Source organism: Xanthobacter sp. NM-59, from assembly GCF_021401125.1.
Classification (GTDB): domain Bacteria; phylum Pseudomonadota; class Alphaproteobacteria; order Rhizobiales; family Xanthobacteraceae; genus Xanthobacter.
In genome coordinates, this window is sequence record NZ_JACBFQ010000011.1 from 1 (window position 1) to 115343 (window position 115343).

The window sequence follows — 115343 nt, forward strand, 5'->3', positions numbered from 1 at the left end:
CTCGAAACAACGAACACCCGGCAGGGGACGACCGCTTCCGGAAATTCTCGGATAGCGGTCGGCTGCCGCTTACCCTTGTTTCAGCGCCCGGCACCCCGCCGAGCCGGTTCACCGGATAGCGTCGCGGAGCCTACTCGACCCGCATGAAGCCAGCAAGACGCCGCGATGGGGGTGGGCGAGCTCTTTTTGTTCGCCTGCCGGATCAAAAATCACTGGCGATACCGCCCACTTCCCAGTCACCGTAGCGCACGGGCTCTGGCCCCTTGCGCCCGTTGATCTCCTTCGGCAGCTCCCTGCGTTCGGCGTCGGTGGCGGCGCGGCGGGTCTCGGCTTCCGCAAGGGCGCGCTTGGCCGCGTCGCTCAGGGGCTTGCGGGGCGCTTCAGGGGTCTCGTCGGCCATCGGTCTTCTCCTTGATCGGCGCTGCGCGCGGGTGCGGCGCCCTCAGCCTTGCACGGCGGCTGTAAAGCGTGGTAGCGGACCGCGCGCCTTCGGGCTCACTCTATCAAAGCCTTCAACATATGGAGATGCGCATGGCGACGCAGAATGGCGGCCCCACCCAGAACCCGGCGCCGTCGCTGAACGTGCTCGCGCAGTACACCAAGGATTTCTCGTTCGAGAATCCCAATGCGCCGCGCTCCCTCGCCGCTCCTCCGGCCCAGCCCGATGTGAACATCCAGATCCAGGTCAATGCCAAGCCCGGTGGCAATGGCGACTTCGAGGTGGAGCTCAAGATTGAGGGCGGTGCCAAGGTCGGTGCCGACACGCTGTTCGCGTTCGAGCTGAACTATGCCGGCGTGTTCCGTGTGCAGGGCATTCCCGAGCAGAGCCTGCAGCCGGTGGTGCTCATCGAGTGCCCGCGCATCCTCTTCCCGTTCGCCCGGCAGATCATCGCCGACGCGGTGCGCAATGGCGGCTTCCCGCCCCTGATGATCGACCCGGTGGACTTCGCCGCCCTCTATCAGCAGCGCATGCAGGCCGAGGCGCAGAAGCTCTCGACCTCCGGTCAGGCCTGAGTCCAAGCCTGAGCCTTGCCACGCGCTGTGCCCGGGCGGCTTGACGTCGGCGGGCACTGCTTCCACGCTGTCGTTCTGGGCCGGCGCCCGGAACGGCGCGTGACGCCGTTTCAAAGGCGCGGCCGTCGTGGAGCCGCGCCTTCGTTTCATGCCGCGCCGACGTTTCATGGGGTCCATCCGCTTCAAGCTCGGAGCGCTCATCGCCGCCGTCGCGACCTTCGCGGTTCTGGCGGCGGCCGGCGTCGTGCTGGCCGTGGGCGCCACCGACCAGGCGCTTGAAGCCGCCATCGCCGCCCAGAGGCGGCTCGATCTGCTCACCGAGGCATCCGCCCGCCTGTCCGAGTTCGGCATCACCGCCGTGGCCGATGCCAGCCACCCCACGGCCGACCGCGACCGCGTGTCGAGTGCCCGTGACCGGGTGGTCTCGGTGTTGGATACCGTGGCCTCCGAATCGCCCGAGGACCTGTCCGCGGCAGAGGTGACGACCCAGGGGCGGGCCCGGCTCATGGCCCATCTGAAGGCGGATTTCGCGGTGCTCGACCGGCAGATCGGCCTCGCCCTCTCCCATCGTGATCCGGTGCGGCGTTCCGATGCCGTGCGCGGTGCCCTCAACGCCTTCGCCGCCTCCGCCGGCCCTCTGCTCTCGGTGCTGGTGGAAAGCGAGCGCCGGGGGGTGGTGAATGCCCGCGAGGAGGCGCGCGCTCTGTCCACGCGCCTGCGCCTAGGCGCCATCGGCCTCTCGGTGCTGGTGCTGGCGGCGGCATTGATGCTGCATCGCACCCTGGCCCGCCCCCTGCTCGACCGGCTGCGGCAGATCGACAAGGCGGCGGGCGCGATCGGCTCCGGCGTGCTGGACACGCGCCTCGCCATCGGCTCGCGGGACGAGCTGGGCCTGCTGATGGCGAAGTTCAACCGCATGGCCGAGCGGCTGGCGCGCCGCGCCCGCAAGGTGGCGGACGACCGGGCGGTGCTGGAGCGCACCATTGCGGAGCGCACCGCCGACCTCACCGCCGCCAATGCTCGCCTTGCCGCCATCGATGCCTCGCGGCGGCGTTTCTTCACCGATGTGAGCCATGAGCTGCGCACGCCGCTGACGGTCATCATCGGGGAATGCGACGTAACCCAGCGAGCGGCCTCGATTCCCGAGGATCTCACCCGCAGCGTGCTGGCCACCATCCGCAAGCGCGCGGCGCGGCTGCACCGGCGGGTGGAGGACCTGCTGCGGGTGGCGCGCTCCGAAAGCGGCGAGATCGAGCTGGTGTTCCAGGATGTGCCGCTGCGCCCGCTGCTGGAAGAGGCCGCCCTCAGCTTCGAGGTGCCGGCCCGCCGCCAGCGGGTGCAGCTGGCCCTGGAGGCGGAGGAGCCGGGTCCCCTGGTGCATGCGGATCGCGAATGGCTGCGCCAGGTGGTGGAAGGGCTCATGGACAATGCGCTCCGCCACGGCGCGCCCCTGACCCGCATCACCGTGCGCCAGAGCCGTGAGGCGGACGGCGTGCGCATCGTGGTGGAGGATGATGGGCGCGGCGTCGCCCCGGAGCAGCGGGCCGGGCTGTTCGAGCGGTTCGCGCGCGGATCCAGTGAGCATTCCGGCTTCGGCATCGGCCTTGCTCTTGCGGAATGGGTGGTGAGGCAGCACGGTGGGCGCATCACTTTGGAAGACAATATCGGCGGGGGCGGTTCGCGCGCGGGTCTGCGCGCCGTGATCATGCTGCCGCTGCCCGACGCGGAACGCCGCGCGGGCGAAGAGGAGACGCCATGAACATCCTGGTGGTGGAGGACGACAGCGATATCGGTGCCATGCTGAGCCGAGGGCTCAACGCCGAGGGCTTCGACGTGGAGGTGGCCACCAGCGCCGAGGCCGCGCTGGGAGCCGCCCGAGCCTGCAATCCCTGCGCGGTGGTGCTGGATATCATGCTGCCGGATGGCTCGGGCATTGATGTGTGCCGGGCCCTGCGTCAGGCCGGGCATTCAGGCCCCATCCTGTTCCTGAGCGCCAAGGACGAGGTGGCCGACCGGGCCGAGGGCCTGGGCGCGGGCGCGGACGACTACATCGTGAAGCCGTTCGAGTTTGACGAGCTGGTGGCGCGGCTGCGCGCCCACCTCATGCACCGTCTCGGCGGCGCGCAGGACAAGCGCCTCAATGCCGGCCGCCTGGTGCTGGACCTGTCCACCCGCCAGGTTCTGTTCGGCGAGATCCATGTGCGTCTCACCGAGCGGGAGGCCGACCTTCTGGGATTGCTGATGGCGACCCCGAACCGGCCGGTGGCGCGCGGCGACATCTTCGATCGCCTGTGGGCGAGCCAAGGCGGCGCTTCCCTCAATGTGGTGGACGTCTATGTGGGCTATCTGCGGAACAAGCTGGCGCCGGTGAGCCGGGCCGGCGGGCCCCAGGTGGCCACCGTGCGCGGCCGCGGCTTCATGCTGGATCTCGCCGGAACGGGCACCGGCCCGCATTGATCCCCCGGTGCGTCTGCTGCGGCCTTGTTGCCCGAATGGTGCGGTTTCGGCTGAATTGTGCAGTGCCGCAAAAGCTGTTTCACGGCTGTGGTGCGCTTTTTTCCCGAACGTCAGGCGAAAAATCCACTTGCGTGGCGGACGAGGCGTGCCAATATTTGGTCTGACTGTAGTGTATCTGCATTACAGTTTGGTTCTTATGATTTTCTTATGAAAATCTGGAACTCAATACGAACTCAGCATGAGGAGGAATTGAGATGCGTTGGCAGAAGCCTCAGGTGTGCGAAGTCTGCGTTGGCATGGAAGTCACTGCCTATCTGCCGGCCGACTTCTGAAGCCGGGTGCCGGCTCCATGTGAGAGCCGGGCTCGGGAGGTCCGCGCGGCGTCGGGGCGTGTCGTTCCCGGCGCTGATCGAAGATCTCGATCTGGTCTGATCCCCGCGCGGGCTTGCATCCGGGAACGGGCGGGCAGCGCAGCAAGGGCGACACCCTTCATCATGCAAGCCATCGTTCTCGGCTCTGCGGCCGGCGGCGGTGTTCCCCAGTGGAACTGCCGCTGCCCCGTCTGCAGCCTTGCCTGGGCGGGTGATCCGAGGGTCGCTCCTCGCACCCAATCGTCATTGGCCGTGTCCGGAGACGGCGTCCATTGGCTGTTGCTGAACGCATCCCCGGACCTGAGGGCGCAGATCGCGGCCACCCGGGCGCTGCATCCGCGGCTGGGCGAGCGGCATTCGCCCATTTCCGCCGTGGTGGTCACCAATGGCGATGTGGATCACATCGCCGGCCTGCTCACTTTACGTGAATCGCAGCCCTTCACCCTGTTCGGCACGGTGGAAACGCTCGCCATGGTGAGCGGCAACCCGGTGTTCTCGGTGGTCAACGAGGCGTTCGTGCCCCGCAATACTGTGGTGCTGGGCGAGCCGTTCTCGCCTTTGCCCGAGTTGACGCTGGAACTGTTTGCGGTGCCTGGCAAGGTGCCCCTGTGGCAGGAGGATGAGCGGCTCGTCATCGGCGCCGAAACCGGCGGCACGGTGGGGGTCACCATTACATCCGGCGACAAGCGGCTGGTCTATATTCCGGGCTGTGCCGCCATCACCGACACGGTGCGCGAGCGCATCGCTGGAGCAGACCTCGTCCTGTTCGACGGCACGCTTTACCGCGACGACGAAATGATTTCCGCCGGTACCGGCGTCAAGACGGGTGCGCGCATGGGCCACCTCTCCATGTCCGGCGCTGACGGCACCATTGCCCTGCTGGCGGACGTCCCCGCCGCGCGGCGGGTGTTCATCCACATCAACAACACCAATCCGGCGCTGATCGAGGATTCTCCCGAGCGCCAGGCGGTGGAGGCGGCGGGCTGGCTCGTCGCCCGCGATGGAATGGAGTTCGCGCTGTGACCGTGCATCTCGACATCAATCGCGAGCCGCTGCCCGCACCCAGTGATGCCCCCTATACGCCCGAGGGGCTGGAAGCGGCCCTGCGCGCGGTGGGCGCGCGGCGCTATCACAATCTGCACCCCTTCCATAAGCTCCTGCATTCCGGCCAGCTCAATCAGGATCAGGTGCGGGCCTGGGCGCTGAACCGCTATTGCTACCAGTCCGCCATTCCGCGCAAGGATGCGGCCCTGATGAGCCGCTGCGAGGATCGCGAGCTGCGCCGCGAATGGCTGCACCGCATCACCGACCATGACGGCTATGGCGAGGATCTGGGCGGCATCGAGCGCTGGCTGGTGCTGACCGATGGGCTCGGTCTCGACCGTGATTATGTGATCTCCAAGGACGGCGCGCTGCCGGCAACCAAGTTCGCGGTGGAAGCCTACGTGCGCTTCGTGGCCGACCACGGGTTGCTGGAGGCGGTCGCCTCCTCGCTCACCGAGCTGTTCGCGCCGGGCATCCATGCCGAGCGTATTTCGGGCATGCTGGAGCATTACGACTTCATCAACGAGAAGGTTGTCGCCTATTTCCGCCGCCGGCTGGACCAGGCGCCCAAGGATGCGGACTTCGCCCTGGAATATGTGAAGGCCAATGCCCGCACGGTGGAGCAGCAGAAGGCCGTCATCCGCGCCTTGACCTTCAAGACTGAAGTCTTGTGGTCTCAGCTCGATGCCCTTTACTTCGCTTACGTGGAGCCGGGCTGGCCGGCGCCGGGCGCGTGGGTTCCCGGCGTGGGGCTCGCCGGCGCATGATCGCCGCCGAGACCGATGTGCCCCGCCTGCCGCGCGGGGTGAAGCTGAAATATGACGCGGTGCGCGAGCGCCATGTGCTGCTCGCCCCCGAACGGGCCTTCGACATTGATGCCATCGCGGCCGCCGTCCTGGCGCTGGTGGATGGCCAGCGCACCTGCGCCGAGATCGTGGATGCGCTCGCCCTGCAATATGACGAAAAGCGGGAGGTGATCGCCGGCGACGTGCTCGCCATGATCGGCGATCTCATCACCCGCCGGGTGATCGAGCGATGACCGACAGCAGCCAGAACGCGTCCGTGGACGTGGTCGAGCCACAGGGCAAGCCGCGAGAGAAGCCCGCCGTGGGCCATCCCATCGGCCTTTTGGCGGAATTGACCCATCGCTGCCCGCTGCGCTGCCCCTATTGCTCCAACCCCCTGGAGCTGGAGCGCCGCGACGCGGAGCTGGACACCGCCACCTGGAAACGGGTGCTGAGCGAGGCGGCTGCCCTGGGCGTGCTGCACATCCACCTGTCCGGCGGCGAGCCCACGGCCCGCCCCGACCTCGTGGAACTCACCCGCCATTGCGCGGAAGAGGGGCTCTACACCAATCTCATCACCTCTGGCATCGGCCGCGCGCCGGGCATGATCGATGCGCTGTTCGATGCCGGCCTCGACCATGTGCAGCTCTCCGTGCAGGGCGCGACCGCCGAGACCGGCGACCGCATCGGCGGCTATAAGGGCGGCCATGAAGCCAAGCTCGCCTTCGCCCACAAGGTGGTGGAGCTGGGCCTGCCGCTGACGCTCAATGCAGTGATCCATCGCGGCAACATCCACGAGGTGGAAGCCATCATCGCGCTGGCCGTGGAGCTGAAGGCGAAGCGGCTGGAGGTGGCGCACACTCAATATTACGGCTGGGCCTATGCCAACCGGGCGGCGTTGATGCCGGCCCGGCCCGATGTGGATCGCTCCATCGCTCTGGTGGAAGAGGCGCGCCGGCGGCTGGAAGGCGTGCTCGTCATCGACATGGTGATCCCCGATTACTATGCGCGCTATCCCAAGCCCTGCACCGGCGGCTGGGGCCGCAAGACGCTGAACGTGACGCCCACCGGCAAGGTGCTGCCCTGCCACGCGGCAGAGAGCATTCCGGGGCTGGAATTCTGGAATGTGCGCGAGCACGCTCTGGGCGACATCTGGCGCTCCAATCCCGCCTTCAACGCCTATCGCGGCACCGACTGGATGCCCGAGCCCTGCCGCAGCTGCGAGCGGCGGGAGATGGATTTCGGCGGCTGCCGCTGCCAGGCCATGGCGCTCCTGGGGGATGCTTCCGCAACCGACCCGGCCTGTTCCAAGTCGCCTTTCCACGCGCGCATGGAGGCCCTCGCCACGGCGGAGGCCGGCGGGGCGGCGCCCGATTACATCTATCGCACCATCGGCGGCGCGCCTGAGCCGCGCGAGGCGGAGACCCATCTGTGATGACCCCATCCTTCCGGCCGCTTGCCCTTGCGGCCCTACTTGCCTGTGCGCTGACACTGCCCGCCCGGGCGCAAGAGGCCGCCGCCACGCCGGCCGCCGCCACGCTGCTGTTCGATACGCCGCAGCTGGAGGCGGCCCAGCCCGGGAGTACCCTGGTCTATCGCTACAGCCGCAAGGTCGCCGATCCGGAGCTGGGGCCGTCTTATGACGACACTATCAAGATCAAGGTGGAGGCGGCGGGCGCGAGCGCGCCCAAGGACGCCCGCTCGCTGACGGTGGATCTCTTCGGCCCGGAGAGGCACCGCGCGGCCGGGCCGTTCGAGGATGTGACCGGCAACCCGGTGATGATTCTCTTCCTTGAAAATCATCTGGCCGATCTGTCGGCGAAGCTCCTGGGCAATCCGCGCTACTTCAAGAACGGCATTCGCGCGGCCCTGCGCGACAAGGCGGAGGTGACGCCGGCCGACTTCACGGTGGGCGGGCGCGCCTATAAGGGCTGGCGGGTGAAGGTGGCCCCCTTCGTCGCCGACCCCAATGCCAAGAAAATGCGCGGTCTCGAAACGCTCAGCTACGAATTCGACGTGGCCCCCGATCTGCCGGGTGAGATCGTGCGCATCGCGATCACCGCCGATGCCAAAGGCGGCGGCCGCTTGTGGGAGGAGGCTCTGACCTATGATCCGCAAGGTTCTTGAGGGTGCGGTGCTGGCGCTGGCCCTGGCCGGCCCGGCCCACGCCGCGGAGGTGAACGACTATCCCACCGATGCGCGCGTCGATTATGTGATCGGCTGCATGGGCGCCAATGGCGAGACGCGGGAGGCGATGACGCGGTGCTCCTGCTCCGTAGATACCCTGGCGTCCATCCTGCCCTATGACCGCTATGTGGAAGCGGAAACCATCCTTTCCATGCGCCAGGGCGTGGGGCGGGCGGCCACCGTGTTCCGGAATGTGAAAATGTACGATGACATTGTCGCCGACCTGCGCCGCGCCCAGGCGGAAGCCGAGGTGCGGTGCTTCAAGTGATGGCGGGCCTCGCGAGCCTCACTCGCGGGCCTTGCCGCTTCTGCGGCGCACAACAAGTGCTCGCGGGTGCGGCATAGGTGATGGGTTTTCAAGCCGCGATCGCCTGTGTTAGCTTCCGCTCCCAAGAACAGACGCATGGCGCACGGGGCCATTCCTTTAAAGGAACAGAACCTCGAAGCGCACTGCAACGACAAGCGGGCAACCGCCGCGGCGTCTTGATCGGGTCCTCTTCTCCCATCCAAGGCAGTGCCATGGCCGATGATTGCCCCGCTGTTTTCACAGCACCCCTTCGCCAAGAGCCTCCGCATGGAGCCAGTGCCGCCGCGTGCTGCCCGGCCTCCCTCGCGCTGTTCGCACGGTGACATCATGACAAGTGACGACGTGACCCGCGACGGCGCGGAGCGCATCGTGACGGACGTGGTCTGCGCATTCTGCGGGCTCGGCTGTGACGATCTGGAAGTGGCTGTCCGCGGGCGATCCATTCGCCCCGTGAAAGCCTGTGCCGAGGCCGGCCGCCTCCTGGCCCGTACCGATGCCGCGCCGCCTGCGCCCCGCATCCAGGGGCGCGAGGCGAGCCTTGCCGAAGCGGCGGAGGCTGCCGCGCAGCTGCTCAAGGCGAGCCAGGCGACCGCCATCACCGGCCTTGGTACCGATCTGGACGGCCTGCGCGGCCTGTTCGATCTCGCCGTGACCGCCGGTGCCAGCTTCGACCATGCCGCGTCCGAGGGGCTGTTCGCCAATCTGGAGCGCCTGTCGCGCCGCGGCTGGATCAGCTCGACCCTCGCCGAGGTGCGCAACCACTGCGACCTGATGGTGGTGTTCGGCGCCGATCCCGATCTCAGCTATCACCGCTTCTTCGACCGCGCCGCTCCGGCCGGCGGCGAGGCCGGGGCCGCGCCGCTGTTCGTGGAGGGCGCGCGCCGGGTGGCCATCGTCGGCGACATTCTGTCGGATGCCACCCGCCGGACCCTGGCGCGGCATGAGGTCACGGAAGTCGTGGTGCCCCCGGCCGAGGTGGCGCTGGCCGCCCGCGGGCTGGCGGCCCTCGTCGCCGGCCGGGATGTCGCCGGCATTCCCGCCCTTGAAGGGGCGGTGGGGGAGGGGCTGAAGGCCCTGGCCGAGGCGCTGAAGGCTGCCCGCTATTCGGTTTTCGTGTGGAACGCGGCAACGCTGAGCCCGCGCGACACCGCCAGTGTGGCGGAATCCGCCGCCGCCATGGTGGATGCGCTGAGCGTGACCACCCGTTCCGTGGTGTTTCCCCTGGGCGGACGCGACAACATCACCGGCGCCCATCAGATGGCGCTGTGGCGCTTCGGCTATCCGCTTCGCACCGTCGTGGGGGGCGGGGTTTCGCGCCATGTGCCGGAGCTTTATTCCACCGCCGCGGCGCTTGAGGATGCGGATCTGGTGCTGCACGCCTCGAGCTTCCGGCCCGATGCGCCGCCGGAGTTCGGGCGCGGTCCGGTGATCGCCCTCGCCCATCCCGACACGGTGTTCGCCCGCGAGCCCGATGTGTTCATCCCGGTTGGCACGCCCGGCGTGGACCATGGCGGCCAGGTGTTCCGCATGGATTCCGTGGTGTGCCTGCCGCTGGAGGCGCTGCGCGCGGCGGAGCTGCCGAGCCTTGCTGACGCGGCCTCGGCCATTCTCGAAAGCCTCAGGAGGGCGGCATGACCACGCGCATTACCGGCGGGCGGGTGTTCGACCCCGCCAACGGCGTCGTGGACGTCATCCGCGACATCGTCATCGAGGACGGCCGCATCGTGGCCGCGGAAGGCCCGACCAAGTCCAGCGACGACGTCATCAATGCGTCCGGCTGCGTGGTGCTGGCGGGCGGCATCGATCTCCACTCCCACATTGCCGGCGGCAAGGTGAATCTCGGCCGCCTGCTGATGAACGAGGACCGGGCGAAGTTTCCCGAGCCGTTCGGTGGCGTCATGTGCGGCTGTGGCGGCGGCCGGGTGGCACCCACCACCCATGCCACTGGCTGCCGCTATTCGGAAATGGGCTACACCGCCGCGTTTGAGCCGGCGATGGTGGGGGCCAATGCCCGCCACGCCCATCTGGAGATGGCGGACATTCCCAACCTCGACACCGGCGGCTTCCTGGTGCTGGGCAATGACGACTTCCTGCTCCGCATGATCGCGCAGGGCGAAGGCCAGCAGGCGGTGAACGATTATGTGGCCTGGATGCTCAAGGCCACTCAGTGCTGCGCTATCAAGATCGTCAATCCGGGCGGCATCAACGCCTTCAAGTTCAACGGCCGGATGCTCGATTTCGACGAGGAGGGGCCCCATTACGGCCTCACCCCGCGCCGCATCCTCAACACCCTGCAGCGGGCGGTGACGGAACTGGGCGTGCCCCATCCCATCCATCTGCACGGCTGTAATCTGGGTGTGCCGGGCAATGTGAAGACCACGCTCGCCACCATCGGCGCCACCGAGGGCTGGCCGCTCCACCTCACCCACATCCAGTTCCATTCATATGGCACGGAGGGCGACCGCAAATTCTCCTCCGGCGCGGTGGAGATCGCGGAGGCGGTGAACGCCAACCCGCACATCTCCATCGATGTGGGCCAGATCATGTTCGGCCAGACGGTGACCGTCTCGGGCGATCTGATGTCCCAGTACCGCAACCACGGCATCGCCGATCCCAAGAAGTGGATCGGCATGGATATCGAGATGGATGCCGGCTGCGGCGTGGTGCCGTTCGCCTATCGCGACACCTCGTTCGTGAACGCGCTGCAATGGGCCATCGGGTTGGAGCTGTTCCTGCTGGTGGAGGACCCCTGGCGGGTCTACCTCACCACCGACCATCCCAATGGTGGGCCGTTCACCTCCTATCCCCACCTGATCCGGCTCCTGATGGACAAGCCGTTCCGTGATGCGCAGCTGGAGCGCATCCACAAGGCGGCCCGCTCCCACACGCGCCTGGCCGAAATTTCCCGCGAATACACGCTGGAAGAGATCGCCATCATGACCCGCGCGGCTCCCGCCCGCACCCTGGGCCTGAAGGATCGCGGCCATCTCGGCGCCGGCGCCCGCGCCGACGTGGTGCTCTACCGGGAGGACAACGACCGCGAGGCGATGTTCGCCACCCCGCGCCTGGTGCTGAAGGATGGCGACATCGTGGTCCGCGACGGTGCCGTTGTGGCGCTCAAGAAGGGTCGCACCTTCGCCGTTCATCCCCCGTCCGATCCGCTGATGGACAAGCGCCTGGAGCGCTGGTTCGACGAGGCGGTGGGCATGAAGTCCAAGCACTACCAGATCGCCGACCACGAGATTCGCGGCGGCGAGGGCCCCGAGGTGGTGGAAAGCACGCCGGAGACCTCACGATGATCCTCAACGGCGTCGAAATCCGCGAAAGCTTCGCGGAAGCCTTCCCCATGGCGGGCACCCGCCTCATCATCACCGCCGACACGCCGCGTTGGGCGCGCACGGCCGCTGCCAGCATGACCGGGTTCGCCACTTCGGTCATCGGCTGCGGCTGCGAGGCCGCCATCGAGCGCGAGCTGGCCCCTAGCGAGACCCCTGACGGGCGGCCGGGCGTGAGCGTTCTCATCTTCGCCATGTCCTTGAAGGACCTGAAGAAGGTGGTGCCGCTCCGGGTCGGCCAATGCGTGCTCACCTCGCCCACCTCCGCCTGCTATGCGGGGCTGGAGGGCGGGCCGGCCATCCCGCTCGGCCGCGCCCTGCGCTATTTTGCGGACGGGCACCAGATGGCCAAGAAGATCGGCGACCAGCGCATCTGGCGCGTGCCGGTGATGGAGGGCGAGTTCGTCTGCGACGAAATCTCCGGCTCCGTCACCTCCGCGGTGGGCGGCGGCAATTTCCTGATCCTGGCCCGCAGCCGTGCAGCGGCGCTGGCCGCGGCCGAGGCGGCGGTGGACGCCATGGGGCAGGTGGAAGGCGCGGTGATGCCCTTCCCCGGCGGCGTGGTGCGCTCGGGCTCGAAGGTGGGCTCCAAATATGCGGGCCTCATTGCCTCCACCAACGATGCCTATTGCCCGACCCTGCGCGGGGTGGTGCCCTCCGCCCTGCCGCCGGAGGTCGGGAGCGTCATGGAGATCGTCATTGACGGCCTCGGCGAGAAGGAAGTGGCCGACAGCATGCGTGCCGGCATCGCCGCCGTGTGCGAGCTGGGCGCCGATGCGGGGGTGGTGGCCATTGATGCCGGCAATTACGGCGGCAATCTTGGGCCTTTCCATTTCAAGCTCCGCGAGCTGATGACGAGCGCGGGCGGCACGGCCAGCTCGGGGGATTTGGCATGACCGGCTATCGTCTGAAGCTTACGGCCCCCTTGGAGGCGCGGCTTGATTTCTCGGGCGTCACGCCGGCGGCGCTGGCGGGTCTCGGCCTGGATGGCGTGGCGCGCAAGGAGGTGCTGCTCGGCACCCGGCGGGTGTTGCTCGGCGACCTGTTCGAGGTGAGCGAAGCCGCCTCGGAAGCCCTGGTGGTCAGCGGCGATCCGCGTCTCGACTTCGTGGCGGCGGACCTTGCTGATGGCGAGATCCTCGTTGAAGGCCCGGTGGGCGTGCTCGCTGGCGCGCGCATGTCCGGTGGCCGGCTGGTGGTGCGGGGCGATGCGGGCGAGAGCCTGGCCGCCGGCCTCACGGGCGGGCGAATCGAGGTTTCGGGCGCGGCCGGCGCGCGGCTGGGCTGTGCCTTGCCGGGCGAGCGGCTCGGCATGCGCGGGGGCATGGTTTCGGTGGCCGGTGATGTCGGGGCGGGCCTCGGCGAACGGCTGCGCGGTGGGCTCGTGCTTGTGGGTGGAAATGCCGGAGCGGGCGCCGCCAACGACCTCATCGCGGGCACCATCGCTGTGGCCGGCCGGCTGGGGCCGGACGCCGGGCGTGGCATGCGCCGCGGCACGCTGATTTTGGCCCAGACGCCGGAGCCGCCGGCTCCGGGATTCGTGGATACCGGAAGCCACGATCTGGTGGCGCTGCTGCTTCTGGCGCGGCGCGTGCCGGCCCTGGCGGACCTGTTCGGCGGCGGCCTTTCCGGCCGCGCGCAACGGCTCGCGGGCAATCGCCTGGTGGGCGGTGAGGGGGAAATCCTGCTGCTGCAGTGAGCGGCGGCGCACACACAATACGAGCCGGCGGAAAAGCCGGCCCAAAGGAGGAAGCCTGATGAGAGTTCTGGTTGCGAGTACCCTGGCCCTGCTCGCCCTCACCGGTGCGGCCGCGGCCGAAGAGGCGCCGGCCGCCGCGGCCAAGACCGAGGTGGCGTCCGCCGCTCCGGTCGCGGTGGCGGGTGACCCGGAGAAGGGTGCGGTCGTTTTCAAGAAGTGCATGGCCTGCCACGCCATCGGCCCGGGCGCCAAGACCAAGGTCGGCCCGCCGCTGAACGGCATCGTGGGTGCCCACTGGGCCCATTTCGCCGGCTATCCCTATTCGGAAGAGATCAAGGAAGGCGCCACCGCTGGCAAGGTGTGGGAACCCGCCCTGCTCGAGGAATGGGTGACCAACCCGAAGACCCTCGCGCCGAAGACCAAGATGGCCTTCGCCGGTGTCAAGAGCGCCGAAGAGCGCGCGAACCTGATCGCCTTCCTCGCCCAATACAATGCGGAAGGCGAGAAGAAGTAGGGTCTGACGCTCCCGCGCGCGCATGGATTCTGCCTGGAGCGGGGTTTCCGGGTGGAGCGATATGGGCGGGCGCCGTCTGCTTCGCGATGAGAAGCGGCGGCGTCGCGGCCGAAGGGAGCCTGCCTGCCGGCGCGCTCCTGCTGCTGCCGGCGGCCTTTGCCGGGCGTTGGGGCGCTCGCCTTTGTCATGAAAACAGGCAGATGCCCTGGATCATCGAAGCTCTGCGTGTTCTTCACGCAAACCGGTGTCCGCCTTGCCTGAAACCGCTCCGGCCGCGCGCGGCTGCCGGGCGGCGTGCTGAAAGCGCGGATCCCTGCGCTGCGGCCTTATGGCTCAAAGATGCGCACCGGGTGAAATGCCCACGCGGCACGGGGGTGTCGCGTGAAAAACTCAGGCGGCGAAATCTTCATTTCGCCGCCCTTTCTTTGTCTCCGTGCGGCTCGGCCGAGGCGGCATGTGTTTCATGTGAAACACATTCTTAACCACGCCTCTTCACCGGGCGATGCCGCCACCGGCGCGGCTCATTCCCCGTTGAGCAGCTTCAGCCAGCGCTCAGCCTGGGTGCGCACCTGGCTGGGAGCCGTGCCGCCGTAGCTGACGCGGCTGTTCACCGAGCATTCAACCGACAGCACCGAATAGACGTCGTCATTGATGCGCGCGTCGACCGCCTTCATGTCGGCCAGCGGCACGTCTTCGAGGGCCAGCCCCTTCTCGGCGGCGATGCCGACGATGCGCCCGGTGATGTGGTGCGCCTCGCGGAAAGGGATATTGAGGGCGCGCACCAGCCAGTCGGCAAGATCCGTGGCGGTGGAATAACCCTGGCCGGCGGCCGCCTTCATGCGCTCGGCATCGGGCGTGAGGTCACGCACCATGCCGGCGCTGGCGGCGACGACGAGGGAGAGGGCGGAGAGGGCGTCGAAGGCGCCTTCCTTGTCTTCCTGCATGTCCTTGGCATAGGCCAAAGGCAGGCCCTTCATGACCACCAGGATGCCGGTGAGCGCGCCGATGATGCGCCCCGCCTTGGCGCGCACCAGCTCGGCGGCGTCGGGATTGCGCTTCTGCGGCATGATGGACGAGCCGGTGGTGAACGCGTCGGAGAGCTTCACCAGGCCGAAGGACGGCGACGTCCAGATCACCACCTCTTCCGCAAAGCGCGAGAGGTGCACGGCGCAGATGGAGGCGGCCGAAAGGGTCTCCATCACGAAGTCGCGGTCGGAGACGGCGTCCAGCGAGTTGGCGGTCGGCCGGGCGAAGCCGAGGGCGGAGGCGGTGGCCTCCCGGTCGATGGGGAAGGAGGTGCCGGCCAGCGCCGCCGAGCCCAGCGGGCACTCGTTGAGGCGGGCGCGGGCATCCTTCAGGCGCGAGCGATCGCGCGCCGTCATCTCCACATAGGCCATGAGATGGTGGCCGAAGGTGACGGGCTGGGCGGTCTGCAGATGGGTGAAGCCGGGCATCACCGTCGCCGCATTGGCGAGCGCCTTTTCGGCCAGCGCCTTCTGCAAATCGGCGAGCTGGGCGTCGAGGGCGTCGACGGTGTCGCGCACATAGAGGCGGAAGTCGGTGGCCACCTGATCATTGCGCGAGCGGGCGGTGTGGAGCCGCCCGGCGGAAGCGCCGATCAGCTCGGCGAGGCGAGATTCCACATTCATGTGGATGTCCTCGAGCTCGCGGCGGAAGGTGAAGGAGCCCGCTTCGATCTCTGACAGGATCGTGTCTAGACCGTCCTGGATCTTCTGCGCATCTTCGGCCGCGATGATGCCCTGGGCGGCCAGCATGGCCGCATGGGCCTTGGAGCCGGCGATGTCCTGCGCGTAAAGACGTTGATCGAAGCCGATGGAGGCGTTGATCTCCTCCATGATGGCGTCGGGAGCGGAGGTGAACCGCCCGCCCCACATCTTGTTGCTCATGACGGACCTCCGGTGATGACCAATTCCGAACAGCCGCGCCCGCAGACCGATCCCAAGCACCGGGCCGGGGCATGGGACGATTTGGAAGGCGGCGAACGCCGCGGCAAGCGGCACGTGTCTTTGAACCCCACCATTGCCCAGGTGGCCCTGGGCGTGGTGATCGGCGCCACCATCGGCGCGCTCGCCGTATACGGGATGAACCGCCTTTCCGGCAATGTTTCGCAGCACGAAACGACAACGGCATCTTCCGCCCCTGGGGTTGCCCCGGTGGCCTCAGGCGGTGACGGCGCGTGCGCGGCCTCCGTGGCCAGGGCGAAGGCTCTGGAGCCGTTCGCCAAGGGGGACATTGCCGCGCTCAAGCTCGCCACGGCACCCAAGGCCTTGCCCAACCTATCGTTTCAGGATGCCGCCGGAAAGCCGGTGACGCTCGCCGATTTCAAGGGGCGTGTGCTGCTGGTCAATCTGTGGGCCACCTGGTGCGTGCCCTGCCGCAAGGAAATGCCGGAGCTGGATCACCTGGAAGGCGCCCTTGGCGGGCCAGACTTCCAGGTGGTGGCCATCAATCTCGATACGCGCGACCCCGATAAGCCGGCCGCCTTTCTGAAAGAGATCGGGGTTTCGCACCTGACCAATTTCGCCGATCCCAAGGGGCAGAGCTTCCAGGCGCTGCGCGCGGTGGGCCGTGGCTTCGGCCTGCCCACCACCTTGCTGGTGGACCGGGAGGGCTGCGAGCTGGGCTTTCTGGCGGGGCCCGCGGCCTGGGGCGGCGCGGATGCTCAGGCCCTTGTGAAGGCCGCCATCGGCGCCGGAGCGGCACCCCACGGCTAAGCTGCCTTCTTGTTTTCGAAGTTGTGAAGGTGTGCGCCACCTCCCGCGGGAATGGCGGCGCGGCCGCGCGCCGTAAACCTTTGATAAGCCTTAATTTGCCGTTAGGGAAATACCTACGCTCGCTTTAAGGCTTCGGCAGAACCGCTCGTGTCAAGGTGAGAGACCGGCCGCCATAATGGTAATCCGGTATAGTGCGATATTAGCCATAGATTCAGGCTTTGCTTGCGTCACGGGGCTTTTAGCGACACACAAGAAGGTGGGTATCTAGGTCTTGACATCCCGGTGTCTGGTTCCTGGCCCCCTCGAATCAGCGGTGCGGTCCTTTGAAGATTCTGTCCATTTTCGGCACGCGGCCCGAAGCGATCAAGATGGCCCCGCTGGTGCAGGCGCTGGCGTGCGAAGCGGGCCTGACCTCGCTTGTCTGCGTGACCGGCCAGCATCGGGAGATGCTGGACCAGGTGCTGCGCCTGTTCGACATCCGTCCCGATTTCGATCTGAAGCTGATGGCGCAGAATCAGGGGCTGAACGCTCTGGCCTCGGCCGCGCTGGCCGCCCTCGATCCCGTCCTTGATGAGGTGAAGCCCGATCGCGTGCTGGTGCACGGCGACACCACCACCGCCATGGCCGCCAGTCTCGCCGCCTTCCACCGCCGCATTCCGGTGGGCCATGTGGAAGCGGGCCTGCGCACCTATCACCTCGACCAGCCCTTTCCCGAGGAGATGAACCGCCGCGTGGTGGATGTGGTGAGCGACCTTCTGTTCGCGCCCACCGGCCGTTCGCGCGCCAATCTGGAGAATGAGCGGCTGGAGGGCGAGATTCTCGTCACCGGTAACACTGTCATCGACGCGCTCCAGGCGACCCAGGCGCGCATTGCGGCGGATCCCGCCCTCGCGGCCGAGCTCGACGCGCCGCTCGCCATGCTCGACCCCGGCAAGCGCATCATCCTCGTCACCGGCCATCGCCGGGAGAATTTCGGCGACGGTTTCCAGAATATCTGCCGGGCGCTGGCGGACCTTTCCACCCGATCCGACGTGGAGATCGTCTATCCCGTCCACCTCAATCCCAATGTGCGCGGCCCGGTGCACGAGTCCCTCGCGGGCCGGCCCAACGTGCACCTGGTGGCCCCCCTCGACTATCTGCCGTTCCAGCGCCTGATGCAGCGCGCCCACCTGGTGCTGACCGATTCCGGCGGTGTGCAGGAGGAGGCGCCGGCGCTCGGCAAGCCGGTGCTGGTCATGCGCGACGTCACCGAGCGTCCGGAGGCCGTGGAGGCCGGCACGGTGCAGCTCGTGGGCACGCGCCGGAACGCCATCGTGGATGCGGTGGCCGCCCTGCTCGACGACGCTGGCGCCTATGCGCGCTTCGCCAACCGCATCAACCCCTACGGCGACGGCAAGGCCTGTCGCCGCATCGCGGACCGCATCTGCGGGCGATCCGTCACGGAGTTTTCGCCCGAGATTTCGTCGCTGTCGCAAAGCCCCCGGGCCGAGCGTCCGCATTCAACCGCCATCGTGAGAGATTGACATGACACCTCATCCCGCACGTCGCGCGGCTTGCGCAATTCCGGCCGGCTTGGTCGCCCTGACCTTGCTCACGACATCGGCCTTTGCACAATCCGCAGATCCCTTAGCCTCTGCCCTTCAGGAGCGCATCCAGGACCGTCTCATCACCCGCGAGGTGACGCTGACGGAGCTGGGCGTGGATGCTCCCGTCGTGTTCCAGGGGATGGATGCGCGGCGCGATCTCTACATCCCGGTGCCGGCGGGCGTTCCGCTCAGCAATCCCCATTTCATGGTGAATGCCGACTATCTGCGTGGCGACGGGGGTCGTACCACGATGGTGGTGTCGGTGGACGGCAATCCGTTGTTCTCCCGCCAGCTGGAAGGTGAGAACGGCAGCGTCAACACCACCATCGACGTGCCCGGGACGCCGCGTCCCACCGGCTTCATGCGCTTCGGCGTCGCCTGGTCGTCGGTGGTCAGCCAGGATTTGTGCGCGGACGAGCGGGCTATCGGCAACGTGCTGAAGCTGATGCCCACCAGCCGCTTCATCTATTCCTATGACGCGAGCCACGTGCGCGACCTGTCCACGGCCTGGAGCGCCATGCCCGGCACCGGATCGGTGCTGGTGGCGGGTGGCACCCTGGCCAAGGAGAGCTTCGATACAGCCTGGCGGCTCGGCCTCGCGGTGGAGACCGCCGGCAAGCGCATCAAGGTGAAGACCCTGCCCAATCTGGGCGACGAGGTGGACGTGTCCGGCCTCGACGTGCCGGATTCCCTGCGGGTGGTGGCTCCGTTCTCCAATTTCGTGGGTGCCAACACCTATCGCATCCGCGACCTTGCGGAAGTGGGCGCGCTGCTGCTGCTGCCGTCCTCGCCCCTCGGCGCGGACATCGTGGTGGCCGATCCCACTTTGCTCAGCCAGGTGCGCAGCGCCCTCGAGGCCCTCGCGGCCCGGCTGGGTGGCCCCAACATGGCGCTGTTCAACGAATGGCGCAGCAAGGCGGCGAGCCTCGGCGGCGCGGTGGTGGCCAATGACGAGCTGAGCCTGCAGACCCTCGCCGGCCGTCCGGTGATCGCGGTCGGCCCCAGCGCCGGCCCCAAGGCGGCGCAGCTGTTCGACAGCTTCTGGCGCGGCTCCATCTCCGCCGGCACCGTCACCGTGCGCTCGGTGGACGCCCAGCCGACCCCGCGCGATTCCATTCCGCTCTCGACCTTCGGCAATGCCGCCGGCAATCTCGACGTGCTGGCCCGTGGCGACTGGACGGTGAATTTCGACCTTGCCTCGGCCACCGCAGGCGCCTCGCTGCCGAGCCGCCTGAACCTGGACGTGGCGGCCGCGCCCGGCGCTTCCACCACCGATCCGGTGGTGGCCGTGTTCCTCAACGACGTCCTGCTCGCGGCCAAGCGCCTCGACGCCAACGGCCGTCCCGAGCACCTCTCGGCGGCGATTCCGACCTATGCGCTCGGGGCCACCAACGCCCTGCGCGTGACCTTCCAGCGCCAGCCGGTTTCCGACCGTTGCCGCGAGACGCCCCAGGCGTTCCCGGTGCAGGTGCTGCCCTCGTCCAATCTCGAGCTCGGCGGTTCCGTCTCCGGCGCCGACTTCCTGGGCGTGATCTCGGCCATGTCCGGCGGCGGCCGCGTGGTGGTGCCGGATAATTATCTGTCTACCGCCAGCTCCAGCGTGGTGCGCGTGGTGCGCGCCGCGGCGGCGGCGGGCGTGCCGGCCGGCACCTCCAGCACCCTGGAAGTCAGCCCCACCGGCGTGCCGTTCCGCGTCACCGGCTCCTTCCTCGCCCTCGACGTGCCCGCCCAGGGCGCCGACCTGAAGGCGAAGGTGGAAGGCGACCGCGTGATCGTCGGCAGCAATGAGAGCGCCCGCATCCTTGACATCACCGGCCTCAAGAACGTGGCCCTGGTGCAGGCCGTGCGCGCCGAAGGCAGCCGTGGCATCCTGTGGCAGTCCATCGGCCCGACGCCCATGACGCCCCGCAAGGCGGTGCGCCTGTCGCGCGGCGACGTGGCCATCGTGGGCGTGGACGGCACCCTCATCGAGCTGTCCGCTTCGGGCGCCGAGGCCGGCACCGTGCGCGTCACCGAGACCGAGGGCGCCGTGGCCACCCTGCAGCGCCTGTGGCAGAATTCCGCACAATGGGGTCTGCCCCTTGGCGTGGGCGCTGCCGCGCTGTTCTTCCTGCTGCTGATGCGCGCGTCCTACGTGCGTCGCCGGGGCAACTGAGCATCGGGGGATTGCCGCGATGTCTCTCTACTGGCCCTACCTGCTCGCCGACTTCATCCTCCTCGTGGAGTATGCGTCGGCGGTGGTGGCGGTCCTGATCCTGCTCTCCTCCATCGACGACCTGTTCGTCGATGCGTGGTACTGGACGCGGCGGGTGTACCGGCGGTTCGCCATCGAGCCGTTCATTCGCCCGCTGTCGGCCCAGGCTCTGTATCAGAAGGACGAGCAGCCGCTCGCCATCATGATCCCGGCCTGGCAGGAATCGGACGTGATCGCCGCCATGATCGAGAATCTGGTGAGCACTCTCGATTACCGGCGCTACATGATCTTCGTTGGGACCTATCCCAACGATCCCGCCACCATCTCGGAAGTGGAGCGCATGCGCCGGCGCTACAAGCAGCTGGTGCGGGTGGAGCTGCGCAATGCCGGCCCCACCAACAAGGCGGACTGCCTGAACACGGTGGTGCGCGCCATCTTCCAGCACGAGCAGATGAGCGGCACCGAGTTCGCCGGCTTCATCCTGCATGACAGCGAGGACGTGCTGCATCCCCTGGAGCTGCGCTTCTTCAACTATCTCCTGCCGCGCAAGGACCTGATCCAGGTGCCGGTGGTGTCGCTGGAACGCCACTGGTCGGAAATGGTGGCCGGCATCTACATGGACGAGTTCGCCGAATGGCACGCCAAGGACCTCGTGGTCCGCGAGAGCGTGGCGGGCGAAGTGCCGTCGGCGGGCGTGGGCACCTGCTTTTCCCGCCGGGCGGTGCTGCATCTGCGGTCCCACGACGAGGGCGAGGTGTTCAACACCGCGAGCCTCACCGAGGACTATGACATCAGCGCGCGCCTGAAAGAGGCGCACATGCAGGCCATCATCGCCCGGTTCCCTGTGGAATACCGGGTGAGGCGCGAGACCTTCTTCGGCTTCGGCCACGATAAGGAGATCCGCCTCTCGATGCCCCTGTGCGTACGCGAGTTCTTTCCGGACACCTTCCGCACTTCCTACCGGCAGAAGGCCCGATGGGCGCTGGGCATCGCGTTTCAGGGCTGGCAGCACCGCGGCTGGCAGGGCTCCCTTGCGTCCAAATACTTCCTGATGCGCGATCGCAAGGGCATCATCACGTCCATCGTGACGGTGATCGCCTATGTTCTGGCGGTGATGTTCCTGCTGATCTATTTCGGCGGCGAACTCGGCATCATCCCGGAACGCTATCCCTCCATCTTCGCGACCGAAGGCTGGCTGCTGATGGTGCTGGCGGCCAATGCGGTGGCGTTCGCATTGCGCCTGATCCAGCGCTTCCACTTCGTCTCGGCCATTTACGGCTGGGAGCAGGGGCTGATGTCCATCCCCCGCGTGGTGATGGGCAATTTCGTGAACTTCGCGGCCACCTTGAGGGCCTGGAAGCTGTTCCTGGGGCACATCTTCCTCGGTCGGCGCATCGTCTGGGACAAGACCATGCACGACTTCCCGGAGAACGATGCCTTCGCCCACCGCCGCCAGCGGCTGGGCGAGCTGCTGATGGTGTGGCAGGCGGTGCTCCCCGAGCACCTGGAAGAGGCGCTGGCGCTGCAGAAGGGCCAACAGCAGCCCCTCGGCCGCATCCTGGTCTCCAAGGGCTGGCTGGACGACGAGACGCTGGCGGAAGCCATCGCCTACCAGTCCAACATGCCGCGGACCCATGTCACCGAAGACATGGTCCGGGAGTTCCACGATCTGCTGCCGGTGGACCTGATGGTGCGCTACCGGGTGATCCCGGTGGGGCGGGACGAGGCCGGCCGCCTGGTGGTGGCGGTGTCCTCGCCCCTTACCGACAAGGCCCTGGAGGACGTGCGCGTCGCCATCGGCGACCTGCCGGTGCAGCGTGTCGCCCGCGAGAGCGAGATCAATGACGGCCTGCGCCTCGTGCGTGGCACCGGCCGGGGCTTCGAGGGGGCACAGTCGCCGCCTCTGCTCGGCGATCTCCTGCTCGAGAAGGGGCTCATGCAGCGCGAAGCGTTCGAGGCGGCCATGGAGCACTATCGCCCCGACGTGGACGGCCGCATCGGCGAGTACCTCGTGCGTTGCGGAATCGTGACGCCCGAGGCGCTGGCGGAGACCATGAAGGAGCAGCAGCGCCGCCTGATGCTGGTTCCGGCCTGACATCGCGGCCCCGGGCGGGCCGTTACGAGAGCAAACAGCGGCGGCCGGCCTCCGGTCGCCGCTTTCGTGTGAACGGGCGGCCGGCTCTGGTGAGGGGGTGCCCGCGCGCCGGACCCGGCGACCGCGAGCGGGGAGGGAGAGGGGGGCGATGATCAATCGACGTACCGCATTGATCGTGGGGGCGGGCGCCGTCGGTGCGCTCGGCCTGCTGGGCATCGATCGCGTGCTGCGAGAGCGGGAAGCGGCCCCGGAAGCGCTCATCGACGGCATCGTCTGGCAGCTCCATGCCGGCTCCCTCGATCCCTATGGGGAGTGGGAACGGCTGGGCGCGCGCTCCCTGCTGCTGCAATGGATCGTGTTGAACGGCGTCGCCTTCGTTCCCGGCCTCGGCATCGAGACCATCGCCGATCCGCCCAACTGGACGCGCATTTCCCGGGAGCCCTGGGCGCGCTCCATCATCGTCGGGCTGGCGAGCCTCGCCAATGAGCCGGAGGCGCGGCGCAACGTGGCCGCGCTGGTGGACCTGTCCGCCCGGGTGGCGGAAAAGCCGCTGCCGTTCCGCGCGTCCGGCTACTATTTCCCGGTGGAGGCGGACCCCACCTGGGCCGATGCACCCAAGATGGGGGCGCTGCTCTCCGCCTTGCCGCGTCCGCTGTGGGTAAGCGCCTACGACAACAGCAATATCGGCGCGGCGCCGTTCGCGGACTGGATCGACAGCTGGCTGCCCAAGGATGTGGGCCTGTTCTTCCAGGACGGGGTGGGGCTCTACATGCGCACGCCCCAATCCGCCCGCCAATATGGGGAAGCGCTCATCGCCAAGCTCGGTGTGGAGCGCTTCCGCATGATCCTGGAGGCCTTCCGCCCCGCCGGCGGCGACAAGATGCGCCCCGCCACGCTGGAAGAGATCCGCCCGCAGATCGAGGCCTATCGCGGGCTCGACACTTTCGTGTTCGAGGCGCCGACCTATCTCGACCGCAAGCTCGTCAACGCGCTGACGCGACGCTGAGCCCCCTCGGCCCGCCGTCAGCTTCCGGCGGCGGGCAGCTTGGCGGCCAGGGCCTGGGCCACGCGGGAGGTGGGGGCCCGCCCCAGCGCGGCGGTGATGGCCCGCCCGGCGGCGGCGAGGCGGTCGAGATCCACCCCGGTCTCCACGCCCAGGCCATCCAGCATGTAGACCAGATCCTCGGTGGCGAGGTTGCCGGACGCACCCTTGGCATAGGGGCAGCCGCCGAGGCCTGCGACCGAGGCATCCACCGTCGCGATGCCGAGATCGAGGCAGGCGAGCACATTGGCCAGCGCCTGCCCATAGGTGTCGTGAAAATGCAGTGCCGTGCGGGTGACGCCGATATGGTCCGCCACCGCCTTGGCCATGGCCTTGGCCCGGTCTGGGGTGCCCACGCCGATGGTGTCGCCGAGGGAGACCTCGTAGCAGCCCATGGCCATGAGGGCTTCCGCCACCTCCACCACCTTGGCCACCGGCACCTCGCCCTGATAGGGGCAGCCGAGCACGCAGCTGACATAGCCCCGCACCGCGACGCCGCGCGCCCGCGCCAGGTCCAGCACCGGGGCGAAGCGGGCCAGGCTCTCGGCGATGGAGCAATTGATGTTCTTTTGGCTGAACGCCTCTGAGGCGGCGGCGAACACCGCCACCTCGTCCACGCCCGCCGCGAGCGCCAGCTCCAGCCCCTTCAGATTGGGCGTGAGCACCGGATAGCGCAGGCCCTCGCGCCGTGTGATGCGGGCGAGCACATCGGCCGTGTCGGCCATTTGCGGCACCCATTTGGGCGAGACGAACGAGCCGACCTCAATGGCCTTGAGCCCCGCATCGGCCAAGGCGTCGATGAGCGCCACCTTGGCCTCGAGGGGCACCACTCCGGGTTCGTTCTGGAGCCCGTCGCGCGGGCCCATCTCGACGATGCGGACGGATGAGGAGCGGGCCATCATGCGTCCTCCAGCACGAGCAGCTCGGCGCCCTCATCCACCAGGTCGCCCACGGCGAAGTTGAGGGCCTTGATGCGCCCGTCGCGCGGGGCGGCGACGGTGTGCTCCATCTTCATGGCCTCGACCACCACCAGCGGCGCGCCCTTGGCCACCTCCTGGCCGGCTTCCACCGCGATGCGGATGATGGTGCCTGGCATGGGCGCCACCAGCCGGCCGGCAGTGCCGGTGGCGGCGAGGGAGGCAAGGCGCGGATCGATGAATTCCACCTGGAATTCCCCGCCGCGTGCGAACACGGTGAGCAGGTTGCCGGTGCGGATTACCCGGGCGGAAAGCTTCACCCCGTCGAGCCGCGCCTCGAGGCGCCCATCGGCGTCGGCATCGCCCTCGACCATCATGTGGCCGCCGGGCAGGTCCAGGGCGAAGCCATGGGCCTTGAAGTGGGCGCGCACCACCGTGCGGCCCTCCAGATGCGGGTCCTGGAAGGTGAGGTCCACATGGGCGTCGCGATTGAGTCGCCAGCCCGGCGCGCGGCCCCACGGCGACCAGGGATCGGCCGCGTCCACTGCCTCCGCCGACTGGCGCGCCTCCTCCTTCAGGATGGCGAGGGTGGCCAGGGCCAGCACCGCGTCGCTCGCGGGCTGGGGGGCGGGGAGAAGGTCGCCCTGATGGCGGGCGATGAAGTTGGTGTCCAGCTCCGCGGCCGCGAAGGCGGGATGGGCGGCGATGGCCTTCAGGAACACCCGGTTGGTGGCCAGGCCCACCACCTCGGTCGCCGCCAGCGCCGCCTGGAGCCGGCCCACCGCCTCGGAGCGATCCGCACCGGCCACGATGATTTTCGCGATCATGGGATCGTAATGGATGGATACGGTGTCGCCCGCCCGCACCCCGGTATCGACCCGTGTGCCCGGCACATGGGCCGGCAGCACCAGATGGTCGAGGGTGCCGACCTGGGGCAGGAAATCCCGCGCCGGATCCTCCGCATAAAGGCGCACCTCGATGGCGTGGCCCTTCAGCGGGATCTCATTCTGAGAGAGGGGGAGGGGCGCGCCCTCGGCCACCCGCAGCTGCCACTCCACCAGATCCTGGCCGGTGATGGCCTCGGTGACCGGATGCTCCACCTGCAGGCGGGTATTCATCTCCATGAAATAAAAGGCGTCGCCCTCGGCGATGAATTCCACCGTGCCGGCGCCCACATAGCCTACCGCCTTGGCCGCATCCACCGCCGCAAGGCCCATGGCCAAGCGGCGCTCGGGCGTCATGCCGGGGGCGGGGGCTTCCTCCACCACCTTCTGGTGGCGGCGCTGGATGGAGCAGTCGCGCTCATGCAGGTAAACGGCATTGCCATGGGTGTCAGCGAACACCTGCACCTCGATGTGGCGCGGAGTGGTGAGGTATTTTTCCACCAGAACCCGGTCATCACCGAAGGCGCTCTTGGCCTCGCGCTTTGCCGAGGCGAGGGCTTCGGGGAACTCGTCCGCCGCGCGCACCACCTTCATGCCCTTGCCGCCGCCGCCGGCGGACGCCTTGATGAGCACGGGAAAGCCGATGCGATCCGCTTCGCGGGCGAGCAAAGCGGGGTCCTGGTCCTCGCCATGATAGCCGGGCACTAGCGGCACGCCGGCTTTTTCCATGAGCGCCTTGGCCGCGCTCTTGGAGCCCATGGCGCGAATGGCGGAGGCTGGCGGCCCCACGAACACGATGCCGGCTTTCTCGCAGGCGTCCGCGAATTCCGCATTCTCGGACAAAAAGCCATAGCCGGGATGGATGGCATCGGCGCCGCTCTTGCGGGCCGCATCCAGAATGGCCTCGATGCGCAGATAGCTTTCCCGCGCCGGGGCGGGGCCGATGGGATAGGCCTCGTCCGCCACCGCCACATGGAGGGCGTCGGCATCGGCCTGGGAATAGACGGCCACGGTGTTCAGCCCCAAGGCCTTGGCGGTGCGCATGACGCGGACCGCGATCTCGCCCCGGTTGGCGACGAGCAGGGTGCGGATCGGCCGGCTCATGAGGTTTCCCCGTTCCTGTTATGGGTCTGATCCCACAGTGCTTTTCTCTTTTCAAGGAAGGCCGAGACGCCTTCCTTGCCGTCGGCGCTGGCGCGGATGTCGGCGATGCGGCGGGCGGTGTCGGCCACCACTTCGTCGTCCACGGGGCGGTCCACGGCGCGGATCAGGTCCTTGGTGGCGCCGAGCGCGGCGGGGCTTGCGGCCTTCAGCGCCGAAAGGTGGCGGGCGATGGCGGCATCGAGATCTTCGGCCGGCACCACTTCGTGCACCAGCCCCAAGGCTAGTGCGGTGGTGGCGGAGAAGCGCTCGGCCGTGAGGAAATAGCGCCGCGCCTGCCGCGCGCCCATGGCCCGAACCAGATAAGGGCTGATGACCGCCGGGATGAGGCCAATGCGCACTTCCGTGACCGCGAATTCCGCCTCCGGCACCGCCACCACGATGTCGCTCGCCGCGATGAGGCCGGTGGCTCCGGCGAAGGCGGAAGCGTGCACCCGCGCCAAAGTGGGCTTGGGGCAGAGGTCGATGGTGCGCATGAGCGCGGCGAGCTTCTTCGCATCCTCCAGATTCTCCCCGTGGGAGTAGGAGGCCATGCGGCGCATCCAGTTGAGGTCGCCGCCGGCGCAGAAGCTCTTGCCTTCCGCCTTCAGCAGAATGGCCCACACGGCCGGATCGGCGATGGCCTCCTCATAGGCGCCCGTGAGGGCGGCGATGAGGGCATCGTCGAAGGCATTGCGCACCTCCGGCCGGTTGAGGGTGAGGACGCGCACGCCGTCCTGCGTGGTGGTGAGGAGACTCATGGGATCCTCATGGAAATGGAGCACGGTCCGCGGGTCCAAAGCGCCATCACATGCGGAACACGCCGAAGCGCGTCTCCTGCTCGGGGGCGTTGAGGGCCGCGGACAAGGCCAGCGCCAGCACCATGCGGGTGTCGGCGGGGTCGATCACACCGTCGTCCCACAGGCGGGCGGAGGAGTAATAGGGATGCCCCTGGCGCTCATATTGGGCGCGGATGGGGGCCTTGAACGCCTCTTCCTCCTCGCCCGACCAGGCGCCGCCGCGCGCCTCGATGCCGTCGCGCTTCACCTGGGCCAGCACGTTGGCCGCCTGCTCGCCGCCCATCACCGAGATGCGGGCATTGGGCCACATCCACAGAAAGCGCGGGTCGAAGGCGCGCCCGCACATGCCGTAATTGCCGGCGCCGAAGGAATTGCCGATGACCACCGTGAATTTCGGCACATTGGCGCAGGACACGGCGGTGACGAACTTGGCACCATCCTTGGCGATGCCGCCGCTCTCATATTTCCGGCCCACCATGAAGCCGGTGATGTTCTGCAGGAATACCAGGGGAATATTGCGCTGCGCGCACAATTCCACGAAATGCGCGCCCTTCAGTGCGCTTTCCGAGAAGAGAATTCCGTTATTGGCGATGATGCCCACCGGATAGCCGAAGACGTGGGCAAAGCCGGTGACCAGCGTCTGCCCGTAAAGCGGCTTGAACTCGTCGAACTCGGACCCGTCCACGATGCGGGCAATGATCTGGCGCACATCGAACGGCTGCTTGGGGTCGGCCGAAACGATGCCGTAGATCTCCTTGGGATCGTAAAGGGGCGCGCGCGGCTCGCGAATGTCGAGGCTGTGGGCCTTGGTGCGGTTGAGGTCCGCCACGATGGAGCGGGCGATGCCGAGAGCGTGGGCGTCATTCTCCGCCATGTGGTCGGCCACGCCCGAGGTGCGGGTGTGCACGTCCGCGCCGCCCAGTTCCTCGGCGGTGACCACCTCCCCGGTGGCGGCCTTCACCAGAGGCGGGCCGCCCAGGAAGATGGTGGCCTGGTTCTTCACCATGATGGACTGGTCGGCCATGGCCGGCACATAGGCGCCGCCCGCGGTGCAGGAGCCCATCACCACCGCGATCTGGGCGATGCCCTCCGCTGACATGTTGGCCTGATTGAAGAAGATACGGCCGAAATGTTCGCGATCGGGAAAGACATCGTCCTGGTTCGGCAGGTTGGCGCCGCCGGAATCCACCAGATAGATGCAGGGCAGGTGGTTTTCCCGGGCGATGGTCTGGGCGCGCAGGTGCTTCTTGACCGTTATGGGGTAATAGGTGCCGCCTTTCACCGTGGCATCATTGGCCACGATGACGCATTCGCGCCCCGAGACGCGACCGATGCCGGTGATGATGCCGGCCGCCGGCACCTCGTCCTCATACATGCCGAAGGCCGCGAGCTGGGAAAGCTCCAGGAACGGCGAGCCGGTGTCGAGCAGGGTGCGGATGCGGTCGCGCGGGAGCAGCTTGCCGCGCTTCAGATGCCGTTCGCGGGCAATCTCGCCCCCGCCTTCGGACACGTGCTCGACCTTCGCGCGCAAGTCGGCGACGGATTGCTCCAGCGTCTGCCTGTTGCGTCGGAATGCGTCGGAGCGGCGGTCGACCGCATCCTCGATGATCGCCATGGGCGGCCTCGTCTTCAGGGCGCATCTGCGCTGCCGGGTTGAGGGACGGACGGCGCGCGACGGCACCCTTCCGGCGCGGCTGAGAGCCGGCCTTCGAGCGGCGCAGATGGCGTGTCCTCCCTGCCGATCACTGTCGGCTTGGAAACGATCGTACGTTTTTTTCCGAGGGGTGCAAGAGGTTTTGGCGGGCCTCATGCAGGAACCCGTCAATGCGCCTGGTAAAACCCCGTGACCTCAAGCCAGGACGTGCGTTTCCCGGGCTCCGCGTCTGCTGGCCGAGGCACGCCCCGCCATCAGATGCGGCGGGCGGGCGTCACTGGCTGGGCGCGGGCTCGCCGATGGGCTTGGCGGCGGCTTTGGCGGAAGGCTTGGCCTTGCCACGCGGCTTGCGCATGGGCGAATCACCGGCCTCCACGGGCGCGGCCGCCAGAGCTTGCGGCGCCGCCGACAAGGTCCCTTCGGCCCCACTCACGCCGCCGACGACCAGACCCGTATAGATGTCGACCAGATCATCTTGCGACAGGCGGCCGCCGGGGCGGTACCACATGCAGATGCCGGTGAGCATGGAGATGATGGCGTAGGTGGCCACCTTCGGCTCGCTCACCTGGAATACGCCGGCCTCGGCGCCCTGGCGGAGGATTTCCTCCAGCAGCCCTTCATAGCGGTGGCGCTGGGCGATGATGACGGCGCGGTGCTCCTCCTCGAGGGAGCGAATTTCCATGTTGGCGATGAAGACGTGAGCCATGCGCGTCATGTGGTAGCGCAGGTGGAAGGCGGCGAAAGTTTTCAGCCGGGCCATGGGATCGGTGAGGCCGGCAAGGTCCGCCTCCGCCTTCGAAAGCAGATCCTCCATGTGCTCGCGGACGATGTCGAACAGGAGATTCTGCTTGTTTTCGAAATATTTATAGAGCGAGCCGGACTGCAGGCCCACCTCGGCGGCAAGCTGGCGCAGGCTCATGGCCTCGTAGCCGTGCTTGTAGATGAGCTTCACGCCCGCCTGGCGGATCGCCTCGGCGGTGCGGGTGCCGTTGGAACCGATGGTGCGCGCCATGGCCTTCAAACATTGTGCGGCCGGGCGCCCCGGCCGGGGGAATGACAGATCACGCAGATGCGCGAGCCCGCCTCGATCATGCCTGATAGACTGGGCGGAGCTTCGAAGCGATGCAAGTTCATCCTGCGACATGAAATGCCGCTTGACCAGAATAAAAAAGAACGCTTGATTGTTTCTCACCAAGCCTGACGTAACGATCGGGCACCTGCGCCGAGCCAGCCGCCGAGCAAAAATGCGAAGCGGGGGCGCAAGATAACGGGGGAAAGGGCGCAAAGACCCGATTCTCCCGGCACATAGGGAGGATCGAGCTTGAGCACCACATCGGTGGTTCCGCAAGCTGTTGCGGACGTGCGCGCGCTTCTGAGCGTCGAAAACATCTCCTTGCGCTTCGGCGGCCTCAAGGCCCTGACCGATGTGAGCTTCCATGTGAAGCCGGGGGAATTGTTCTCCATCATCGGCCCCAACGGCGCCGGCAAGACGTCCATGCTGAACTGCATCTCGGGCCGCTATACCCCAAGCGACGGCCGCGTGGTGTTCGATGGCAAGGACGTGACCCGGCTGAAGCCGAACCGGCGCGCGACCATCGGCATCGGCCGCACCTTCCAGAATCTGGCGTTGTTCAGCCACATGAGCGTGCTGGACAACATCATGGTGGGGCGCCACCATCTTCTGAAGAACAACCTGTTCTCCGGCGCGCTCTACTGGTTCGGCGGCGCGCAGAAGGAAGAGCTGGAGCATCGCCACAAGGTGGAGGAAGTGATTGACTTCCTCGACATCCAGCATGTGCGCAAGGCCACCGCCGGCACCCTTTCTTATGGCCTGCGCAAGCGGGTGGAGCTGGCGCGCGCCGTGGCGCTGGAGCCCAAGCTCATTCTTCTTGATGAGCCCATGGCCGGCATGAACCTGGAAGAGAAGGAGGACATGGCCCGCTACATCGTTGATCTCAACGAGGAATGGGGCATGACCATCATCATGATCGAGCACGACATGGGGGTGGTGATGGACATCTCGCACCGCGTGATGGTGCTGGATTTCGGCAAGAAGCTGGTGGAGGGCGAGCCTGCGGACGTGCTGGCTGATCCCCATGTGCGCAAGGCCTATCTCGGCGAGGAAGATCCTCTGCTGGAAGACGAGTCCATTCCCACCGCTCTGTCCGCGTGAGAGACGCCATGACCACCGCCGTGAACAGCCCTGCCCAAGGCCGCGCCTACGATTGGCCCGACGTGACGCAGCACGACACCTTTCCAAAGCTCCTCGCCCGCAACGCCGCCAAGCATCCCGACGACATCTGGCTCCGGGAGAAAGATCTCGGCATCTGGATTTCCTACACCTGGAAAGAGGTGGCCGACCGGGTGGAGGCCATCACTCTCGGCCTTGAGAACCTGGGCGTGCGCCGCGGCGACGTGGTGGCCCTGCTGGGCGACAACCGTCCCGAATGGCTGATGGGCGAGATCGCCAGCCATGCGCTAGGCGGCATGAGCCTCGGCATTTATCGCGACGCGCTGGCGGACGAGGTGGCCTATCTCGTCACCTATGCGGACGTCGCCGTGGTGTTCGCCGAGGATGAAGAGCAGGTGGACAAGCTTTTGTCTCTCGAAGACAACATTCCCACCGTGCGCCATATCGTCTATTCCGATCCGCGCGGCATCCGCAAATATGATGACCCCCGCCTGATCTCGCTGAAAGCTCTGGAAGAGCGCGGGCGGGCGGTGGCGGCCAAGGATCCCAACCGCTACGCGCGGTTCGTCTCGGTGGGGCAGGGGTCGGACGTGTCCATTTTGTGCACCACGTCCGGCACCACGTCCCATCCCAAGCTCGCGATGCTCTCCGCCGGCAGGCTCCTGAAGCATTGTCGCGCATATTTGGACATGGATCCACGCGGGCCGAAGGACGAATACGTCAGTGTTCTTCAGATGCCATGGATCATGGAGCAGATCTACGCTTTCGGCCAGGCGCTCATCTCCCGCATGAAGGTGAACTTCGTGGAGGAGCCGGAGACGCTGATGGCGGACATGCGCGAGATCGGGCCCTCCTTCGTGCTGTTCGCTCCGCGTGTGTGGGAACAGATCGCGGCCGATGTGCGCTCGCGCATGATGGATTCCTCGCGCTTCAAGCGCGCCATGTTCGATTTCGGCATGAAGCTTGGCCTCAAGGCGCTGGACGAGGGCAAGCGCTCGCCGCTGGCCGACTTCCTCCTGTTTCGCGCGCTGCGCGATCGCCTGGGCTTCACGCATCTGAAGTCGGCCGCCACCGGGGGAGCGGCGCTGGGGCCGGATACTTTCCGCTTCTTCCTGGCGCTGGGCGTGCCGATGCGCCAGCTCTATGGACAGACTGAGACCCTGGGCGCCTATACCTTGCATCATGCGGACGATGTGGACTTCGACACGGTCGGTGTGCCGTTCGAGGGCGTGGAGATCCGTATCGACGACCCCGATCCCAATGGGCTTGGCGAAGTGGTGACCCGTCACGAAAACATGTTCACCGGCTATTTCCGCAACGAGGCGGAAACCGCAAAATCTTTCGCGGAACAAGGCTGGATGCGCACCGGCGACGCTGGTTACTTCAACAACAAGGGCCATCTCGTGGTCATCGACCGCGTGCGCGACATGGCAAAGACCTCCCATGGAGATCGCTTCTCTCCGCAGTATATTGAGAACAAGCTGAAGTTCTCGCCTTACGTGGCCGAGGCCGTGGTGCTGGGTGACGGGCGCGACAGTCTGGCGGCGCTGGTCTGCATCCGTTTCTCGATCGTCTCGAAATGGGCCGAGAAGAACCGCATCGCCTTCACGACTTATACCGATCTGTCCTCGAAGCCGGAAGTCATTGCGCTGCTGCGGAAGGAAGTGGAGCAGGTGAACGCGACACTGGCGGAGAAGCAGCGCATCGGCCGCTTCCTCCTGCTCTACAAGGAGCTGGATGCGGATGATGGCGAGCTCACCCGCACCCGCAAGGTGCGCCGCGGCGTCATCAATGAGCGCTATGGCACGATCATCGACGCCATGTATGCGGGCGACCGCGTGATCGACGTGGACACAACCATCACCTTCCAGGACGGCACCAAGCAGCGGGTGAAGACCAAGCTCGACGTGATCGACCTCGGTGCGGCGGGAGCCGGCGCGCGGAGGGCCGCGTGATGGCCGCGTCTGAACGCGCTCGCGCCCCCCGTCGCAGAGTTCCCGCAACCGACGCATCGCCGCGCCGGCCCAGCCCCCTCCCAACCCTCCCCCGCAGGCGGGAGAGGGCTCTTGCGGAGTTCAACTGATGCAATCCCAGCTTCTTCTTCAGCTCATTATCAATGGCCTCATCATCGGTACGCTTTATGGCGTGGTGGGCATGTGCTTCGTGCTCATCTACAAGGCCTCGCAGGTGGTGAACTTCGCCCAGGGCGAGTTTCTGCTGATCGGCGCCTGGACCTGCTGGTGGCTGCTCACCGCCTGGAACATCCCCTTCTTCTGGGGTTTCCTCATCGCGGTCGTCTTCATGATGGCCTTCGGCATGGCGGTGCAAATGGTTATTCTGCGCCCGCTCATCGGCGAGCCCATCATCTCGGTGATCATGGTCACTATCGGCATGTCCATCTTCTTCCAGGCGCTGATGAAGTGGATGTTCGGCACCTTCGCCCAGCCGTTCCCGCCCATCTTCCCGGTGGAGAAGGTGGATGTGCTCGGCCTGCAGGTGCAGACGGCCTATCTTATGTCCACGGGCGTGAGCCTCGCGATCATGGCCGGCTTTGCCTGGTTCTTTAAGTATTCGAAGATGGGGCTTGCCATGCGGGCCACCGCCTTCTCGCAGCAGGTGGCGCAGTCCCTGGGCATCTCGGTGCGACAGGTGTTCGCGCTCTCCTGGGGCATCTCGGCTTCGGTCTCGGCCATTGCCGGCGTCGTGGTGGGCATCGTGAATGGCGTGTCCTCGGCCTTGTCCTACTTCGGCATCAAGGTGTTCCCGGCAGTCATCCTGGGCGGCCTCGACAGCATCTTTGGTGCGGTGGTGGGCGGTCTCATCGTGGGCCTTTTGGAAAACCTCGGCCAATACGTGGACAGCCAGTTCCTCAAATGGGGAAATCTCTACGAGATCATTCCCTTCTATGCCCTCATCATCATTCTCATGATCAAGCCTTACGGCCTGTTCGGCACCCGCGACATCGAGAGGGTTTGATCCCATGGCCATCGACACCATGCGTCCGTGCGGCGACTACCGCACCAGCTACAAGGCCGACCAGACCATCTTCCAGACGCGCCTCACCATGCTCATCTGCGTGGCGGCCGTCGTGGCCCTGTGCTTCGCGCCTTTCTTCTTCTCCCGCTACGTTCTGAGCCTGTTCATCCAGATCGGCTATCTGGGCATCGCGGCCCTGGGGCTCAACATTCTGGTGGGCTTTTCTGGCCAGATCTCCATCGGCCACGCCGTGTTCTTCGGCTTCGGCGGCTTTGCCTCCGCCTATCTGGCGGACAAGGGCGTGCCGGTGCCGCTCGCCATCGTGCTGGCGGGCATGTGGACCACGGTCGTGGGGCTCATCTTCGGCCTGCCGGCGGCCCGGGTGAAGGGGCTCTACCTCGCCATCGCGACGCTCGCCGCGCAATTCATTCTGCAGGACTTCTTCGTCCGCGCGGAATGGTTCACCGGCGGCACCCACGGTGCCATGGCCGCGCCGTTCACCCTGTTCGGGTACGATCTGTCGAGTGATGACAAATACTTCTACGTGGTGCTGTTCTTCGTGGTCATCATGTATCTTGGTGCCACCAATCTTATGCGCTCGCGGGATGGGCGGGCGCTGATCGCGGTGCGCGACCATTATCTGTCCGCCGAAATGATGGGCGTGAACCTCGCCAAGTATCGCACCATGGCGTTCGGCATCTCCTCCTTCTATGCCGGTATCGGTGGCGCGCTCTATGCCCACTATGTGGGGTTCATGTCGGTGGAAGGGCTGGATATTCTCTTCTCCATCCAGTTCCTGGGCATGATCATTATCGGCGGGCTGGGCTCCATCATGGGCTCGCTCATGGGTACCATCTTCATGGTGCTGCTGCCGGAAGCCACGGGTTGGCTCGCCTCCGCGCTCTCCGGCAGCGCCATCGACCAGATGCTGCACTTGAAGGACGGCATCACCTATCTGCGTGAGATGCTGATCGGCGCCGCCATCATTCTGTTCCTGATCTTCGAACCCGATGGGCTGGCCCATCGCTGGCGCCAGATCAAGGCGTATTGGAAGCTTTATCCGTTCTCGTTCTGACGGGACAAATATAAAGACGGCGAAAATTGCCGCTTCATGGGAAACGCCAAGGAGACCACAATGAAGAAGACGAAAGTTGCCGCCCTCTCGCTCGTCTCGACACTGGCGCTCGGCTGTGCCGCGCCGGCCATGGCCCAGAGCATCAATATCGGCCATCTCGCCGACTATTCCGGCGGCACTTCCGACGTGGGCCAGCCCTATGGCCAGGGCATCCAGGACACCATCGCCTGGATCGACGCCAATGGCGGGGTGAACGGCAAGAAGATCAATTCGGACTTCAACGAATACGGCTACCAGGTGCCGCGCGCGCTCGCCGCCTTCAAGAAGTGGGTGGGCTCGGACAAGGTGGTGGCCATCCAGGGCTGGGGCACCGCCGACACCGAGGCTCTGGTGGCCATGGTGACCAAGGAGCAGATCCCCTATTATTCCGGCTCCTATTCTGCCTCCCTCACCGATCCCACCGGCAAGGCCAACGAGCACTCGACCCGCTCGGCGCCGTTCAACTTCTTCTACGGCCCGTCTTATTCCGACGCCGCGCGCGCCATGGTGAAGTGGGCTGCCGATGACTGGAAGGCGAAGGGCAAGCCCGGCAAGCCCAAGTGGGTGCACATGGGTGCCAACCACCCCTATCCCAATTCGCCCAAGGCGGCGGCCGAGGCCTATGCCAAGGAGCTGGGCTTCGAGGTGCTGGACCCCATCACCTTTGCCCTCACGCCCGGTGACTACACGCCCCAGTGCCTGACGCTGAAGCAGTCCGGCGCCAATTACGCCTATCTCGGCAACACCGCCGGCTCGAACATCTCGGTGCTGAAGGCCTGCAAGACGGCGGGCGTGGACGTGCAGTTCCTCGGCAATGTGTGGGGCATGGACGAGAACGCCATGAAGGCGGCGGGCGAAGCCGCCAATGGCGTGGTGTTCCCGGTGCGCACCGCCACCACCTGGGCGGGCGATGCGCCCGGCCTCGCCACGGTGAAGGAGATTTCCAAGATCTCCGATCCGTCGGGCAACACCTATCGCCCCGTGCACTACCTCACCGCCGTGTGCACGGCCCTCTACATGAAGGAAGCCATGGATTGGGCGGACAAGAATGGCGGCGTGACCGGCGTGAAGATCCGCGACGGCATGTACCAGAAGAAGGATTGGGTGCCGAAGGGCATGGAAGGCGTGTGCGTGCCGTCCACCTGGTCGGCCACTGATCACCGTCCCACCACCACCGTGGAGCTGTACCGCGCCGTGGTGAAAGGCCCGACCGATGCCTCGGTGACGGACCTCATCAAGAGCGGCACCATCAAGCTGGAAAAGGTCGCCACCGTCGACCTGCCGCGCAAGGCCGAACTGCAGGGCTGGTGAGCCGGCGGGCGCCGCCTGCGGGCGGCGCCCCTCCCTTCTCATCGACAGATTCCGGAGACCGTCATGGCCGAGGCCGCATTGAAGCTTGAACCGGTGGCCGATATCGGCGCCGCGCCCCTTTTGTCCGTCGACAATATCGAGGTGGTCTATAACGACGTCATCCTCGTGCTGCGTGGCCTTTCGCTGAAGGTCCCGCAGGGCCAGATCGTGGCGCTTCTGGGCTCCAACGGCGCCGGCAAGTCCACTACGCTGAAGGCTATTTCCGGCCTGCTCAAGACCGAGGATGGGGAGATCACCCGTGGCGAGGTGAACTTCCTGGGCGAGAAGATCAACGGCATCGAGCCGGACAAGATCGTGCGGCGCGGCATCTTCCAGGTCATGGAAGGGCGCCGGATCATCGCCGACATGACGGTGCTCGAAAATCTGCGCCTCGGCGCCTTCACCCGGCACGACAATGAGGTGAAGAGCGACATCGAGCGCGTCTATGAATATTTCCCGCGCCTCAGGGAACGCACGGGCCTTGCCGGGTATCTCTCCGGTGGCGAGCAGCAGATGCTGGCCATCGGCCGCGCCATGATGGCCCGCCCCAAGCTCATCCTGATGGACGAGCCCTCCATGGGCCTTTCGCCGCTGATGGTGAAGGAGGTGTTCGCCATCATCAAACGGCTCAATGCGGAATGGGGCGTCACCATCTTGCTGGTGGAGCAGAACGCCCGCGTGGCGCTCTCCATCGCGGACTACGGCTACATCATGGAGCAGGGCAAGATCGTGCTCGACGGGTCGGCGGAGATGCTGCAGACCAATGAGGACGTGAAGGAATTCTACCTGGGCCAGGGTGGCGGCGAGGAGCGCAAGAGCTTCAAGAACCTGAAAAGCTTCAAGCGCCGCAAACGCTGGCTGTGAGGTAAGGGCAGCCGCCGCAGCGTCCGTTTCCAACCGTTTCAACAGGCCGAGCGATGACCGATCCGAACCGCTATTACGACGCCAGCGAAACCCGCGCTCCCGAGGCGCGCGAGCAGGCGCTGATGGCCGCGCTGGCGGCCCAGGTGGCCCATGCCAAGGGCAAGTCGGCCTATTTCGCGGAGCTGTTCAAGGCGGTGGAACCGGGCGCGGTGACCAGCCGGCGGGCGCTCGCCCAATTGCCCGTCACCCGCAAGTCGGACCTGCTGGAAATCCAGCCGAAGAGCCTGCCTTTCGGCGGGCTCAATGCGGTGGCGCCGGGCAAGCTGGCGCGCATCTTCATGTCGCCGGGGCCCATCTATGATCCGGAAGGGCACGGCCCGGATTTCTGGCGCTTCGCCCGCGCGCTCCACGCGGCGGGCTTCCGCGCCGGGGAGATCGTGCACAATTCCTTTTCCTACCACCTCACCCCGGCCGGCTCTATGATCGAGGGCGGCGCCCATGCGCTCGGCTGCGCCGTGGTGCCGGCCGGCGTGGGGCAGACGGACCTGCAATTGCGCGCCATCGCCGACCTCCGTCCGGACGGGTATGGCGGCACGCCCTCCTTCCTGAAAATCCTCCTGGAGAAGGCGCAGGAGACCGGCACCGACATCTCCTCCATCAAGAAGGCGCTGGTGACGGGCGAGGCCTTCCTGCCGCCGCACCGGGCGGAGCTAAGGGCGGCCGGCATCGTCGCCCGCCAATGCTACGGCACCGCCGATCTCGGCCTTGTCGCCTATGAGAGCGAGGCCGAGGAGGGGATGATCGTCGACGAGGGGTGCCTGGTGGAGATCCTGCGCCCGGGTACGGGCGATCCGGTGGAGGCCGAGGGTGAAGTGGGCGAGGTGGTGGTCACCCTGTTCGATGCCGATTATCCCCTGGTGCGCTTCGCCACCGGTGATCTTTCGGCTGTGCTGCCGGGCATCAGTCCCTGCGGGCGCACCAATGTGCGGCTGAAGGGGTGGATGGGCCGGGCTGACCAAGTGACGAAGATTCGCGGCATGTTCGTGCACCCCGTGCAGGTGAGCGCGGCGGTGAAGAAGCACCCGGCGGTCGCCAAGGCGCGCCTGGTGGTGGACCGCATCGGCGATGCCGACGACATGCTGTTGGAAGTCGAGGTTGCGGACGCAAGCGCGCTCTCCCAGGACATGCTGTTGGACGACCTGCGCGCCACTACCAAGCTGCGTGGCCGGCTCGCCCTTGTTCCGCCCGGAACCCTGCCGGCGGATGCCAAGACCATCGAGGACCGCCGCCCCGTGTGAGGGCGGCGCGGGCGGCGGCCGGCTTCAGGCCTGGACCCAGCCGCCGAGCTCGCGCATCGCCACCCGTTGCAGCACCCGCATGCCGGCGGGGCTGTCATTGAGGCAGGGGATGGCGGCGAATTGCTCGCCCCCATGGCTGAGGAAGATGTGGCGATTCTCCACGCCGATTTCCTCGAGCGTCTCCAGGCAGTCCGCCACGAAGCCCGGATTGAACACGGCGATCCGCTTCACGCCGCTCTCGGCGAGGGCTTTCACGGTCGCGTCCGTATAGGGCTGAAGCCATTCTTCCCGCCCGAATCGCGACTGGAAGGTGAGCCGCAGCCGCTCTTCCCCCATGCCGAGCCGGGCGCGCAGCAGCCGCGCCGTCTTGGCGCACTGGCAGGAATAGGGGTCGCCCTTCAGGTGGTAGGATTTGGGGATGCCGTGGAAGGAGGCGAGAATCACCTGCGGCTCGAAATCGAGCGCCGCCAGGTGGCGCTCCAGATCCTCGGCCAGGGCGTCGATATAGACCGGATCGTCGTGCCAAGGCGGGGCGATGCGCACCGCCGGCTGCCAGCGCATGGCCTTGAGCGCGTCGAACGCCTTGTCGGCCACGGTGGCGGTGGTGGCGGCGGCGTATTGGGGATAGAGCGGCACAATCAGGATGCGCTCGCACCCCGCCTGCTGCAGGGCGCCGAGCCGCGCGGCGATGGCCGGTTCGCCATAGCGCATGGCGAAATCCACCATGATGCGCGAATCACCTTCGGCGAGCATGGCGCCAAGCTTTTCGGCCTGGGCGCGGGTGATGGTGAGCAGCGGCCCCTCGTCGCGCTCGGCGTTCCAGATCTTGGCATAGTCGCGCCCCTTCGCCTTGGGCCGCGTGGTGAGGATGATGGCATTGAGCACGAAGGCCCAGACCAACGGGTTCACCTCGATCACCCGCCGATCCGAGAGGAATTCCTTCAGATAGCGGCGCATGGACCAATAATCGGTGCCCGAGGGCGTGCCGAGATTGACGATAAGCACGCCGATGCGGCCGAACGCGATTTCGGGATGATCAGAAGGAAGGGCGGACGGGGCTTGAGACGGGCTCGTCATCGGGTCACCTCCAGCGCATCGGCGGCGGAGCGCGGCCAAGCCGTCCGGAAACCAACCGTCCGAACAACAATTTGCCCGGACAAGACGTCCAAAGTGGGGGAACCATCCGGGAAGGAATGGTGGGCGCGACAGGGATCGAACCTGTGACCCCTACGATGTCAACGTAGTGCTCTCCCGCTGAGCTACGCGCCCCACCGACAGGAAGCGCCTCTATATCGGCTCATGGAGCCGGAGGCAAGGCGCTGTTTTCGGTTTTTGAGCGAAGCGTGTGCAGGTCCGCTCAAAATCGTCCTATGGCCTGACATCCTTGAGCATTTTCGCGCGGTTCGCGCGGAAAGGCTCAAGGGTGAGGTCAGGCGGCCGCCAGCATCTTACCCACTTCGCTGACGAGATCCCGCAGATGGAAGGGCTTGGAGAGCACCTTGGCCTCTGCGGGGGTGTCGCCGTCGGCATTGAGCGCCACGGCGGCGAAGCCGGTGATGAACATCACCTTCAGGTCGGGATCGAGCTCGGTGGCGCGGCGCGCCAGCTCGATACCGTCCATCTCCGGCATCACGATGTCGGTGAGGAGGAGCTCGAACGGCTCCTCGCGCATCCGCTCATAGGCGGATTTGCCGTTGTCGTAGGAAGCCACCGAATAGCCGGCATTCTGCAGGGCCTTCACCAGAAAGCGCCGCATGTCATTGTCGTCTTCGGCGAGCAGGATCTTGGACACGCCGTTTCCCCTGATCAATCGTAAGCCGAAAGTCCCGCCGTCATGGCTGGAACCCCATGAGAGTGTCTGGCCCAAACGGGTAAATTCGGAGTGAAAGTGCCGCGCCCCCTTCACAAGACCCCCTCGCGGCGGGCATCATGAAGGCGGAACAAGCATTTAGAAACCTTCCGGAGTCCTGCGGCGCACGATGACTGCCTGCCTCGCCGAAACCATAGATCCCGCATTTGAGATCCTGGGGCTCGAGGCCGCCGCCGGGCCGTTTGTCTTCAACTCCCCCCATTCGGGCCGCATCTACCCCACGAGCTTCGTGGCGCAGACACGGCTGGACTTTGCCACACTGCGCCGTTCCGAGGACAGCTTCGTGGACGAATTATTCGAGGACGTGGTGAACGCGGGTGCGCCGCTGATGCGGGCGCTGTTTCCGCGCTCCTTCCTCGATCTCAATCGCGAGCCCTATGAGCTCGACCCGCGCATGTTCGAGGGCCGGCTGCCGCCTTATGCCAACACGCGCTCGGTGCGGGTGGCCGGCGGGCTCGGCACCATCGCCCGCGTGGTGGGCGACGCGCAGGAAATCTATCCGGCCCGGCTTACCGTGGCCGAGGGGCTGGAGCGGATCGAGGCCTTCTACAAGCCCTATCACCAGACCCTGCGGCGCCTCATCATGGAGACGCAGCGGCGGTTCGGGCTGGCGGTGCTGGTGGACTGCCATTCCATGCCCTCCACCTCCATCCGCGACGAGAGCCTGAGGGCGGACTTCGTGCTCGGCGACCGCTACGGCACCAGCTGCGGCTGCGTCGTCACCCAGGCGCTGGAGCATGAGCTGTCGCGGGCCGGCTACCGGGTGCTGCGCAACAAGCCCTATGCGGGCGGCTACATCACCGAGCATTATGGCAACCCCTCCGCCGGCCTGCACGCGGTGCAGATCGAGGTTAATCGCGCCCTCTACATGGATGAGGCGCGTTACGAGCGCGGGGCGAGCTTCGACCGCGTCCGGACGGACATTCGCGTTGCAATGGACCGCATCTTCACCCAGGTGCTCACCGCACTGGATGTGCCCCGCGCCGCTGCCGAGTAGGTCCGGGGCCCGCTTGGCCCTTGAAACCGTTGACTTCACGACGCGCGCGTGACGAGGCTCTGCAAATTTGCAAATGGTGCCTTGCGTTTTCTGAATGGCAGATATACGAATTTGACCCGGTTGGTTGACCGGACCGGGTGGCCGGGGCGACTTTCGTCGCACCTTTGGTGTACCGAAGAATTCCGGCGGCCACGCGAATCGGGCTGAAATGGCCGGATTGCCGCATTTGAGCGCGCTCGCATTCCCCTTAGGGGCGAACGGCCGGAATGTGGGATGTTTTGGAAAGACCGCCGGTCGGCGGAAAATCCCCGGATCGCAGAAGCGAGGGGAAGGCCAGCCGCAAAGGCGGGCCCAAAAAAGAAAGGGGCCGTCCGCATTGGCGAACGGCCCAAGTCTAGGGAGGAAACGCCCAAGGAGGGCAGCGACAGAGCGACGCCAATCGCCATGTCGCAATGCACAAATAGCCGAGTGCAGTGCCAAAAATCAAGTGCCCGTTTGTCGCATCTGCGTAATTTTCCATATGTAACTGATTTTGTTGGAGTTTTTTATATCATCCGCGACCCGCGGGTGAGCAGCCGGCCGTGCCGGAAAACGTCATCACAGCTGAAGCGTGGTCGAATCGCAGGGACGTGGCCTGCCTGTCGGCGGGCGCATGCGTTTGCGGTGAAAATGGCGGCGCGGGAGCGGGGGCGTTTCCGGGAATGGCTCACAGAGCCCAAAAAGAAAGGGGCCGCTGACCCGTGGGGAGCGGCCCAAGTCTAGGGAGGAAACGCCCAAGGAGGGCAGCGGCATCGCAATCGGCAATGCCGCGCTGCACCAATATGTGAGTCTTCCCGGTCCGCATCAAGATTGTCGGTCGCGGATAGTTTAGGCAGCTACGGGCCTCTCAAAGCCTTGCTGGCATACGCTTCTCACGGTCCTGCCCATTCCTTGATCCAAAACGCCCGCAAGCTGTGCATGCAAACACGCCATTTTGCCTTTCCTGGTGACTGTCCGCCTGGACGCAAACGCGGCAATTGAGGGTGGTGGGGCGCGGGCGGGCTTGATCCGGCTGCTCTTCCGCTGCATCTCCATGGACATTGCGGGCGCGCCGCCGGCGCGCCGTCCTTTGCCTGCGCGAGGTCATCTTGCTGGGCGTGTTCCTGTTCGGAGTGTGGAAGCCATGACCGCCGTCGCCATCGACGATTTCGTCCATAAGCTCGCGACGGTGTCGGGGGAGGCGATCCTGCCCTTTTTCCGCACCTCTCTCGGGGTGGAGGACAAGAGCCGGGGCAAGGCGTTCGACCCCGTCACGGAGGCGGACCGCGCGGCCGAGCAGGTGATGCGCCGGCTGATTCGCGAGACCTTTCCGAGCCACGGCATCATCGGCGAGGAGTTCGACAACCTGGCGACCGACGCGCCCTATGTCTGGGCGCTCGACCCCATTGACGGCACCAAGTCCTTCATCGCCGGCCTGCCCGCCTGGGGCACGCTGATCGGCCTGCTGAAGGAGGGTGATCCGGTCTATGGCATGATGCACCAGCCCTTCATTAAGGAGCGCTTCTTCGGGGATGGCGCGGTGGCGCGCTATAGCGGGCCGGCGGGTGAGCGGGTGCTGGCGGTGCGCGATTGCCAGCGTATCGAGGACGCCATGCTGTTCACCACCAGCCCACGCCTGATGAATGAGGCCGACCGCGGCGCCTTCGGCAAGGTCGAGGAGCGGGTGCGCCTCTCGCGCTATGGCGGCGACTGCTATGTCTATTGCATGCTGGCGGCGGGCCTGGTGGATCTGGTCATCGAGACCGAGCTCAAGGATCACGACATCGTGGCCCTCATCCCCATCATCGAGGGCGCCGGCGGCATCGTCACCAGCTGGGAAGGCGGCTCGCCGGCCAAGGGGGGGCGTGTGGTGGCGGCGGGCAGCCGCGCCGTCCACGAGCAGGCTCTGGCCATTCTGACCGCCTGAGCGGACGGGGAATCAGAGCGCTGGCGTGCCGGGAATGAAGGCGTCGAAGGCCGCCCAGAACTGGGCGCGGAAGAAATCGCGCTCCATCATGATCTCGTGCTTCGCCGCCGGCACCACCACCTGGGCGCCGGCGATGAGGCGGGTGGCCAGATGCTCGATGGCCGGGTTGGACACCAGCCGTTCCCCGCCGGCGGCCACCATCAGCAGCGGCTGGCGGATCTGTGGGACGAGTTCGGGATCGGCAAGCTGGTCCATGGCGCGAAAGGCGGCGTAAAGCCAACCATTGGTGGGCGCTCCGATGCCGAGTTGCGGCGCCGCGCGCACGATCTCCGCGGTCCTTGCATAGCGCTCGGGATCGGAATTCACCGGATTGCGCTCGAACGGCACCTCGGTGATGGGCCGGGCGCGGCCGCCGGGCACGAAGGCCCGCGCGAAGCCGGCATAGGCCAGAACCGTCACCAGCGTCCGCACCAGCCGCGGGGCGGGGATCACGTCGATCTTGAGCATGGGCGCGACCAGCACCATGCGGTCGAACCAGCGCCGGCCCGCGAGGGTGGACTGGAGCAGGATGGTGCCGCCCATGGAATGGGCGAGGGCGAAATGGGGCGCCGGACAATCCGGCAGCAGCACCTCGCGCGCGAAGGCCTCAAGGTCGAGCTGGTAGTCCGCGAAGCGCCGCACATGGCCCTTGCGCGGGTTGCGCACCAGCCGCTGGGAACCGCCTTGGCCGCGCCAATCCAGGATGGCGACGGCGAAGCCCCGGGCCCGGAGCTCCCGCACCACCTCGAAGTATTTCTCGATGAACTCGCCCCGGCCGGTGAAAAGGGCCACGGTGCCCCTGAGTCCGCTGTCCGGCATCCAGCGCGCATAGCGCAGGCGCACCCCATCGGCGGCGGTGATCTCGCCGGTAACAGCCCCTTCGGGGGTCGGATTGCTCGGAATCGAGAACAGGTCCATCGGGCCTCTGATCAGGCTGCGGCGGGCACGCCGGTTCCGCGAGGGTTATACCGAAGGCCCGATTATACCAAGGCCGCGATGATACCCCGAGATCGTGACTTTGCCTCTGCTTTCCAGGCGCGGAACGATCCGGTCCGGAGCCGTCAGGGGCCGGGCATCACGTCGTCGGGGGCCTGGGCGAGCACCGCAAAGCCTGTAATCTCCCCGGTGGCGGTGTCCACCACCAGCCGCAGGCGTTCGCGCCGGGGGCTGGTGGCCTCGCACAGCAGGCTGCGCCCGCGCCAGCGCAGCGGCTGGACCTGAGAGAAGCCGCGCGCCTCCATCGCCGCCATTACGGTCGCCACGTCGAGCCCATGCTGGCCCATCGGAAGAGGCGCCTCGAGATGGGAATAGACATGGCGTTGCGGCAGCGGAGGCTGGGCTACGGCGAGGGGCAGCAAAATGGGGTCCAGCTGCGCCGCCATGGGCGGGTGGAGCTGGAGCAGCGCCGGCCCCGCCGCCATGGTGATCAGCATCAGCACCGGCAGCCGCCTGAGGATGCACCACATTTCCGGCCCGTCCCTCTCCGCGGTGGCACCAAGGGTTACGCCTTTCGAGGTAGCCAATATAAATCACGCTCTTGAACATGAGGCGGCAGCCTCATTCATCTGGCGTTCATGGGCGTGCCCGTGGGCCGGGGCCTTGACGGCCTGAAAGTGCATTCCCACATCAGCGAAGGTGCCGGTCATGATGACGGCACCACAACCGGGCCCGGCTTCGGCGGGCCCTGCATGTCGCTTCGAAGGAGGATATGCCATGCGTACGTTTGATCTTTCCCCGCTGTATCGCAATACTGTCGGCTTCGACCGTCTGTTCTCGCTGCTGGACTCGGTCGGTGGCGTGGATACGGCCCAATCCTATCCGCCCTACAATATTGAGCGCACCGGTGAGAACGCCTATCGCATCACCGTCGCCGTCGCGGGCTTTACTGAGCCCGAGCTCAGCATCGAGGTGAAGGAAAACACCCTGACGCTGAAGGGCGAGAAGAAATCCGGCGAGCAGGAGGAAAACGCCCAGGTGCTCTATCGCGGCATCGCCGCGCGCGCCTTCGAGCGGCGTTTCCAGCTTGCGGACCATGTGGAGGTGAAGGGCGCCGTGCTTGAGAATGGGCTGCTGCACGTGGATCTCGTGCGCAACATTCCCGAAGCCAAGAAGCCCCGGCTCATCCCCATCAACACCCAGGCCGCTGTCCCCCGGTCCCTTGAGGGCGTGGTGGAGGCCCCCAAGGCGGCGTGAGGCCGCCTATGGCCTGAGGCGGCCCGCTTCGGGTGATTGACGACATTGCGGCGGCGCATCCAGCGCCGCCGTTTTTATTTGCCCGCTCTTGATCGGCGCCGCGGAACGGTCGAGGAAGGTGCGTCAGCCGCCCTGAAGGAACATCCCATCGTGGCCTCTCCGCGCAAGGTTCTCGTCACCACCCGCCTGTTCGATGACACCGCCGCCCATTATCTCGCCGAGCGAGGGCTTGAGGTGGTGCGTTCGGGCCTCGCCCCCGATGCTCTCGACACCGACATTGCCGATGCGGAGCTGGATCGCCTGCTGGATGGCGCCGGCGGCTGGATCGTCGGCATGCGGGCGGTGACGCGCGAGGTGCTCGCCCGCCATCCGCAGCTCAAGGTCATTGCCCGGCGGGGCGTCGGCTATGAGCGGGTGGATGCGGCGGCGGCCGAGGAGCTGGGCCGGGTGGTGACCATTGCCGCCGGGGCCAATGACGCCGCGGTGGCGGACCATACGATGGCGCTGATGCTCGCGGTGCTGCGCCGCCTGCGCGAGAGCCAGGAGCGCCTTTCCGCCGGCGACTGGCGGGTGGTGAGCGGCGCCGATCTCTATGGCAAGACGGTCGGGCTGGTGGGCTTCGGCCGGATCGCCCGGCAGGTCGCCCGCCGGCTGCATGGCTTCGACGTGCGGGTGCTGGTGGAAACGCCGCGGCCGGATTTTTCCGTGACATCCGTCACCTACGCGACCCTGCCGGAATTGCTCGCGGCCAGTGACGTGGTGAGCCTGCATGCCCCCCTCACCGCGGCGACGCGCCACCTGCTCAATGGTGACACCTTTGCCCTCATGAAGCCCGGCGCGGTGGTGGTGAACACCTCCCGCGGCGGGCTGGTGGATGATGCCGCGCTGCTGGAGGCACTGCGGGCGGGCCGGCTGGGCGGCGCCGGCCTCGACGTGTTCGAGGCGGAGGGGGATCCGGCGCTGCGGCCGGTGGCCGACGCGCTCATTGCCCGGCCGGACGTGGTGGCGAGCGCCCATGCGGCGGGCTCCAGCCGCGAGGCGCTGGCGCGGGGCAATCTCATCTCCGCCCATTGCGTGGCTTCGGTGCTGGCCGGGGAGGATATGCCCGCCGGCTGCGTGGTCGCGGACGGGCGCTGAACGGGGCGCGGGCGCCGTCCCGCGTGTCACGGCGCTGTCATCGCTTGCCGGTACCCCCTGGCCGATCATGGAAGTGGCGCCTTCCGCCACGGCCGGCCGGGGGGCAGGATCATGGAAGCGCAAAGCGCGGGGGTGCAGGGGGCGGCGCCGGCGGGTGGGCCCGGGTCGGGCGGAACGCCCATCGTGCGCGTCGAGGATGTGCGGAAGTCCTACGGTCCCGTGGACATCCTCAAGGGCGTGAGCTTCCAGATCGAGGAGGGGGACCTTGTCTCCATCATCGGGCCCTCGGGCTGCGGGAAGTCGACCCTGCTGCGCTGCCTGAATGGCCTGGAAAGCCTGGATACAGGGGTGATCGACATCTGCGGCGTGGCGCTGAAGCGCGCGCCCGGCGGGAAGGCGGGAGCGAAACCCGGCGCCAATGCCGAGGCTGAATTCGCCCACGCGGCCCATCTGCTGCGCAAGAATGTCGGCATGGTGTTCCAGAGCTTCAACCTGTTTCCGCACAAGACGCTGCTGGAAAACGTGATGCTCGCCCCCATAGTGGTGAAGGGCACGGCCAAGGCGGAGGCGGAGGCCAATGCCGAGCGCCTGCTGCAGAAGGTGGGTCTGGGCGAGCGGCTGGACCACTATCCCATCGACCTTTCCGGCGGCCAGCAGCAGCGCGGCGCCATCGCCCGCGCGCTCGCCATGGCGCCCAAGGTGATGCTGTATGACGAACCCACATCCGCCCTTGATCCCGGCCTCGTGGACGAGGTTCTGGACGTGATGAAGGAGCTGGACCGCGAGGGCATGACCCAGATCGTGGTGACCCACGAAATGCGCTTCGCCCGCGATGCCTCCGACTACATCATCTACATGGAGAAGGGGGAGATCGTCGAAATCTCGGACGAGGACGAGATGTTCACGAACCCCAAGGACCCGCGCACGCGCCAGTTTCTGCGCCGGTTCCTGTGATGCGCCTCGCCTTCGCTCTTCGCACCCGCCTGGGGTCCGCCATGCCATCCGCCGCGCCGCATTGCCGTTCCTCGCGTCTCGCCGGCCTTTGGGCCGCGCTGCTTCTCAGCTTCTGGGCCCTTGCCTTCGGCGCCGCCGCGCGGGCCGAAACGCCGGCGGCAGCGTCGGCGGCGAGCGCCTCCAAGCCCTCCGGCCCGCCGCTGCGCTATGGCGGCGACGGCACCTCGGGCGCGCCATACATCTTCAAGGATCCGGCCGATCCCAGCCGCACCGTCGGCTTCGAGGTCGACATCATGGATGAGATCGGCCGCCATCTCGGCCGGCCCGTGGTGTTCGTCCAGAACGACTGGAGCAACCTGATCCCCGGTCTCGATGCCGGCCTCTACGATGTCGCCCTGAGCGGGCTTGAGATCACGGCCGCGCACCAGGCCGCGGCGGACTTCTCCATTCCCTACTATACAACCTTCGGTCAGATCGTGATCCGAAGGGGCGAGATGCCGGTGGACGGGCTCGCGGACCTCAAGGGCAAGAGCGTCGGCACCCTCAAGTCCAGCCAGATGGAATATGTGCTCAAACAGGCTGGCGGCATCGACGTGCGCTCCTATGATGAGGAGATCGACGCCTATTCGGACCTGAAGCTAAAGCGCATCGATGCGACCGTGATGGATTTCCCCATCGCCGTCTATTACGCCCAGCCGGACCGGGAGCTGCAATTCACCGGCCCGCCCATCGGCCGTATCGCCTACGGCATCGCGCTGAGGAAGGGGGCTCATCCCGAGCTTCTGGCGCAGATCAACACCGCGCTGTCGCAGATGTCGGTGGATGGCAGCCTGCACGCCATACTGGATTCCTGGGCGCTGTGGTCGCCGGTGATGGCGCAGGTGACGGGCGACGCCAAGCCCATGATCGCCCAGCCCGTGAACTACGAGCACTTCGTGGAGGCGACCCAGCCTTCAGGCTGGCGCGCGCAGCTCGATCGCTATGCCCGCTTCCTGCCGCAGCTCGGCTGGGCGGCGCTGATGACGATGGAGATCTCCATTCTTTCCATGGTCCTGGCGGTGGGCCTGGGCGCGGCGCTGGCGCTGGCGCGGGTCTATGGCGGCACCGTGCTCGACCGCCTGGCCCAGATCTATATCGAGGTGGTGCGCGGCACGCCGCTGCTGATCCAGGTGCTGTTCATCTATTACGGCCTTCCGAAGATCGGTCTGCAGCTCGACCCGTTCGTGGCCGGTGTGCTGGCGCTGGGGCTGAACTACGCGGCCTATGAGGCGGAAAACTACCGCGCCGGCCTGCTGGCCGTGCCGCGCCACCAGATGGAAGCGGCGGTAGCGCTGAACATGACCGAACGCCAGGCGTTGAGGAATGTCATCATTCCCCAGGCCGCGCGCATGGTGCTTCCACCCACCACCAACGACTTCATCTCCCTCATCAAGGATTCGTCCCTGGTGTCGGTGATCTCCCTGGTGGAGCTGACCAAGACCTACGAGCAGATCTCCACCACCTATTACGATTATTTCGGCACCGGTATTCTGGTGGCGGCCATCTACCTGCTGCTCGGCCTGCCCTTCGTGCGGCTCGCCCACTGGGCCGAGAAGCATGTGAGCCGAGGCATGACGCGCTCCAGCCATTGAGGCCTGACCCGGCGGGGCCGGCGACCATGCGAGCTTGCGATCTGACGACTGATGATTTATGAAAATCGTCAGCTCTTCGGAGGCGCAGTTGAACGTCAAGGCCAGGGAAACGGCTGAGGAAACCCGCGAGCGCATCACGCGCGTGGCGGAGGATCTGTTTCGCCGCATGGGTTTCGCCAAGACGGCGGTGGCTGACATCGCCGCCGAGCTTGGCATGTCGCCGGCCAATGTCTACCGCTTCTTTCCCTCGAAGACCGCCATTGTCGCCACCATCTGCCAGCGCTGCCTCAGCGAGATCGATCGCGAGATCGCGGCCATCGCAGCCGGGCCGGGCACGCCGCAGGCGCGCATTGCCGGCATCTATCTGGCCATCCTGCACTATCACAAGGCGAATTTCCTGGCCGAGCGGCGCGTCCATGACATGGTGCTGGTGGCCATCGAGAACAATTGGGAGAACATCGAGGCCCACAAGGAGCGGATCCGCGCCGGCGTCGCCCAGGTGCTGGAGGACGGCATCCGCGCCGGGGTCTTCGAGCCGCACGACCCGCAGGTGGTCAGCGGGCTGATCCTGGGCGCAATGGTGCGATATTGCCATCCCGTGCTGGTGGCCCAGAATATCGACGAGGATCTCGAGGCGAGCGTCAATGCGACCGTGGCCTTTCTGCTACGGAGCATCGAGCTGAAGCGCTCGCCGATGGGGCCGAGCGTTTCGGACTAAGCGGGGACCGCGTCGCACGAAGACGACGCGGCGCCCCAGATGCCGGGAGCCTCGTCCGTGAGCCGCGGCGAACGGAAGAGGGGCTCCGGTGGTGCGTGAGGGAGGGGGCGGCTTTTCTCGCGCATTTTGTGACGATTATTGAAAGTCATCAGCGTTGAACCTTAAACCTTCACTCATCAGGGCCGGTGTCATGGAACACTTTTTCCGCCGTCCGTCGTCGCCGACGCCGCTGCCCGCGGGCGGCGCCGCAGGCCATCCGGCCTTCGTTTCTGTCCTTGCCCGGCGCGCTGTTCCGCTTGCTGCCGCGCTGACGCTCTGTGCGGTGCTTGCCGGCTGCGGTGAGCCTGCGCCCGCGCAAACCGAGGCTGCCCCGGCCCGCCCGGTCCAGGTCACCTCGGTGCAGTTGCGCCCGCGGGAGGCGGAGAAGACCTTCGTGGGCGTGGTCCGCGCCCGGCGCGAGATCGACCTCGCCTTCCGGGTGGGCGGCAAGGTGGTTCAGCGCAAGGTGGAGGTGGGCGACCGGGTGGTGCCGGGCGACCTCATTGCCCGCATCGACCGCGAGGACCTGAAGCTGGAGCTGGAAAGCGCCCGCGCCGAGCTCGCCGCCGCCACCGCCAACCTTGCGCAGACCTCCGCCGAGGATGGGCGCTATCGGTCCCTGACCGCCAAGGGCGTCGCCTCCAATGCCGAGCTGGACCGCAAGGCCCTGGCCAAGGAAGAGGCCGTCGGTCGCCTGGAGCGCGCCAAGCGCGCGCTGGAGCTGGCGGAGAACCGCCTATCCTATGCCGATCTGTTGTCGGATACGGCTGGCGTGGTGGTGTCCACATCGGCCGAGCCGGGGCAGGTGGTGTCCTCCGGACAGACCATCGTGCGGGTGGCGCGGCTGGATGAGAAGGAAGCACTGGTGGCCCTGCCGGAAACGGCCCTTGCCGCCGCCCGCACCGCGGGTGCCAGCGTGACGCTCTGGGCCGATCCCGACCGCCGCATCACGGCCCACCTGCGCGAGCTTTCGCCCCAGGCCGACCCCGTCTCGCGCACCTATGCCGCCCGCTTCACCCTGGACGGCGCCGACGAGACGGTGGCCCTGGGCATGACCGCCACCGTGACGCTGGCTCCGAAGGACGGGGTGATGGTGGCGCGCCTGCCCCTGTCCTCGGTCTTCGACAAGGGCCACGGCACTCATGTGTTCGTGGTGGACGAGGCGACCCACACGCTGGTGGCGCGGCCGGTCGAGGTGGTCGGCTACACCGAGGATTCCGCGTTGATCTCCAAGGGGGTGAACCAGAACGACAAGGTCGTGACCCTGGGCGTTCAGACCCTGGAGCCGGGCCAGAGCGTGCGCACCGTGCCCGTCAAGGGCGAGGCTACCGGCTCCATCCGCGCGGAGGCGAAGCCGTGAGCGCGAACCTCGAAACCTCGCCCGTGGAAACCCCGCCCGTGGAAACCCCGCCCGTGGAAACCCCGCCCGTTCATGGCCCCACGCCCGAGGAGCAGAAGGCGCTGGACAGCCCCTTCAACCTCTCGCGCTTCGCCATCACCCACCGGGCGCTGACCCTGTTCGCCATCCTCCTCCTGGGGGCGGCGGGCTTCTATTCCTATCTCAATCTTGGCCGCGCGGAGGATCCCTCCTTCACCATCAAGGTGATGGTCATCTCAGCCGCTTGGCCGGGCGCCACGGCGTCCGAGATGCAGTCCCAGGTGGCCGACCCCATTGAGAAGAAGCTGCAGACCCTGCCGCACCTCGACCGGGTGGAGAGCTATTCGCGCCCCGGCGTCAGCTTCGTCCAGGTCTATCTGGCCGACACCACGCCGCCCTCGGCGGTGAAGGACCTGTGGTACCAGGTGCGCAAGAAGGTGGGTGACATCCGGGGCGACCTGCCCCAGGGCGTGGTGGGCCCCAGCTTCAACGACGAATATGGCGACGTCTATTCCGCCCTCTACATGCTGAGCGGCGATGGCGTGCCCCCCGCGGAGCTGAAGCGGCAGGCGGAGCTGATCCGCCAGCGCCTGCTGCGCGTGCCGGACGTGGAGAAGGTGGACCTCATCGGCGAGCGGCCCGAGCGCATCTATATCGAGTTCTCCCACGCGCGCCTGGCCACTTTGGGTATCACCCCCACCCAGATCTTCGACAGCGTGGCACGGCAGAATGCGGTGGTGGCCGGCGGCGCCGTGGACACCAAGGCCGATCGCATCAATCTGCGCCTCACCGGTGCCTTCACCGGAGCCGAGGCTATCGCGGAAGTGCCCATCAATGCGGGCGGCGCTTTGGTGCGGCTGGGCGACATCGCCACAGTGCGGCGGGGCTATGAGGACCCGCCCTCCTACCTCATCCGCCAGCATGGGCGCCCGGCACTGGGCATCGGCGTCTCCATGGCCCAGGGCGCCAACATCCTCACCTTGGGCGAGGAGCTGAAGGGCGCCATGGCGGAGGCCATGACCGAGCTGCCGGTGGGCATCGACGTGGTTCAGGTGGCGGACCAGCCCCACATTGTGGGCGAGTCCGTGGGCGAGTTCCTGAAGACCTTCGCGGAAGCGCTCGTCATCGTGCTGGTGGTGAGCTTCCTGTCCCTGGGCTTCCGGTCCGGTATCGTGGTGGCGCTGTCGGTGCCGCTGGTGCTCGCCATCGTGTTCCTGGTGATGTTCGCCTCCGGCATGGACCTTCACCGCATCACCCTCGGCGCGCTCATCATCGCCCTGGGCTTGCTGGTGGATGACGCCATCATCGCCATCGAGATGATGGTGGTGAAGATGGAGGAGGGCTGGGACCGCCTCTCCGCCGCCAGCTTCGCCTGGACCTCCACCGCCTTTCCCATGCTCACCGGCACGCTGGTGACGGCGGCGGGCTTCCTGCCCGTGGGCTTCGCGCGGTCCTCCTCCGGTGAATATGCCGGCGGCATCTTCTGGGTGGTGGGCATCGCGCTGGTGGCGTCGTGGTTCGTCGCGGTGCTGTTCACGCCCTATCTCGGCACGGTGATCCTGCCCGACATGCGGGGCAAGCACGCGGCCCATGAGCTGCGGGATGGCCGGCTCTACCGCATGCTGCGCGCCATGCTCGAGACGTGCCTGAGGCACCGTTTCATGGTCATCGGCACCACGGTGGGGCTGTTCGTGCTGGCAGTGGTGGGGTTCGGCTTCGTGCAGCAGCAGTTCTTCCCCACCTCCACACGCACCGAGCTGTTTCTGGAAATGCGGCTGCCGGAGGGGTCCTCCATCGAGGCTACCCAGACCACGGCCAAGAAGGCGGAAGCGCTGGTGGGGGAGGATGAGGGCATCCTTTCTTCCACCACCTATATCGGCCAGGGGGCGCCGCGCTTCTGGCTCGGCCTCAATCCGGTGCTGCCCAATCCCAATTTCGCGCAAATCGTCATCGTGACGAAGGACCTGGAGGCGCGCGAGCGCATCAAGGCGCGGCTCGACAAGGCGGTGGCCGAGGGCGCCCTCTCCGAGGCGCGGGTGCGGGTGGACCGCTTCGTATTCGGCCCGCCGGTGGGCTTCCCGGTGCAGTTCCGCGTGGTGGGGCCGGACCCGCTGATGGTGCGCGACATCGCTGACAAGGTGCGCCTTATCATGGCGTCGGATCCCGCCATTATCGAGCCGCATCTCAATTGGGGCGAGCAGGTGAAGTCCATCACCCTGTCCGTGGACCAGGACCGGGCGCGGGCGCTGGGCACCACCCCGCGCGACCTTGCGGAGACGCTCCAGACCCTGCTTTCCGGCTATACGGTCACGCAGTATCGCGAGGGCAATCTGCTCATCGGCGTGGTGGCGCGCGCGGTGCCGGAAGAGCGGGTGGATCTGGAGCGGCTCGGCGCCCTCACGGTGACCAATCGCAACGGGGTGGCAGTGCCCCTCGGACAGGTGGCGCGCATTGCCTATGCCAGCGAGGAGCCCATCCTGTGGCGCCGCGACCGCGACCTAGTGCTGACCGTGCGCGGCGATGTGAAGGACGGCGTGCAGCCGCCCGACGTCACCCTGCGCCTGCTGCCCAAGCTGAAGGCGCTGAAGGCCTCCCTGCCGGCCGGCTACCGCATCGAGACCGGTGGTTCCATCGAGGAGAGCGCCAAGGCCAATAAGTCGCTGGCGGCGGTGTTTCCCATCATGATCATCGTGATGCTCACCATCCTGATGATCCAGCTGCAGAGCTTCTCTCGCCTGGCGCTGGTGATCGCCACCGCGCCGCTGGGGCTGATCGGTGCCTCCACCGCGCTGCTGGTGACGCACCAGCCGTTCGGCTTCGTGGCACTGCTGGGGCTTATCGCGCTGGCGGGCATGATCATGCGCAACACGGTGATCCTGGTGGACCAGATCGACCACGATATCGCCGCCGGGGCGACACCCCATCGCGCCATTGTCGAGGCCACCCTGCGCCGCGCGCGGCCAGTGGTGCTCACGGCCATGGCGGCGGTGCTGGGCATGATTCCGCTGGCGGAGAGCGTGTTCTGGGGGCCGATGGCCATCACCATCATGGGCGGCCTGCTGGTGGCCACCGCGCTCACGCTGCTGGTGGTGCCGGCCCTCTACGCCACCTGGTTCCGGGTGAAGGTGACGGACGATCTTCCTTCCGCCGGGTTGCCTCATCCGGCGGAATGAGGAACCGGCGCCGCGGCCGCTACCGCCGGCGCCGGTTTCCTTCATGGGCACGGCCCCCGGTTCCGGGAACCGGGGGCCGTGCCGCGTTCAGGTCGTGTGCGTTCAGGCGCGCTTCTCGCGCAGGGCCAGGCCGAAGAAGACGGTGCCGACGCCGTTGACGATGAGGTCGATGCCCAGGAACAGGCCGAGGATGTAAAGCGAGTTCACCGGCCACTGGGCGATGATGATGGCGCCCAGCAGCAACGTGATGAAGCCGGAGAAGACAATCCAGCCCCAGCCGCCGCCCGCGCGCGAGCCGAAGCCGGCGGCGATGCGGAAGATGCCTTCCACCGCCAGCGCCACGCCGATGAGCAGGGTGAAGATGCCCGCGCCCAGGGCCGGGTTGTACATGATGAGGCCGCCGGCCACGACATAGAGCAGGCCGGCCAGCAGCCAGTAGAAGAACTGGCCCCAGCCCTGCACCCGGAAGGCGTGGATGACCTGGATGACGCCACCCACCAGGATGAGCGCGCCCACATAGATGGTGACGCCGAGGGTGAACAGCAGCACGTGGCCGAGCGCGATGAGACCCAGCACCACGAAGGCGATGCCGAGGGCAACGAACCAGCCCCAATTGGCCCGGATGGCGTGCAGGCGGTCGGCGACCGCGGACGCCGGAGTGGATGCAGGCATTGTCATGTTACCGTCTCCAGATGGGAGCTTGTGAGCATCGCGCAGGTGAGCTCCTGTCGTCCCCACGATCATACAGGAGGAAAGCGCGCCACAGAATGTGGCTAAAGTGTGCGAGCTATACCATGACGTGCGCGATCCGCGAGGGAAAGAACGCGGAGCATCGCGGCGCGGGCCACGGCCTGGTTGCGTATACGGTTGGAGATGTCGCCGGCGCCTGTCCTTGCGCGCCCTCCCGACGCAAGAGCCAATCAATCTCTATCGCGGCGCTCTCGCTTGCCGCCAGGAGGGGCGGGCCAGCTGCTTCGGTTCCGCCCATGGGTGGCGCCGCTGTGTTTTCAAGGCCATGTGCCTGCGCCGTTTCCTTCGCGGGAAAGGTTGCCCGCTTCACTTGAGGAGCCGTCGGGGGCGGCCTTTGCCCACGGCCCGGAGGGGTGGGCGGATCATGACGCATCGGGCGTGAAAAAGAGCCGCGCGCAAAAGCAAAAGGCGCGCCGGTGAGGGCGCGCCTTTTGCTTTTCGGGGCAGATGAGCGGGTCAGTGACCGGCGCTGGCGGAAGGTGTGCCGGCTGCGTTCGCCTGAACCGTGGGAGAGGACGGCTTGGGCAGGATCACCACCTTGGTGCCCACATTCGCGCGGTCGAACAGGTCTTCCACATCGTTGTTGAGCATGCGGATGCAGCCGGACGACACGAACTTGCCGATGGTCTGGGGCTCGTTGGTGCCGTGGATGCGGTAGATGGTGCCGCCCAGATAGAGCGCGCGAGCGCCCATCGGGTTACCGGGTCCGCCGGCCATGAAGCGCGGCAGATAGGGCTGGCGCTGGATCATCTCCGTCGGCGGGCGCCAATCGGGCCATTCCGCCTTGCGGGAGATGCGCTCGGTACCGGACCAGGTGAAGCCTTCGCGGCCCACGCCGATGCCATAGCGCACGGCCTTGCCGCCGCCGAGGACATAGTAAAGGTAGGTGTTCGGCGTATCGATGATGATGGTGCCGGCCGGCTGGGTGGTCACATAATCCACCGTCTGGCGGCGGAAGCGATCCGGAACCGGTTCGGCGGGATCCACGTCCTCGATACGGGGGCCGGAGGGGGCCTCCTGGGTGCCGGGCACCACGGCGGCGTTGGGGCTATACACCCCCGCCGGCGGCGTGACCGCGGCGGAAGCCTGATTGCCATAGCCATAACGGGGCGACTGCTGTCCGGCGCCGCTGCGATAGGCGGGCTGACCATAAGGCGGCTGGGGATAGGACACAGAGGCCTGCTCGGACGTCGCCGCCGAGGGCGCCTGTCCATAGCCGGACTGAGTCGCCCCGGACTGCTGGTAGGGCGACTGCTGGTAGCTCGCCTGCGGATAAGCGGGCTGCTGATAGGTCGTGGCGTTCGCCTGGCCGCCATAGGACGGCGCCTGCTGATACCCGCTGGGCGGGGCGACCTCGGAGCGCTCGACTTCGCCGCCAGCCGCGGAGGGCGTGCGGGCGTAAGGATCGCTGTATCCGGGAGGGGCTGCATTATAGCTGCCGCTGACCGAGCCGGGAGGAACGGTGCCGGTCTCGTCCCCCGCTCCGTACTGGCTGGTGCCGTAACCGGAATTGTACGCGCCCTGCGCAAAGGCCGGCACGGTGAAAAGCGACGCCCCGAAGGTGGCGAGGAGGAGTTTCTGGCGCAACGTCATGAGATTGGAGTTAACCCTGAAACGTGACGAAATTGGAAACGGGCGAGAATAATTTTTCGACACGTTGAGGCTGAGGTTGTACGCCCGGCATTGCCCCGCGCGACGTCAGGCACGACCCTCGAAGTCCGCATGTACCCCGCCTCCGTCCCCGGAGCAACGCGCGCAGCTGCAACGCCGCATATCGTGATCGGTATGGCTTGCGCGGGCCTCTCGCTCTTGAAATGGCGACGGAAGAGATATAAAGATATCTTTATGTCTCTTCCTGAGAGCGCCGCGCGCCTGTCCTTTCCCGCCCTGCTGGAAGCCTTGAAGGCCGGCGGGGAGGATACGCGTCTGCGCCTTCTTTCGGTGCTGGGAGAGGCGGAGCTGACGGTGTCGGACCTGACGGAGATCATGGGCCAGTCGCAGCCGCGCATCTCCCGCCATCTGAAGCTGCTGGCGGAGGCGGGGCTGCTGGAGCGGCATCGCGAGGCGAGCTGGATCTTCTATCGCCGCACCAATGAGGGTCCCCTGGGCCGGGTTGCCACGCGCCTGCTCGATCTGCTTGATCCGGACGACCCCGTGCTCGCGCGTGACCGCGAGCGGCTGGAGGCGGTACGGGCGGCTCGCGCCGCCGCGGCCCAGGGCTATTTCGCCAGCCATGCCCGCGAATGGGATGAGATCCGCAAGCTGCATGTGCCCGAGGCGGCGGTGGAAGCGGCGGTGCGGAACGTTCTGGCGGATGCACCGGTCCGCTCGCTGCTGGACCTGGGTACCGGCACCGGGCGCATGCTTGAATTGTTCGCGGGCGACATCGAGCGGGGCCTCGGCCTTGATCTGTCGCCGGAAATGCTGGCGGTGGCGCGCACCAATCTGGAGCGCGCCGGCATCCGCCATTGCCTGCTGCGGCAGGGCGATGCGTATGCGGTGCCGGCGCCGCGTGATTCGTTCGACGCTGTCATCGTGCATCAGGTGCTGCACTATCTGGACGACGCGGGCCGCGCGCTCATGGAGGCGGCGCGGGTGCTGAAGCCGGGCGGGCGGCTGCTGGTGGTGGATTTCGCGCCCCATGATCTTGAGTTTCTGCGAGAGGCCCACGCCCACCGGCGTCTCGGCTTCGCGCGCGAGACGGTGGAAGGCTGGCTGACCCAGGCGGGCCTGCAGCCGGAGCGCTTCGAAATGCTGGCGCCCGAGCATGGGCGTGAGGAAGGGCTGACGGTCTCCCTGTGGCTGGCGCGCGATCCGCGCGTGGCGGCGGGGAGCACCGAGGCTGAGCAGGCTGCATCGCCCGAAGCGGGCGCGGCCGACAGGGAGGTGGCGTGATGAGCGGGCAGCCGGGGATCCTCGCAGGGGCCGAACATGTGCGGGCGAGCCGTGAGATGGGCCGCGCGCCCGTTTCCGTCTCCTTCGAGTTCTTTCCGCCCAAGACCGAGGAGATGGAGAAGACCCTGTGGGCCTCCATCGGCCGGCTGGCGCCGCTCCATCCGGAATTCGTCTCAGTGACCTATGGCGCCGGCGGCTCCACGCGCGAGCGCACCCACGCCACCGTGGCGCGCATCGTGAAGGAGACGGACCTTGCCCCCGCGGCCCACCTCACCTGCGTCAACGCCACCCGCGAGGAAGTGGATGCGGTGATCCGCTCCTATGGCGAAGCGGGCGTGAAGCACATCGTCGCCCTGCGCGGCGACCCGCCCGCGGGCGTCGGCACCCACTATGAGCCCACGCCGGGCGGCTATGCCTATGCGGCGGACCTCGTCGCCGGGATCAAGCGCATCGGCGATTTCGAGGTGTCGGTTTCCGCCTATCCGGAGAAGCATCCGGAAAGCCCGTCCATCGAGGCGGATATCGACGTGCTGAAGGCCAAGGTGGATGCGGGCGCCACCCGCGCCATCACCCAGTTCTTCTTCGAGAACGACGTTTACTTCCGTTATCTGGACAGGGTGCGGGCGCGCGGCATCGACATTCCCATCGTGCCAGGCCTGTTGCCGGTGACCAATTTCAAGCAGGCCTCGAACTTCGCCACCCGCACGGGGGCGAGCGTGCCGGCCTGGCTGCTCAAGCGGTTCGAGGGGCTGGATGACGATCCCGAGACCCGCAAGCTCATCGCCGCCGCGGTGGCGGCCGAGCAGGTGACCGACCTCGTTGATCGGGGTGTCACGGACATCCACTTCTATACGCTGAACCGCGCCGACCTTGTTTATGCCATCTGCCACCTGCTGGGTCTGCGCCCCCAGGCGGCGCAGGGCGCGGCACAGGGGGCGGCGGCCGGAGCGCAAGCGCTCGCTGTCTGAGATTTCCGGACCGGCGTCGGGCCTGACGGCTCCGGCGCCCGGTCCCCCGCACATTTCCCTTTTTCCGAACGAGGCGGCCTTCGGGCCATGCCCCGAGCCTCAAAGAGCCCCAATCATGTCCGCCACCGCTGCCAATGATGTCTTCGCCGCTTTGACCGCCGCCGCGCGGGAACGCATCCTGGTGCTGGACGGCGCCATGGGCACCATGATTCAGGCCCTGAAGCTGGACGAGGCGGGCTATCGCGGCGCGCGCTTCAAGGACTGGCCGCGCGACGTGCGCGGCAACAACGACCTGTTGAGCCTCACCCAGCCCGACGCGGTGCGGGAGATCCACCTCAAATATTTCCGCGCCGGCGCCGATATCGTCGAGACCAACACCTTTTCTGGCACCTCCATCGCCCAGGCCGATTATGGCATGGAGGCCATCGTCTACGAGCTGAACTTCGAGAGCGCCCGCCTCGCCAAGGAGGCGGCGGTGCTGGCGGAAAAGGAAGACGGTCGCCGCCGCTTCGTGGCCGGCGCCTTCGGCCCCACCAACCGCACCGCCTCCATCTCGCCGGACGTGAACGATCCCGGCTTCCGGGCCGTGACCTTCGATGATCTCGCCAAAGCCTATGGCGAGCAGGCGCGCGGCCTCATCGCTGGCGGGGCGGACATCCTGCTGGTGGAGACCATTTTCGACACCCTGAACGCCAAGGCGGCTTTGTTCGCCATTGAGGGGCTGTTCGACGAGCTTGGCATCCGCCTGCCGGTGATGATCTCTGGCACCATCACCGACCTGTCGGGCCGCACCCTTTCGGGCCAGACGCCTTCGGCCTTCTGGTATTCCCTGCGCCACGCGCAGCCTTTCTCCATCGGCCTCAATTGCGCGCTGGGCGCCAGGGAGATGCGGGCCCACATCGCCGAGATCGGCCGGGTGGCCGACACCTTCGTGTGCGCCTATCCCAATGCCGGCCTGCCCAACGAGTTCGGCCTCTATGACGAGAGCCCCGAGGCCATGGCGGCCCTGGTGGGCGAGTTCGCCACCTCCGGTCTCGTGAACGTGGTGGGCGGCTGCTGCGGCACCACGCCGGACCACATCCGGGCCATTGCCGGCGCGGTGAAGGGCATCAAGCCCCGCGTGGTGCCGGAGCTGGAGCCGCGGCTGCGCCTGTCGGGCCTAGAGCCGTTCGAGCTGACGCGTGAGATCCCGTTCGTGAATGTGGGCGAGCGCACCAACGTCACCGGCTCGGCGCGTTTCCGCAAGCTCATCACCAATGGCGACTTCCCTGCGGCGCTCGCGGTGGCGCGCGACCAGGTGGAAAGCGGCGCCCAGGTGATCGACATCAACATGGACGAGGGCCTGCTCGACAGCGAGGCCGCCATGGTCACCTTCCTCAACCTCGTGGCCTCGGAACCCGACATCGCCCGCGTGCCGGTGATGGTGGACAGTTCCAAGTGGGACATCATCGAGGCGGGGCTGAAGCGCCTGCAGGGCAAGGGCATCGTCAATTCCATCTCCCTCAAGGAGGGGGAGGAGGCGTTCCGCGAAAAGGCGCGGCTGGTGCGCCGCTATGGCGCCGCCGTGGTGGTGATGGCCTTCGACGAGGAGGGCCAAGCCGACACCTATGAGCGCAAGACCACCATCTGCAAGCGCGCCTACGGCATCCTGACCGGCATGGGCTTCCCTCCCGAGGACATCATCTTCGATCCCAACATCTTCGCGGTGGCCACCGGCATCGAGGAGCATTCGGGCTATGGCGTCGCCTTCATCGAGGCGACCCGCTGGATCCGGCAGGGCCTGCCTTACGCCCATGTGTCGGGCGGCGTCTCGAACCTGTCCTTCTCGTTCCGCGGCAACGAGCCGGTGCGCGAGGCCATGCACGCGGTGTTCCTCTATCATGCCATCCAGGCGGGCATGGATATGGGCATCGTCAATGCCGGCCAGCTCGCCGTTTATGACGAGATCGAGCCGGCCTTGCGGGAGGCCTGCGAGGACGTGGTGCTGAACCGCCGCGCCGACGCCACCGAGCGGTTGCTCGCCATGGCCGAGGGCTTCAAGGGCCAGGGCAAGGAGAAGAAGGAAGCCGACCTCACCTGGCGCACCTGGCCGGTGGAGAAGCGGCTGGAGCACGCGCTGGTCAACGGCATCACCGATTATGTGGAGGCCGACACCGAGGAGGCCCGCGCCAAGGCCGAGCGGCCTCTGCACGTGATCGAGGGCCCGCTGATGGCGGGCATGAACGTGGTGGGCGACCTGTTCGGCGCCGGCAAGATGTTCCTGCCCCAGGTGGTGAAGTCGGCCCGCGTGATGAAGCAGGCGGTGGCCTATCTTATGCCCTTCATGGAGAAGGAAAAGGCGGAGATGGGCCTTTCCGCCTCCTCCGCCGCCGGCAAGATCCTGATGGCGACCGTAAAGGGCGATGTCCACGACATCGGCAAGAACATCGTGGGCGTGGTGCTCCAGTGCAATAATTACGAGGTCATCGACCTCGGCGTGATGGTGCCCACGGCCAAGATCCTGGAAACCGCGAAGGCGGAGAAGGTGGACGTGATCGGCCTTTCCGGCCTCATCACCCCGTCCCTGGACGAGATGGTGAACGTGGCTTCTGAGATGGAGCGCGAGGGCTTTTCCGTGCCCCTGCTCATCGGCGGCGCCACCACCTCGCGGGTCCACACCGCGGTGAAGATCTCGCCCCAATATGAGCGCGGGCAGGCGGTCTACGTCACCGATGCGAGCCGCGCGGTGGGCGTTGTCTCCAACCTGCTCAATGCCGAGACGCGCGGATCCTACGTCGCCGACATTCGCGCCGAATACCAGAAGCTGGCCGATGCCCATGCCCGCGCCGATGCCGCCAAGCAGCGCGTGCCTTTGGCCAAGGCGCGCGAGAACGGCCTGAAGCTGGACTTCTCCAATTATGTGCCGCCCAAGCCGAAGATCGTCGGCGCCGAGGTGTTCGAGGATTACGATCTGGCCGACCTCGTGCCCTATATCGACTGGACGCCCTTCTTCCAGTCCTGGGAGCTGACGGGGCGCTATCCGGCCATCCTTCAGGACCCGGTGGTGGGCGAGCCGGCCCGGGCGCTGTTCAACGATGCCCAGGTGATGCTGAAGAAGATGGTGGAGGAAAAGTGGGTGACCGCCCGCGCCGTCATCGGCTTCTGGCCGGCGAATTCGGTGGGCGACGATATCGTGCTGTTCCGCGACGACAGCCGCGCCAATCCGCTCACCACCCTGCACACCCTGCGCCAGCAGCTGGCGAAACGTGAGGGGCGGTTCAACCTCGCCCTCGCCGACTTCGTGGCGCCCATGGAAAGCGGCGTGGCTGATTATGTGGGCGGCTTCGCGGTGACCGCCGGCATCGGCGAGGACGAGCGGGTGGAGGCCTTCAAGGCGGCCCATGATGACTATTCCGCCATCATGCTGAAGGCGTTGTGCGACCGCCTCGCGGAGGCTTTCGCCGAGCGCATGCACCAGCTCGTACGCACCAAATATTGGGGCTATGCGCCGGATGAGGCGCTCTCCAACGACGAACTGATTGCCGAGACCTATCGCGGCATCCGCCCGGCGCCGGGCTATCCGGCCCAGCCCGATCACACCGAGAAGGGCACACTGTTCTCGCTGCTGCACGCCACCGACGCGGTGGGCATCCGCCTGACGGAGAGCTTCGCCATGTGGCCGGGGGCGGCGGTGTCGGGGCTTTATTTCGCCCATCCGGAGGCCGCCTATTTCGGCGTCGGCCGCATCGAGCGCGATCAGGTGGAGGATTACGCCGCCCGCAAAGAATGGACGGTGGCGGAAGCCGAGAAGTGGCTCGCCCCCATCCTCAATTACGACCCCGCCCGCCAGGCGGCGGCGGAGTGATGGGGCCCACGCCACTCTGCTTTAGCTACAGAGTGGCGTGGGCCCGCGCGTTCATGATTAGAAATGTAGGGCCTGATCCGCTCCCACTGCGATGCAGGGATCCAAGTATCTCCGCATCGTTAAGTGCCTCATCAGCGTGCGCACTCACCTCTTGGCGAGTTCTGTGATCAGATTGAGAGCGGATCCTATCTCTGGCCTAGCGGCTGGTACCGTTGGTCACTTCCCCCGTCTCTGCTGGTTTGGCGTTGTTACCAGCGGGTGCGGGGCCGTGCTGAAGCAGGCGCTTGAGGCGGTTGACGTGGCGAGCGGCGGCTTCCCCGTCCTTCACCCGCACATTATCAAAGACACGATCGCTAATGTAGCAATCTACATCCTTGAATTTGAGGGCGAGAACCATGACGACAACTCCCAGTGGAGTTTGAAATTAGCCGGCCCTTACGGCCGATGTCAAATCAAGGCCATGACCCAGAAGGTGCGGCCAATGGGGTCCGAACCTGTCTCAAAGATGGAATATCCCAATTCTCTCAGATGCACGCTCAACAATTCGTGTTTCACCATGGCCTTAGGAGGGCATAGGCGTGTTTTCGTGACACGGTAGAGCACTCTGGGGCGGACCTTTCGGATCAAGGTTGAGCAGCTCTCCAACACGACGGGCATCACTAGGCCGCGGATTTGTGACGGAATGTAATTGCGGGCGATATTCCGGTCCTGCGTTGAAAATGGCGGACTGGGTTCATCCAAAGAGGCGCAGGTCACCGAGAATGAAAATTCATGGAACCATGAGCTGAGTGGGCGAACATGCTGGTTGGTGGTATAATTCAACTCACAGTCTATGGACACGATCCGACCCGAGCTTCGGCACAGCGCGATGGGCACAACCGTCGAATAGTCGCGACCATCACCTTCCATGTCTATTTCGGATGGCACGTGATCAATGAGAGGCTCGAACATCAGAATTAAAGCAAGGGATTATACGCTTTTTGCGTGTACCATCTCAACCAACGATTCGCTACGGGCGGAATGTCAGCGTCGTGCCTGCGTGCGTTGACTTTATTCATGGCGGCGGCGGAGTGAGGGGGCCGATCCAGCGCGGCACCCGCGCCGCATAGGCGGCAAAGGCCGGGCCGAACTTCGCCGCGAGGTGCCTTTCCTCGCGGCGGGCGGCCAGATGATCGGTGGCGAGGGCGGCAAGGAGCGCCGCCCCTATCAGCCATCCATTGAAAAAGGCGAGCCCCAGCCCCGCCACCAGCAGCGTGTTGCCCAGATAGATGGGGTTGCGCGAGAGCGCGAACGGGCCGTTCGTGACCAGATGGTCGGCGCCTCGGTTCGGCAGGACATTGGTGTGGGCGCGATAGAGGGTGAAGATCGCCGACAGGTCGAGCCCCAGCCCGAGGGCCGCCACCAGCGCCCCCGCAATGCGCACCGGCAACCCCGCCAGCGCCGAGGGCCAACCCAGCGGCGCCAGCCAGCCGAGGCCCAGGCCGGCCACCAGGGCGGCGCCGTAGATCAGCGGCGGCCACGGCACCCGGTTCGGGCGCAGCGCGGTTTCATCAGGCTTCAGTTTCTCAGCCATGCCGTTGCCTCCTGCTTTGCCCCCTGGCGGGCGGCGGTCGCGCGGACCCATGACGATGTCCCCCATTTGCGGCGGGCCGTCATGGGGGGCATCGCCATTCTGCCCTTGCGAAAACATTCAAAACATATAATTTCATATGATTGAATGTATATCGTCGGGACCGTGGCCGGCCGCAACCCCGGCATCGTCCGTGTCCCGCAGGGAGAAACCCCATGCGTGCCTGTTCCCTCAAGCAGAAGGCGTGGTCGCCATATCTGGCCGGCATCATCATCGGCCTGCTGCAGGTTCCCGCCTTCCTCCTCATCTCCACGGCCCTCGGGGCCTCGTCATCCTATGTGACGGTGGGGGGCTACATCGCTTCCCTGTTCGATCCTTCCATTGTTGAGATCGATTATGTGGCCAAGCACGTGGCGGCCACGGGCAAGAACTGGTGGCAGGTGGCCCTGGTGGCCGGCGTCGCCATCGGCGCCTTCATCTCCATGAAGCTTTCGGGCGCCAAGCGGAAGGCCGTCTCCCCCATCTGGAGCCGGGCGCTCGGCACTTCCAGCCGGCCGGTGCGCTATGCGGTGGCCTTCGGCGCCGGCTTCCTGATGCTGTTCGGTGCCCGCGTGGCCGATGGCTGCACCTCCGGCCACGGTTTGTCCGGCATGGCGCAGATGGCGGTGTCGTCCACCATCGCCGTGGCCTTCATGTTCGTGGGTGGCATCGCCACCGCCTTCCTCGTCCTGCGCCGCATCTGAACGCGCCCGCCAAGGAGAACTCACATGTCTGTTTTTCCGGCCGTTCTCATCGGTCTTGCCATGGGCATCGTGTTCGGCTTCGCCTTCGAGAAGGCGCGGGTGTTCGAGCCCGGCATGATCGTGGGGCAGATGCAGTTCCGCAACTTCACCATGCTCAAGGTGTTCCTCACGGCGGTCGCCACCGGCGCGGTGGTGCTGGCCGTGCTGCACGGCTTCGGCCTCATCAAGCTGTCGCCCAAGCCCACTTTTTATGCGGCTGACGTGCTCGGCGGGCTGGCGCTGGGCGCGGGCATCACTTTGGCGGGGGCCTGCCCCGGCACCATCCTGGCGCAGATCGGCGCCGGCTATCGCGATGCGCTCTTCACCCTGCTGGGCGGTCTCGCCGGCGCGGTGGCCTTCAGCTATGCCGACCCGATGCTGACGCCTCTCCTGTTCACCGGCGGGCCGGGCAAGATCACCTTCATGGACCTCACCGGCGTATCGTACACGGTGCTCGCCATCGGCCTTGCGGTGGTGCTGGCGGTGGTTCTGGTGCTCCTGGAGCGCTGGCGTCCCTGGCGCGCCGATCTGGGCGCCGACGTGGATGGTGATTTCGGCGCGGCCGATACGACGACGGCCGCCAATGTGACGCGTCTCAAGGCGGCGGAGTGATGGCCATGAATGCCAATGCTCCGAACGCCGGCCCGGAGGGCGACCGCCACATCGTCATCCTGGGGGCGGGGTTTGCCGCCCTCACCGCCGTGCGTGAGCTGCGGCGGCAGAACGTGACCGCGCGCATCACCGTGGTTTCGCCCTCCGACGAGCTGATCTACGCGCCGAGCCTCATCTGGATCCCCGCGGGCCTGCGCAAGGGGGACGACCTGAGGGTGCCGCTGGCCGGCTTCTTCGCGCGCCACAAGGTCGAGCATGTCAAGGCGCGGGTGGAAGGCGTCACCCATGGCGGGCGCATCGTGGAGACCTCCCAGGGGCCGGTCGCCAACGATCTGCTGCTCATCGCCACCGGCGGGCGCTATATCCGCAAGCTGCCGGGCATCGAGAACGCCATCATTCCCTGTGAGGGCATCGCAGCTGCGGAGGCGGCCCGCGATCGCGTCGCGGCCCTAGAGCAGGGCACGGTGGCCATCGGCTTCGGCGGCAATCCCAACGAGCCGGCGGCGGTGCGCGGCGGGCCCATGTTCGAGTTCCTGTTCGGTCTTGACACGCTGCTGCGCCGCCAGGGCCGGCGGGACAAGATCGAGCTGGTCTTTTTCAACCCGTCAAAGGAGCCGGGGCAGCGCCTCGGCCCCAAGGCGGTGGGGGCGCTGCTGAAGCAGATGGAGCAGCGCGGCATCAAGACCCATCTTGGGCACAAAATGGCGCGCTTCGATCCCGACCGGGTGGTGACCGAAGGCGGCGAGTTCCCCGCCGATGTCATCCTCTTCATGCCCGGCCTGACGGGCCCCGCCTGGCTCGACAAGACCGACCTGCCCAAATCGCCCGGCGGCTTCGTCCAGGCGAGCGAGACCTGCGCCGTGCCGGGTCTCCAGCGGGTTTATGTGGCGGGCGATTCAGGCTCCTTCCCGGGGCCGGACTGGATGCCCAAGCAGGCCCATCAGGCGGATCTCCAGGCGGTGGCGGCGGCCCGCAACATGGCGGCTGAGCTGAAGGGGCTGGCGCCCACGGCGGTGTTCAAGCCGGAGCTGGTGTGCATCGTCGACACCCTCGACGCCGGCATGCTGGTGTTCCGAGACATGAAGCGCAACCTTGCCCTGCCGCGCTTCGCCGGCTTCCACCTGCTGAAGAAGATGTTCGAGGCCCACTACCTCAAGGCGTATCGAGCTGCGTGAGCGGCCCCCAGGGCACGTTGCCCCGGCCCTGCGCATAGGCATTGGCCAAGGCAACGAAGCCTTGAACATCGATCTCCTCCGCCCGCGCGGTCTCGGCCACGCCGGCGGCGGCAAGCAGGGGGAAGGGGTCCACCCCCAGCGACTTCAGGCTCTGCCGCAGCATCTTGCGGCGCTGGCCGAAAGCGGCTTCCGTCACCCGTTCCAGGGACGAGAGGGCGCAGGGCAGAGGCTCGGCCCGGGGCACCAGATGCACCACCGAGGAGGTGACCTTGGGCGGTGGCACGAAGGCGGAAGGCGCCACATCGAAGGCAATGCGCGCGGTGGTGCGCCAGCCGGCCAGCACCGCCAGCCGCCCATAGACCTTCGAGCCCGGCGCCGCCACGATGCGCTCGGCCACCTCCTTCTGGAACATCAGCGTCAGCGAGCCGAACCAGGGCGGCCAGGGGTCCGTGGAGAGCCAGCCCACCAGCAGCAGGGTGGCGACATTATAGGGCAGGTTCGCCACCACCCGCGCAGGCCCCTCGCCGATGAGGGGGCGCACATCCACCTTCAGGGCATCGCCCTGGATGACCTCCAGGCGGCCCGGATAATGCTCCGAAATCTCCGCCAGGGCGCCGAGGCAGCGCGGGTCGCGCTCGATGGCGATCACCTTCTTCGCCCCGAGCGCCAGCAGCGCCCGGGTGAGGCCGCCGGGGCCGGGGCCCACTTCCACCACCGTTACGTCCTCCAGCGGCCCGGAGGCGCGGGCGATGCGGCCGGTGAGGTTGAGGTCCAGCAGGAAGTTCTGGCCCAGGGACTTCTGGGCGGACAGGCCATGGCGGCGGATGACATCGCGCAGCGGCGGCAGGTCGTCGAGGGCACTCACGCGGAATGGGCTTTCTGGAAAAGGGCTTCGTTCTCGGCAAGGCGGCGGGCAAGCCGCAGCGCCGCCATCAGGCTGGCCGGATTGGCGCGGCCGGTGCCGGCAATGTCGAACGCCGTGCCGTGGTCGGGTGAGGTGCGGATGAAGGGCAGGCCCAGCGTCACGTTCACCCCGTCATGGAACGCCAGGGTCTTGGCCGGAATGAGCACCTGATCGTGATACATGCCCACCACGACGTCATAGCTGGCGCGGGCCTCGGGATGGAACAGGGTGTCGGCCGGCAGCGGGCCGCGTGCGTCGATGCCCTCGGCCTTGAGCTGGGCGACCGCCGGGCGCACCACCTCCTCGTCCTCGCGGCCGAGGGTGCCGCTTTCCCCCGCATGGGGGTTGAGACCGGCGAAGGCGATGCGCGGCGCCGACAGGCCGAACCGCCGGCGCAGATCGGCGGCGAGGATGTGCCCGGTGTCGAGCAGCAGATCGATGGTGACGAGCTCCGGCACCTGCTTCAGGGGCACATGGATGGTGGCCGGCACCACCGCCAGCAACGGCGACCAGATCATCATCACGGCGCGGGGCGGCTCACCGGCCGCTCCTTCCCCTGCGCGGGCGGCGAGATATTCGGTGTGGCCGGGGAAGGGAAAGCCGGCGGCGTACATCACCGATTTCGCGAGGGGACACGTGACCATGGCTGCGGCGGAACCGGCGCGCACCAGATCGACAGCCGCGTCGAGGCTTGCCTGAACGGCGGCGGCGCTCGTGGCGTCGGGAACACCGGGAGCAGCGGTCGCCCGTGGGCCGGTGGGCACGACGGGCAGCGCGTCAGGAAACGCCTCCGCCGCCTGGGCGGGCGCGCAGGCGGCGATGGGCACGTTCAGCCCCAGCAGGCGTGCGCGGGCGGCGAGGAGCTCGGGATCGCCGGCCACGAAGAAGGTGGGCAACTGGTCCCGGGCGCACCACGCCTTCAGGGCCAACTCGGGGCCGACGCCGGCCGGCTCTCCGGCGGTCAGTACCAGAGGGGGCAAGGCCGGGCTGCTCATCAGCGGCGATATTGGATGAGGGCGCTCTTGCGCAGCTCGTCCAGCAGCTTCTTGGAGGCGGAGTTGAATTGCTTGTTGGACAGCTCGTCCTTGATCTCGCGCTTCTGCGAGCTCTCGCCGCGCACCTGCCGCTTGTCGCACACCGCGAAGGTTTCCACGCCGGACTGGCTGACTTCCGGTGGGGTCAGTTTCCCCACGGCGGTCTGGTCGAGAATCTTCTGCAGGTTCGGCGGCATGTCGGACGACAGGCGCAGCACCTGCGGGCGCACCACCACCTCCCGGAGTGACTTGGCGGCGGCAAGGCCGCTTTCGCAACCGTTGAAGCGGGAGCGGAAGGCGTTCGCCTCCTGCAGGCGGGCGCCATAATTGTTGGAGTTACGGGGCACCACAAAGATGATCGGATACAGCACGTACTCGGTGGAGACGAGGCTGGTCTCGCCCCGGCGCTGAAGGGCGGCCGCGATGTCGGCATCGCGAATCATCACGTTGCCGGAGCGGCTGCGCACATACTGGCTCCAGATGTAATCGGCGGCGAGCTTGGTCTTGAACGCCTGCGCGTCAAGGCCCGCCTGGGCCAGGCCCTGGGTGAGCTGTTCCGGCGTGCGGCCGGAGCGCTCGGCCACCGACGCATACATGCGGTCGATGTCCTTTTGCTCAATATCCGATTGCAGCTTGCGCGCCTGCTGGATCTTCAGCCGGTCGTCGATGACCTCCTGCAGGGCCTCCTTGGCGGAGATGCTCTTCTTGTCGAGAAGAGAATGCAGGCGCTGGCGCTGGGTGACGTCATAGGAGGTGATCGGCTCGCCGTTCACCATCACCACGATCTGCTGGGCGCGCGCGGAAAGGCCGGAGCCCAGGACGGCAGCCAGCAGGCTGAATGCGAAGACGATCGCAGAGGCGAGGCGGGGAGGAATGCGCATGGTCCTTTCCGAAGCACGGCGTGCGATGACGACGGGCCGAAACGCAGAAAATGAGCCAGTGGCACCCTTCCGGCGTTTTGCCGTTGTCTCCAGGTCGTGTGGCGGCAATGGGGCCGGGCGCAGGCCCTGGAGGCCGGGTGCGCCACCATCCGCTGCCACCGGCGAAGGCCCGCCTCTCGCCGGGCCATGCCGGGCGGCCGGTCACACCGGACACCCGCGCGGATACGAAAGTCGCATCCACGCGACAAATCTAGCCGTAAGCCGCGGCCCGCTCAAGGCGCAGACTACTGCTGAACACCCGCGTCGGACGAGGAAGACGACCCAAAGGATGTCGAGAACCCACCCTCGCCCAGCGTGCGCAGGCCAATGCGGAACATCACCTTGTTCACGGGATCGCCGCCGGGGCCATTGATGGTGTAGTCGGTGATGTAGTTGAGCGCGAGGCTGAAGCAGTCGTCGATATAGCTGAGGCCGACCAGCGTGTAGTCGAAGTCAGACTGCGCGACATTGTAGCGCACGCCACCGGACACGGTCCAATTGTCCGTCAACTTGTACGCGGCGGTTGTGTAGACGCCCTCGCGCATGTCGTAGTAACCGAGCAGCGGCTGCGGCTCGTAGCGACCATAGGTGACCGACACGCCGAGCCGGTCGACAGAGGCGCGGCCCTGAAGCTCGAACCGCTGCAGCGACATGTTGTCGTTGTCAAAGCGGAAGCGAGAGATGAATTCCAGATTCTTGGTGGGCGAGTAGCCCACCCGCGCGATGTAGTCCGACGCGTTGGTCTCAAGGCCGGACTCAAGGCCCGTATTCGCCATGTCGCCATAGGCGAAGGAGTTCTTGCCGAACAGGTTGTAGGACTGCCCCACCAAGGCACTCAGGGTGCCGAAGCCGCGGATATTGGCCGCATAGCTCACGCCCACATTCGCGCGGCTGCCGCCCTCGACCCGGTCATAGCCCGAGTACTTGTTGATCTCGAACAGGTTCGTGTCGTCGAACACGAGGCTCTGCGCGTCCTCATTGGGGAAGGCGCCGATATTCGTTTCGTTCGGGCGGATGATGATCTGAGCCCGCGGCTCAATGGTCTGCGTACCCCAGCTTTCCACGGAGATGAAGGGATAGCGGTAGTCGAGGCCGATCGCCGGCATGGCGCGGATGAGGTCCTCGCTTCCCGACTGCAGCGGGTTCTGGCCGGGATAGGTCGGGCCGTACATGTAGCTGTAGGGCAGGGGATCGATGTTCACCGAAGCCACGTCCACCCGAGCGGTCACGAACGGCGTCCACATCTGGCCCCAGGAGTCCGTGACGGTGCGCTTCCAATAGAGCTCGGCGGACAGGCGCGTATAGTCGCCCGGCGCGCCGCGCAGCAGGCACTGCTCCGGATTAGGATTGGCCAGGGTGCACGAGCCTGTCGGTATGCCGGTGGCGCCGGGGCTGGACCACAAGTCGGACATGCCGATGAAGTCGGCCTGGTCGCGCGTCAGGCTGGTGAGGTTCACCTTGACGCCCGACTCTCCGCCCCAGAGCGGCTTATCGAACACCTTGGAATAGTTCAGCGTTCCGACGATCGGGATACGGTTCTGGTCGTCGGTGACCGACATGCCCAGGAAGTACAGGCCGCGCACGTCGAAATAGGAGCGGTCTCCCTGGCCGGTGAGGTACACGGTCGAGGTCTTCGTCGTGGTGGCGTCACCGATCAGATTGTAGTCGCGCAGGAAGGTGCGGTCCGACGCCAGCGTGCCATCCCAGCCGAAGGTCCAGAACTGGTTGATGGCGAAATTACCGGTGGTCTCGATGGCCCCGCGGTTGTCGCGATAACCCGGCAGATAGTCCGGAAGGCCGGTCGTGACATTGGTGGTGACGAACGCTTCCTTGTCCTGCTGCATGATGCCGGCGGCGCGGATCGTGTAGCTGCCATTGATCAGGCGCTGGCGCCACTCGCCCTGCATCAGCACACCCTGCTTGGTGGTGATGGTGGGCGTCAGCGTCAGGTCGCGATCGGGCGCGATGTTCCAGAAGAACGGCGTGCCCACCGCGTAGCCAATCTGGCTCGAGGAGAAGAACTCCGGCATCAGGAAGCCGGTCTTGCGCTTCACCGTCGGGTCCGGCGACGACAGATACGGGAAATAGGCCACCGGCATCCCGAAGAATTCAACCGTGGCGTTCTCGTAATAGATCATCCGCTCGTCTTGGTTGTGGATGATCCGCTTGGCCTTGATCTGCCACAGGGGCGGCCGGGTGGGGTCGTCGCGGCAGGGTTCGCAGGCGGTGTAGACGCCATTCTGGAAGACAGTGACGTTGCCTTCCGTCCGGTCCGCGCGGGCGGCGGCGAAATGGGTCTGGTCCGGTGTGTCCAGCCGGAGCGAGTCGATGAAGCCCTGCTTGAAATCCTGGGTCAGCTCCAGGTTTTCGGCGGTGACAACCTTGCCGTCCTTGTCCTTCAGACGGACGTTGCCGATGGCGCGTACCTGATTGGCCTTGCGGTCCAGCACCACGCGGTTCGCCTCGAGGGTGGCGCCGTCATAGTAGATCTGGACGTTGCCGACCGCGGCCACCGTCTCCTTCTGGAAGTCGTATTCCATCTGGTCGGCCGTCACCAGCATCTTCTGGTTCGGGTCGAGCTTATGGTTCGGCAGCACGTTGCTGCCGAAGGCGGCGGGGGTCGTGCCGCCGGTGCCGGTGGAAGCCGGCTGCGCGCCCGCCTGCTGCGCTGCGGCAATGCCGGCGGCGGAGGGCAGGGCGAGAAGGAGGAAGCCCAGGAGCATGGACGCGCCGACCCGGCGCCCGCGAGCCCATAGGCCGCGGGGGGTGCTTGTGCGTGCTGCGATGGGGTGCGAGGCGACCCTCATCCGTCCTCCCGATGCAACAGAATAAGAGCCCCCATAACGATTCCCGCCACTGCTGGAAACCATGCTGCAGCAACAGGATGAACGATTCCTGCCTCACCGAGATCTTCGGCGAGCTTGGTCCCCACATAAAGCAGAAACCCCGCGGCCACGCCACCGAGAATCGTCTGTCCCACACCGCCGAAGCGGAACACGCGCAGGCCCACCACTGCGGCGATCAGCACCATTGCGACCAGCAGAAGTGGCCGTGCCAAAAGGCTTTGGAACTGAAGCCGATACCGCGCCGCGCCAAAGCCCGCATGTTCCGCACTGCGAATAGCAGCGGGCAGTTGCCAAAAAGGCACGGTCTCGGGAGCGATCAGGCTTTCCAGCACCTGGCCGGGGTCGAGGTGGGTCGCGATCAGGTAGGTGTCGAACTGCTGAAGGTCTTGGCCCGGCACGAGAACCCGGGCATTGCGCAGCACCCAGGCGCCGTCGCCGAGGGTGGCGGTGGGGGCCTCCACCCGCTCGATCAGCTTGCCGTCGTTTCCGAATTCGTAAACCACGACGGAAGAAAGAACGCGCCCGCCCTGGGATGAGGCCGCCGCCTGGATGATCGCCTGGCCATCGACACTCTGCTGGCGCACCCAGAAATCCTGCTTGCCGCCGGCGGCAAGCGCCGCCGATGAGCCGAACATGCGGCTTTCCATCTCATTGGCGCGTTCCTTGAACTCGGCCGAGATGGGGTTGAACACGCACGTGGCGAACACGCCGATGAGGAAGGCGATGATGACCGCCGGGGCAATGAACTGCCAGGCCGAAAGGCCCACCGCGCGCGCCACCACCAGCTCAAGGCTCCGCGACAGCAGGACGAAGGTGGCGATGGCACCGAACAGCACCGCGAACGGCAGCAACTGCTCGGTAAAGGCGGGGGCGCGGTAGAGGGTGACGAGGGCCACCATGGTGGTGGTCACGTCGTCATGGTCGGCGGTGCGGCGCGCCATCTCCAGGAAGTCGACCAGCATGATGAGGCCGACGCAGCCGAAGAAGATAAGCGCCACCGCCGAGGCGAAGCGCCGCCCGAAATAGAGGCCGAGGGTGGGGCCGATCATGGTGTCACACTCATTGGCGTCACGCCGCCTTGCCGCGGGCCAGCCGCTGCCTCAACCCTTCCGCGAAGGCGGAAAGGGCGCGCGGCGGCGACAGCTGGACGCGATCGCTCAGCAAGAGCGCGCACAGGGCAACCACCACGATCGGAAAGATGTAGATGAGCACCACCGCCGCCTGCTGGGTGCGCAGCTGGCCGGCAATGGCGAAATTGCCGATCTGCACCATCGCCATGGCCGGGATGATGGCCATCAGCGCCGCGCCGCGACTCTGCCGCGTGGTGCGCGGGCGCGCCAGGGCGGCGGCGGCAATGGCGAAATAGGCGAGCGGATAGAGCCCCGCCGACAGGCGCTTGTGCAGCTCCTCCCGGAAACGGCCGGGCTGGGTAAATTGGTAGAGATCGTTGGCCGGCGGATTGAGCACATAAGCCAGCGGCCGCTCGGCCGGCCGGATGGCCTGGCCCTGCGTGTTCGGCGCCAGCGACGACAGGTCGAAGGCGTAGCGCTGGAACTCCACCACCGAGGTGCTGTTGCTCTTCTCCCCGCCGCGGCGGTGGATGGAGCCGTTTTCAAGGACCAGGAAGGTACCGGCGTCGCTGTCCACGATCTGGCCGCGGTCGGCGAGATAGGTGGTGATGTCCTTGTCGCGGCCGTCATGAATGAAGATGCCGCTCATCACGCCATTGGCGGCGCGCTCGCGCACATGGAAGACGAGGCCTGGCGTCAGGGTGATGAAGCGCCCCGGCTGGGCCACGAACGAGACCACGTCCGCGCGCACCTTCGTCACCTGGTCGCGGAAAATCCTGAGGCTGGACGGCACGACGAACAGCGCCAGCAGCGAGCAGAAGGCCGAGACCAGCAAAGCGAGGATGACGAGCGCCCGCAGCACCCGCCACGGGCTCATGCCGGAGGCGGCCATCACCACGATCTCGCTGTCACCGTTGAGCTTCAGCAAGGTGTAGGCGGTGGCGATGAACAGGGCGGCCGGGGCGATCACCAGCACCAGGGTGGGCATGGTCAGGCTGGTGATGGCGACGAAGGCGAGAATCGTCTGGCCCTGGCTGGTCACAAGGTCCAGCTGCCGCAGGGCCTGGGTCGACCAGATCATGCCGGCGAGCACCACCACCACCCCCAGGAAGGCGATGGCAGCCGTTGAGAAGATGTAGCGGTCGATACGGCCCATCAATCATCGATCCACTGCGCGGAGCCGCTCGTCGCTGGCCGGAGGCTGTTCGGGCGCACTGGATATCCGCAAGCGGCGGAACGTGCAATTCGTGCCGCATGGGAAAGGCCGGCAGCCTCGGCCGGCATGGGGTGACAGCCGGCTGTCACAGGCTTTTTCCGTCGAAGGCGGCGGCATAGGCCTCGGGCTTGAAGCCGACCAGGAGCGTTTCGCCCATCTCCAGGACGGGGCGCTTGATCATGGAGGGTTGGGCCAGCATCAGGGCAATGGCCTTTTCGGCGTCGAGGTCGGCGCGCTCGGCCTCCGGCAGCTTGCGGAAAGTGGTGCCGGAGCGGTTGAGCAAGGTGGTCCAGCCGGCCTTCTCCACCCAGCCGGAGAGCCGGGCGCGGCCGATGCCCTGGGTCTTGTAATCATGAAAGGCATAGGCGACGCCGTGGCCGTCGAGCCAAATGCGGGCCTTCTTCATCGTGTCGCAGGCCTTGATGCCGTAGAGCGTCACTGCGTCGGACATGGATCGCATCCCGTTGGCTGGTGGCGGGGGGGCAGATGCTCAGCGCTTGGCGCCGTAAGCGCACATGAACACGTGGACAGCCCCCTTCACGACCTTTTCGGTGTGCGCGGGGTCGGGTGATTCGGCGTTGCCCATGAGGATGGGCACGGTGATGCCGTCCTTGCATAAGGAGAGGAACTGGCTGGCGGCCTGCTCCACATCGTCGATCTCAAGCGCCCCCTGCTCCACCTTGGCGGCCAGAAAGACGCCAAGTCGGCGGATGCCCTGGCAGGGGCCGGCCTCGAAGAAGCGGTAGCTGATTTCCGGGAACTTGCTGCCGATGGCGATCACGGTGCGCAGGGTGGCCATGTGCTCCGGCCGGATCAGCGCCGCGATGAAGGAATAGCCTACGGTGGTGAGCACCTTCTCCACGTCCGGCTCGTTGCTGTCGAGCACGAACATGCGCTCCGCGGTCTCGTTGCATTCGCTGGAGACGAGAGCCGCGAACAGGTCCTCCTTGTTCTGGAAGTAGACGTAAAGCGTGCCCTTGGACACGCCGGCCGCCCGCGCGATGTCGCCCATGCTGGCGGCGTCGAAGCCGCGTTCCAGGAACACTTCCCGCGCGCCGGACAGAATCTGCTGGCGCTTCTCGGGGTCCTGGCCGGCCGCGGGCGCCCCCTCGCGATGATCGCAGACGGGAACTGCCGCCGGGTCTAGGGGCATGGGGTCAAACGTCGTCACCTGGGCATCCTCTCCTCTCGCCTTCGTTTTGTGCCATCCGGTGCGGTGCGCGCAAGCCGGCCGTCCGGCCTAGGGGCCGGGGAATAGGGCGGCGCGCGGCGCGGCACGGGACATCGGGACGAGACGAGGGCCTCGGCGAGCCGGACAGGGGCGGAAAAACTTCTGGGGAAGATGCCCGACCGAACCGTTCGGTTCCCTCTTGCCATACCCAAGGGGGTGGGCTATGTCAAAGGTGTTCGACCGAACCGTTCGGTCAGCCCGCTGGCTCCGCAACCCATCGGCTGATCGGGCTGAGGGAGGAGAGCATCGCCCCCGCTCTCCTCCCTCCCTTCACTTCCGGTCTTTCCCCCATTCCCGACTTCCCCGCCTGGTCGCGTGCCGGCCTTGGACCGGCGTGCGCCGCAGCGTTGCCGGCGGCGTCGATTCGCGATGGTGCGACATTCTGCCACGCTGGTGCGGACTTGGTGCGGTGCGCGGCGGCCTTACCTTAGGCGCACCGATCCGGGCCCCTCTGGCGCGGCCCTTGGGCCGCGTGATGTCGGATCATCGTGTGTTGTGGGGAAGCCGCTGGTCCTGTCGTCAGGCCGCCGCGCGCCCATGGCACGCAGCGCCGATGAACGCGACCAGGATCGAGGCCCCCTTCGCTCATGCCACCCTTTTCCCTTTTCTTGCGCCTGTCCGCTCCCACGACGGTGCGGCGATGACCGCGCCACATCCGGCGACGGCCCCCCGCCGCGCGCTCCTGCTCATCAATCCCGGCGCCCGCCGTGGCGGGATGGCGCTCGACGATGCGCGCGCCGTTCTCCAGGCCGGCGACATCCTCGTGAGCGAGCATCGATGGCCGGCGCACGCTGCCGCCCGCGAGCTCAGCGCCATCATCCGGCACCAGGCTGAAACGGTTGATCTGGTGATCGTGGGTGGCGGGGATGGCACCTTGAACGCGGCGGCGCGGGGCCTGTTCGACACCCAGCTTCCGCTGGGCGTGCTGCCTTTGGGCACGGCCAACGATTTCGCCCGCACGCTCTCCATTCCCACCGATCCGGTGGCGGCGGCGCGCCTCATCGTTTCCGGCGCGCCGCGCGCGGTGGATCTGGGGGAGGTCAATGGCCATCCCTTCCTGAATGTGTCCAGCATCGGCTTCAGCGCCGATCTCGCCCGCGCCTTGACGGCCGACGCCAAGAAGCGCTTCGGCGTGCTGGGCTATGGCGTCGTGGCGGCCCGCCTGCTGTGGCAGTCGCGCCTCTTCACCGCCTTCATCGAGCATGATGGCGCGGTGGAGACGGTGCGCACGCTCCAGGTTTCGGTGGGCAATGGCCGCTATTACGGCGGTGGCATGGCGGTGGAGGCCTCCGCCAGCGCCGACGACGGGCGGCTCGATTTCTACAGCCTGGAAGTGGACCACTGGTGGCGCCTGCTGGCGCTGCTGCCGAGCCTGCGCCGCGGCACCCAGGGCCAGTGGAACGATGTGCGCGCGTTCCGCACCACCGAGGTGGTGGTGCGCACCAGCCGCCCGCGGCCGGTCAACACCGATGGCGAGCTGGTCACCTTCACGCCCGCCGCGTTCCGGGTGTGGCCGGGCGCCATCCGCGTCTATGCACCCCCGCCCGAGGCGGGCGCGCCGCGCCCCGATTCCGATTATTCCGCCGCCTCTTCTTCGCCCCAAGGTGTTTCGTAATGGACTATCTGTTGCAGCTTGCCGCCGATCCCGCAGCCTGGGTGGCGCTCGTCACGCTGATCGCCATGGAGGTGGTGCTCGGCGTCGACAATCTCATCTTCATCTCGATCCTCACCAACAAGCTGCCGGCCGAATACCGGGCCAAGGCGCGGCGAATCGGCATCGGGCTCGCGCTCATCCTGCGGCTGGGGCTGCTGGGCACGGTGGCCATCATCGTCACCCTCACGGCCCCGGTCTTCACCGTGTTCGGTCACGGCTTCTCCTGGCGGGACATGATCCTGGTGGCCGGCGGCCTGTTCCTGGTGTGGAAGGCCACCAAGGAAATCCACCACAACGTCGATCCGCACCCCAATGACGATGTGTTCGAGGCCAAGGTCACGGTGGGCTTTGTTTCCGCCATCGTGCAGATCCTGATGCTCGACCTGGTCTTTTCCATCGACAGCATCATCACCGCGGTGGGCATGACCGAGCACATCCCGATCATGATCATTGCCGTCATCGTGGCCGTCACCTGCATGCTGCTCGCCGCCGATCCGCTGGCGAAGTTCATCGAGGCTAACCCCACGGTGGTGATGCTGGCGCTCGGCTTCCTCATCATGATCGGCATGACGCTGATCGCGGACGGCTTCGGCGCCCACGTGCCCAAGGGCTACGTCTACGCCGCCATGGGCTTCTCGGCGGCCATCGAGGGCCTGAACATGCTGGCGCGGCGGCGGCGCGAAAAGGCCGGCCACGGCTGACGCGGCACGCGCGGCTTCCCTTTCGTTCGCCCCCTTGCGGGGCGGGCGGGGGTGGGCTCTAACAGGGTAGTGCCCGTCGCGGTTCACGCGCCGGCGCCCGGTTGCGGGACAGCGCTTCAGATTCGAGGATCGGCCATGGGACCCTTCATCGTGCGTTTGCTCACCTTCGTCGGCTTGCCGCTCAAGGCGGCGGCGCTGAAGGCGCTGCTGTTCGCTAGCCTCGCGGTGGGGCTCGTGGCCGGTGGCCTGCCGGCCCATGCGCAGGCCTGCCTGGAGCAGATCGTCACCGTGCAGCAGCAGCTCAAGGCCAAGTTCCCGCCGCCCACGCAGCCGCCGGCCCAGGCGCAGAGCATCGGCGCCCAGGACGCCCAGCAGCCGACGCCGGGCTCGCTGGCGGCAGCTGGCCTCACCGGTCCCGACACGGGTGCCTATGGCGCGCTGAACCAGGCCATGAACCTTCAGGCCGCCGGCGATGAGGCCGGGTGCCTGAAGGCCCTGCAGGAAGCCCGCAAGCTCGGCGGCCTGAACTGAGAATGGCGCGACCGCACCGGCGCGAACCCTTTCGGGTTCCGCCGTCGGCCGGCGGTCTCAAAGCTTGTCGCGCAGGGCGTAATAGCTGAGGCCAGCCACCAGCAGCGGATAGCGCAGCAACGTACCGCCCGGAAAGCCTGGAACCGGCAGCCGGCCCAAGAGGTCGAAGCGTTCCAGCTGGCCCTGCACCGCCTCCGCCAGGATCTTTCCGAACAGCGGCGCGAGCGCCACCCCGTGGCCGGAATAGGCGGCCGACACCAGCACATGGTCCGACAGGCGCCGCACGAAAGGCAGGCGCGTCAGCGTGATGCCGAGCACGCCACCCCAGCCGTAATCAATGCGCACATCGGCGAGCTGGGGGAAGATGCGGAGCATGAAGGGCCGCACGAAATCAGGGATATTGTCGCGCAGGTTCCGCCGATAGCTCTCACCGCCGCCGAACAGCAGCCGGCCATCCGGAGAAAGGCGGAAATAGTTCACCACGAACTTGCTGTCTGCCACCGCCGCATCATTGGCGATGATGCTGCGCGCCCGCTCGCCCAGGGGCTCGGTCGCGGCAATGTAGTTGCAGATGGACATCACATGGGTGTCGACCTGCCGGTTGAGCCCGTCCATGAGCCCGTTGCCGCATTCGAGCAGGAAACGGGCCTTTACCGTCGCGCCGCCTTCGGTGCTGACGGTGACGCCGCCGCCCGAATCCACGGCGCCCGTCACGCGGGTCAGCTCGTGAAGGCGCACCCCGGCCCGCTGCGCTGCGCCCGCCAGGCCCAGGGCGAAATTGAGGGGGTGCAGGTGGCCGCCACCATGGTCGAACACGCCGCCATAATAGGCCGGCGAGCCCACCAGGGCGCGCATCTGCTCCCGGTCCAGGGGCTCGATGGCCTCGTAGCCGTAGGTGTCGCGCAGATGGGCGGCGTAAGCGTGGCTCTCGGCCACGTAATGGGGCTTGTGATCGGCCAGGATGAGGCCGTCCTTCAGGTCGCAATCAATGCCGTGGCGGGTGACCAGGTCGCGCACCAGCGCCTTCGATTCCTCGGCCAGCGCCCACAACTTGCGCGCATCGTCGAGCCCGACGGACGCCTCCAGGAAATCCTGGTGGCGGCGCTGGCCGGAGTGGATCTGCCCGCCATTGCGCCCCGATGCGCCGGAGCCCACCCGCGAGGCTTCCAGCAGCACTACCTTGAAGCCGGCTTCCGCCAGATGCAGCGCCGCTGAAAGGCCGGTATAGCCGCCCCCCAGCACGCACACGTCCGCTTCCGCCTCCCCGGTCAGGGAGGGGAAGTCGGGCATGGGGTTTGCGGTTGCCACATACCATGAGGCGGGATGCGCCATGGGCCGGGGAGATGCCATGTCCTGCTCCGTTTGGGGTGTGTGGGGCCTTGGGGGCCTCACACGTTCAGCAGCAGGTATTCGCGCTCCCACGGCGAGATTACGCGCATGAAGGTCTCGAACTCGGCCTGCTTCACCGCCGCATAGGTGGTGGCGAAGCGCCGGCCGAGCACCTCGGCGATGGGCTCGCAATCCTCGAACGCGGCCACCGCTTCCAGAAGCCCGCGGGGCAGCTCGAAGTCGAGATTCTTGGCGTCGCTCTCGATGGGATCGGTGGCGCGCAGCCCTTCCATGATGCCGAGATAGCCGCAGGCCAGCGAGGCGGCGATGACGAGATAGGGGTTGGCGTCGGACGACGGCACCCGGTTCTCCAACCGCCGCGCCTCGGGCGAGGAGGGGGGCACGCGCAGGCCGGCGGTGCGGTTGTCATAGCCCCATTGCAGGTTGATGGGGGCCATGGAATCGCGGGTGAGCCGGCGATACGAGTTCACGTAAGGCGCCAGGATGCTCATCACCGCCGGCAGGTATTTCTGGTGGCCGGCGATGAAGGAGAAGAATTCCGGCGTCGGGTCGCCCTTCTCGTCGGAGAAGATGTTGCGGCCGGTATTGATGTCCACCACCGACTGGTGGATGTGCATGGCGCTGCCCGGCTCGTTGGCGATGGGCTTGGCCATGAAGGTGGCGTAGATCTTGTGGGCGAGCGCCGCCTCGCGGATGGTGCGCTTGAACAGGAACACCTGGTCCGCCAGCGCCAGCGGGTCGCCGTGGCGCAGGTTGATTTCCATCTGGGCGGCGCCGTCCTCGTGGATCAGCGTATCGATTTCCAGGCCCTGGGCCTCGGAATAATCGTAGATGTCCTCGAACAGGGCGTCGAACTCGTTCACCGCCTGGATGGAATAGGACTGGCGGCCGATCTCGGGCCGTCCGGAGCGGCCCACCGGCGGCTTCAGCGGATAGTCGGGATCGGTGTTGGGCTCCACCAGATAGAACTCGATCTCCGGCGCCACGACAGGCTTCCAGCCCTTGGCGGCATAGAGATTGACGATGTGGCGCAGCACATGGCGCGGGGCGATCTCAACCGGCCGCCCGTCGCGATGGAAGGCGTCGTGGATCATCTGCGCGGTGGGGTCCTGCGCCCACGGCACCGAGCACAACGTGGTCAGATCGGGCTGAAGCACGAGATCGCTGTCCGCGACCACGGAATCGACCAGCCCCTCATAGGCGGGATATTCGCCGGAAATGGTCTGAAGGAAGACGGAGAGCGGCAGGTTCATCACCGGAGAGGTGAGGAACTTGGACACCGGCATGATCTTGCCGCGGGCGACGCCGGCCAGATCGGGCACGGTGCATTCGATTTCGGTGATCTCCCGCGCCGCCATCCAGGCCTTGGCTTCGGGAAGGGAATTGACGCCGCGCGGCGCATCCGCCGCATGTTTCTCCGCAACCTTGGTGCGTTTCGACATGATGTCCTCTTGCGTGACACGCTCACGCACCCTCAGGGAACACCGGCGGCACGGGGAGTGTCAACGCGGGACCGGCCGGAAAAGCGCATGCACGTTGCGTCGCGGCACGGCCCTGCCACGTGCGGCACCAGATTTCACAATGCCGGGATGTCATTGCGTGGGGGATGAGACGGCGGGTGTACCGTTTCGGTCCGCCACCGGAACAGGGGCCGAACGAATCGCGACCGAATCGCGCGAGGGGTTCGGTTCGCCTTTCGCCCCCTACTATGGCTAGTGGTCGGCCACCTCGGCTAACCGATTCGCGAACCAGCGGTTTTCGTCGGCGCCCCTCAGGGCTTGGCGGCGCTCACGGGCACGGCGCCGTCATTGGCCTTGGCCTGGAAGCTGGTGGCCTGGAACACCGCGGTACCGATCATGGTGGCCACGGAGACCTTGAACGGTGCCATGAGGCGGGTGCCCTCGATGGGCACCAGCCACACGAACATGTCCTTGTTGTCCTGCATGTATTGGACGGTGTAGCGGCTTGGTCGATGGCCCGCGACCGGCTTGTAGCGCACCCCGCAGACCACGGCCGGGCCCTTGTAGCCGCTGACCTTCACCTGCTCCGTGCGCAGGTAGTTGAGCACGATGTCGTAGCGCTGGCGGCCATCGAACACCGGAACCGCACGCGCACAGGCGGCTTCCGAAAGAAGGTTGGTCGGCTCCGGCACATAGACGAAGGCGCCGCTCATGGGATCGATGATGTTCTGGAGCGTGGCGTTGGTCACCGGCACCCGGTCGGGCATGGGCTTGAGCGGCGGCTCCACCTCCATCTCGGCCACGGCCCCGCCGGCCATGGCGAGGCGGGCGCCTTCCTTCTTGCCATCGGCCTCGGCATTGAGGGCATAGACGCGCGGCACCATCCTGGCCTGGGTGAGCATGCCGCGCGCGGCCGCCACCCCCTTGCCCGAGGACACCGCCCGCAGCACGCCGGTGATCTTGCCGGAGCCGGAGATTTCATAGGAATCGTTGCCGGCCTGCACCACAACCGAGGCGCGGCCCAGCTCGACGCCGCCCACGCTCAGCACATATTTGGCGTCGAGCCGGCCGTCGGCGAAGGCGGGCGGGGCGACGACGAGCAGCGCCGCGGCGATCAGGCCGCGAGAGAGATGGGGTGAGAGAACGGCGTCGATCATGGTTTTCACCCTGGCTCCGGCGGCGCCGGGAAGAAGGCAGCCCGGTTCGCGACACGCCCGGGGCACCTGTGTGCAGATGCGGGCCGAACGCGGCTGAACTGTGGCTGGGGGGACTATGCCGTGCGTCGCCGGGAGGCGTCCAGCGGGCCGATGATCGGGGCGGTTGCGGCGGCACCTGCCATCGGGTGCGCGCTAGCGCCGCGAAATCCAGCAAGGTCATTGACTTTCCGCCCGTTTGTCACGATCTTTGGCACCACCCCCGAGCTTTGGGTCACGACGACGGCGGCAGCAAACGAGGCCGCGTCACAGTCGATGACGCCCGCAAGGCTCGCGGAACAGGTTCCATTGCTGAGGAGATCGCAGCCATTCGCCGCCCCATGAGACCCGTCGCGCCGGAGAAGGATGGTCCGCGCGTCAATGAGGAAATCCGCATCCGCGAGGTCCAGCTGATCGATCAGGAGGGCCAGAACCGCGGCGTGGTGGCCATCCGCGATGCGCTGACCCTCGCGCAGGAAGCTGGCCTCGACCTCGTGGAGATCGCGCCCAATTCCGCGCCCCCGGTCTGCAAGATTCTGGATTATGGTCGCTTCAAGTACCAGAACCAGAAGAAGGCCTCCGAGGCCCGCAAGAAGCAGAAGGTGGTCGAGGTCAAGGAGATCAAGCTGCGTCCGGGCATCGACGACCACGATTACGACGTGAAGATGCGCGCCATGCTGCGCTTCTTCGAGGAAGGCGACAAGGTGAAGGTCACCCTGCGCTTCCGCGGTCGTGAGATGGCGCACCAGGACATCGGCTACAAGCTCCTTCAGAAGCTGAAGGAGGAGGTCGGCTCCATCGCCAAGGTGGAGGCCGAGCCCATGCTGGAAGGCCGGCAGATGATCATGATCCTCGCGCCGCGCTGAGGCGGACGGATCATCACAAGTCCCGTTCATCGCCGGTCAAGGGCCGGCATGGACGGCAAGGCAAAAGGCCCGGAGCGGTTCGCCGCGCCGGGCCTTTTGCGTTTCAGCTGCCGGGCGAAGGCCGCCCCCGTCGCCAGCCGTTTGGCCCCCGCGCACCGGCGCGACCGAAGGCGGATGAGCGTTCACGCCGGGAAAAGGGGCAAGCCCGCGCGGCGCCTAAGCGAGGGGGATTCGCATGCCCCCGCGCGGCGTTTTTGAGCGAAGGCGTTCTAGGAGCCCGCGTGGCGCTTGAGCGAAGCGATTGAACAACGCGGCGCAGAATCGGCAAAGGGGTTGGCTCAGCTGGCGGCGCCTGAGCGAAGGGATTGCGTAAGCCGGCGTGGCGACCGGGCGCGGGATTGATCAGCCCGCGCGGCGCATCAGCTCAGGAGTTCAGAAACTGGCGCGGGGGAGGGGGCGGGCAGGAGAGAGAAAACGTCCGCCGGGTTTTGGCGCGGATCCCCATCATCTCGCACGCGCTATCCGGACGGCTGCGCTTTGGAGACGCCGGCCCGGCATTGGCCGCGGTTCATGTGGGAAACGGCTCGCGCGCGGGTCGAGGCCGGCCGCGAGCCGTGGGGGAGGGGCGGGGAGCCCCTCCGGGTCACGGGCAGGGGTGCTGCAAGCCGTCGTAGCCGGTGAAGGTGCCGGTGCGCGGATTGTAGGAGCGGTAGCGCTGCATGCAGTAGGCCACCGCATCGCCGGCCGGATAGACGGGCTCAGCCGTCGCAGCCGCGGCAGCGCCGAGGGCAAGGCCGCTCATCATGCCGAGGGCGATCCAGGCACCCGAATTGTCATAATAGCCCCAGCCCCAGCCGGGACGCCACCAGCCCCAGCCCGGATACCACCGGCCGGGACCCCACGCGCCGGGAGGCGGACCCCAACCGGGCCGCGGCGGCGGACCCGGCGGGCGCCAGCCCGGACCCGGCCGCCAGCCCGGACGGCCGTAGGCGTAACGGGGCCCGGCGTAACGGGGCCCGGCGTAACGGGGGCCGGCATAGCGCGGCGCCGCGTAACGGGGGCCCACATAACGGCCCGGATACCGCCTCGGAGCCATCGCCGGGCCCCGCACGGGACCCCGGTAGCCGCGGGCGTAGCCGGGGCGCGGACCCGGTCGCGGGCCTCCGCGCCATTCGACCTGTTCGACCGCCGCCCCGTGAATGCGCTGGTCCGCGAGGCCGAGGCGCATGGCCTGGGCTCCGGCGGGCACCGGGGAAAACGAGAGGATGCCGCTTGCCAGCATTGCCGCGGCCAGGGCCACCTTCTTCATCCCGAACATGATATGCACTCCAATCGAGCCCGATCACATTGCCGTTCCATTGTGTCGATTCTTGAACGAAGCGTGAGCGTCGCTGCGTCGACACCAGGGCAAATGCGGCGTGCTGCCCTAATGTTTTTACGCTGATTCACATGGAGGCCTTCAAGCGGCCGTCACCATGGGGCAAAACGGTCGCCGTGTCGCGTTACCTCGACGCGAAGGAGACCATCATGCAGATGCGAGAGCATACGGTCGTTGCCTCCTCCATCGCCCGCAAGGCGATGTCGTGGGTGCTTGCGGCCAGCATCGGCGCCGGCGGCCTTGTCGCTGCCGTGGCCCCGGTGCACGCGCAGGGCCTTGCCGGTGGACTGGCGCCTTTGGGCGATCACGCTGTTGGACCGACCAAGGTGCAGGCGCCCCCGCCTCCCGGCTGGCGTCGCCCGCCGCCGCGGCCGGGCTGGGGCCGCCCGCCGCCCCCGCCGCGCCATGTGCGCTGGGGAAATCCCTATTGGCACAATGGCGGATGGTATTACCGCGATAATACGGGCGCCTGGATCGCGGCCGGCATTGTCGGCGCGGCCATCGGCGCGGCGGCGGTTTCCGCCGCGCAGCAGCAGCGCGCGCAGCAGGATGCCATTGCCTACTGCATGCAGCGCTACCGCTCCTACAATCCGCGCACCGGCACCTTCACCGGCTACGACGGCTTGCAGCATCCCTGCCCCTGAGGGTGGGGGAGAGGGTGGCGGGCATGGCCCCGCCGCCCGTTCGGCCGCTCACTCGGCGGCGATGCGAACCTGAGGCTGGGCGTCGCGCACGGCGGCGTCCACATGGCTCTCGAACTTCGCGAAATTCTCCTGGAACATGGCCACCAGCCGGCGCGCGGTGGCGTCGAACTCGGCCTTGTCCGCCCAGGTCTTGGCCGGATAGAGCACGTGCGGCTCGATGCCCGGCACGCTGGTGGGCACCTTGAAGCCGAAATAGGGATCGGTGCGGAAGTCCGCATCCTTCAGCGATCCGTCGAGCACGCCGGCGAGCAAGGTGCGCGTGACCTTGATGGGCATGCGACGGCCGACGCCGTATTTGCCCCCGGTCCAGCCCGTATTCACCAGCCAGCAGTCCACCCCATGGCTGGCGATGAGGTCGCGCAGCAGATTGCCGTAGACCGAGGGGTGGCGCGGCATGAACGGCGCGCCGAAGCAGGTGGAGAAGGTGGCCTCCGGGTCCTTCACCCCCTTTTCCGTGCCGGCCACCTTGGCGGTGTAGCCCGACAGGAAGTGATACATGGCCTCCGCCGGCGTCAGCCGCGCGATGGGCGGCAGCACGCCGAACGCATCGCAGGTGAGCATGATGATGTTCTTCGGGATGCCCGCCTGGCCGGTGGCACTGGCATTGGGGATGAAGGCCAGCGGATAGGCGGCGCGGGTGTTCTCGGTGCGGCTGGCGTCGTCGAAGTCGGGAATGCGGGTGATGGGGTCGAGCCCCACATTCTCCAGCACCGTGCCGAAGCGGTTGGCGGCGGAGAAGATTTCCGGCTCCGCCTCCGCCGAGAGGCGAATGGTCTTGGCGTAGCAGCCGCCCTCGAAATTGAACACGCCCTGCGGGCTCCAGCCGTGCTCGTCATCCCCCACCAGGGTGCGGCGCGCATCCGCCGAAAGGGTGGTCTTGCCGGTGCCGGAGAGGCCGAAGAACAGGCAGACGTCCCCCTCCGCGCCCACATTGGCCGAGCAATGCATGGGCATGACGCCCTTTTCGGGCAGCAGGTAATTGAGGACGGTGAATACCGACTTCTTCATCTCGCCCGCATAGGACGAATTGCCGATGAGCACGATGCCACGGCTCAGATTCACCGCGATCACCGTTTCCGAGCGCACGCCATGGCGGGCCGGATCGGCCTTGAAGGAGGGCAGGTCGATGACGGTGAGCTCAGGCACGAAGCCGTCCAGCTCCTCCCGCTCGGGCCGGCGCAGCAGCGTGCGGATGAAGAGCGAGTGCCAGGCGAGCTCGGTATAGACCCGTACTTTGATACGGCAGGCCGGGTCGGCGCCGCCGTAAAGGTCCTGGGCATACAGCTCCTTGCCCTCGGCCGCGCCCAGGAAGTCCTGGTAGAGCGTCTCGAACTGGTCGGGGGAGAGGGCGCCGTTATTGTCCCACCAGACCGCATCCTCGGTGGTGGCGTCGCGCACCACGAACTTGTCCTTGGGGCTGCGGCCGGTATGGGCCCCGGTCTCGGCCACCAGGGCGCCGCCGGAGGAAAGCCGCGCCTCCATGCGCTCCAGGGCATGCTCGTAAAGCTGCGGCTCGAGAAGGTTCCAGTGAACGCCCGTCAGGTGCCTCAAGCCGAAGCTGTCCGCGCCGCAAGCCTTGTTGCGATGACCGGTCTCAAGCACGGCGTCTCCTCCATCCATTGTCTTCGCCGGCTTGGGCGCCGGCCTTGGGCGCGGGGGGCTGGTCCACGCGCCACAAGGCTAGAAGAAGACTTTGGTGAAGAAAAGACAATAAACGCGGCGCACTGTTCAGGCTGCGCTTGCTTTCCGGGCCTGTTCCACCAGGGAGACAAGATTTTTCCTGATCTCGCCGACGGTGTTGTTGCGCTGCGGGAAGATGAGGTGCCGCACCTGCTCACTGGATGCGATCTCGAAGCCTTCGGGGTCGATGCCCACCATGCGCCATGCCGCCTCGGGCGCCTTGGCCAGCACGGTGGCGTAGAGGGCCACGGCGTCCGCATGGTCCGCATTCATGTGGGAGATGATCCCGTCATGGGCGGCGCGGATGTCGTCGGCGCCGGACCAGTCGGTGATCAGCTGCTCACCGGGCACGTCCACGATGCGGCCGAAGCCCTCGACCAGATGGGCATGGTCCAGGTCCACGCGGTAGAAGCCGAAATCGGCGAAGTCGGCATAGCCGGTGGCGGCTTCGTGGCGGGCGAGGTAGCGGGCGCGCACCAGCGGGTCACCCGCCTCCACGATGCGGCCGATGAGGCTGGCCCGCGCCGCATTGAGCGGGTCGGCGGCGCCGGCGTCCGAAATCATCAGCGACACGCGGGTGTCGCGGGCGATGTTCTTGGTGTGCCGGGCAAGCTTGGAGATGAGCAGGGTCGGCCGGCCTTCCGGATCGGTCGCCACCGCCACCAGGGAGGCATAGGGGCCGCCGTCCTCGTCCAGGGTGGCGAGCGTGCCGAAGCGCGCCTCGCGGATGAGGCGGCGGACGGTGGCGGCGGCGGTCACCGCCACGGGCGGGGCTTCGGATGCGGGTTCGGTCACGGTCGCGTCTCCCTCTTGTCGGCGGCGGAGGATGGCGAGGGGCCGGACGCTCCGCAAGGCCCGCGCGCGGCGCCGGGGCCACATTGGAGCCGTTCCGAGCAGGCCGGAACCCGCGCCCGGGAGGGGGGCGTCGTCCCCGCCATCCACCGGCTTCGCGCGCAGAAGGTCGCGGAAGGTTTTGCGTCTGGCGAGAATCTCGCTATTTTGCGGCGATTGGTGCTTGAGTGTCACATTTTGGCCACGCGCAACGGGTTCACAGGCGCGTTACGGCCGCAGGAACGCCGGCTTGCCCAACGGCTGAAAGAGGTGTCATGCCCACCATCGCCCTGGTTGACGACGATCGCAACATCCTCACCTCGGTGTCCATCGCCCTGGAGGCGGAAGGCTATCGTATCGACACCTACACCGATGGCGCCTCCGCGCTCGACGGCTTCAAGACCAATCCGCCGGATCTCGCCATCCTGGACATCAAGATGCCCCGCATGGACGGCATGGAGCTGCTGCGCCGCCTGCGCCAGAAGACCGACATGCCGGTGATCTTCCTCACCTCCAAGGATGAGGAGATCGACGAATTGTTCGGCCTCAAGATGGGCGCCGACGATTTCATCAAGAAGCCCTTTTCCCAGCGCCTGCTGGTGGAGCGGGTGAAGGCGGTGCTGCGCCGCTCCGGCGCCAAGGACGGCACCGCCCCGCGCGAGGTGGACAGCGCCAAGGTGCTGGAGCGCGGCAACCTGCGCATGGACCCCGAGCGCCACACCTGCACCTGGAAGGGCGAGCCGGTGACGCTGACCGTCACCGAGTTCCTCATCCTCCAGGCCCTGGCCCAGCGCCCCGGCGTGGTGAAGAGCCGCAACGCCCTCATGGACGCGGCCTATGATGACCAGGTCTATGTGGACGACCGCACCATCGACAGCCACATCAAGCGCCTGCGCAAGAAGTTCAAGTCCGTCGACGAGAGCTTCGAGATGATCGAGACCCTCTACGGCGTCGGCTACCGCTTCAAGGAATGAGCGGGTTCGCGGCCTGACGGCGCGCGGCGGCCCGCCCGGAGCCTTCGCTGCGGGGCCGGGGGGCGGCGCGCGCCGAAGCCGTGGCAATCGGGATCAGCACATGACCATGGAAGCCGACCATCGCGAGGGCGCGGGCGAACCGCCGGCGCGCGGGCAGGGGAACGAGCGTGAAACGGGGCTGCTGGGGGCGCTGAAGCGGCTGCGCCGCTTCGTGGCGGTCAAGAGCTTCTCCTCCCTCACCCAGCGCATCGTGCTCCTGAACCTTGCCGGCCTGTGCGCGCTGGTTTCCGGCATCCTCTATCTGTCCGAATTCCGCTCGGGCCTCATCGACGCGCGCATCCAGAGCCTTCTGGTGCAGGGCGAGATCATCGCCGCCGCCATCGCCTCCTCGGCCCAGGTGGAGACCAATTCCATCACCGTGGACCCGGAACGGCTCCTGGAGCTGCAGGCGGGCGAAAGCTACGGCCCCGGCGAGGAAGGCTTCGCGCCGCTCGAATTCCCCATCAATCCGGAGCGGGTGGCGCCGGTGCTGCGGCGCCTGGTGGGCCCCACCCGCACCCGCGCCCGCATCTATGACCGCGACGGGCAGCTGCTGCTCGATTCCCGCTCGCTCTATTCGCGCGGTGAGATCCTGCGCTTCGACCTGCCGTCCCCCACCGAGCCGCGGCCGGGGCCGATGGAGCGCCTGTGGCGGGCCATCCAGCTCTGGTTCGGCCGGGGTGACCTGCCGCTCTACAAGGAATATGGCCCCCAGGCCGGCAAGAACTATCCGGAGGTCGCGACTGCCGCTTTGGGCGGCAAGGCAAGCGAGGTGCGGGTGGACGAGCGCGGCCGGGTGGTGGTTTCGGTGGCGGTGCCCATCCAGCGCTTCCGCGCCATCCTCGGCGTGCTGCTGCTCTCCACCCAGGGCGGCGAGATCGACGAGGCGGTGCGCGCCGAGCGGTTCGTGATCGTGCGCGTGTTCCTGGTGGCGGCGGGGGTGATGGTGCTGCTCTCGGTGCTGCTGGCCGGCACCATCGCCGGCCCGGTGCGCAAGCTGGCGGCGGCGGCCGAGCGGGTGCGCCGGCGCATCAAGACACGGGTGGAAATCCCCGATTTCACCTCCCGTTCCGACGAGATCGGCCATCTGTCCGGCGCGCTGCGGGACATGACGCGCGCGCTCTACAATCGCATCGAGGCCATCGAAAGCTTCGCGGCCGACGTAGCGCACGAGCTGAAGAACCCGCTCACCTCCCTGCGCAGCGCGGTGGAAACCCTGCCGCTGGCCAAGACCGACAATTCCCGCACCCGCCTGCTGGAGGTGATCCAGCACGACGTAAAGCGGCTCGACCGCCTGATCTCCGACATTTCCGACGCCAGCCGCCTCGATGCCGAGCTCCAGCGCCAGGAAGCGGTGGCGGTGGACCTGAAGCAGCTCATGGAAATGGTGGTGGGCATGGCCCAGGACGTGCGCAAGGACGATGGCGTGCGCGTCTCCCTGGCCTTCGAGCGGGCGTCCGGCGCGTCTGCCTCGTTCGTGGTGCCGGGGCATGCCTCGCGGCTGGGGCAGGTGGTGGACAATCTGGTGTCCAATGCCCGCTCCTTCTCGCCCAAGGGCGGGGAAGTGCGCGTCACCTGCCGCCACCTGAAGGATGCGATTGAGATCATCGTCGACGATGACGGCCCCGGCATCCAGCCCGACGCCCTCTCGCGCATCTTCGAGCGCTTCTACACCGACCGGCCCCACCAGGGCTTCGGCCAGAATTCCGGTCTGGGCCTCTCCATCTCCAAGCAGATCATTGAGGCCCATGGCGGGCAAATCTGGGCGGAAAACCGCATGACGAAGGGGGCGGACGGTGAGGAGAGGGTGGCCGGCGCGCGCTTCCTCGTACGCCTGCCGGCGGGCTGAGGCGCCATGGCCGAGCCTCCCTCGATCCATGCGAGCTGCGTCGCCATCGGCGGGCGGGGGGTACTGATCCGGGGCGCCTCGGGGGCTGGAAAGTCAACGCTGGCGCTCTCCCTCATCCTCGACGCGCCGCGGGTGCTGGAGCCGGCGGAACTGGTGGCGGATGACCGGGTGCTCCTGGCGGTGGAGGCGGGCGCGCTGGTGGCGCGGCCGGTCCCGGTCCTCGCCGGGCTGATCGAGGTGCGCGGGCTGGGGTTGCGCCGGCTGCCCCATCGCGACAGGGTGTCGCTGTCCCTGGTGGTGGATCTTCAGGCTGCCGATGCGGCACGCCTGCCGCCGGAAGAGGCGCAAACCGTTCTCATCTCTGGCTGCGCGCTCCCGCGCATCGCCCCCGAGCGCATTGAAACCGCAGCATTGTTGGTGGCCGCGGCGCTCTCTTGTGAACCTTACGAAAACTAAATCTGCTTTTGTGCGTTGCACCCCTTGCGTAATTTTTGAGCCGCTCTGAATATGGTGTTCCCCGCGATGCGGGAGGCCTTCATCGGGGGATGAGGGCGGAGGAAGCATGATCGGTCTTGTCCTCGTCACCCATGGTCGCCTCGCCGATGAGTTCTGCTCAGCGCTAGAGCACGTCATGGGGCCTCAAAACCAGATCGCCACCGTGACCATCGGGCCGGAGGACGACATGGAGCGTCGCCGACGCGACATCATCGACGCCGTGGAGCGTGTCCGCTCCGGCGACGGTGTGGTCATCCTCACCGACATGTTCGGTGGCACACCTTCCAACCTCGCCATCTCGGTCATGAACACGCCGGACGTGGAAGTGGTGGCGGGCATCAACCTGCCCATGCTGGTGAAGCTCGCCAAGGTGCGGGGCGAGCTGCCGCTGGCGGAGGCCGTGGACGTGGCCCAGGAAGCAGGCAGGAAATACATCAATGTCGCAAGCCGCGTCCTCGCCGGCAAATAGCGCCTTCGATCCCGCCCTCATGGAAGAGGCGGGGCTGGCCTGTGGCCATCCCATCGCCGCCGATGCGCTGGTGCGGGTGCTGCCCATCATCAATAAGCGCGGCTTGCACGCCCGCGCCTCCGCCAAATTCGTTCAGACCGTCGAGCAGTATGATGCCAAGGTCAGCGTATGCCGTGGCGGCGAGGAGGTCTGTGGCAATTCCATCATGGGGCTGATGATGCTGGCGGCCTCGCCGGGCACGTCGGTTACCGTCACCGCCCAGGGGGCGGCCGCCGAGGCGGTGCTCGACGCGCTGACGACCCTGGTGGCCGAGCGCTTCGGCGAAGAGGAATGACGCTCAAGGGCCACGGCCTGGAGACATCCCGCGTTTTCGTTCCATTCTGGTAGAGAAGCGCAAGTTACCGCCGCTACCCCAAAAGGACCCGCGCGGCCGCGTGCGCCGCTTTGAGCGCGTTGTGATCTTGCTGCACAACCTCTTCTCTTTCATCGACTTTGGACCACGCTGCCGGGCGCCGATCGTTTCAATCTGCGCGGATTGTGGTCTAGCGCCTGGGCGCCACTCCGCTTATCTCTAGCGTTCACATTTCCGCGCGCGGTGCGCGGAAGCCGGGGACGGGCGTCTTGCCCAAGGTGCCATGTTCGCTTCGAGAGCCGACCAGCCCGCGACGAATCCGCAGCCTGCCCGTCGGCGCCGTTTCAGCCTGTCGGCCAAGCTGCTGGCGCTGACGGTGATCGTGGTCGCTGCGGTGGAAGCGGCTGTGCTCGTGCCCACCATCGCCAACTTCCGCATTGCCTGGCTTTCGGATCGCCTCGCCGCCGCTCGCACCGCGGCCCTGGTGCTGGACGCCGCCCCGCAGGACAGCATTCCCATGGATCTCACCCGCCAGCTCCTGGGCAGCGTGGGCGCCAAGGTGATCGTGGTGAAGCGGGAGGACACGCGCCGCCTGCTGGCCGTCTCCGACATGCCGCCGCAGGTGGACGAGCACCTGGACATGCGCGACGTGACCCTGCTGGGGGCGGTCTACGGGGCGCTGGACACGCTGACGGCGCCCAAGGGCCGCATGCTGCGGGTGGTGGGTGATCCGCCCTCGGGGGCCGATTTCATCGAGATTGTGCTCTCCGAGACGCCGCTGAAGCGGGCGTTGCTGCGCTTCACCATCACCACGCTGCTGGTTTCGCTGCTGGTGGCGGGGGCGGCCGGCGCGCTCGTCTATTTCAGCCTCAATGCGCTGTTCGTGCGCCCCATGCGGCGCCTGACGGAGCGCATGTCGGCCTTCCGCGAGAATCCGGAGGATGCCTCCCGCATCATCGTGCCGAGCGGCCGGCGCGACGAGATCGGCACCGCCGAGGAGACGCTGGAGGAATTGCAGCGGGCGCTGGTGCAGACCTTGAGCCAGAAAAGCCACTTGGCGGCGCTGGGCCTCGCGGTTTCCAAGATCAATCATGATTTGCGCAATCTTCTGGCCTCCGCGCAGCTGCTCTCCGACCGTCTGGCGGGGCTGCCGGACCCGACGGTGCAGCGCTTCGCCCCCAAGCTGCTGGCGGCGCTGGATCGCGCGATCACCTATTGCGAGCAGACCCTGTCCTATGGCCGCGCCATGGAGCCGCTGCCGGACCGGCGCGACGTGGACCTTGCCCATCTCCTCGACGAGGTGCGCGAGACCCTGGGACTGGGCGGCGGGGCGGGAATCGGCTGGGTGGTGTCCCTTGAGCCGGGCCTGAGGGTGGATGCCGATCCGGACCAGTTGTTCCGGGTCATCCTCAATCTCGGCCGCAATGCCATGCAGGCGCTTGAGGCGCGTGCGCCACTCGATCCCGAACGCGACCAGATCCGCATCAAGGGCAAGCGCCTCGGCACCACGGTGCAGATCGAGTTGGCGGATACCGGGCCGGGCATTCCGCCCGAGCGGCGGGGGCACCTGTTCGAGGCGTTCGTGTCCTCAGCGCGGCGCGGCGGCACGGGGCTGGGGCTGCCCATCGCCGCAGAGCTGGTGCGCGCCCATGGCGGCGAGATCCAGCTCATCGACTCCGCGGTGGGCACCGCCTTCCGCATCACCCTTCCTGATCTTGCGGAAGAGGGCCGCCAGCGTCGCGAGCGGCTGCGGGCCTGAGCGGGGCTGTTATCCACAGCTTGGCGGCATTTGAGCGGGGAAATTTCGTTTGGCGCTTGCGCACCGGAGCGAATGGGCGTAGCAGACGGACCTCGCCGGCGGAGAGATCCGCTGGGGGTCCCCAGGAGGCTCCAACCTCCAGTTCGCGCCGTTCGAGCCGAACCTGAACGGGGATGATGCGCCGGTAGCTCAGCTGGATAGAGCACCAGACTACGAATCTGGGGGTCGGGAGTTCGAATCTTCCCCGGCGCGCCATCTAAATCAAGCACTTAGAAATTTTCCGCAGACTAGAAAAACAAATTAGTCTGCGGTTTAGTCTGCGGAAATCCGGCCCGATGGTGGGGTCGACGCGCCGCGACATTTTGACTCCCCCTTTACGCTGTCACCGCTTCGACAGGAATTCGTTGGTCGAGTGCCATGGGGGAGAGTGGATGACCGTCCCGAACCAGCTCACGGCGCGCCTCGCTGCGCCCGTCCTTCCCTATCTTCATGTCTCGCGCCTGCCGGCGATCCGCCGGCGACTTCGAGCGCGCCCCAGCCGGCAACAGCGCCCAGGGCGTCGGTGAAGATCCCTCACACGATTCAGATGCACGAACGGCGGCGCTATCAGGCCACCCTGCCGGTAGCGTCTTCGTTGTGACGGAGCTTGCCGGTTCTCGCAGGCCCTACAACCCGCAGGGCCTGCTCCGATCCGCCCAAGTGACGTCGCAATCTTCGAGGCCGAGCTCACCATCACCACGGAATGGGGAAAGGACCGGCGCCAATAGGCGCCCTTCTCGGCCGCCGGCCGCAGCCGGGTTGCGGATCGACCGCAACCCGGACCGCCGCGAAAGGGCGCGCTGCGCTACCCTCTCGCCTCTCCTCCGCAAGATCCAGGATGCCGGCGCGCTCGCGCGCCCCTGTCCTCGCATTCGCGGGGAATGGGGGCGCTGCCCCCTATCCCCAGCAAGGGGGATGACGCCACCCCCCAGCATTCGGCCCTGCGGGCCTGCCATGCCAGCGCCAAGGCGCCGCCCACAGGGTGGGTGGTCCCCCCCGTCATCATCCCCCTTGCCCCCAAGCCCCCGCTGCTCCGCGCGAACTCGGGAAGCAGGACGCAGCCTGCTTCGCGGCTCGAGGAAAAAAGGGGAACCACCATGGCAAAGCTCACCAAAGCACAGCGCAAGGCCCACGCCGAGGCCGAGGCGATCTTGACAAAGGACCGGCTGAACGAGGACGAGCGGCTTTTCGTGCTTGAGAACTGGCACGAGGGCGCCAACCACATCAACGGCGCGGCCGGCGCCTTCTTCACCCCGTGGGGCCTCGCGCGCGACTTCGCCCTTGAGATCGGTTCCGGCCGGATCATCGACCTTTGCGCCGGCATCGGCGCCTTGAGCTTCTTCGCGCAGCACCAGGCCGCCGAAATCGTGTGCGTCGAGATCAACCCCCGATATGCCGAGGTTGGGCGCAAGGTGGTGCCCGAGGCGCGATGGATCAACGCCGACGTGTTCGACTGGCGCAGCCTCGACCTCGGTCGCTTCAACTATGCGATGGCAAATCCCCCGTTCGGCCGCGTGAAGCGCTCCGGCAACGCCCCGCGATACAAGGGCGCTGACTTCGAGTTCCATGTGATCGACATCGCCGCCGAGCTTGCCGATTGCGGCGCCTTCATCGTGCCGCAGCAGTCGGCTTCTTTCCGCTACTCCGGCGCCCCCTATTTCGACCGTGTCAAGCACGGCAAGGGCGTGGACTTCGAGGCCGCGACCGGCTTTTGCATGGATGCGGGCGTGGGTGTGGACACGACATTTTATCAAGACGAGTGGAAGGACGGCGCGCCGCGTTGCGAGATCGTGACGTTCGATTTTGCCGAGGCCCGCGCTCAGATGCAGGCCGAGCGTGAACGCCGCGCCGCCCTGCCGGTGCCCAGCCTCGCCCCGAGCCGGCCCGCCGAGCAACTGGCGTTGCTGTGAGAGAGGGCGCCGGCCTTGGTGCTTCCTTTACCGGCGCCGTGATCCATAGAGATGTGAGATTTGAGGGCGGAAGCAGCCGGCGCCGAGCCAGCGGCGCCATTAGGGAGGATAGACCACCCCGACCGAGGCGACGGCCTCGCCCTCAAAGCGGAGGTGATGGCATGTGGTTTCTGCCACTTAGCATCACCCTAGACGTGAAAAAGACCCGGACGCTCTGGCGAGTGACGATCCGGGTCCAATTCATCATCTAGGCCCAGGGCCGGCGGGGAAACCCGCCGGCCCACTCCGATAATATAAGCCACCGTGCCCCCGTTTCCAAGATGGCGCCCAGGCCAGAGGCTCCGGTCGCGGCGGCGCCGGATCGACCCGCGCCGCCGCGTCGGGAGGGGAGACCCCTCCCGACCTCCCCCGCTTCGGCCGGCTTACCAGCCGATATCCGTGTGGGAGAAGTCATTGCCCTTATAGGCCAACGCCACCCGGTAACCCCGCGCGCACGCATAGGCGAAGCAGTCGCCCATGTTGAGCTGCGCCGGATGCCCCACGATCTTCCCGTAGACCTGCGCCGCATCGAGCGCCTTCACCCCAATGTCGCCGCTGATCGATACTTCGCGCGCTTCCACGTCGTTGATGAACTGATCGACCAGGGCGCGCGCCTGACGCACCAGGTCCGCCGTCGCCGGGCCTTCACGCCGGCGGGCCTCCGCAAGGCGCCGTGCCAGCGACAGCGAGGCCTCCATGCGTACCACGGCCGAGACGTAATACGGGCCGCCGGCGGCATCGAGACGCTCCATCAGCTCCTCCGCATCATCCTCGCCCTGGACGATCGCCACGATCACCGACGCATCGACAAACAGCATCAGTCTTCCCCCCAAAGCTCATCCGTGTCCCGCTTGTGATCGCCCGGCGCGAAAGGTCCCGCCTCTCGTGCCATCGCCAGCGTCTTGGCAAGTCGCTCGCGTATAGGTAGCATGTCCTTGGTCCGCGCAATCGCGCTCTTTAAGGCGGCCTTCACCGCCGCAGCCTTCGTCGGAGCGCCCGCCAGACGTTGCAGTTCGTTCGCGAGCGCATCGACCTCAGGATCTTTGATGTACAGCGCCATGGGATATCCTTTCACGGATATTATAATATCTCTTTTTGGATATCCCGCCAAGATTCCCGAGGTTGGATCACGCCCGCCCAGGCTCTCTTTCCGGCGCACGACCGAGGGTGCCAACAGTTCGCTCTGCCCACGCCAAAACGCAGCCTCGAACGATGGTGGGGCCTTGGGCAAGGCCGGACCTGATGTCGCCGGCGGGATGAAAGTCCGGGCCAGTCGGCGTGTGTTGGTCCATGTGTTGTCGATCAGCCGATAATTGGAAGCTAAGAGCGGCGTCAGCCGCCTCAACCTCGCTCAGAACGATACTTCCCCGCGCCTAGGGCGCTCCTCGCGGAGCAAAATCGTCCCGGGCTTCGGTCCTTCGCTGCGCTACGGCCGTTCCGGTGAGGCGTCCGCCTTACCCGCTCTTTGATCGCTCCCATCGGCAAGACCGAACACATGGAGCACGACGATGACCGAGACCCTCACGAACTTCATCAAAATCGACGGTGACAAGCTCACCGGCAACATCGCCACCCTCTCCTTCGACATCGACATCACCGGCGTCGCCATGCACAGCGAAAATGAGAAGGCCCCGGTCTTCCGGCTCTACGCCAAGAGCCCGCGCGGGCGCCAGATCGAAGTCGGAGGCATCTGGCAGCGGACCAATGCCAAGGGCGAGCCCTACTACGCCATCACGCTCGCCTCCGGTCACGGCCGATGGTTCGCCAACATGGGCCGCTACCCGGGCCAGGATGACGACAGCCTCTACGCGGTGATCGGCAACCACTTCCTCAACAGGGAGCGCCGGTCCTAACGGACCGGTACCCTCTTTCCTCACACGAATGGGAGCAGTGGGCCGACCGGGTGCTGAACATCGCCCACTGCTCCCGGAACTGGACCAGCGACGAGCTCGACGAGGCCCGGCGTGAAGCAAACGCCTACAGCGGCAACCCGATCGAGCCCTACCGGCCGACGCTTCTCGAGCTGCGCATACTTCTCGAGGAGCGCAAGAAGGGTGGGGCGGCCTGACGGCCACATCTCATTGACGCCTTGATTGTCCCAGTCGCCGGAACAAGGGGGAATATAATGTCTGTGGCCTCTGTTTCAGAGAACGTTTACAGACATCAGAAGCCTACATTGTTACCATCCGTTGGATTTAGTCGATATATGTCGCCTAAGCCTGGCAGTTGAAGCGTCATTTTTGGCTTGACTCTACATGCGCTGAATAACACCGTTATATAGCCCAATCACGGGTAGTGGGAGATTATCGATATGGCGCTTGCATCAGTTGCTCCCGAAATCGAATACACCGTGGTCGTCGCCGAAGACGCTCAGCAGCAGTTGCTCTGTATCTCCAAGGGGTTCGAGTATATCCCCGAGACCATGAAGCATGTCTACGGCCAGAGCACCCGGCCCCCGCTTGAGGACTTGTTCCTGACGGAGCTGGATTTCTTTCGCGGGAAGTATCCCGCGTATGACATTTTCACGCTCGGGTCGAGCTGCGTGTTCGGCGAAAGGTTCGTCAATTACCTGACCATCTGCGAGTTCACCCTCGCCGATGAAGCCGCGTTCGAACGCCTGAAGCATGCGCTTTGGGAGTCGGACCAGGCGATCCGAAAGAAGTTTCATGCGATGTGGAAATGGGATATCGGGGCCGCGGAAGGCCTCAATATCGCGTTCATGGTCGGCTTCCTGGATCTCGCCTATTTCATGCAGCATCGGACCGCGTTCCGCGGGGCGGCGCACAAGAATTATATGGGGAGCTTCACCACCCCGGACACGATTATCTCGTCCAGCGATTACAAGGTGCTGCACAGCGGGGAGATCGTTCCCTTCGACATTCAGAAGCTCGACGACGCCGATCGGAACGTCGCCATGAACTACGAGAACATTCGTTTCGAGACCCGCCCCAAGGCCGGCTGACACATACGTGACCGGATGCCGCGATCAGCGTAATATTTGGGTCGCGGTGTCCGCTTAATTGTCTGTCATAGACCGAGCCTTTCTGACAATATCTGATACGAAAGTTGATTTTTGGCTCGTGTAATCGGTCCATGTTGGCTTGCCTGCTGCAAGGGCTGTTTTTAGCGCCTCGTACTCCATAGCAACATTACGATGTGTTGAAAGATAGTCGCGGAATAGTATTCTATCGAACCATTGTTTTCCTTGATATTCAAGGATGTGCACAACCACTTTTCGGCAAATGTTGTCGGGCCAGCAAAGCCATGCGTGCTTGGGTGTGTCACCTTCCGAGATGTACTCATTTCGGACAAGCAGGCAGCTCGATTCCGTTATTGCAATTGGTGCTACTCCAACCATTATGTCGACCACATCCTTGGCGTATATAAAGCCAAGAGACGTGCTTCCGATGTGCTCTATTTTTGCATCAGGAAGTATCGTCATAAGACGTGTTGCATGATGTGCAAATCGTTGTCGCCATTCGTGGTGTGTTGGCGCTATGAGCGTGACGCTATCCATGGAGAGCCGCCTCATTGGGGAGTTGATTGTGCCGGCGCCCGTGCCGCCGGCACATGCCGGTAAAGGGTCGAGACCGAGACCCCGAGGCGGGCCGCAATATCGGCAACCGTGATCTCCGGGTCGGCGAGCATCGCCTGCGCCGCCTTCACGTCGGCGGCGCTGAGTTTCCGCGGCCGGCCGCCAAACCGGCCGCGCGCCTTCGCCGCGTCGAGTCCAGCTCGCGTGCGCTCTCGGATGCCCCCCCGCTCGAGCTCAGCCAAAGCCCCGAAGATCTGAAATACCTGCCGGCCGCCGGCCGTGGTGGTGTCTATCGCCTCGGTCAAGGACCTAAATCCGATGCCCAGGGCCTCCAAATCCTCCACAGTTTCGAGAAGCTGCTTCAGCGAGCGGGCGAGCCGATCCAGCCGCCACACCACCAGCGTGTCGCCTGGTCGCAGATAGTCGAGAGCCGCCGCGAGCTTGGGCCGGTCCCGCGCCGCTCCCGACGCGCTTTCCTCAAAGATCCGGTCACACCCGCACCGACGCAGCGCGTCGAGTTGCGAGGCGACCGTCTGGTCGCGCGTCGAAACGCGCGCATAGCCGACCAAGCTCATCACAGCTTCCCAAAACTCGTCACAGGATAGGCAGTTTTGAGAGACAGGACCCGCCAGCGCGCCGTGGCCGCGCGGGGTCAGTCAGATGTATCGCAAAAACGTTCATTTATAATATACTACAGGCCGTGGTGAACAACACAAGGCAAAGGCAGGTGGTCATATCCGTGAAACGCAAATTGAAAGATGCAATAGCCGCGACCGATCTGGTGCAGGACATGGTCGGGAAGGCCCTTGACCTCTTGCAGCCGGGCTTCAGTGGACGGATTGTCAAAGGCTACGGCGTCTATGATGCCCCTGCTGCGCAGCGCGCCGCGCTGCGTGAGGCGCTGAAGCACCTCAACGAGGCCATCCAGCGGCTCGACGTCACCTCCTGGCCGACCAATGTGGACTATGACCGATTGGAGAGACGATGTCCGAGCGGCTCATGCATGTGGTGTCCACGATCGCAATCGGCATCGCCATCGTCGCAGCAATTTGGATCACCCTTCGATTTGCCGATGGCTGGCTTGCCCGTCGCACTGGCGGCGGGCGTCTATGTGGAACGCTCGCAGTTCGATGACCACTGAGGGACACCCGCCGCTTGTTCGACGCACCGCAGGCCGGAGAACATGACGAGCGGAGCGAGGGACGACGGCCCTCGTCCCGACAGCTTTCAGCCGGCCATGGTGCTCGGGGGGCGGATAGGGGCGGCCGTAGGCCGGGACTGGAGCCACGCGTAGCGGCGAGCCGCGAGCATGGCGAGGACCCACGCCTTCCGCTCCCCGAGCACCATGGCATTTCTCGCCGCCGAAGGCGGCCTCGCAATGACTCCCGTGCCGTCCCCGTTTACCATCCCGCCGTAGGTGGGGCGAAGTAGGCGAAGGCCGGACCGCGCCTTCCACCTGGCGCCGTAGGTACGGCCGCAGCCTGTGGTAACCGGGGGCGGGGCGGCTACCGTAATGGGCCCAGCAGCTCGGCACCCAAGTGCGCAAGGGGGAGAAATCCGCCCTTGTCGTCTATGCGAATGCCATTGAACGCACCGTCGAGACCGAGGCGGGCGAGGAGATCGAGCAGCGGATTCCCTTCATGAAGAGCTATTCCGTGTTTTGCGCCGACCAGATCGACGGGTTGCCCGATCACTTTTATGGGCAGGCGCAGCCGGCCGAACCGAAGGCGCCGCTTGAGCGGCTGGCCGAGGTTGATGCGTTCTTCGCGAACCTCGGGGCCGATATTCGAGAGGGCGACAACCGCGCATTCTACCGGCTCGACGAAGACATGATCCGGATGCTGCCGTTTGCCGCGTTCGTGTCGGCCGAAGCCCATGCCACGACGTTCGCCCATGAATGCGTCCACTGGACCCGCCAGCTGAGCTGACTGAAGCGTGACCTTGGTCGCAAGACCCATGGTGACGCGGGCTATGCGCGCGAGGAGCTTGGCAGTGCTTTTCTCGCGGCGGACCTCGGCCTTGCGATCGATCCCCGTGACGACGCCGCCGCAGATATCGACGATTGGCTGAAGGTGCTCAAAGGCGACAAGCGGGCGGTCTTCCAGGCGGCAAGCCATGCGGAGCAGGCCGTTGCCTTCCTGCACGGGCTTCAGCCGGGCGGTCAGGCGACCGAGGATGACACCGAGGAGCCGGAGGAGCAGCGCGCCGCCTCCTGGCGCCGCCCGATCCTACTCCTTCCGATCCGCCAGCGGATCGCGCCGGCGCCTGGAAACGCCGGCGCCAAACCTCCTTGCGGTTTGGCCGAAGCAAGATCGATTCATCTGTGTGCGAAGTATTGTTTGATTGCGCGATGCGCGCGATAGTTAATGTGCCTGCCCTCTATTGAGGGTCTCAAGGCCGAGCCGCCTTCTCATGCCCTGACCAGGGGGTCGGTGAGCCCCGTGGTGGCTTTCTCTAGTCCTTCAGCCACCACGGGGAGGTTCGGCATATTGTCGGGACCAACTCAGAACCCGGTTCCTGCGAATCTGGGGGTCTGGAGTTCGAGCCTCCACAGTATGCCTTTAAATCAATCACTTAGAGATTTAGCGCAGACTAGAAAAACAAATTAGTCTGCGGTTTAGTCTGCGGAAATCCGGCCCGATGGTGGGGTCGACGCGCCGCGACATTTTGACTCCCCGTTTACGCTGTCGCCGCTTCGACAGGAATTCGTTGGTCGAGTGCCATGGGGAGAGTGGATGACCGTCCGGCAGCTCATCGCCATCGCCCCACCCGGGGACAGATGATCTTGGCCCCCTCTCCCCCGCGACCGCCGCCTGCTCATGGCTGGGCCGCACGCTCTCAGGGCGGGATATAGCCGCCACAGCCCCAATCCGTCCGATCCGCCCCGTTCGCCGCGCAGCCCAGGCCATGCTCGCGCGCGGCCGCCACCTCTCCGTCGCGCGCTCACGCGTCTCGGGGAGCCATGTCTGGGGACATGCCTCTGGCATCGACGAAGAAGGGATCGGAACTATGGCTAGGGCCGTGAGGAAGGCGAAGACCGACGCGATGACGGCGGAAGTGGCTGCGGATGCGGACATCCGCAGCATTGTGGACGGAGGCGGTGCAACGGTTGAACCGGCAGCCGGTGCGGCGGCTGAGAAGTAGGCGATGGCGGAAGACACCGAGCAGCTTCTCGCCGGCACCGGATGGCTCCCCACCGTCCTGCGGACGGAACGGCCCCAATGGCTGGACACGCCGCAGGACGAGGCCTGCGCCGACGCTGCCGAATAGCCGCGACGGCCTGGGCTGCAGCGGTGACCCCGGCCAATCGCCCTCGGAAGCCGTCGATGTTCCGGCCGTTCGCACGGCACGGCCGGAGACCTCGAGCGCCCGATAGCCGGAACGATGGTCACGAGATCGTCGCCCGAAGCCGCGCTCCGACGCCTCGGCTACTGTGGTGCCGGAGCGTCCCCATCGGAAGGAGGCCGACGCCATGATCGCCGTCATTGCCCTGCCCGTGGCTCTGATTGCTGCATTGTGCATCCTCACCTATCGGCTCGCGACCTTCGCGCTTGCCCGTCATGCTGGCCTTGCCGCTGCCCGTTTCGCCCACGGCACCGGGACTGGATCCGTCGGTGCAGGCATCGACGGAGTCATCTCAGGCGGAGCCTCCTTCGGCATCCTGACATTCCTGTTCGCGAACGTGCGCGCTCCATTCGTGCGCCTCGCCGTCGCTGTGATTTTCGCCGCGCCGGCCACCGTCACGGGCTATGCCGTCGTCCACGCGTGACCGGCGCATGTCGTCTCCTCTCTGGTGGATGGTCTTCTGCCGCGCCGGCGGCGCATGCACCGCCCTTGCGCGGCGGCGCGGCTGACCGATCCGCTATGATCCGCCGCGCCGATGACTGCACAGGACGGAGGCCACACGCAGCCAAAGGTTTTTGGGGCGTCGCCCGGCGGGCCGGGCTCTACGCGCCGCAAAGGGCAGCTTCCGGAGCCCCTGCGGGTCTCCGCCTTCGGTTGCGATCCCGGACGCCAAGGGCGGTGGCGGACATCTCCCCCGGATGAAGCCCCGCCTGCAGCGCGACTCCTCGTGGCGCCGGGCTCAGACGATGGCGGGGAAGGGGCACAGGAATCCGCCCTCTGTCTCCCGCAGGCCCGCTCCCGAGCGAACGGCGCGAAGAAGCCCGGTTCGCGATGCGACTTGAACAGGCGATGCAGCTTCGACCCACGCGGCAACGCTGTTATTCCTCCGAATGCCACCTTGAACCCGGTAGCGCCGGCCATCGACGACATTCCGGTCGCAAACCCCTTGTCCTGGTTGTCCCCTGCGGGAGAACTGCGAACGGTTCACCTCGCTGCCGCGGCCGAGGGCTTTGCCCGACCCTTTTGACGAAGCCCCCTCATGGTCACGACGTGAGCGTGCAGCACCGACGATCGCCATCGCGCGCTTCCTTCCCTATGCCAGTTTCACGCCGCGTCCATCACGACCTCGATTGGTCTGGGTCTGACCGAAGACCAGCGCCGCTGAAGCATCGCCTCGATCTTGAACCCGCAACGTCCGCCTGCGGCTTTCTTCCGCCGCCGGCCAGGGCCGGCTTTGCAGCGCGAGGCAAGAAAGTCCTCGCCGGCCATTGCGGGCCGATCGTCCCCGGTCGGGCGCCCCTCATCGAGGCCGCGATCGGCACGGCCCGACCAGCAAGGGAACCACCACAATGGCCACCATCGGCACGTTCACCGCCACCCCCAAGGGCTTCAAGGGCACGGTCAACACCCTGAGCCTCAACGTCAAGGCGGTGGAGTTCCTTCCCGCCGAGGGCGACAACAACAAGGGGCCGGACTTCCGCATCTTCGCCGGCGACACCATCGAATTCGGGGCGGCGTGGAAGAATCGCTCCCGCGAGGGCCGCGACTACCTCTCCGTCAAACTCGACGACCCGAGCTTCCCGGCTCCGATCTATGCGAGTCTGGTGGAGACCGAGACCCAGGGCGAGTTCGCCCTCATCTGGTCCCGCCGCGCGGCCGACTGATCCCGGCCCGACCGAGGAGCCCCGCCTCCGGTGGGCGGGGTTTCGCCATGGTCATGTCCGCGCGATGTGGCACTCGGACGACATACGACCGACCGTGACCGGCTACCACGGCAGGAGTTGACCCAAGGTGGCCCTCCGGGCACGGCATCGCGAATGGCCGCTTCGCGCCCCCATGTCGGGCGCTAACACTGCGTTCGCCGATCTCCAAAAGCGGACACTGGCCATACTGCTTGCGAATGTCTGCTGATTATTTAGGCGCAGGCATTGGTGTTGTGGTCCGCGAAGGGGGAGTAGGAGTTCGATACGGAACGCGACAGCACGAATCTTACCGCCGAGCCGGGGCAACCCAATGGTGCGGGAGCGACGGCGGGCGGCATGGAGACCATACATATAGCATCGTCGCCCGCCATCGCGCGGCGATGCTGCGGTTGCCAGCGCCTTGGCTATTGGTCGATCGAACCACTTTTCCCTTGCCTCACAAGGCGACATTAAGCATTCATTAACCGAAAAAGTCCGATCAACGGGGAATCCAGGATCGGGGGAGTGCGTCGTGCCACGAGGGAGAAAACCGGGGAGCAAGAATAGTGCAACAAAGGCCGTAAAGCCCGGCCCTTCGATAGCTGCAACGCTGTTCGCGGCGGCCGACAAGCTGCGCGGCAACATGGATGCCGCCGAATATAAGCACGTCGCACTGGGCCTGATCTTCCTAAAGTATATTTCCGACCGTTTCGATGCCCGCATGGCTGAGGTCAAGGCGAATCCGGAAGAGGCGTCCCTGCTCGACGATCCCGACGCCGCCCGCGACCTCATCATCAGTGAAGGGATCTTCTTCGTGCCGGGACGGGCGCGCTGGACCTTCCTCAAGGAGAACGCCACCAGCACCAAGCCGACCATCGGTGAATTGGTCGATCAGGCCATGATCGCCATCGAGGCGGAAAACCCCACGCTCAAGGGCGTTCTTACCAAGAACTACGCTCGGCAGGAGCTGGATCAGACCAAGCTGGGCGAAGTGCTGAAACTGATCTCGGACATCAAGTTCGAGGGTGCGCATCACGGGCAGGACGTGCTGGGTCGCGTTTATGAATACTTCCTCGGCGAGTTCGCCAAGTTGGAGGGCAAGCGCGGGGGGCAGTATTACACGGCGGGCTGCGTGGTGAAGCTGCTGGTCGCCATGCTAGAGCCGTTCAAGGGCCGCGTTTACGATCCCTGCTGCGGGTCGGGCGGAATGTTCGTGCAGTCGGAGCGCTTCGTGGAGGAGCACGCCGGAAAGCACGTTGACCCAAAAAAGGCGCGCGACCAGATCGCCGTCTATGGCCAGGAGAGCAACGCCACCACGTGGCGGCTCGCCAAGATGAACCTCGCCATCCGAGGCATCGAGGCGAACCTTGGCTCCAAGTGGGCCGACACCTTCCACGAGGACCTGCACAAGGGCCTGATGGCGAAGTATGTCCTTGCCAATCCGCCCTTCAACGACAGCGACTGGGGGCGGCGACAAGCTGAAGGGTGACGCCCGCTGGCGCTATGGCGTGCCGCCGGCGGGCAACGCCAACTTCGCTTGGCTCCAGCATATCATCTACCACCTCGCGCCGGATGGCTATGCAGGCGTGGTGCTGGCCAACGGCTCGCTCTCCAGCCAGCAGTCCGGCGAGGGTGAGATACGCCGCGCGCTGATCGAGGGCATCACGCTTGGCGAGGGCGGGCGGCAAATCCATTACCCCGGCCTGGTCGATTGCATCGTGGCGCTGCCGGGCCAGCTCTTCTCCACAACGCAGATACCTGTCTGCCTGTGGTTCCTCACCCGCGACAAGTCGAACGGCCTCTCGCGCGACAAGAAGCTGCGCGATCGGACGAACGACATCCTGTTTATCGATGCGCGGGGCCTCGGCACCATGGTCTCGCGCACCCTGAAGGAGCTGACCAGCGAGGGCGAAGCCAACGACATCCACAAGATCGCCGACACCTATCATGCGTGGCGAGAGGTCGGCGGGCACTATCAGGACGTGCCCGGCTTCGCCAAGTCCGCCACGCTCCAGGAGGTGGCGGCGCAGAGCTACGTGCTCACGCCGGGGCGTTATGTCGGCACCGAAGCAACGGAGGAGGACGAGGAGGGCTTCGACGCCAAGATGACGCGGCTCACCAACGCCCTGCGGGAGCAGATGGCCGAGGGTGCGAAGCTGGACGAGAGCATTCGCAAGGCACTGGCAGGGGTCGGCCATGGCTGGTGAGTGGAGAGCTACGACGCTTGGCGACTGCGTCCGTTTCGTGTCTGGGGGTACCCCGTCGAAGAGCAATGACGAGTTCTGGGGAGGTAACATCCCTTGGGTCTCGGCAAAGGACATGAAGACGTTCTGGGTCGACGAGACCGAGGATTTGTTGACGGCTCAGGGAGCGGCAGCTTCGACGTTTCTTGCCCCTGAGGGGAGTACGCTTCTGCTTGTTCGGGGCATGACGCTGCACAATGACATCCCTATTGTCCGTGTGCGACAGGCGTCGACCTACAACCAAGATGTGAAAGCCGTCCTGCCCAAGCCTGACGTGCTTCCTGACTACGTGCCGTACCTCTTGCTCGGCCATAAGGCCACTCTGAGTGAAAAGGTCGACGCCGCTGGGCATGGCACGGGGCGTCTGGCTCTCGATGCGTTGTTGTCCATACCGGTGCTGTTGCCACGCCGGGCGGAGCAAACCGATATCGCTAACCTACTCGGCTCCCTCGACAACAAGATCGAGCTAAACCGGCGCATGGCGGCGACGCTGGAGGAGATGGCGCGGGCGCTGTTCAAGAGCTGGTTCGTGGATTTCGACCCCATCCGCGCCAAGGCCGAGGGCCGCGACCCCGGCCTCCCCGCCGCCACCGCCGCCCTGTTTCCGGATAGATTCGGCGAGGACGGCCTGCCGATGGGGTGGCAAGAGAGGCCATTCGGCGATGTCTTCGAGATCAGGGGCGGCAACACGCCGAGCACCGACGAGGCGCGATACTGGGGTGGGGATCATTGCTGGGCGACACCCAAGGACCTCTCGCCGCTCAAGTCGCCTGTGCTGCTGGGAACCGACAGGACGCTAACGGATGACGGCGTAGCGGTGGTCAACTCTGGTCTGCTGCCTGCTGGTTCGGTCCTCATCTCGACCCGTGCTCCTATCGGCTATCTTGCCTTTGCCACATGTTCCGTCGCGATCAATCAAGGCATGGCAGGAATTGTCGGCAAGGAGCTGTCTACGGCGTTTGCGTGGCTCTGGTGCACCGCCAACATCGACACTTTCCTTGCCGTCGCAGGCGGTTCGACTTTCTCCGAGATCAGCAAGGGCACGCTTCGCAAGTTGCCAATGGTTGTGCCGACTGCTGACGTTTCAGAGGCCTTCGCCGCATGTGTCGATCCCATGGTGACGCGTCTGGTCGAACTTGCGCGCGAGAGTGACCGCCTCGCGATGTTGCGCGACGCCCTTCTCCCCCGGCTGATCTCGGGCGAGCTGCGGATAAAGGACGGTGCTGCCAAAGGGGAGGCAGCGTGACCTATCGCCTCCAATTACTGCATGCGCTGATCGAGGCCCACCCTGACAGGGCCGGACGATTGAAGGTGCACGTCGAGGCGTTGGAGACAACAATCTCGGGTGAACCCGAGCGGTGCCTGGAGCGGGTGCGCGCACTTTTCGAGGCCACGTATCATACCATTGCTCCAAAGCTGGGGTTGGGCTCTGTGGCCGGAGAAGACTTCCCCGCCCAGAACAGTAGGGTCATCAATGCCCTCGACTTCACCTTGGACGGGCACCCTGACGCCGACAAAATCGGCAAGGCCATCCGCAAACTCGTCGGCAGCATGAATGGGACTGTCGGAGCACTGGCCGAGCTGAGCAACATTAGCGGCATGCGTCATGGCGGCTCCTTCGACTGGAGGACGTTGCAGCGCCAGCACGCAGTCATGCTGGGCGGCCTTTGTGATACCCTTGTCAGCTTCCTTTTCGATGCAGCATGGAGCCGGGAGGCCGCCACTGAAGCGAACACGCCGAAGTATGGCGACTACGCCGAGTTCGACGGCTATCTCGACGCTGAGCACGATTTGGTTGAGGTCGCAGGAGCGTCTTTTGAACCCAGCCGGGTGCTTTTTCTGCTAGATCGTACCATCTATGATGCTGTTCGTGTGGAGTGGGAAGTTGCCCAGACTGCTGAGCAGGAAGCGGATGAGGGGGCCGCCGCATGACGCGCGCCGCCGTCAGACCCGAGATGTTGCGCTGGGCGCGTGAGCGCGCAGGTGTGATGACGGCTGAAGAGTTGACGGGGCGCTTCCCGAAGCTCCCGGAGTGGGAAGCGGGTGACACAAGGCCAACGCTGAAACAGCTGGAGGACTTCGCCCGCGCCGTGCATGTGCCGGTGGGCTACCTGTTTCTCCCCACCCCGCCGGACGAGCCGCTGCCGATCCCGGACTTCCGCACCCATGACGGGCGAGGCGTGCGCCGCGCCAGCCCGAACCTGCTCGACATGCTCTACGCCTGTCAGGAGCGGCAGGGATGGTATCGCGAGTTCTCACTTGCCAGCCGTATGCCCGACGCCGACTTCGTGGCGAGCGCCACGCTTGACCAGCGCCCCGAGGAGGTTGCGGCGGTGATGGCGCAACGTCTCGGCTTCGATCTTGCTGCCCGCGCCGCCTGCCGGACCTGGGAGGAGGCATTGCGCCTCTTTATCGGACAGGCCGAGAAGCTCGGCGTGCTTGTGATGATCAGTGGCATCGTGCTGTCCAACACCCACCGCGCCCTCGACCCGCAGGAGTTCCGAGGCTTCGCGTTGGTCGATCGCCGTGCGCCGCTCATCTTCATCAACGGGGCCGATAGCAAGTCCGGCCAGATGTTCACTCTCGCCCATGAGCTGGCGCATCTGTGGCTGGGGGCTTCCGCCCTTTCCGATGTCACGCCCGCGAGCCTGAACGGGCATCGCCGGGAAGAGGTGTGGTGCAACGCTGTCGCAGCGGAGCTGCTGGTGCCGCTAGCGGCTTTCCGCTTGGCCGTGCAGCCCGGTGAAGCCACTCACGTGGCAATGCAGCGTCTCGCGCGGCAGTTCAAGGTCAGCACGCTGGTGATTTTGCGGCGGCTTCTTGATGCAGGTGTCATCACGCGTGATGCATTCGGGCAGGCATGGGCCATGGAGCGTGAACGTCTCCGCGCATTGGCCGAAGCCGCGGGGTCCGGTGGCGGCGACTTCTACCGAACAACCCTGTCCCGCGTCGGCAGACGCTTCGCTCGTGCGCTGGTCGAGAGCACGCTGGAGGGCCAGACCCTCTATCGTGACGCCTTCCGCATGTTGGGAGTCGCTAAAACCGAGACCTTCAACACGATCGGTCGTGAGGTGGGGGCGATGCTTTGATGCGCTACCTGCTGGACACCAACATTTTCATCCAAGCACGCAACCTGCACTATGGCTTCGACTTCTGCCCGGCCTTCTGGGAATGGCTCGTTGCCCAGAACGCGGCGGGCTTGGTCGGCAGTATCGACAAGGTCTCCGACGAATTGGTTGCAGGTAGCGACGACCTTGCCGAATGGGCGAGGGCGCGGGGCGACGCCTTCTTCGTGCCACCTGATGATTCGGTTGTTCCTGCGCTGGGGCGCGTGAGTGCTTGGGCAACAGCGCAGGCCTACGAGCGCGCAGCCATCGCAACGTTCCTACAGGTTGCTGATTACTGGCTCGTCTCCCATGCTCTTGCGCACCGTTGCACTGTAGTTACTCATGAGGTGCCAGCGGACACGGTTCGCAAGATCAAGATACCCAACGCCTGCATTGGGCTGACTGTATCCTGCATCAGTCCCTACGAGATGCTCCGGCGCGAGCGCGCCCGCTTCGTGCTCGGTCGACCGGAGGGCACATGAGCGACACTTACCCTACGCCTCCCGACCGCCACCGCATGGAATTGGCCGAGGAAGCCGTCGAGTTGGCGGCGCTCTCGTGGTTCGAGTTGCTTGGCTGGCGGAGCGTGCCGGGTGACTATCTCGCACCGGATGGGTCTATGGGTGCGCGGGCAGACTACCGCGAAGCGATCCTAGAACCTGAACTGCGCAGCGCCATTGCCTCGCTGAACCCCGAGGCAACCGCCGACATGGTCAATTCGGCAGTGCTCAAGATCAAGGCGTCGCAGAGCCAGGACCTTATCGAGAACAACCGCCTGTTCCACCCGTTCCTCGTCAGCGGCGTGCCGGTCGAGGTGAACGAGAAGGGGATCACGCGCACCATTGGTATCAAGATCATCGATCAGGAGAGCCCAGGGGCCAACCGGCTGCTGGTTGCCAACCAGTTCATCGTGAAGGGTGAGAAGGGCATGGTGCGCGCGGACGTCACTGTGTTCATCAACGGCCTGCCGGTAGCGGTTCTCGAGTTGAAGAGCCCATCGGACGCCTCCGCGACACTGGAGAAGGCTCACAGCCAGTTGACGACCTACAAGACGAGGGCGCCGGAGCTGATGCGCACCAACCAGGTGCTTGTGATCAGCGACGGCAGCAACGCACGCATCGGGTCACTAACAGCTCAACTGGACCGCTTCGCCCCATGGAGGACGATTGACGGTGTGGGCATTGATGACGCTGGGCGCTCTGAACTTGAAGTTCTGATCCGTGGCGTGTTCGCGCCCGAGCGCTTTATCGAGCTGATTTGCGACTTCATCGCTTTCGAGATCAAGGACGGCACGGTCAAGTCCAAGAAGCTCGCCGCCTATCACCAATTCCATGCCGTGCGGAAGGCTCTCGCTTCGACCCTAGCCGCGTCCCAGTCCGGCAGCCGTAAGGGCGGCGTCGTCTGGCATACGCAGGGTTCGGGGAAGTCGTTGACCATGCTGTTCTTCGTGAGGCAGCTCCAGCTTGCTAAGGCGCTGAGGAACCCCACCATCGTGCTCGTGACAGACCGCAACGACCTCGACGACCAGCTCTTCGGCACGTTCGCAGATCATAGCGCAGCCCTTCGCATGACGCCCTTGCAGGCAGAGACGTCGGAAGAGATGCGCCGCTTGCTTGCAGTCGATATCGGTGGTCTGGTCTTCACGACCATCCAGCGCTTCAGGGGCGAGGACGGCTCGCACCCCCTCCTCACCGACCGCAGCAATGTAATCGTCATCGCCGACGAGGCGCACCGCACACAATACGGCTTCAAGAAGCGCTACGTGGAGCGCGACGGCGGCGTGCGGGAGGCTGTGGGATTTGCTGACTACCTCAGGCAAGCACTCCCTCAAGCCACAGTCGTGGGCTTCACAGGTACGCCAATCGAAGAACGGGACCGAGATACCTACGGCACGTTCGGGGATGTCATCGATACTTACGACATGACCCGTGCCGTGCAGGACAACGCAACGGTCCCGATCTATTACACCGCTCGACTTGCCCGTCTGCACCTAGCCCTAGATGACGGCGAACGAGCGCAGCTTGATGCGCTGGCTGAAGAACTGGCCGAAGGGGATGATGCTGCCGTGGAGCGCATCAAGGGCAAGCTCGCACGGTTCGAGGAGGTCGTGGGCGCACCTGAGCGCGTCGCCCAGATCGCAGCTGACGTGGTAGAACACTTCGATACGCGGCGCGATGCCATGGCAGGTGGCAAGGGAATGATAGTGGCGGTGAGCCGCCGTGTTGCTGTGATGCTCTATGACGAGATCGCCAAGCTCCGACCCAATTGGGTTTCAGCCGATACCAGCGACGACAAGTCGGGCCTCATGAAGGTGGTGATTACAGGCAACCGTGCGGACGATCCCCAACCGCTGCAACCCCACTTGCGAACCAAAGCCCGGCTGGAAGCACTGGCGACTCGGTTTAAGGACCCCTCGTCCGGATTCGATCTCGTGATCGTTCGTGACATGTGGTTAACCGGGTTCGACGCGCCATCCCTGCACACACTGTATATCGACAAGCCGATGCGTGGTCATGGCCTGATGCAGGCGATTGCGCGGGTCAACAGGGTCTGGGGCGACAAGCCCGGCGGGTTAGTGGTCGATTATCTGGGGATCGGTGCAGAGTTGAAAGCGGCCTTGGATAAATATACCCAAGGCGACCGCGACCAAGTGCGCATGGACCCTAATGAAGCCGCGCGTCAAGCACTCACTCTGCTTGAAGGTGCATTGGCGCTGCTGGATGGCGTTGACTGGAAGAATTTTTTCTCTACACCACCAACCACACGCCTGACGATCCTCAAGCAATGCCTCGAACACTTGCTGGCGACAGGCAGACGTGATGTCTTTATCGAGACGGGGTTCAAGCTGGAAGTGGCCTATGCGATCAGCGCGGGCGACGACCGGGTCATGGAGCGCGCGCACGAGATTGCAATGGTCGTGGCGCTGCGGGCAAACTTGGCGAAGTACACAATGGGCGCGGGACGGAGCCGCGCTACGGTGGAGCGCGACATCCGACAGCTGCTGTCGAAGGCGGTAATGGCGGACGGTATCCTTGACGTGTTCAAATCCGCAGGGCTGGAGCAACCGGACCTCTCCATCTTCTCAGACGAGTTTCTTGCCGAGGTACGCGGCACCAAGCAGAAGAACCTCGCTGTCGAGACGTTGCGGCGCCTGCTCGCCGATGAGATCAAGGCCAACGCCCGGACCAACATCGTCCAGTCTCAGAAGTTGAGCGAGCGCTTGGATGAGGCACTCCGCAAGTACCACAACCGTGCCGTCGACAGTGTGCAGGTCATTGAGGAGTTGATCGCGCTCGCAAATGACATCAGAGCCCATGTAGTGCGGGCGGCTGAATTAGGGTTGTCTCAGGAAGAAGTAGCCTTCTATGAGGCGCTGGCCGAAAATGGATCGGCGCGAGAATTGATGGCCCATGATACGTTGCGCACGCTGGCAAAGCTCTTGGTGGAGACTATCCGTGCATCGGCGACCATAGACTGGATCCGCAAAGAAGGTGTTCGCGCCAAGATGCGTATTGAGGTGCGGAAGCTGCTCGCTCGCTATGGCTATCCACCAGACCTCCAAAAGACTGCGGTCGACTTGGTTGTTCGCCAAGCCGAGGCTATCGCTGTCGACTGGGGTTAAAGCTGTGCATCGCTGTATAACCTAACTTCGCCCCAAAAAAACTCTGTTGTGAGCATTGCTTCAAGTCCAGCTTGTTCATCCGAGCGCCACAGCGAAAACATAGTGATCATCGCTATCCGTCGTGGCCCGCTGGAGGAGATTCGAACTGCACCTGCGTGGCTCGAACGCACCGCGCAAGTCTGCTTTCTCAGCCCTGCTATCCAAAACCGGCCAGTCCGCTCCCGGCCCCAAACCGGTCATTCGTAATAGCCGCTGCGAACGTCTCCTCCTGGCGCACCCAGCCCGTTAAGCGGGGGCAGATCTGGAACCCAAGAGGGCGCTCGGATTATTCCGATCGCCTGAAGACGCTGCGGCGAGCTGCGCTCCGGTTGCTCTGATCGGCTGCGGACGCAGCCTTGCCGATCGCGAGGGGAAGCCAAGGGGCCTTGCCCCTTTCTCCCCTCAAGCGCCGCCTGCGCATGGCAGGGCCGCCGGCGCGCAGGACGGTCCGTGACCATCATGCTTCCGACCACCGTCGTGCCGTCCCGCTCGCCGTGGCAGCCCGGCCGTGCTCGCCGGCACTTGTCCCCTCCCATTCCTGCGCGCTCACGCGCCCCCGGAAGACATGTCGGGGGACATGCCTTCGGCAGTGAGGGGAAAGGAGCAGGACAATGAACATCATCAGCACCGGCGCCAACCATGGGCAGGCGGTTTCTGAGGGTTTCCGTGTGGACGTCTCGCGCGGCGAGCGGATCGGCCGGGTGTCGTCGGAATGGTTCTCACGCCCCGACGACGAGCGCTTTCTGTCCCTCACGGAGCTTTACGATGCGGTGAAGGCCCGGGCGGATCGCGCCACGGCTCGAACCGTGGAAAGCCGGGCCGTACGCGTGGAGGCGAGCCGGGAGGATGCCGAGCGGCTGTTCCTCATCTTTCCGGGACAAGAGGCGCCTGTTGCCCCGACCCATTGGAGCTTCGGCCAGTTGTGCAGCCTTGTTGGCGTCCCCGCCGCCTACATGCGGCAGCTTCCCGCCCCGCTCGCCGGCATCAATCTGCAGCATGGCTTGCTGTCGCACCGAACCGAGCTTGTGAAGACGCTGGAGGCGGACGACGGCC

102 protein-coding genes, 2 tRNA genes and 1 pseudogene (1 of these 105 running past the window's edge) are annotated in these 115343 nt (G+C 66.2%); 71 read left to right on the forward strand and 34 right to left on the reverse strand.

Going from position 1 to position 115343, the window contains the following annotated elements; all coding sequences use genetic code 11:
- Positions 1–202: 202 nt before the first annotated feature.
- Positions 203–400, reverse strand: a complete 198-nt coding sequence (locus L0966_RS17680; protein WP_234053296.1) for a DUF1674 domain-containing protein — start codon at positions 398–400, stop codon at positions 203–205.
- 131 nt (positions 401–531) lie between these two features.
- Between L0966_RS17680 and secB the strand changes: the two genes are divergently transcribed.
- The 15 genes from secB to L0966_RS17750 all read left to right on the forward strand — a co-directional run bounded on the left by secB (position 532) and on the right by L0966_RS17750 (position 13713).
- Complete coding sequence (gene secB / locus L0966_RS17685; RefSeq protein WP_234053297.1) at positions 532–1014, forward strand: protein-export chaperone SecB; 483 nt, start codon at positions 532–534, stop codon at positions 1012–1014.
- Between the two features lie 166 nt (positions 1015–1180).
- Positions 1181–2773, forward strand: coding sequence for a HAMP domain-containing sensor histidine kinase (locus L0966_RS17690; protein WP_234053298.1), 1593 nt, complete (start codon positions 1181–1183; stop codon positions 2771–2773).
- On the forward strand, positions 2770–3471 hold the full coding sequence (locus tag L0966_RS17695; RefSeq protein ID WP_234053299.1) for a response regulator transcription factor: 702 nt from the start codon (positions 2770–2772) through the stop codon (positions 3469–3471). Before L0966_RS17690 ends, L0966_RS17695 begins: the two co-directional genes overlap by 4 nt.
- A gap of 254 nt (positions 3472–3725) precedes the next feature.
- The gene (gene pqqA / locus L0966_RS22580; protein ID WP_370640776.1) at positions 3726–3803 is read left to right on the forward strand and encodes a pyrroloquinoline quinone precursor peptide PqqA; all 78 of its coding nucleotides are present in this window, start codon (positions 3726–3728) and stop codon (positions 3801–3803) included.
- Positions 3804–3965: 162 nt separating this feature from the next.
- Positions 3966–4865: a pyrroloquinoline quinone biosynthesis protein PqqB gene (pqqB, locus tag L0966_RS17700; RefSeq protein ID WP_234053300.1), complete on the forward strand. Its 900-nt coding sequence runs from the start codon at positions 3966–3968 to the stop codon at positions 4863–4865.
- 14 nt (positions 4866–4879) lie between these two features.
- Positions 4880–5653 carry a pyrroloquinoline-quinone synthase PqqC gene (pqqC, locus tag L0966_RS17705; protein WP_234053458.1) on the forward strand — a complete coding sequence of 258 codons (774 nt, stop codon included), beginning with the start codon at positions 4880–4882 and terminating at the stop codon, positions 5651–5653.
- Complete coding sequence (gene pqqD / locus L0966_RS17710; RefSeq protein WP_234053301.1) at positions 5650–5925, forward strand: pyrroloquinoline quinone biosynthesis peptide chaperone PqqD; 276 nt, start codon at positions 5650–5652, stop codon at positions 5923–5925. Before pqqC ends, pqqD begins: the two co-directional genes overlap by 4 nt.
- 29 nt (positions 5926–5954) lie before the next feature.
- Positions 5955–7106, forward strand: a complete 1152-nt coding sequence (gene pqqE / locus L0966_RS17715) for a pyrroloquinoline quinone biosynthesis protein PqqE (RefSeq protein WP_370640777.1) — start codon at positions 5955–5957, stop codon at positions 7104–7106.
- Complete coding sequence (locus L0966_RS17720) at positions 7106–7798, forward strand: hypothetical protein (RefSeq protein ID WP_234053303.1); 693 nt, start codon at positions 7106–7108, stop codon at positions 7796–7798. The genes pqqE and L0966_RS17720 overlap by 1 nt, the downstream gene beginning before the upstream one ends.
- The gene (locus tag L0966_RS17725) at positions 7779–8126 is read left to right on the forward strand and encodes a hypothetical protein (RefSeq protein WP_234053304.1); all 348 of its coding nucleotides are present in this window, start codon (positions 7779–7781) and stop codon (positions 8124–8126) included. The genes L0966_RS17720 and L0966_RS17725 overlap by 20 nt, the downstream gene beginning before the upstream one ends.
- 366 nt (positions 8127–8492) lie before the next feature.
- Positions 8493–9800, forward strand: coding sequence for a formylmethanofuran dehydrogenase (locus tag L0966_RS17730; RefSeq protein WP_234053305.1), 1308 nt, complete (start codon positions 8493–8495; stop codon positions 9798–9800).
- Positions 9797–11464, forward strand: coding sequence for a formylmethanofuran dehydrogenase subunit A (locus tag L0966_RS17735; RefSeq protein WP_234053306.1), 1668 nt, complete (start codon positions 9797–9799; stop codon positions 11462–11464). Before L0966_RS17730 ends, L0966_RS17735 begins: the two co-directional genes overlap by 4 nt.
- Positions 11461–12396: a formylmethanofuran--tetrahydromethanopterin N-formyltransferase gene (gene fhcD / locus L0966_RS17740; protein ID WP_234053307.1), complete on the forward strand. Its 936-nt coding sequence runs from the start codon at positions 11461–11463 to the stop codon at positions 12394–12396. The genes L0966_RS17735 and fhcD overlap by 4 nt, the downstream gene beginning before the upstream one ends.
- A complete protein-coding gene (locus L0966_RS17745) occupies positions 12393–13199 on the forward strand; it encodes a formylmethanofuran dehydrogenase subunit C (RefSeq protein ID WP_234053308.1) in 807 nt (268 codons plus the stop codon). Before fhcD ends, L0966_RS17745 begins: the two co-directional genes overlap by 4 nt.
- A gap of 58 nt (positions 13200–13257) precedes the next feature.
- On the forward strand, positions 13258–13713 hold the full coding sequence (locus tag L0966_RS17750; protein WP_234053309.1) for a cytochrome c family protein: 456 nt from the start codon (positions 13258–13260) through the stop codon (positions 13711–13713).
- Positions 13714–14234: 521 nt separating this feature from the next.
- On the opposite strand, the gene argH is transcribed toward L0966_RS17750, so the two are convergent.
- A complete protein-coding gene (gene argH, locus L0966_RS17755; protein WP_234053310.1) occupies positions 14235–15620 on the reverse strand; it encodes an argininosuccinate lyase in 1386 nt (461 codons plus the stop codon).
- A 15-nt stretch (positions 15621–15635) separates the two neighbouring features.
- Here argH and L0966_RS17760 point away from each other — a divergent pair, with 15 nt between their 5' ends.
- From L0966_RS17760 to L0966_RS17780, 5 genes are all read left to right on the forward strand, one after another.
- Positions 15636–16448 (forward strand): TlpA disulfide reductase family protein, encoded by an 813-nt coding sequence (locus L0966_RS17760; RefSeq protein WP_234053311.1) that lies wholly within the window; start codon positions 15636–15638, stop codon positions 16446–16448.
- Between the two features lie 323 nt (positions 16449–16771).
- Positions 16772–17971, forward strand: coding sequence for a non-hydrolyzing UDP-N-acetylglucosamine 2-epimerase (wecB, locus tag L0966_RS17765; RefSeq protein WP_234053312.1), 1200 nt, complete (start codon positions 16772–16774; stop codon positions 17969–17971).
- 64 nt (positions 17972–18035) lie between these two features.
- A complete protein-coding gene (locus L0966_RS17770; protein ID WP_234053313.1) occupies positions 18036–20189 on the forward strand; it encodes a cellulose biosynthesis cyclic di-GMP-binding regulatory protein BcsB in 2154 nt (717 codons plus the stop codon).
- Positions 20190–20208: 19 nt separating this feature from the next.
- Positions 20209–22323 (forward strand): glycosyl transferase family protein, encoded by a 2115-nt coding sequence (locus L0966_RS17775; protein WP_234053314.1) that lies wholly within the window; start codon positions 20209–20211, stop codon positions 22321–22323.
- A 148-nt stretch (positions 22324–22471) separates the two neighbouring features.
- A complete protein-coding gene (locus tag L0966_RS17780) occupies positions 22472–23329 on the forward strand; it encodes a hypothetical protein (RefSeq protein WP_234053315.1) in 858 nt (285 codons plus the stop codon).
- A gap of 17 nt (positions 23330–23346) precedes the next feature.
- Here L0966_RS17780 and L0966_RS17785 read toward each other — a convergent pair whose 3' ends face one another.
- The 5 genes from L0966_RS17785 to L0966_RS17805 form a co-directional block, all read right to left on the reverse strand.
- The gene (locus tag L0966_RS17785) at positions 23347–24264 is read right to left on the reverse strand and encodes a hydroxymethylglutaryl-CoA lyase (protein WP_234053459.1); all 918 of its coding nucleotides are present in this window, start codon (positions 24262–24264) and stop codon (positions 23347–23349) included.
- Positions 24264–26270 (reverse strand): acetyl/propionyl/methylcrotonyl-CoA carboxylase subunit alpha, encoded by a 2007-nt coding sequence (locus L0966_RS17790; protein ID WP_234053316.1) that lies wholly within the window; start codon positions 26268–26270, stop codon positions 24264–24266. The genes L0966_RS17785 and L0966_RS17790 overlap by 1 nt, the downstream gene beginning before the upstream one ends.
- Entirely contained in the window at positions 26267–27067 is an 801-nt protein-coding gene (locus L0966_RS17795; protein ID WP_234053317.1) for an enoyl-CoA hydratase/isomerase family protein, read from the reverse strand. Before L0966_RS17795 ends, L0966_RS17790 begins: the two co-directional genes overlap by 4 nt.
- A 46-nt stretch (positions 27068–27113) precedes the next feature.
- On the reverse strand, positions 27114–28721 hold the full coding sequence (locus tag L0966_RS17800; RefSeq protein ID WP_234053318.1) for a carboxyl transferase domain-containing protein: 1608 nt from the start codon (positions 28719–28721) through the stop codon (positions 27114–27116).
- 313 nt (positions 28722–29034) lie between these two features.
- A complete protein-coding gene (locus L0966_RS17805; protein ID WP_234053319.1) occupies positions 29035–29772 on the reverse strand; it encodes a TetR/AcrR family transcriptional regulator in 738 nt (245 codons plus the stop codon).
- 348 nt (positions 29773–30120) lie between these two features.
- Between L0966_RS17805 and L0966_RS17810 the strand changes: the two genes are divergently transcribed.
- The 7 genes from L0966_RS17810 (at position 30121) to L0966_RS17840 (ending at position 38553) form a co-directional block, all read left to right on the forward strand.
- Complete coding sequence (locus tag L0966_RS17810) at positions 30121–30933, forward strand: ABC transporter ATP-binding protein (RefSeq protein WP_370640778.1); 813 nt, start codon at positions 30121–30123, stop codon at positions 30931–30933.
- A gap of 8 nt (positions 30934–30941) precedes the next feature.
- Positions 30942–32906 (forward strand): long-chain fatty acid--CoA ligase, encoded by a 1965-nt coding sequence (locus tag L0966_RS17815; RefSeq protein WP_234053320.1) that lies wholly within the window; start codon positions 30942–30944, stop codon positions 32904–32906.
- 127 nt (positions 32907–33033) lie between these two features.
- Positions 33034–33927: a branched-chain amino acid ABC transporter permease gene (locus L0966_RS17820; protein WP_234053321.1), complete on the forward strand. Its 894-nt coding sequence runs from the start codon at positions 33034–33036 to the stop codon at positions 33925–33927.
- A gap of 4 nt (positions 33928–33931) precedes the next feature.
- Positions 33932–35002, forward strand: coding sequence for a branched-chain amino acid ABC transporter permease (locus L0966_RS17825; protein WP_234053322.1), 1071 nt, complete (start codon positions 33932–33934; stop codon positions 35000–35002).
- Positions 35003–35062: 60 nt separating this feature from the next.
- Positions 35063–36352: an ABC transporter substrate-binding protein gene (locus tag L0966_RS17830; RefSeq protein ID WP_370640771.1), complete on the forward strand. Its 1290-nt coding sequence runs from the start codon at positions 35063–35065 to the stop codon at positions 36350–36352.
- Positions 36353–36415: 63 nt separating this feature from the next.
- Positions 36416–37255 (forward strand): ABC transporter ATP-binding protein, encoded by an 840-nt coding sequence (locus L0966_RS17835; protein WP_234053323.1) that lies wholly within the window; start codon positions 36416–36418, stop codon positions 37253–37255.
- Between the two features lie 53 nt (positions 37256–37308).
- Complete coding sequence (locus tag L0966_RS17840) at positions 37309–38553, forward strand: phenylacetate--CoA ligase family protein (protein WP_234053324.1); 1245 nt, start codon at positions 37309–37311, stop codon at positions 38551–38553.
- 24 nt (positions 38554–38577) lie between these two features.
- On the opposite strand, the gene hemH is transcribed toward L0966_RS17840, so the two are convergent.
- The 3 genes from hemH to cpdR form a co-directional block, all read right to left on the reverse strand.
- Positions 38578–39630 carry a ferrochelatase gene (gene hemH, locus L0966_RS17845; protein ID WP_234053325.1) on the reverse strand — a complete coding sequence of 351 codons (1053 nt, stop codon included), beginning with the start codon at positions 39628–39630 and terminating at the stop codon, positions 38578–38580.
- Positions 39631–39747: 117 nt separating this feature from the next.
- A tRNA-Val gene (locus tag L0966_RS17850) sits at positions 39748–39822 on the reverse strand.
- Between the two features lie 160 nt (positions 39823–39982).
- A complete protein-coding gene (cpdR, locus tag L0966_RS17855; protein ID WP_370640772.1) occupies positions 39983–40345 on the reverse strand; it encodes a cell cycle two-component system response regulator CpdR in 363 nt (120 codons plus the stop codon).
- A gap of 187 nt (positions 40346–40532) precedes the next feature.
- On the opposite strand from cpdR, the gene L0966_RS17860 reads away from it, so the two are divergent.
- Positions 40533–41420, forward strand: coding sequence for an N-formylglutamate amidohydrolase (locus tag L0966_RS17860; protein WP_234053326.1), 888 nt, complete (start codon positions 40533–40535; stop codon positions 41418–41420).
- Positions 41421–42582: 1162 nt separating this feature from the next.
- Entirely contained in the window at positions 42583–43365 is a 783-nt protein-coding gene (gene hisN / locus L0966_RS17865) for a histidinol-phosphatase (RefSeq protein WP_234053327.1), read from the forward strand.
- 12 nt (positions 43366–43377) lie between these two features.
- On the opposite strand, the gene L0966_RS17870 is transcribed toward hisN, so the two are convergent.
- Positions 43378–44322, reverse strand: coding sequence for an alpha/beta fold hydrolase (locus tag L0966_RS17870; protein ID WP_234053328.1), 945 nt, complete (start codon positions 44320–44322; stop codon positions 43378–43380).
- Between the two features lie 143 nt (positions 44323–44465).
- Entirely contained in the window at positions 44466–44870 is a 405-nt protein-coding gene (locus L0966_RS17875) for a hypothetical protein (protein WP_234053329.1), read from the reverse strand.
- Positions 44871–45117: 247 nt separating this feature from the next.
- Here L0966_RS17875 and L0966_RS17880 point away from each other — a divergent pair, with 247 nt between their 5' ends.
- The 7 genes from L0966_RS17880 (at position 45118) to L0966_RS17910 (ending at position 54627) form a co-directional block, all read left to right on the forward strand.
- Positions 45118–45597, forward strand: a complete 480-nt coding sequence (locus L0966_RS17880) for an Hsp20 family protein (RefSeq protein ID WP_234053330.1) — start codon at positions 45118–45120, stop codon at positions 45595–45597.
- A gap of 150 nt (positions 45598–45747) precedes the next feature.
- A complete protein-coding gene (locus L0966_RS17885) occupies positions 45748–46734 on the forward strand; it encodes a phosphoglycerate dehydrogenase (RefSeq protein ID WP_234053331.1) in 987 nt (328 codons plus the stop codon).
- Positions 46735–46845: 111 nt separating this feature from the next.
- On the forward strand, positions 46846–47688 hold the full coding sequence (locus L0966_RS17890) for an amino acid ABC transporter ATP-binding protein (protein ID WP_255684124.1): 843 nt from the start codon (positions 46846–46848) through the stop codon (positions 47686–47688).
- 41 nt (positions 47689–47729) lie between these two features.
- Positions 47730–49319 carry an ABC transporter substrate-binding protein/permease gene (locus L0966_RS17895; protein ID WP_234053332.1) on the forward strand — a complete coding sequence of 530 codons (1590 nt, stop codon included), beginning with the start codon at positions 47730–47732 and terminating at the stop codon, positions 49317–49319.
- A gap of 58 nt (positions 49320–49377) precedes the next feature.
- A complete protein-coding gene (locus L0966_RS17900; RefSeq protein ID WP_234053333.1) occupies positions 49378–50037 on the forward strand; it encodes a TetR/AcrR family transcriptional regulator in 660 nt (219 codons plus the stop codon).
- A gap of 190 nt (positions 50038–50227) precedes the next feature.
- Positions 50228–51436: an efflux RND transporter periplasmic adaptor subunit gene (locus L0966_RS17905; RefSeq protein ID WP_234053334.1), complete on the forward strand. Its 1209-nt coding sequence runs from the start codon at positions 50228–50230 to the stop codon at positions 51434–51436.
- Between the two features lie 101 nt (positions 51437–51537).
- A complete protein-coding gene (locus L0966_RS17910; RefSeq protein WP_234053471.1) occupies positions 51538–54627 on the forward strand; it encodes an efflux RND transporter permease subunit in 3090 nt (1029 codons plus the stop codon).
- 102 nt (positions 54628–54729) lie between these two features.
- Here L0966_RS17910 and L0966_RS17915 read toward each other — a convergent pair whose 3' ends face one another.
- Complete coding sequence (locus tag L0966_RS17915) at positions 54730–55305, reverse strand: HdeD family acid-resistance protein (RefSeq protein WP_234053335.1); 576 nt, start codon at positions 55303–55305, stop codon at positions 54730–54732.
- Positions 55306–55833: 528 nt separating this feature from the next.
- Positions 55834–56970 (reverse strand): L,D-transpeptidase, encoded by a 1137-nt coding sequence (locus L0966_RS17920; RefSeq protein ID WP_234053336.1) that lies wholly within the window; start codon positions 56968–56970, stop codon positions 55834–55836.
- Between the two features lie 252 nt (positions 56971–57222).
- On the opposite strand from L0966_RS17920, the gene L0966_RS17925 reads away from it, so the two are divergent.
- From L0966_RS17925 to metH, 3 genes are all read left to right on the forward strand, one after another.
- Complete coding sequence (locus L0966_RS17925) at positions 57223–58272, forward strand: metalloregulator ArsR/SmtB family transcription factor (RefSeq protein WP_234053337.1); 1050 nt, start codon at positions 57223–57225, stop codon at positions 58270–58272.
- Positions 58272–59240, forward strand: coding sequence for a methylenetetrahydrofolate reductase [NAD(P)H] (metF, locus tag L0966_RS17930; RefSeq protein WP_370640773.1), 969 nt, complete (start codon positions 58272–58274; stop codon positions 59238–59240). The genes L0966_RS17925 and metF overlap by 1 nt, the downstream gene beginning before the upstream one ends.
- A gap of 115 nt (positions 59241–59355) precedes the next feature.
- Positions 59356–63084 (forward strand): methionine synthase, encoded by a 3729-nt coding sequence (gene metH, locus L0966_RS17935; RefSeq protein WP_234053338.1) that lies wholly within the window; start codon positions 59356–59358, stop codon positions 63082–63084.
- Between the two features lie 196 nt (positions 63085–63280).
- Here the strand turns inward: metH and L0966_RS17940 are convergent, their stop codons facing one another.
- Together L0966_RS17940 and L0966_RS17945 are read right to left on the reverse strand one after the other, a co-directional pair.
- Complete coding sequence (locus L0966_RS17940; protein WP_234053339.1) at positions 63281–63481, reverse strand: hypothetical protein; 201 nt, start codon at positions 63479–63481, stop codon at positions 63281–63283.
- Between the two features lie 657 nt (positions 63482–64138).
- The gene (locus L0966_RS17945; protein ID WP_234053340.1) at positions 64139–64657 is read right to left on the reverse strand and encodes an isoprenylcysteine carboxylmethyltransferase family protein; all 519 of its coding nucleotides are present in this window, start codon (positions 64655–64657) and stop codon (positions 64139–64141) included.
- Positions 64658–64869: 212 nt separating this feature from the next.
- Here L0966_RS17945 and L0966_RS17950 point away from each other — a divergent pair, with 212 nt between their 5' ends.
- The 3 genes from L0966_RS17950 to L0966_RS17960 are packed head-to-tail and all read left to right on the forward strand — an operon-like array spanning position 64870 to position 67223.
- Positions 64870–65397, forward strand: coding sequence for a YeeE/YedE thiosulfate transporter family protein (locus L0966_RS17950; protein WP_234053341.1), 528 nt, complete (start codon positions 64870–64872; stop codon positions 65395–65397).
- Positions 65398–65421: 24 nt separating this feature from the next.
- Positions 65422–66048: a YeeE/YedE thiosulfate transporter family protein gene (locus L0966_RS17955; protein WP_234053342.1), complete on the forward strand. Its 627-nt coding sequence runs from the start codon at positions 65422–65424 to the stop codon at positions 66046–66048.
- Between the two features lie 5 nt (positions 66049–66053).
- Positions 66054–67223, forward strand: a complete 1170-nt coding sequence (locus L0966_RS17960; RefSeq protein ID WP_234053343.1) for an NAD(P)/FAD-dependent oxidoreductase — start codon at positions 66054–66056, stop codon at positions 67221–67223.
- On the opposite strand, the gene rsmA is transcribed toward L0966_RS17960, so the two are convergent.
- The 8 genes from rsmA to L0966_RS18000 form a co-directional block, all read right to left on the reverse strand.
- Entirely contained in the window at positions 67201–68088 is an 888-nt protein-coding gene (rsmA, locus tag L0966_RS17965; RefSeq protein WP_234053344.1) for a 16S rRNA (adenine(1518)-N(6)/adenine(1519)-N(6))-dimethyltransferase RsmA, read from the reverse strand. The two genes, L0966_RS17960 and rsmA, sit on opposite strands and share 23 nt — an antisense overlap.
- A complete protein-coding gene (pdxA, locus tag L0966_RS17970) occupies positions 68085–69122 on the reverse strand; it encodes a 4-hydroxythreonine-4-phosphate dehydrogenase PdxA (RefSeq protein ID WP_234053345.1) in 1038 nt (345 codons plus the stop codon). Before pdxA ends, rsmA begins: the two co-directional genes overlap by 4 nt.
- Positions 69122–70042, reverse strand: coding sequence for a peptidylprolyl isomerase (locus L0966_RS17975; RefSeq protein ID WP_234053346.1), 921 nt, complete (start codon positions 70040–70042; stop codon positions 69122–69124). Before L0966_RS17975 ends, pdxA begins: the two co-directional genes overlap by 1 nt.
- Before the next feature lie 284 nt (positions 70043–70326).
- Positions 70327–72804, reverse strand: a complete 2478-nt coding sequence (locus tag L0966_RS17980) for an LPS-assembly protein LptD (protein WP_234053347.1) — start codon at positions 72802–72804, stop codon at positions 70327–70329.
- Positions 72805–72884: 80 nt separating this feature from the next.
- Positions 72885–73976 carry an LPS export ABC transporter permease LptG gene (lptG, locus tag L0966_RS17985; RefSeq protein WP_234053348.1) on the reverse strand — a complete coding sequence of 364 codons (1092 nt, stop codon included), beginning with the start codon at positions 73974–73976 and terminating at the stop codon, positions 72885–72887.
- Positions 73977–73995: 19 nt separating this feature from the next.
- Positions 73996–75153, reverse strand: a complete 1158-nt coding sequence (gene lptF / locus L0966_RS17990) for an LPS export ABC transporter permease LptF (protein ID WP_234053349.1) — start codon at positions 75151–75153, stop codon at positions 73996–73998.
- A gap of 145 nt (positions 75154–75298) precedes the next feature.
- Complete coding sequence (locus L0966_RS17995; RefSeq protein WP_234053350.1) at positions 75299–75664, reverse strand: ArsC family reductase; 366 nt, start codon at positions 75662–75664, stop codon at positions 75299–75301.
- Between the two features lie 39 nt (positions 75665–75703).
- Positions 75704–76384 carry a TetR/AcrR family transcriptional regulator gene (locus L0966_RS18000; RefSeq protein ID WP_234053351.1) on the reverse strand — a complete coding sequence of 227 codons (681 nt, stop codon included), beginning with the start codon at positions 76382–76384 and terminating at the stop codon, positions 75704–75706.
- Positions 76385–77084: 700 nt separating this feature from the next.
- On the opposite strand from L0966_RS18000, the gene L0966_RS18005 reads away from it, so the two are divergent.
- The 3 genes from L0966_RS18005 (at position 77085) to L0966_RS18015 (ending at position 79330) form a co-directional block, all read left to right on the forward strand.
- A complete protein-coding gene (locus L0966_RS18005; protein WP_234053352.1) occupies positions 77085–78059 on the forward strand; it encodes a lipid kinase in 975 nt (324 codons plus the stop codon).
- A complete protein-coding gene (locus L0966_RS18010; protein ID WP_234053353.1) occupies positions 78059–78799 on the forward strand; it encodes a TerC family protein in 741 nt (246 codons plus the stop codon). The genes L0966_RS18005 and L0966_RS18010 overlap by 1 nt, the downstream gene beginning before the upstream one ends.
- A 135-nt stretch (positions 78800–78934) precedes the next feature.
- Positions 78935–79330, forward strand: a complete 396-nt coding sequence (locus L0966_RS18015) for a hypothetical protein (RefSeq protein WP_234053354.1) — start codon at positions 78935–78937, stop codon at positions 79328–79330.
- Between the two features lie 57 nt (positions 79331–79387).
- On the opposite strand, the gene L0966_RS18020 is transcribed toward L0966_RS18015, so the two are convergent.
- The 3 genes from L0966_RS18020 to L0966_RS18030 all read right to left on the reverse strand — a co-directional run bounded on the left by L0966_RS18020 (position 79388) and on the right by L0966_RS18030 (position 83297).
- Entirely contained in the window at positions 79388–80680 is a 1293-nt protein-coding gene (locus tag L0966_RS18020) for an FAD-binding oxidoreductase (RefSeq protein WP_234053355.1), read from the reverse strand.
- Between the two features lie 38 nt (positions 80681–80718).
- Positions 80719–82122: a glutamine synthetase family protein gene (locus L0966_RS18025; RefSeq protein WP_234053356.1), complete on the reverse strand. Its 1404-nt coding sequence runs from the start codon at positions 82120–82122 to the stop codon at positions 80719–80721.
- Between the two features lie 329 nt (positions 82123–82451).
- Positions 82452–83297, reverse strand: a complete 846-nt coding sequence (locus tag L0966_RS18030; protein ID WP_234053357.1) for a DUF3108 domain-containing protein — start codon at positions 83295–83297, stop codon at positions 82452–82454.
- A 377-nt stretch (positions 83298–83674) separates the two neighbouring features.
- Between L0966_RS18030 and infC the strand changes: the two genes are divergently transcribed.
- On the forward strand, positions 83675–84199 hold the full coding sequence (gene infC / locus L0966_RS18035; protein WP_234053358.1) for a translation initiation factor IF-3: 525 nt from the start codon (positions 83675–83677) through the stop codon (positions 84197–84199).
- A 643-nt stretch (positions 84200–84842) separates the two neighbouring features.
- Here the strand turns inward: infC and L0966_RS18040 are convergent.
- Positions 84843–85004, reverse strand: a complete 162-nt coding sequence (locus L0966_RS18040) for a BA14K family protein (RefSeq protein ID WP_234053359.1) — start codon at positions 85002–85004, stop codon at positions 84843–84845.
- Between the two features lie 722 nt (positions 85005–85726).
- Here L0966_RS18040 and L0966_RS18045 point away from each other — a divergent pair.
- Complete coding sequence (locus L0966_RS18045) at positions 85727–86221, forward strand: BA14K family protein (RefSeq protein ID WP_234053360.1); 495 nt, start codon at positions 85727–85729, stop codon at positions 86219–86221.
- Between the two features lie 48 nt (positions 86222–86269).
- On the opposite strand, the gene L0966_RS18050 is transcribed toward L0966_RS18045, so the two are convergent.
- Both L0966_RS18050 and L0966_RS18055 read right to left on the reverse strand, forming a co-directional pair.
- Positions 86270–87883, reverse strand: a complete 1614-nt coding sequence (locus L0966_RS18050) for a phosphoenolpyruvate carboxykinase (protein ID WP_234053361.1) — start codon at positions 87881–87883, stop codon at positions 86270–86272.
- 126 nt (positions 87884–88009) lie between these two features.
- Positions 88010–88756 (reverse strand): DUF2470 domain-containing protein, encoded by a 747-nt coding sequence (locus tag L0966_RS18055; protein ID WP_234053362.1) that lies wholly within the window; start codon positions 88754–88756, stop codon positions 88010–88012.
- Between the two features lie 311 nt (positions 88757–89067).
- On the opposite strand from L0966_RS18055, the gene L0966_RS18060 reads away from it, so the two are divergent.
- The 8 genes from L0966_RS18060 to L0966_RS18095 all read left to right on the forward strand — a co-directional run bounded on the left by L0966_RS18060 (position 89068) and on the right by L0966_RS18095 (position 96678).
- On the forward strand, positions 89068–89766 hold the full coding sequence (locus tag L0966_RS18060) for a response regulator transcription factor (RefSeq protein WP_234053363.1): 699 nt from the start codon (positions 89068–89070) through the stop codon (positions 89764–89766).
- A gap of 100 nt (positions 89767–89866) precedes the next feature.
- Positions 89867–91654: a sensor histidine kinase gene (locus L0966_RS18065; RefSeq protein ID WP_234053364.1), complete on the forward strand. Its 1788-nt coding sequence runs from the start codon at positions 89867–89869 to the stop codon at positions 91652–91654.
- A 6-nt stretch (positions 91655–91660) separates the two neighbouring features.
- On the forward strand, positions 91661–92110 hold the full coding sequence (locus L0966_RS18070) for an HPr kinase/phosphorylase (protein ID WP_234053365.1): 450 nt from the start codon (positions 91661–91663) through the stop codon (positions 92108–92110).
- Positions 92111–92216: 106 nt separating this feature from the next.
- Complete coding sequence (locus L0966_RS18075; RefSeq protein WP_234053366.1) at positions 92217–92618, forward strand: PTS sugar transporter subunit IIA; 402 nt, start codon at positions 92217–92219, stop codon at positions 92616–92618.
- 19 nt (positions 92619–92637) lie between these two features.
- Positions 92638–92952 (forward strand): HPr family phosphocarrier protein, encoded by a 315-nt coding sequence (locus L0966_RS18080; RefSeq protein WP_234053476.1) that lies wholly within the window; start codon positions 92638–92640, stop codon positions 92950–92952.
- Positions 92953–93253: 301 nt separating this feature from the next.
- Positions 93254–94729, forward strand: a complete 1476-nt coding sequence (locus tag L0966_RS18085) for an ATP-binding protein (RefSeq protein WP_234053367.1) — start codon at positions 93254–93256, stop codon at positions 94727–94729.
- Between the two features lie 178 nt (positions 94730–94907).
- Positions 94908–94984 (forward strand) — tRNA-Arg (locus tag L0966_RS18090).
- Positions 94985–95865: 881 nt separating this feature from the next.
- Positions 95866–96678 (forward strand): methyltransferase, encoded by an 813-nt coding sequence (locus L0966_RS18095; RefSeq protein WP_234053368.1) that lies wholly within the window; start codon positions 95866–95868, stop codon positions 96676–96678.
- Positions 96679–97100: 422 nt separating this feature from the next.
- On the opposite strand, the gene L0966_RS18100 is transcribed toward L0966_RS18095, so the two are convergent.
- Positions 97101–97535, reverse strand: a complete 435-nt coding sequence (locus tag L0966_RS18100) for a type II toxin-antitoxin system VapC family toxin (RefSeq protein WP_234053369.1) — start codon at positions 97533–97535, stop codon at positions 97101–97103.
- Positions 97535–97777: a type II toxin-antitoxin system VapB family antitoxin gene (locus L0966_RS18105; RefSeq protein WP_234053370.1), complete on the reverse strand. Its 243-nt coding sequence runs from the start codon at positions 97775–97777 to the stop codon at positions 97535–97537. The genes L0966_RS18100 and L0966_RS18105 overlap by 1 nt, the downstream gene beginning before the upstream one ends.
- A gap of 448 nt (positions 97778–98225) precedes the next feature.
- Here L0966_RS18105 and L0966_RS18110 point away from each other — a divergent pair, with 448 nt between their 5' ends.
- The 3 genes from L0966_RS18110 to L0966_RS18120 all read left to right on the forward strand — a co-directional run bounded on the left by L0966_RS18110 (position 98226) and on the right by L0966_RS18120 (position 99679).
- A complete protein-coding gene (locus tag L0966_RS18110) occupies positions 98226–98570 on the forward strand; it encodes a DUF736 family protein (RefSeq protein WP_234053371.1) in 345 nt (114 codons plus the stop codon).
- 50 nt (positions 98571–98620) lie between these two features.
- Positions 98621–98785 (forward strand): hypothetical protein, encoded by a 165-nt coding sequence (locus tag L0966_RS18115; protein WP_234053372.1) that lies wholly within the window; start codon positions 98621–98623, stop codon positions 98783–98785.
- Between the two features lie 243 nt (positions 98786–99028).
- Positions 99029–99679: a hypothetical protein gene (locus L0966_RS18120; protein WP_234053373.1), complete on the forward strand. Its 651-nt coding sequence runs from the start codon at positions 99029–99031 to the stop codon at positions 99677–99679.
- Positions 99680–99733: 54 nt separating this feature from the next.
- Here the strand turns inward: L0966_RS18120 and L0966_RS18125 are convergent, their stop codons facing one another.
- Entirely contained in the window at positions 99734–100234 is a 501-nt protein-coding gene (locus tag L0966_RS18125; RefSeq protein ID WP_234053374.1) for a GrpB family protein, read from the reverse strand.
- A gap of 11 nt (positions 100235–100245) precedes the next feature.
- A complete protein-coding gene (locus L0966_RS18130) occupies positions 100246–100827 on the reverse strand; it encodes a recombinase family protein (protein WP_234053375.1) in 582 nt (193 codons plus the stop codon).
- A gap of 164 nt (positions 100828–100991) precedes the next feature.
- Here L0966_RS18130 and L0966_RS18135 point away from each other — a divergent pair, with 164 nt between their 5' ends.
- From L0966_RS18135 to L0966_RS18185, 13 genes and pseudogenes are all read left to right on the forward strand, one after another.
- Positions 100992–101393: a hypothetical protein gene (locus L0966_RS18135; RefSeq protein WP_234053376.1), complete on the forward strand. Its 402-nt coding sequence runs from the start codon at positions 100992–100994 to the stop codon at positions 101391–101393.
- Positions 101394–101790: 397 nt separating this feature from the next.
- Positions 101791–102615: pseudogene (locus L0966_RS18140) on the forward strand (ArdC family protein).
- 784 nt (positions 102616–103399) lie between these two features.
- On the forward strand, positions 103400–103522 hold the full coding sequence (locus L0966_RS22300; protein WP_255684127.1) for a hypothetical protein: 123 nt from the start codon (positions 103400–103402) through the stop codon (positions 103520–103522).
- A gap of 202 nt (positions 103523–103724) precedes the next feature.
- A complete protein-coding gene (locus tag L0966_RS18145) occupies positions 103725–104021 on the forward strand; it encodes a hypothetical protein (protein WP_234053377.1) in 297 nt (98 codons plus the stop codon).
- A gap of 925 nt (positions 104022–104946) precedes the next feature.
- Positions 104947–105261 carry a DUF736 domain-containing protein gene (locus tag L0966_RS18150; protein ID WP_234053378.1) on the forward strand — a complete coding sequence of 105 codons (315 nt, stop codon included), beginning with the start codon at positions 104947–104949 and terminating at the stop codon, positions 105259–105261.
- 661 nt (positions 105262–105922) lie between these two features.
- A complete protein-coding gene (locus L0966_RS22305) occupies positions 105923–106768 on the forward strand; it encodes a class I SAM-dependent DNA methyltransferase (protein ID WP_234055284.1) in 846 nt (281 codons plus the stop codon).
- Complete coding sequence (locus L0966_RS22310; RefSeq protein WP_234054550.1) at positions 106707–107486, forward strand: N-6 DNA methylase; 780 nt, start codon at positions 106707–106709, stop codon at positions 107484–107486. Before L0966_RS22305 ends, L0966_RS22310 begins: the two co-directional genes overlap by 62 nt.
- Positions 107476–108768: a restriction endonuclease subunit S gene (locus tag L0966_RS18160; protein ID WP_234053379.1), complete on the forward strand. Its 1293-nt coding sequence runs from the start codon at positions 107476–107478 to the stop codon at positions 108766–108768. Before L0966_RS22310 ends, L0966_RS18160 begins: the two co-directional genes overlap by 11 nt.
- Positions 108765–109454: an abortive infection family protein gene (locus L0966_RS18165; RefSeq protein WP_234053380.1), complete on the forward strand. Its 690-nt coding sequence runs from the start codon at positions 108765–108767 to the stop codon at positions 109452–109454. Before L0966_RS18160 ends, L0966_RS18165 begins: the two co-directional genes overlap by 4 nt.
- Positions 109451–110611, forward strand: a complete 1161-nt coding sequence (locus L0966_RS18170; RefSeq protein ID WP_234053381.1) for an ImmA/IrrE family metallo-endopeptidase — start codon at positions 109451–109453, stop codon at positions 110609–110611. Before L0966_RS18165 ends, L0966_RS18170 begins: the two co-directional genes overlap by 4 nt.
- A complete protein-coding gene (locus tag L0966_RS18175) occupies positions 110611–111111 on the forward strand; it encodes a DUF4411 family protein (RefSeq protein WP_234053385.1) in 501 nt (166 codons plus the stop codon). The genes L0966_RS18170 and L0966_RS18175 overlap by 1 nt, the downstream gene beginning before the upstream one ends.
- On the forward strand, positions 111108–114251 hold the full coding sequence (locus L0966_RS18180) for a type I restriction endonuclease subunit R (RefSeq protein ID WP_234053398.1): 3144 nt from the start codon (positions 111108–111110) through the stop codon (positions 114249–114251). Before L0966_RS18175 ends, L0966_RS18180 begins: the two co-directional genes overlap by 4 nt.
- Before the next feature lie 650 nt (positions 114252–114901).
- On the forward strand, positions 114902–115343 hold the start of the coding sequence (locus tag L0966_RS18185; RefSeq protein ID WP_234053400.1) for a DUF932 domain-containing protein. It continues 758 nt past the right edge of the window; 442 of the gene's 1200 nt are visible here — the first part of the coding sequence; the start codon lies at positions 114902–114904; its stop codon lies off the right edge, out of view.

Excerpts from the sequence above, each read along its gene's own strand:
- L0966_RS17680 (WP_234053296.1), bottom strand. The coding sequence starts at position 400 with ATGGCCGACGAGACCCCTGAAGCGCCCCGCAAGCCCCTGAGCGACGCG.
- secB (WP_234053297.1), top strand. The coding sequence starts at position 532 with ATGGCGACGCAGAATGGCGGCCCCACCCAGAACCCGGCGCCGTCGCTG.
- L0966_RS17690 (WP_234053298.1), top strand. The coding sequence starts at position 1,181 with ATGGGGTCCATCCGCTTCAAGCTCGGAGCGCTCATCGCCGCCGTCGCG.
- L0966_RS17695 (WP_234053299.1), top strand. The coding sequence starts at position 2,770 with ATGAACATCCTGGTGGTGGAGGACGACAGCGATATCGGTGCCATGCTG.
- pqqA (WP_370640776.1), top strand. The coding sequence starts at position 3,726 with ATGCGTTGGCAGAAGCCTCAGGTGTGCGAAGTCTGCGTTGGCATGGAA.
- pqqB (WP_234053300.1), top strand. The coding sequence starts at position 3,966 with ATGCAAGCCATCGTTCTCGGCTCTGCGGCCGGCGGCGGTGTTCCCCAG.
- pqqD (WP_234053301.1), top strand. The coding sequence starts at position 5,650 with ATGATCGCCGCCGAGACCGATGTGCCCCGCCTGCCGCGCGGGGTGAAG.
- L0966_RS17720 (WP_234053303.1), top strand. The coding sequence starts at position 7,106 with ATGACCCCATCCTTCCGGCCGCTTGCCCTTGCGGCCCTACTTGCCTGT.
- L0966_RS17725 (WP_234053304.1), top strand. The coding sequence starts at position 7,779 with ATGATCCGCAAGGTTCTTGAGGGTGCGGTGCTGGCGCTGGCCCTGGCC.
- L0966_RS17730 (WP_234053305.1), top strand. The coding sequence starts at position 8,493 with ATGACAAGTGACGACGTGACCCGCGACGGCGCGGAGCGCATCGTGACG.
- L0966_RS17735 (WP_234053306.1), top strand. The coding sequence starts at position 9,797 with ATGACCACGCGCATTACCGGCGGGCGGGTGTTCGACCCCGCCAACGGC.
- fhcD (WP_234053307.1), top strand. The coding sequence starts at position 11,461 with ATGATCCTCAACGGCGTCGAAATCCGCGAAAGCTTCGCGGAAGCCTTC.
- L0966_RS17745 (WP_234053308.1), top strand. The coding sequence starts at position 12,393 with ATGACCGGCTATCGTCTGAAGCTTACGGCCCCCTTGGAGGCGCGGCTT.
- L0966_RS17750 (WP_234053309.1), top strand. The coding sequence starts at position 13,258 with ATGAGAGTTCTGGTTGCGAGTACCCTGGCCCTGCTCGCCCTCACCGGT.
- argH (WP_234053310.1), bottom strand. The coding sequence starts at position 15,620 with ATGAGCAACAAGATGTGGGGCGGGCGGTTCACCTCCGCTCCCGACGCC.
- L0966_RS17760 (WP_234053311.1), top strand. The coding sequence starts at position 15,636 with ATGACCAATTCCGAACAGCCGCGCCCGCAGACCGATCCCAAGCACCGG.
- L0966_RS17775 (WP_234053314.1), top strand. The coding sequence starts at position 20,209 with ATGTCTCTCTACTGGCCCTACCTGCTCGCCGACTTCATCCTCCTCGTG.
- L0966_RS17780 (WP_234053315.1), top strand. The coding sequence starts at position 22,472 with ATGATCAATCGACGTACCGCATTGATCGTGGGGGCGGGCGCCGTCGGT.
- L0966_RS17785 (WP_234053459.1), bottom strand. The coding sequence starts at position 24,264 with ATGGCCCGCTCCTCATCCGTCCGCATCGTCGAGATGGGCCCGCGCGAC.
- L0966_RS17790 (WP_234053316.1), bottom strand. The coding sequence starts at position 26,270 with ATGAGCCGGCCGATCCGCACCCTGCTCGTCGCCAACCGGGGCGAGATC.
- L0966_RS17795 (WP_234053317.1), bottom strand. The coding sequence starts at position 27,067 with ATGAGTCTCCTCACCACCACGCAGGACGGCGTGCGCGTCCTCACCCTC.
- L0966_RS17800 (WP_234053318.1), bottom strand. The coding sequence starts at position 28,721 with ATGGCGATCATCGAGGATGCGGTCGACCGCCGCTCCGACGCATTCCGA.
- L0966_RS17805 (WP_234053319.1), bottom strand. The coding sequence starts at position 29,772 with ATGGCGCGCACCATCGGTTCCAACGGCACCCGCACCGCCGAGGCGATC.
- L0966_RS17815 (WP_234053320.1), top strand. The coding sequence starts at position 30,942 with ATGACCACCGCCGTGAACAGCCCTGCCCAAGGCCGCGCCTACGATTGG.
- L0966_RS17820 (WP_234053321.1), top strand. The coding sequence starts at position 33,034 with ATGCAATCCCAGCTTCTTCTTCAGCTCATTATCAATGGCCTCATCATC.
- L0966_RS17825 (WP_234053322.1), top strand. The coding sequence starts at position 33,932 with ATGGCCATCGACACCATGCGTCCGTGCGGCGACTACCGCACCAGCTAC.
- L0966_RS17830 (WP_370640771.1), top strand. The coding sequence starts at position 35,063 with ATGAAGAAGACGAAAGTTGCCGCCCTCTCGCTCGTCTCGACACTGGCG.
- L0966_RS17835 (WP_234053323.1), top strand. The coding sequence starts at position 36,416 with ATGGCCGAGGCCGCATTGAAGCTTGAACCGGTGGCCGATATCGGCGCC.
- L0966_RS17840 (WP_234053324.1), top strand. The coding sequence starts at position 37,309 with ATGACCGATCCGAACCGCTATTACGACGCCAGCGAAACCCGCGCTCCC.
- hemH (WP_234053325.1), bottom strand. The coding sequence starts at position 39,630 with ATGACGAGCCCGTCTCAAGCCCCGTCCGCCCTTCCTTCTGATCATCCC.
- L0966_RS17860 (WP_234053326.1), top strand. The coding sequence starts at position 40,533 with ATGACTGCCTGCCTCGCCGAAACCATAGATCCCGCATTTGAGATCCTG.
- hisN (WP_234053327.1), top strand. The coding sequence starts at position 42,583 with ATGACCGCCGTCGCCATCGACGATTTCGTCCATAAGCTCGCGACGGTG.
- L0966_RS17870 (WP_234053328.1), bottom strand. The coding sequence starts at position 44,322 with ATGGACCTGTTCTCGATTCCGAGCAATCCGACCCCCGAAGGGGCTGTT.
- L0966_RS17875 (WP_234053329.1), bottom strand. The coding sequence starts at position 44,870 with ATGTGGTGCATCCTCAGGCGGCTGCCGGTGCTGATGCTGATCACCATG.
- L0966_RS17880 (WP_234053330.1), top strand. The coding sequence starts at position 45,118 with ATGCGTACGTTTGATCTTTCCCCGCTGTATCGCAATACTGTCGGCTTC.
- L0966_RS17890 (WP_255684124.1), top strand. The coding sequence starts at position 46,846 with ATGGAAGCGCAAAGCGCGGGGGTGCAGGGGGCGGCGCCGGCGGGTGGG.
- L0966_RS17895 (WP_234053332.1), top strand. The coding sequence starts at position 47,730 with ATGCCATCCGCCGCGCCGCATTGCCGTTCCTCGCGTCTCGCCGGCCTT.
- L0966_RS17900 (WP_234053333.1), top strand. The coding sequence starts at position 49,378 with ATGAAAATCGTCAGCTCTTCGGAGGCGCAGTTGAACGTCAAGGCCAGG.
- L0966_RS17905 (WP_234053334.1), top strand. The coding sequence starts at position 50,228 with ATGGAACACTTTTTCCGCCGTCCGTCGTCGCCGACGCCGCTGCCCGCG.
- L0966_RS17915 (WP_234053335.1), bottom strand. The coding sequence starts at position 55,305 with ATGACAATGCCTGCATCCACTCCGGCGTCCGCGGTCGCCGACCGCCTG.
- L0966_RS17920 (WP_234053336.1), bottom strand. The coding sequence starts at position 56,970 with ATGACGTTGCGCCAGAAACTCCTCCTCGCCACCTTCGGGGCGTCGCTT.
- L0966_RS17925 (WP_234053337.1), top strand. The coding sequence starts at position 57,223 with ATGTCTCTTCCTGAGAGCGCCGCGCGCCTGTCCTTTCCCGCCCTGCTG.
- metF (WP_370640773.1), top strand. The coding sequence starts at position 58,272 with ATGAGCGGGCAGCCGGGGATCCTCGCAGGGGCCGAACATGTGCGGGCG.
- metH (WP_234053338.1), top strand. The coding sequence starts at position 59,356 with ATGTCCGCCACCGCTGCCAATGATGTCTTCGCCGCTTTGACCGCCGCC.
- L0966_RS17940 (WP_234053339.1), bottom strand. The coding sequence starts at position 63,481 with ATGGTTCTCGCCCTCAAATTCAAGGATGTAGATTGCTACATTAGCGAT.
- L0966_RS17945 (WP_234053340.1), bottom strand. The coding sequence starts at position 64,657 with ATGGCTGAGAAACTGAAGCCTGATGAAACCGCGCTGCGCCCGAACCGG.
- L0966_RS17950 (WP_234053341.1), top strand. The coding sequence starts at position 64,870 with ATGCGTGCCTGTTCCCTCAAGCAGAAGGCGTGGTCGCCATATCTGGCC.
- L0966_RS17955 (WP_234053342.1), top strand. The coding sequence starts at position 65,422 with ATGTCTGTTTTTCCGGCCGTTCTCATCGGTCTTGCCATGGGCATCGTG.
- L0966_RS17960 (WP_234053343.1), top strand. The coding sequence starts at position 66,054 with ATGAATGCCAATGCTCCGAACGCCGGCCCGGAGGGCGACCGCCACATC.
- pdxA (WP_234053345.1), bottom strand. The coding sequence starts at position 69,122 with ATGAGCAGCCCGGCCTTGCCCCCTCTGGTACTGACCGCCGGAGAGCCG.
- L0966_RS17975 (WP_234053346.1), bottom strand. The coding sequence starts at position 70,042 with ATGCGCATTCCTCCCCGCCTCGCCTCTGCGATCGTCTTCGCATTCAGC.
- L0966_RS17980 (WP_234053347.1), bottom strand. The coding sequence starts at position 72,804 with ATGCTCCTGGGCTTCCTCCTTCTCGCCCTGCCCTCCGCCGCCGGCATT.
- lptG (WP_234053348.1), bottom strand. The coding sequence starts at position 73,976 with ATGATCGGCCCCACCCTCGGCCTCTATTTCGGGCGGCGCTTCGCCTCG.
- lptF (WP_234053349.1), bottom strand. The coding sequence starts at position 75,153 with ATGGGCCGTATCGACCGCTACATCTTCTCAACGGCTGCCATCGCCTTC.
- L0966_RS17995 (WP_234053350.1), bottom strand. The coding sequence starts at position 75,664 with ATGTCCGACGCAGTGACGCTCTACGGCATCAAGGCCTGCGACACGATG.
- L0966_RS18005 (WP_234053352.1), top strand. The coding sequence starts at position 77,085 with ATGACCGCGCCACATCCGGCGACGGCCCCCCGCCGCGCGCTCCTGCTC.
- L0966_RS18010 (WP_234053353.1), top strand. The coding sequence starts at position 78,059 with ATGGACTATCTGTTGCAGCTTGCCGCCGATCCCGCAGCCTGGGTGGCG.
- L0966_RS18015 (WP_234053354.1), top strand. The coding sequence starts at position 78,935 with ATGGGACCCTTCATCGTGCGTTTGCTCACCTTCGTCGGCTTGCCGCTC.
- L0966_RS18020 (WP_234053355.1), bottom strand. The coding sequence starts at position 80,680 with ATGGCATCTCCCCGGCCCATGGCGCATCCCGCCTCATGGTATGTGGCA.
- L0966_RS18025 (WP_234053356.1), bottom strand. The coding sequence starts at position 82,122 with ATGTCGAAACGCACCAAGGTTGCGGAGAAACATGCGGCGGATGCGCCG.
- L0966_RS18030 (WP_234053357.1), bottom strand. The coding sequence starts at position 83,297 with ATGATCGACGCCGTTCTCTCACCCCATCTCTCTCGCGGCCTGATCGCC.
- infC (WP_234053358.1), top strand. The coding sequence starts at position 83,675 with ATGAGACCCGTCGCGCCGGAGAAGGATGGTCCGCGCGTCAATGAGGAA.
- L0966_RS18040 (WP_234053359.1), bottom strand. The coding sequence starts at position 85,004 with ATGATGAGCGGCCTTGCCCTCGGCGCTGCCGCGGCTGCGACGGCTGAG.
- L0966_RS18045 (WP_234053360.1), top strand. The coding sequence starts at position 85,727 with ATGCAGATGCGAGAGCATACGGTCGTTGCCTCCTCCATCGCCCGCAAG.
- L0966_RS18060 (WP_234053363.1), top strand. The coding sequence starts at position 89,068 with ATGCCCACCATCGCCCTGGTTGACGACGATCGCAACATCCTCACCTCG.
- L0966_RS18065 (WP_234053364.1), top strand. The coding sequence starts at position 89,867 with ATGACCATGGAAGCCGACCATCGCGAGGGCGCGGGCGAACCGCCGGCG.
- L0966_RS18070 (WP_234053365.1), top strand. The coding sequence starts at position 91,661 with ATGGCCGAGCCTCCCTCGATCCATGCGAGCTGCGTCGCCATCGGCGGG.
- L0966_RS18075 (WP_234053366.1), top strand. The coding sequence starts at position 92,217 with ATGATCGGTCTTGTCCTCGTCACCCATGGTCGCCTCGCCGATGAGTTC.
- L0966_RS18080 (WP_234053476.1), top strand. The coding sequence starts at position 92,638 with ATGGAAGAGGCGGGGCTGGCCTGTGGCCATCCCATCGCCGCCGATGCG.
- L0966_RS18085 (WP_234053367.1), top strand. The coding sequence starts at position 93,254 with ATGTTCGCTTCGAGAGCCGACCAGCCCGCGACGAATCCGCAGCCTGCC.
- L0966_RS18095 (WP_234053368.1), top strand. The coding sequence starts at position 95,866 with ATGGCAAAGCTCACCAAAGCACAGCGCAAGGCCCACGCCGAGGCCGAG.
- L0966_RS18100 (WP_234053369.1), bottom strand. The coding sequence starts at position 97,535 with ATGCTGTTTGTCGATGCGTCGGTGATCGTGGCGATCGTCCAGGGCGAG.
- L0966_RS18105 (WP_234053370.1), bottom strand. The coding sequence starts at position 97,777 with ATGGCGCTGTACATCAAAGATCCTGAGGTCGATGCGCTCGCGAACGAA.
- L0966_RS18110 (WP_234053371.1), top strand. The coding sequence starts at position 98,226 with ATGACCGAGACCCTCACGAACTTCATCAAAATCGACGGTGACAAGCTC.
- L0966_RS18120 (WP_234053373.1), top strand. The coding sequence starts at position 99,029 with ATGGCGCTTGCATCAGTTGCTCCCGAAATCGAATACACCGTGGTCGTC.
- L0966_RS18125 (WP_234053374.1), bottom strand. The coding sequence starts at position 100,234 with ATGGATAGCGTCACGCTCATAGCGCCAACACACCACGAATGGCGACAA.
- L0966_RS18130 (WP_234053375.1), bottom strand. The coding sequence starts at position 100,827 with ATGAGCTTGGTCGGCTATGCGCGCGTTTCGACGCGCGACCAGACGGTC.
- L0966_RS22300 (WP_255684127.1), top strand. The coding sequence starts at position 103,400 with ATGGCGGAAGACACCGAGCAGCTTCTCGCCGGCACCGGATGGCTCCCC.
- L0966_RS18145 (WP_234053377.1), top strand. The coding sequence starts at position 103,725 with ATGATCGCCGTCATTGCCCTGCCCGTGGCTCTGATTGCTGCATTGTGC.
- L0966_RS18150 (WP_234053378.1), top strand. The coding sequence starts at position 104,947 with ATGGCCACCATCGGCACGTTCACCGCCACCCCCAAGGGCTTCAAGGGC.
- L0966_RS22305 (WP_234055284.1), top strand. The coding sequence starts at position 105,923 with ATGGATGCCGCCGAATATAAGCACGTCGCACTGGGCCTGATCTTCCTA.
- L0966_RS22310 (WP_234054550.1), top strand. The coding sequence starts at position 106,707 with ATGTCCTTGCCAATCCGCCCTTCAACGACAGCGACTGGGGGCGGCGAC.
- L0966_RS18160 (WP_234053379.1), top strand. The coding sequence starts at position 107,476 with ATGGCTGGTGAGTGGAGAGCTACGACGCTTGGCGACTGCGTCCGTTTC.
- L0966_RS18170 (WP_234053381.1), top strand. The coding sequence starts at position 109,451 with ATGACGCGCGCCGCCGTCAGACCCGAGATGTTGCGCTGGGCGCGTGAG.
- L0966_RS18175 (WP_234053385.1), top strand. The coding sequence starts at position 110,611 with ATGCGCTACCTGCTGGACACCAACATTTTCATCCAAGCACGCAACCTG.
- L0966_RS18180 (WP_234053398.1), top strand. The coding sequence starts at position 111,108 with ATGAGCGACACTTACCCTACGCCTCCCGACCGCCACCGCATGGAATTG.